The organism is Dyella nitratireducens (assembly GCF_014642835.1).
GTDB classification, from domain to species: domain Bacteria; phylum Pseudomonadota; class Gammaproteobacteria; order Xanthomonadales; family Rhodanobacteraceae; genus Dyella_B; species Dyella_B nitratireducens.
Window position 1 is genome coordinate 1,387,130 of sequence record NZ_BMJA01000001.1, and the last position, 115,343, is coordinate 1,502,472.

Sequence of the window (115,343 nt, forward strand, 5' to 3'; positions counted from 1 at the left end):
CGAAAACCGAACGCCTTGGGGAACCAGTAATTGACACCGGCAAACATGCCAAACAGCACGCCGCCGATGATCACGTTGTGGAAGTGCGCAATCAGGAACAGGCTGTTGTGCAGCTCGAAATCCGCGGGTGGCACCGCCAGCAATACACCGGTCATGCCGCCGATCACGAAGGTCACGATAAACGCCACCACCCACAGCATCGGTACGTCGTACACGATGCGGCCGCGATACATGGTGAACATCCAGTTGAAGATCTTTGCCCCCGTCGGAATCGAGATGATCATGGTGGTGATACCGAAGAACGAGTTGACGCTGGCGCCCGAGCCCATGGTGAAGAAGTGGTGCAGCCACACCAGGTAGGACAGCACCGCAATCACCACCGTCGCGTACACCATCGACGCATAGCCGAACAGGCGCTTGCGCGAGAAGGTGGACGTCACCTCGGAGTACACGCCGAACGCCGGCAGCACCAGGATGTACACCTCCGGGTGCCCCCACACCCAGATCAGGTTGACGTACATCATGTAGTTGCCGCCAAGATCGTTGGTGAAGAAATGCGTGCCTGCATAACGATCCAGCGCCAGCAACGCCAGCGTGGCGGTCAACACGGGGAACGCCGCCACGATCAGCACATTCGCCAGCAGCGCTGTCCAGGTGAAGATCGGCATCCTCATCATGGTCATGCCGGGCGCACGCATCTTCACGATCGTGGCGATCATGTTGATGCCCGATAAGGTGGTGCCGACACCTGCGATCTGTAATCCCCAGATCCAGTAGTCCACACCGCTGTCCGGACTGCTAGGCAGCTCCGACAGCGGCGGATAGGCCAACCAGCCGGTGCGTGCAAAGACACCGATAAACAATGACGCCATGACGAGTACGGCGCCGGACACGGTCATCCAGAAACTGAAATTGTTGAGGAAAGGAAAAGCGACGTCACGCGAACCGATCTGCAACGGCATGACGAAATTGATCAGACCGGTGATGAACGGCATGGCGACGAAGAAGATCATGATCGTGCCGTGCGCGGTGAAGATCTGGTCGTAGTGATGAGCGGGCAGATAGCCCTCGTGCGTACCGAAGGCAATGGCTTGCTGTCCACGCATCATCAGCGCGTCGGCGAAGCCACGCAGCAGCATGATCAATGCCAGCACGATGTACATGATGCCGATCTTCTTGTGGTCCACGCTGGTGAACCACTCGCTCCACAGATAGCCCCACTTGCGGTAGTAGGTGATCAACCCCAGCACGGCGATGGCGCCTATCGCCACACCAATGAATGTAAAGATCAGGATCGGCTCGTGATATGGAATGTCATCCAGGGTGAGCCGTCCGAAAATCAGCTTGCCGAGGTCGGGAGAATGAAGAGTCATCGCGGCACCCGTGCTTCAGTTCACTGTGGATGAGCCATCGACATGGCCCCCTGGCTGTCGGATGAAGCGGATGCTTCACCGCCCCCGCTAGGCTCCGGCACACGCAGCATATTCATGCAGGAAGGGCCGGGCTGAAAACAGCGGTTGAGGATGGATTGATATAGCCCCGGCGTCACGCTGCCGTAGTACTGCACCGGATTTTTTTCGCTAGGCGCTTCCAATGCGGTATACGTCGCTTGATCCAGCGTATCGCCATGACTTTTCGCTTGCGCCACCCACTTGGCAAAGTCGTCTTCGCTCATGCCGTGGAAGGTGAAGTTCATGTACGAGAAACCGGCGCCGCTGTAGTTGGCGGACATGCCCCAGTAATCGCCGGGCTTGTTGATCACTGCCTGCAGCGTGGTTTCCATGCCCGGCATGGCATAGATCTGTCCAGCCAGCGCAGGAATGAAGAACGAGTTCATCACGGTGGACGCCGTGAGGTTGAAGTGGATCGGCCGATCCACCGGCGCCGCCAACTCGTTCACCACTGCCAGGTTCTGCTCGGGGTAGATGAACAGCCACTTCCAGTCGAGCGCCACCACGTCCACTTCCAGCGGCTTGGTATCCACCGGCACGACCTTTCCGGCCGCAATGCGATCGAGGGGACGGTACGGATCGAGCTTGTGCGTGCTCACCCAGGTGATCGCGCCCAGCGCAATGATGATCAACAACGGTGCCGACCAGATCATCAACTCCACGATGGTGGAGTGATCCCAATTCGGATCGTAGTGCGCCTTTTCGTTGGACGCCCGATATCGCCACGCGAACACGAGCGTAGCGATGATCACCGGCACCACGATCAGCAGCATCAGCACGAACGAGGTGATGATCAGATCGCGTTGTTGCAGGGCGACGTCACCGGACGGCGACATCAGCACCGTGTGGCAGCCCGACAATGCCAGGGGCAGAGCTAGCAGTAGCAGTCCGCGGAGAGTCTTCATGGACATGACCGACGCAACCGAAAGAAAAGGGGGTACTGCTGTGTCGACAAGGTACGCCGATCGATAGGCCGCACGCAAATGGTTCGATGGCGATAGGGCATGCGCTGCGACATTTCGCCAGACTGCCACGCGTTTGTCATGCCCGTGCGCCGAAAACTGAGCGGTGTGTGACAGAGGATCGAATCCCCCATTTGGGGGAACACAAACGCGGAAATCACGCCAAATCACCGCATGAATGTCACGTTTGCGGAATGCGAAGAACAACATTTCTCGCCCCTAATAAAGCGAGGGAGCCGCTTTTGACAAGCACCACAAATGCCATCAAACACAAAATACACCCACCCTCCCTAGCCTTGACGCCTCAACGGTGCCATGCTGTGCCCGCCGCATCCCTATCCGAGTAACGACGATGTCCAGTACGTTTGAGGATCAGCGCGAACCCGCCGGCTTGACCCCGGAAGATCTCGGGCGCATTCACGCCCACGCCCGCTTGGCGCCCGGCGAAATCGCCATCGGTGTCATCATCGGGCGAACCGCGGAATACTTCGACTTTTTCGTCTTCGGCATCGCCTGTGTGCTGGTGTTTCCGTCGGTGTTCTTTCCATTCGAGAGCCGGCTGGACGGCATGCTGCTGTCGTTCGCCATCCTCTCGCTGGCCTTTATCGTTCGCCCGCTTGGCACCACGTTATTCATGACGGCGCAGCGGCGCTGGAGCCGCGGCACCAAGCTCACCATCGCCATGTTCCTGCTCGGCAGCGCCACGGCCGGCATGGCATTTCTGCCCAGCTACAACACTATCGGCGGCTGGGCCATCGGCCTGCTCATGTTCTTCCGAATTCTGCAGGGCATTGCCCAAGGCGGCTCGTGGGACGGCCTGCCTTCCCTGCTCGCGCTCAACACGCCGCCGGAACGGCGCGGTTGGTATGCCATGCTGGGGCAGCTCAGCGCGCCGATCGGCTTCCTGATCGCCAGCGGTTTGTTCCTGTTCCTGCGCACGGAACTGGCCACCGATGACTTTATCGAATGGGGCTGGCGCTATCCCTTTTACGTCGCCTTCACCATCAATGTCGTGGCGCTGTTCGCACGTCTGCGCCTGGTGGTGACGGAGGAATATACCCTCGCCATGGAAGAGCGCGAGCTGGAACCCATCGGCATCATCGACATGCTGCGCCGACAGGGCTACAACATCTTCATCGGCGCGTTTGCCGCGCTGGCGAGCTATGCGTTGTTTCACCTGGTGTCGATCTTCCCATTGTCGTGGATCTTGTTGGGCACCACGCAATCGGTGAGCACGGTGCTGACGGTCCAACTGATCGGCGCGGTGGTCGGCATCATCGGCACCATTGCCTCCGGCGTCATCGCCGACCGTATTGGACGACGCAGCACACTCGGCACGGCAGCCGTACTCATCGGCATCTTCGCGCTGTTCGCCCCCTGGCTGCTGGGCGGCAACCAGATCGCGCAGGATGCCTTCATCATCATCGGCTTTGGATTGCTGGGCCTGTCTTACGGACAGGCCGCCGGCAGCGTCACCTCCAATTTCGAAATCCGCATGCGTTATACCGGCGCCGCATTGACCTCGGATTTCGCGTGGCTGATCGGTGCAGCCTTTGCACCGCTGGTGGCGCTGGGATTGTCGGTGCGCTTCGGCCTGGTGGCGGTGAGTGTGTATCTGCTCTCGGGCGTGGCGTGTACCTTGATTGCGTTGCGGGTGAACAGGGCACTGGCGACACGCGAGTGATGTAAGGCATCCGCCAACCAGAAACCACAGGCGGCAAAAGTATTTTCCTTGCATCAACGCACGAGCGCGCGTTTCCTGCGAGTGCATCGCGCAAAGCCGACACGATGCAAGCGAACCCTTTGACAAGCATTGGATTGGCAGCATGCTATGGTGCGTTGCCTTGAAGCGTCGCCCCGGCTTGTCGACAAATTTCTCTTGAAAAAAAACGGGACCACGTACCGTTTTCTTCAGGCGAAGAAGCGCACGCCACTCAGGTAACACGCAGGCAGCGCAACGATCGATGGGATGCATCAAGGACTGATAGACACCATGAATGATTATGATCCCAACAATCAATTGGCTCTTTCGATAGACGCCTCTTATCCTTGCAAACCAATCCCCTACCAACCCTCAACTCCAACGGAAAAGAGCAGATGTCGCTGATCAACACCGAAATCAAACCGTTCAAGGCCACCGCATACAAGGATGGCAAGTTCATCGATGTGACCGAGGCCTCGCTGAAGGGCAAGTGGTCCGTGGTGGTGTTCTACCCGGCCGACTTCACCTTCGTGTGCCCGACCGAACTGGAAGACCTGGCCGACCATTACGCCGAGTTCCAGAAGCTGGGCGTTGAGATCTACGGTGTTTCCACCGACACGCACTTCGCGCACAAGGCATGGCACGACACCTCCGACGCGATCAAGAAGGTGCAGTACCCGCTGGTGGGCGACCCGACCGGCGCGCTGACCCGCAACTTCGACGTGATGATCGAAGAAGAAGGCTTGGCCCTGCGCGGCACCTTCGTGATCAATCCGGAAGGCGTGATCAAGGTGTGCGAAATCCACGACAACGGCATCGGCCGTGACGCCAGCGAACTGCTGCGCAAGGTGAAGGCTGCACAGTACGTGGCTTCCCATCCGGGTGAAGTGTGCCCGGCCAAGTGGAAGGAAGGTGCCGCCACGCTGAAGCCGTCGCTGGACTTGGTCGGCAAGATCTAAGTTGCAAGTTTTGGCGCCGCCCGCAATGGGCAAGCGCCGCGGGCCCGGTACCCCCCCTCCCACCGGGCCCGCACCCTATACCTCGAGCAGACGTCGTCCATCCATGTTTTACCGGGTGCCGGCGGCGTCTACTCCAACATCAGGATTTGACGGAGAGACACCATGCTGGACAACGATCTGAAAGAACAACTCCGGGCTTATCTCGAAAGGGTGACCCATCCGATCGAGCTGGTTGCTTCCGTTGATGAAAGCGCTGCTTCGCAGGAGCTGTTGGGGCTGCTGCGCGACATCGAATCGCTTTCGCCGAAGGTGTCGCTGCGCACGAACGGCCACGACGCGCGCAAGCCTTCGTTTGCAATCACTCGCAGCGGCACGGACGTGAGCGTGCGCTTTGCCGGCATTCCGCTCGGCCACGAATTTACCTCGCTGGTGCTGGCCCTGCTGCAAGTTGGCGGCCATCCGCCCAAGGCGGAGCCGGAGCTGATCGAGCAAGTGCGCAACCTGGAAGGCGAATACGTGTTCGAAACCTTCATGTCGCTCAGCTGCCACAGCTGCCCGGATACCGTGCAGGCACTGAACCTGATGAGCGTGTTGAATCCGAACATCAAGCACGTCACCATCGACGGCTCGCTGTTCCAGGACGAAGTGAACGAGCGTCAGGTGATGGCAGTACCGACCGTGTTCCTTAATGGTCAGCCGTTTGACCAGGGGCGCATGTCGATCGAGCAGATCGTCAGCCGGCTGGACAGCGGCGCAGCACAGCGCGATGCCGAGAAGCTCAACGCCAAGGCGCCGTTCGAAGTGCTGGTGGTGGGCGGTGGCCCCGCTGGTGCCGCGTCGGCCATCTATTCGGCGCGCAAAGGCATCCGTACCGGCGTGGCCGCCGAGCGTTTCGGCGGGCAGGTACTGGATACGATGGCGATCGAGAATTTCATCTCGGTGTCGTACACCGAAGGCCCGAAGCTGGCTGCCTCGCTAGAACAGCATGTGCACGAATACGACGTGGATGTGATGAATCTGCAGCGCGCCGAGCAGCTGATTCCGGCGCAGGAAGAAGGCGGACTGATCGAAGTGCGCCTGGCTGGCGGTGCATCGCTGAAGGCCAAGACAGTGATCCTTTCCACCGGCGCACGCTGGCGCAATATGAACGTGCCGGGCGAACAGGAATACCGCAACAAGGGCGTGACCTACTGCCCGCACTGCGACGGCCCGCTGTTCAAAGGCAAGCGCGTAGCGGTGGTCGGCGGCGGCAATTCCGGTGTGGAAGCGGCAATCGATCTGGCGGGTATCGTGGATCACGTGACGCTGTTCGAGTTCGACAGCAAGCTGCGTGCGGATGAAGTGCTGCAACGCAAGCTGCGCAGTCTCCCGAACGTGAAGGTGATAGTGAGTGCGCAGACCACCGAAGTGCTCGGCGACGGCAACAAGGTAACAGGCCTGGCCTATACCGATCGCACCAACAGCCAGAGCCAGCACGTGGCGCTGGAAGGCGTGTTCGTGCAAATTGGCCTGCTGCCCAATACCGAGTGGCTGAAGGGCACGGTGAAGCTGTCGCCGCGCGGCGAAATCGAAGTGGACGCGCATGGCAAGACGTCGGTGCCTGGCGTATTTGCTGCCGGCGATGTCACCACCACGCCGTACAAGCAGATCGTGATTGCGATGGGCGATGGTGCGAAGGCCGCATTGAGTGCGTTCGATTACTTGATCCGCTTGCCGGTGGAAGTGACCGAAGAAGAAGAGATGGCGGCCTGATGGTTCCAACGGGTCGACGCAGGTTGGGGTGCAGACCCCAACATCACGCTCCTGATCGACATGGCGGTGTTGAGATTTACACCCCAATCTACACAACGCCAACCTCGCTTGATGTTTGACAGCGTGCAAGAATCAAACTTACACATGCACGCGCCACTATGAGCTTCCCCTGCATACGCTATTCCGTGACCCTGCCCATCTTCCTAACGGGGAGATGGGTTTGATGTGTGCCATCGTCATCATGGGTGTTACCGGCTGCGGAAAGTCGACCATTGCCACAGCCGTCTGCCAACGCACGGGTGCGTATCTGATCGAGGGTGATGAATTTCATCCGCCGGAAAACGTTCGCAAGATGAGCGCCGGCATACCTTTGACGGACGAAGACAGGCAAGGCTGGCTGGAGCGGCTGACGCAAGAAGCTGCCGATCGACTCACTGCATCCGAGCACGTGGTGCTCACTTGCTCTGCGCTCAAACGCCGTTATCGCGACACGCTGCGTAATACGGTGCCGAATCTTGGGTTTGTGTTTCTGGCATTGACACCGGAGCAGGCGACGGAACGTGTGGCGCATCGCACGGACCATTTCATGCCGGCTTCGCTGGTGGCTAGCCAGTTTCGTGATTTGGAAGTGCCTGATGGCGAGCCGCTGGTGCTTGCTGTTGAGGCGATCAAGCCGGTGGATGTGATTGCTGAGGAAGTGGTTGCTTGGTGGGGCGGGCTGGAATAAAACACAACGCGTAGGTTGGGGTGCAAACCCCAACATCACCATCTCTGCCATGGCGCCATGTTGGGGTTCGCACCCCAACCTACGGATTCACACGGAACTCAAGCTGCGCGGCAAGCCCATCCCAAGCAGCTCCCGATGCTTGGGCAAGTGCAATAGGGCACGCGTGTCGACGCCAGACCCCGCCCAGGATTATCGTGTCGGTATGAGCCTGCACCACCACACGCTGCACGAAGGCCGGCTGCTACACGTCGGCTGCGCGTGCTGCCAGCCTGAAAGTACCGCCTGCGGCGAACTGGAGCATGCCTGGGCAGACACCGTGGCGTTTCCATTGCGCGGTGTCTTCGTGAAGCACTACGACCATGGCGCAGAAGTAGTGGCGCACGTGGGGCAGGTAGTGTTCTTCAATGCCGGCGAAGCGTATCGCGTCAGTCATCCGGCGAAAGGCGGCGATGACTGCCTGGTATTACGTGCCAACAATGCGGTGTTACGCGAGATGCTCACCAGCCATGATGCCCGTCGTGCGGAACGCGAGCACAACCCCTTCCGCGCCACGCATGCGTCATTGCCAGCAGCCGTCGAACTGCAACGCAGCCTGCTTTGGCATGGTCTGCGCAGCGAGGAAGCTTCCATACTGGAAGTGGAAACGCGCGGACTGTCGTTACTCGATGCGGTGCTCAACCACACGTCTTCCGACGTGCAGCGCCGCGATGAAAAAACAACGCACCGCTCGCGCCGCCGCGAGCAATCCCACGCGGTGGCCGTACTGCTTGCCGATCAACCGAGCCGCGACTGGAGCCTGGATGAACTGGCGAAGCGCGTCCACGCATCGCCTTTCCACCTCGCACGCAGTTTCCGCAGGGTGTTGGGTGAACCGGTTCATCGCTATCAACTGCGCGTTCGCTTGGCGCTTGCACTGGAGCAGGTGCTGGATGCCTCGGCGCCGCTTACCAGCGTGGCGATGGAGCTGGGCTTTGCGACGCCCAGCCATTTCGCGGCGGCGTTCGGCCGCGCTTACGGCATCACCCCTTCCGCTTTGCGCAGGCAAGCACGGCCTTCGCAGGCGCGCGAATTGCGCAAGATTTTGACAGCCGGCCAAAGCAGCGCGCGATAGCGTATTCGACGAAGCGACTCCTTCGAGTTGCATAGTTCGCCGATGCCATGTTGCTTTCACTTTCTGAAACCCATGCGTTTGCCGACGCCTTGCTGGCCGGCGGCCCGGATCCTCGTCACGCCGAAGCCTTGCAGCTATATGGCCGTTTTGCAGGGAGCTGGGATGTCGAGGTGACGGATCACTATCCTGATGGCAGCACACACGTCGCGCAGGGCGAATGGCATTTCGCCTGGGTGCTGCAGGGGTTGGCGATTCAGGATGCCTGGATCACACCTGCGCGTCATACACCACCCGATTCGCTGCCCGCCAACTACTTGCATCGCTATGGCACCACGCTGCGTCTTTACGAACCTGAGCAACAGCAATGGCGCATCACCTGGCTCGACCCTGCGATCGGCTTCTATGTGACGCAGATTGGCCGTGCATGTGATGACGGCATCGTGCAGGAAGGACACACGGCGAACGGCACGCCGATGCGCTGGCGTTTTTGCGAGATCACGCCCGACAGCTTTCGCTGGATCGGCGAAGTGGCCGACGAGCAGAACCGTTGGCGCCTGCAACTGACCATGCGGGCAACACGCAAACGTTGATCTGGGCAAGCCCGGGGGGCGTGCGGGCTATGCACCGAATTATTACGCGGTGTTTTTGATGGATCCGGATGGGAACGATGTCGAGGCTGTGTGCATGGCTTGATGGTTTTCGTAGGTTGGGGTGCAAACCCCAACATTGCAGAGTCAATCAGGATCGCGATGTTGGGATTTGCACCCCAACCTACGACGGCGGCTATGAAGATTAGGTCTCAACGCGCCGAACAGAAGCAATACGAATAAACGTTCAAGTGCCCCGCCTGCGCCGTACGCAACATTTGCAGTTCCGGCGCCAGCATCGGCAATTGCGCGAACCAGCTCGGCAAGCGCACACCATAAGCCTGCAAACCCGCAACCATCGCCGACTGATTGAAGCTCAGCATAAAGCGCTCGAATGCGCCCAGGGGCTGCTCCTGATAGCGCACGGCGTAGTTCTTGCCCAGCTTTGCCAAGTCGGCAGCTTTTTGAATGGCAGCATCGAGCCCGCCAAGCTGATCGACCAAGCCACGCTGCTGCGCCTGACTGCCGGTCCACACACGGCCCTGTGCGATGGTGTCGATGGCGCTGTAATCCTTGCCACGCGCCTGGGCCACACCACCGACAAAATCGTGATAGCCCTTGTTGATGATGGACTGGATCACGATGCCAACCTTGGGATCGAGCGGACGAGTGATGTTGAAGGCACCCGCCAACGGCGCCGTGCCCACGCCATCGCTGGTGACGCCGAACTTGCTCAAGGCGTCGGGCACGGTGAAGTACATGCCGAAGATGCCGATGGAACCGGTGATGGTGTTGGGTTCGGCGTAAATCTGATTGGCATTCATCGAGATCCAATAGCCGCCGCTGGCAGCGACGTCGCCCATCGACACGACGACTGGAATGCCGGCCTTGCGCGTCAACGCCACTTCGCGGCGGATTTCTTCCGCTGCGTACACTTCGCCGCCAGGCGAGTTCACGCGCAGCACCAACGCCTTGGTGCGCTTGTTTTCACGCGCGCTGCGAATCAGCGCTGCAGTGGATTCACCACCGATCGAGCCGGGCTGCTGTTTGCCTCCGGTAATCTCACCTTCCGCCACCACCACGGTCACCGCGTCCGCGCCCGGTTTGTCGCGATTGGGGATGTTGGCGGCATAGCTATCCAGAGCAACGCCACGAATGCCATGGCCATCCTTGCCGGCTGGCACCCCTTGCTTGCGCAGCATGTCGATCAGTTCTTCGCGCGTGGCGAGACCATCGACCAGATGTTCATCTTGCGCCAACTTCGCCAGATCTCCCTGCGCGGCGACGAGGCGATCGGGCAGATCGTTGATGTCTGCGCGTACCACCGCAGGATCGAGCTTGCGCAGCTGGGCGATCTCGTTGATGTAGCCATCCCACAAACCACCCATCCAGTAGCTGTCTGCTTCCTTGGCTTCAGGTGAGGCGTGATCGAGGACGTACGGCTCAGCCGCGCTCTTGAACTGGCCGACGCGGAACAGGTAGACGTTCACGCCCAGCTTGTCGAGAAGGTCTTTGTAGAACAGGCGGTAGTTGGAAAGACCGGTGATGAACAGACCGCCTTGCGGATCCAGCAGCACGCGATCGGCATGCGCGGCGAGGTAATACTGGTATTGATCCAGTTCCGGTCCCCAGGCGATGACCGGCTTGCCGGCGGCGCGGAAACGATCGAGCGCCGCGCCGACTTCGGTCAGCGCCGCGAAACCGCCGCTTTGCAATTGACTCGGATCGAGCAGGATGCGCGTGATGCGCGAATCCTTGGTGGCAGCGTCGATGGCGTTGACCAGGTCGCGCACCTGCACTTCTTTCGCTTCATCGCCGGAAAGTTTGGATATCGCGCGCTGCATCGGACTGATGCTGTACTGCTCCACCAGCCGGCCTTGCGGCCGCAATACCAGCACACTGCTGTCCTGGATGTCGTTGACGTGCTTGGCGGCGCCAATCGCCACCAGCATCAACAGGAAAATCCCGAGAAACGCAAAGAACACCGCGTTGAGAATGATCAACCGCACGATATTGAGGCCGCGCCCGAACACGCGCAGGAAGGCAAGGAATCCATTCGGCTGCCGCGAGCGGCCCAGGGGCGGTGGTGTACTCATAAACCCTCGGTGATCCTTGATCGTAAGTTGTAGGTTGGGTTAGCGCAGCGTAACCCAACGATGCCGGCCGAATGCGTTGGGTTACGCTGCGCTAACCCAACCTACGCGGCTACGTTGCTCATGAGGGAATCGTCGCATCTGTGGCGACCGGAGCAACAGGGCCAAACGTCCCGGGTTGATGCCGGTAGGAGCTGCGCCAGAAGCGCACGAACAGCAGCAGCGCCGCCATGCTCAAACCAGCAATCAGGCCCATCCAAATGCCGCGCGCCCCCAGGCCATGATGAAACGCCAGCCACCAGCCCACCGGCATGCCCACGCCCCAATAGGCAAACAGCGTGATCGCCATCGGCACGCGCGTGTCTTTCAGCCCGCGCAAGGCGCCGTTGGACGCCACCTGGATGCCGTCGGAAAACTGGAACAAGCCCGCCAGCAGCAGCAATTGCGCGGCCAGCGCGATCACGGTCCTGTCATGCGTATAGAGCGAGGCAATCGCGTGCGGAAAGCCCAGCATCAAGGCCGCCGAAACGGTTTGCGTCACCAGCGTGAGACCGATGCCGCAAAAGCCCGCATAGCGGATGCCCGAGGGATCGCCGCGCCCAACCGCATTGCCGACGCGCACGGTAATCGCCATCGCCAGGCCCAGCGGCACCATGAAGAACAGCGCGGCCACGTTCAACGCCACTTGATGGCTGGCCACCATGTCTTCACCCATGGTGCCGATCAGCAGTGCCGCCGCAACGAACAAACCACCCTCGGCAAGCAAGGTGATCGCCATCGGCAAACCGATGTGCACCAGCTTGCCAATACGCTCGAAGTCCGGCCATTCGAAATGCATGAACAGGCCCAGCCCTTTGTAGTTGCGATGCAGGGCGATGTAGATGCCGAACGAAAGCATCTCGATCCACAGCACCGCGGCGGTGGCGATGCCGCAACCGCGCGCGCCCTGCGGCGGCAAACCCAGCTTGCCGAACATGAAGATGTAGCCGAGCGGCAGCAGCAGCACCAGGCCACCGAAGCTGAAATACATGGAAGGCCGGGTTAGCGACAAACCTTCGGACAGACCACGCAGAGCGAAGTAGCAAGTCAGCGCTGGCGCGCCCCAGCTGATCGCACGCAGGAATTCACCCACGTCGAGGTACAAGCTGGGCGACACGCCAATCAACTTGATCAGCGGCTCCGCATGGCGCACCAAAAACCACAGCAACACGCCCATCGCCAGCGCCAGCCACAATGCCTGGTGGAATACGTCACCCGCTTCGTGCCGGCGGCCGGCGCCATCGAGCTGCGAGATCGATGGCGGCACCGCCATCATCATGCCGATACCGCTGACGATCGCCAGCGACCAGATGCTCGCGCCAACGGCTACGGAACCCAACACGTGCGCACCGACGTGGCCGGCGAGCACCGCGTCGATCACGTTGCTGCCGATCGCAGCGAGCTGGGCGAGCATCAGCGGCAGGGCGAGGTGCACGGTGGCACCGATCTCCCGCCAGACCCGGGCTCGGTCGAGATGGATGGGCTTCATGGATTGGGAATCTCCGGGCCGGGCATTGTAGCTTGGTGTCGCAGGCCGGTAGTACGCCGCGTCGCCCTCCAATGCCCTATTCCCTATTTGCTGCCCAGCCGCCAAGATTCAACGCTGCACCAAGGGGAATGCTCGTATGAAGGAATTGACCTCCTACGAAGGCGCGCTTTGCGCCAACTGCCAGGCGCCGTTGCAGGGTGAGTTTTGCCATCACTGCGGCCAGTCCGTACACAGCGTGCTGCGGCCGGTGCATGGTTTGTTCGAGGAATTCTTCGAAACCTTCCTACATATCGACGGGCGCATCCTGCATACCTTGCCGGCGTTGTTCCTGAAACCGGGCTTTTTGACGCTGGAGTATTTCAGCGGACGGCGGGTGCGCTATATCGCGCCGTTCCGGTTGATGTTCGTGCTGTGCCTGCTGTCGTTTTTCGTGTTGCACCTCGCCACGGATGTGATTGCACAACGCATCGAGCACCGCGATCAGCGCAACAGCGTGGTCATCGACCAGGGCGCCGACTTCTCGCAGGCGCAAACCGCGCAGGAGGTTCGGCATCAGCTGGATGCAAAGCTGGAGACACTGGAAGCCACGCGCGCCATCGGCAACGCCGCTATCGTGGCGCAGATCGACCAGACCGAACAGAAACTGCACCAGCAGGCGAATGCGCGGCTGGCTGAGCTGGGCGCCCCGGCCCGTGCATCGAGCGCCAGCAAACGCTCTGGCGACGAACCCTCCGACGAAGGCAGCGACGGCACCAGCAAGCTGGAGCAGCCCATCCACATCAGCTGGCTGCCCGCCTTTGCCAGTCAGCGCCTGGCCGAGTTCGACGAGCACATCCGTAAAAACGCCAAGGCCCTCCATCGAGGCACCATCACCGAGCGCCGGGAAGCCTGGGAGCACCTGGAGGCCGGCATCTACGGTGCGCTGCCCGGCACGATGCTGGTGCTGGTGCCGATGTTCGCCCTGCTGCTAAAGCTGTTCTACATCTTCAAGCGGCGGCTCTACATGGAGCACCTGATCGTCTCCTTGCACAGCCATGCCTTTCTGTTCGTGAGCCTGCTGCTGATCGTGATCGCCGGCATGCTTAGTACCTGGCTGAGACCGATCGCCGCCTGGACCGGCTACGCGGCAGGCCTGATGCAAGGCGCCCTCATGCTGTGGGTGCCGGCCTACCTGCTGATCATGCAGAAGCGGGTCTACCGTCAGGGCTGGGCGATGACACTGGTGAAATACTGGTGCGTAGGGTGGTGCTATTTCTGGCTCTTGCTGCTCATTCTGATGGTTGCCGTCGTACTTGGACTGGCCCACTGACTGTCATTTTCGGAAGCGTGGAACAGCGGTTTTGCACAGCGTCAAGGTATTGACATACTTCTGTGTCAAGCCCGTGAGCCCAGCCCAAACGCGACCAAACCGATCTTTCAACACATTGATACACATGGAAATTTTTATGTGGTCAAAAGTTGAACAGCCTGTCACAAGGGCCGGTTTGATGCGCGAAACGGCCCCCTCTCAACGGCACATCCACAGACTTATCCACAACTCTTGTGGATAAACGAAAAAACATGTGCTGATGAGTCACTTAGGCGTTTTTCCTAGATGACAGAGCAGCAATCGCGGGCAAGCTCGCCCAGCTCGCTACCTACATGCCGGTTCCGACAGTTCTGACGGTCGCACGCGATACACTCAAGGCCATGCCGTCCGTTCTTCGCGTCGCCCTGCCGGTTCCACTTCCTACCTTGTTCGACTACCTGCCGCCGGCCACCGGGACGGTAGGTGTCGGCAGCCGCGTGCTCGTTCCATTCGGGCGCAGCAAGTCGGTGGGTGTGGTGGTGCAAGCGGATGTGCCCGCACAAGTGGGCAGTGCAAAACTCAAGCGCGTACTGCGTGCGCTGGATGACACTGCACTGCTCGACGCGGAACTGATGCAAACCCTGGCATGGGCGGCCGATTACTGGCTCGGCGCGCCAGGCGAAGCGTACACCAATGCCTTGCCGCTGCTGCTGCGCGAAGACAAGCCGCTGCCGGAAACCCAGGAGCCGATCTGGCAGTTGACGATTGCCGGACACAGCGCCTTGGACGCCGGCAGTCGACGTGGCGGCAGTCGTGTGTTGCTGCAAACCTTGCTCGCGGGGCCGATGTCCACCGCGGAGCTGGACACCGTTCTGCCCGACTGGCGCGCCGCCGGACGACGCTTGGCCGAAGCCGGCTTGATCGAGCGCGGCGAAGCGTCGCCGTCACCGAACTTCTTTCCCAATACGCCCAAGCTTGCGCTGCATGCAGAACAAGAAGCGGCCGTGGCGGCCGTGACGGAAGCATTCGGCCGCTTTCAACCATTCCTGCTCGATGGCGTGACTGGCAGCGGTAAGACCGAGGTCTACCTTTCGCTGATCGAGCGTACGCTGGCGCAAGGCCGACAGGCGCTGCTGCTTGTACCCGAGATAGGCCTGGCGCCACAAACCGTACGCCGCCTGCGTGAGCGGCTCGGCGTGCCAGTGGAAGTGCTGCATTCGAATCTGGCTGAAGGCGAACGTGCCCGCGCGTGGCTGCGCATGCGTTCGGGCGAAGCAAAGGTGGTGCTGGGTACCCGTTCGGCCGTGTTTACGCCGCTGCCGCAAGCCGGCTTGATCATCGTCGATGAAGAACACGATGGTGCTTACAAGCAGCAGGAAGGTTTCCGCTATCACGCACGCGATCTGGCCCTGGTGCGTGGACGTGCCTTGCAAGTACCGGTGCTGCTCGGCTCCGCCACGCCCTCGCTGGAAAGCCTGGCCAATGCCGAGGCCGGCCGCTATCGCGCGGTGCACTTGCGCTCACGTCCGGCCGCGACACAACCGCCGCAGGTGCAGATCATCGATATGCGCGCACAGCGGCTCGAACATGGTCTGTCGCCTGCGCTGCTGCACGCCGTGGGTGAAACCGTGGCGCGCGGCGAGCAGGTGCTGGTATTTCGCAATCGCCGCGGTTATGCGCCGGTGCTGTTGTGTCATAGCTGCGGTTGGCACGCTGAATGCCCGCGGTGCGAGCATCCACTCACCTTGCATGCTGCCTGGCGCAAGCTCGTTTGCCATCACTGCGATTTGCAAGCGCCGATGCCATCGAGCTGCCCTGTGTGTGGCAGCCAGGAATTGAAGCCGCAAGGCCAAGGCACCGAGCGATTGGAAGAAGCACTCACCGCGCATTTCCAGCACGTGCCCGTGCTGCGCATCGATCGCGAAACCACTCGGCGGCGCGATGCGTTCGAGCAGTTGCTGGGCAACCTGGCCGATGACGCACCGGCCATCCTGGTCGGCACGCAGATGCTGGCGAAGGGCCACGATCTGCCGAATCTGACTTTGGTTGCCATTGTTGGCGTGGACGAAGGTTTGCTCAGTGTCGATTTCCGTGCCAGTGAACGTCTTGCACAGCTGGTGGTGCAAGTGGCCGGGCGCGCGGGACGTGCACGCAAGCCGGGGCGTGTGCTGTTGCAGACACATCATCCTGATCATCCGCTGTTGCGTACGCTGCTGACGCAAGGCTATGCCGCTGCGGCGAAGGACCTGCTTGTCGAACGCAAGCAAACCGGCTTGCCACCGTATGGCCATCAAGTGCTGTTGCGGTGTGAAGCGCATCAGCGTGCGGCAGTGGATGCGTTTCTTTCCGAAGCGTGTGCGGCGTTGCCGATGACCGATGCGTTGCAAATCGCCGGCCCCATGCCTGCACCGATGCCGTTGCGTGCAGGACGTCAGCGCGGGCAACTGTTGATTGAATCCGCCAGCCGGCGTGATTTGCATGCCGCGGCACGGCCATGGTCGGTGCAATTGGCGCATTTGCCTAATGCGCGCAAAGTGCGTTGGTCGCTGGATGTGGATCCGATCGATTTGTATTGAGCGTAGGTTGGGGTGCAAACCCTAACATCGGGCGGCGTGTAGATGGCATGTTGGGGTTTGCACCCCAACCTACGCGACGCCTGGCGCCTGCCTGGGGTTTCTCGCCCGCACTTCCTGCTCACGCCCATGCACCATGCTGAAAACCACCGGCACAAACAGCAGCGTTGCGCAGGTGGCGAACAGCAAGCCACCGATCACCGCGCGGCCCAACGGCGAGTTCTGCTCGTGCGTGATCGCCATCGGCAGCATGCCGATGATCATCGCCAGCGCTGTCATGCACACCGGACGGAAGCGGGTGAAACCTGCTTCCAACGCGGCCTTTACTGCATCACCGTGCTCGGCCAGGCGTTCGCGCGCAAAGCTCACCACCAGAATCGAGTTAGCCGTCGCCACGCCCATGCACATGATCGCTCCCGTCAGCGCCGGCACCGACAGTGTGGTGTGCGTGATGAACAACATCCACACAATGCCGGCCAGCGCAGCAGGCAACGCCGTGATGATCACGAACGGGTCCAGCCACGATTGGAAGTTCACCACGATCAGCATGTAGATCAGCACGATCGCGCCAAGCAAGCCAAACAACAGACCGGAGAACGCGGCATTCATTGCCGTCACCTGACCCAGCAGGCGCACGATCGAGCCACGCGGCCGTTCCTTTGCAGCCTCATTGAGCACACGCTGGATGTCGCTGGAAACCGCACCAAGATCGCGCCCTTGCACCGCGGCATAGACATCGAAGGATGGCGCGATGTTGTAGTGCGATACCACGGCGGGACTGGAGGTGCGCCGGATGGTCGCTATGGCGCCAAGCACCTGCTTGGCGCCAGTGGCCGAAGAAGTGATCGGCAGGCTCTGCAAGGCGTCCCACGTATCCATACGATATTGCGGCGTCTGTGCCACCACGGCGTAGGACACGCCATTGGCATGGTTGAGCCAGAAGGTGGGGGCCACCTGCAGGCTGCCGGCCAACGAGGCGACCATGCTGTTGGTGACGTCGTGCTCGGTGATGCCAAGCTCGTCTGCACGCACGCGGTCCACATCCACGTTCAACTGCGGTGTGCCGGTGGATTGTTGCAGCCGCACGTCGGCGATACCGGGGATTTCGCGCATCGCCCGCAGCAGGCGAATGGCGTAGGCCTGGTTCGCCACTTTGTTTTCACCCGATATTTTTACGTCCAGCGGTGCCGGTGCACCGAAATTGAGAATCTGGCTGACCATGTCCGCCGGCAAAAAGGCGAAGCTGGTGCCCGGAAATTCACGCGGCAGCACCGCGCGCAGGGTTTTGACGAAGTCCGCGCTCGGATCGTGATCCGGCGTGAGCAGGATCTGGATATCGCCATCCTGCGGCCCGATCGTGCCGCTGTTGTTATAGACCATGTTGGTACCGCTGAGCGGCAACCCGATGTTGTCGATGATGCCGTCGAGCTGGTCGGGCGGAATCACCTGCCGAATGGCATTTTCGATGTGATCGAACTCGGCTGCCGAATCCTCGATGCGTGTGCCCACGGGCGCGCGCACGTGAATGGCAATGGCACCGCCGTCCGTGGAAGGAAAGAAATCGCGCCCCAGGAAAGGCACCAGCACAAACGAAACGATCACCACGCCCAGGAATCCCAGCACGAATTTGCGCTTGGCGCCCAAGGCGAGCGTCAACGTGCCGTAATAGGTGTCGCGCACCTTGGCGAAGCGATGCTCAAAACCCTGCTGGAATGTGACCAGCCCCTGGCGTAGCCGTCCACGCCGAAGCGGGGGATGCTGATCGCCCTCGTGGTAATTGATGTACTGATCTTCCGGATGATCGCCCGGCCCGCGTTCCGTGAAGTGGGGCTTGAGCAGATACATCGCCATGGTCGGCACCAGCGTTCGCGATAGCAGAAACGAGGACATCATCGCGAAGATCACCGCCATGGCCATCGGCCGGAACAGAAAGCCCGGGATGCCCTTGAGCATGAACATCGGCACGAACACGATGCAGATACACAGCAGCGATACGAAGGCCGGTGTCACGATCTGCCTGGCACCGTCCATGATCGCCGTTTCCACATCCTTGCCATGCTCCAGATGCCAGTTGATGTTTTCGATGGTGACGGTGGCATCGTCGACCAAAATGCCGACGGCCAGCGCCAATCCACCGAGCGTCATCACGTTGAGTGTCTGTCCAAACGCCGACAGCAAGGCAATCGCCGAAAGCACCGCCAGCGGAATGGAGATGGCGATGATGACGGTGGAACGCCAACTGCCCAGGAACACCAGGATCATCACGGACGTAAGCAAGGCTGCGATGATGCCCTCGCGCGCTACCGAGGCGATCGCGGCTCGCACGAACACCGACTGATCGCCCATCAGTTTTACCTTCAGGCTGCGCGGCAGGGTTTCCTTGGCCAGTGGCAGCAGCGTCTTGATGCCGGCCACCACATCCAGTGTGGAAACGTCGCCGCCCTTCAAAAACGGCATGAGCACGGCACGATGACCATCCACGCGCACCACGTTGTTCTGCGGTGGCGAGCCATCGCGTACGTGCGCCACTTCGCCCATCGTGATGGTGGTGCCGTCGACCGTTTTGATCGGCAGGTCGTTCAGCTCTTTGATCGCCAGCGGGCTATCGTTGAGGTTTACCGTGTATTCGTACTGGCCGATCTTGATGGTGCCGACCGGCACGATTTGGTTCTGCGCCGCCAACGCATTGCCCACGTCCTGCGCAGACAGGCCCTTGGCTGCCAGTGCCTGCGGATCGAGGTCGAGCATTACCTGCCGCTGTTTGCCGCCGTAAGGCGTGGGGATGGCCACGCCGGCCACCGACACCAGCATCGGGCGCAGGAAGTTCTGCGCGACGTCGCGAATCTTCTGCTCGGACAACTGCGTGCTCGACAACGCCATCTGCAGGATGGGCACGGTGGAAGCGTTGTAGTTGATGATCTGCGGCGGCGTGATGCCCGGCGGCATCTGCTTGAGCACCGTCTGCGAGATCGACGTGACTTGTGCGGTCGCCGTGCGAACGTCCACGCCTGGCTGGAAGAAAATCTTCACCACGCCGATACCAGGCAACGACTCGGATTCGATGTGCTCGATGTCGCTCACGGTGGAGGTAAGCGAGCGCTCGTAGTAATAAATCACGCGGCCGGACATCGCATCGGGCGACAGACCGTTATAAGTCCACACCACGCTGATCACCGGGATGCCGATGTTCGGGAAGATATCGGTGGGCGTGCGCAGCGCCGCCAGCGGCCCCACGAGCAGGATGAACATCGCCAGCACCACGAAGGTGTAGGGACGCTTCAATGCTATGCGTACTAGACCCAGCATGATGACGGCTCCAGCAACATGTGATATGGATTGGGTTGCCCCAGACTTGATCCGAGGGTAACCCAACTGTCATGGTCAGATTAGTTGGGTTGCGCTGCGCTAACCCAACCTACGCACCTCTGCTTCAATCAACGTATCTGCGTCTTCTCCGACGTTTTGTTTTCGGTCGCCACAACACCGTCCATGCCGTCGTTGTCGCGCATCCAACCTCCGCCTAGCGCACGGATCAAGTCCACGCTGGCTTGCAGGCGACGGGTACGAATGGTTTCGGCATTGCGCTGGGCCGACAGTGCCGCGGTCTGCGCGGTCACCACCTCCAGGTAGTTCACGATGCCTTCGCGATAGCGATTGGTGGCAATGTTCAATGTCTGCTGTGCTGCTGCGTAAGCTTGATCTTCCTGCCTCGCCTCGATGCCGAGCTGTTGCAGCAGGGCCAGATCGTCTTCGACCTGACGAAAGGCGACCAGTACGATCTGCCGATAGTTGGCCGAGGTTTCGTCGAATACCGCATGGGCTTCACCCAGCTGGGCACGGCGCAGGCCGGCGTCAAAGATATTCAAGGTAGCCAGCGGCCCCACCGCCCAGAACCGATTGCCGACCGAGAGCAGACTGCCCATGCCGGTGTCCTGGAAACCGAAGTTGCCCGACAGGCTCAGATCCGGGAAGAACGCCGCACGCGCCACGCCGATATCGGCATTGGCGGCGAACACGCGCCGTTCCGCGGCGGCGATATCGGGCCGGCGCTCAAGCAAGGTAGAAGGTACGCCAACGGGCGTCGGCGGCACTTTTAGCTGGTTCTGTTCGACGGCAACGGAGAAACTCGATGCCGGCTCACCCACCAACGCCGCGATGGCGTGCTCGGTAAGTGCGCGTTGCGCCAGCACGTCAGTCACTTGTGCCTGGGCATCATCGAGCTGCGCCTGCGCACGCGACACATCCATGCCGGATGCGACACCGCCGTTGTGGCGATTCTCGGTGAGCTGCAACGCTCGCTGATATGCGCTCAACGCATCCTGCAGAATGTGCACCTGAATGTCGTAGCCGCGCAGGCGCACGTAGTTGTCAGCCAGTTGCGCCTCCAGGCTGAGCTTGGCCGCAGCGAGATCGGCCTGGGAGGCTTGCGCCAGTGCGCGTCCTGCGCTCACCTCGTTGCGGATGCGGCCCCACAAGTCGAGATCGAAATCGGCTTCGATACCAACGGTATCGCTATCGTATTCATTGGGTTGATTGCTGCCGCGCAAGGGACGATTGTTCGACTGGCGCGCACGTACCGGATTGGCCATGGCACCGATGTGCGGAAACAAACCCGCACTAAGCTGTGTTTCATAGGCGCGTGCCTGATCGTACCTGGCCAGTGCGGCGGCGAGACTCGGGTTGTCCGCGTCGAGCTTGGTTTCCAGGCCGTTCAAGCTGTCATCGCCGTATACCGTCCACCAGCTTCCGTGCGGTTGCTGGTCGGTGGGTGTGGCGACTTTCCATGCGGTGTCCCCTTCCTTGAAGCTGGAAGGCATCGGCGGCAGGTTCGGCGCGTGATAGGTGGGCGCCAGCGAACACCCACCTAGCATCGCAGTGGCTACAAGCGCGGCGAGCAAGCGATTAATGGGCCGACGCACCGCTCTTCTCCGTATCCTGTGCGGCAAGATTCTGATCCGTGTCTGCATCGACACGCACCTTGTCACCGTCCAGCAGCGAATCCGGCGGGTTTTCGATCACGCGGTCGGCGGGAGTCAGGCCTTGGTCGATCTGCAAGGTGGTGCCCATGTCTACGGCGATGTGCACGTCGTGCAGATGCGCACGCCCGTCCGGCCCGAGCACGGCCACCTGCGGACCTTGATCGCGGAAAATCAGCGCACTGGCCGGCACGCTGACCAGGTGCGGGTCCAGTGGCAAATCGAGCCGCACGTCGGCGTAGTCGCCGGGCTTGAGCGCACCATCGCTGTTGTCGACGACGAATTGCGCCAGCATGCTGCCGGAGTTCTGGTTGATGGCATTGGAGTTGCCGATCAATGTGGCCTGGAAGTTGCGCCCGGGCATTTCCGGAATGTTGAGCGCGACTTTCATGCCGGGCTTGATGCTGTCGGTATTCACTTCCGGCACCGGCACGTACAAGCGCATGCGCGTGGTGTCCGCCACGGTGAACAGTTCCGGGCCGCTTTCATTGTTGGCCGTGATCAAATCGCCCACGTCGGTGCGACGAGCGGTCACCACACCGTCGAATGGCGCCACGATCTTCTTGAACGCCTCGAGCGCATTGAGCCGGTCGACGTCCGCTTTCGCGGCGAGCACGGTCGCCTGCGCCGCAGCGGCCTCGCCGCTCTTTTCATCGGCCTCTTGCTTGGATACCGAATCCGAGGCGAGCAGATGCTGCCAGCGCCTTGACGTGATGTTGGCAAGATTGGCATCGGCTTGCGCCTTGGCTAGCACGGCCTTGGCCTGTTCAAGCTGCTGGTCCAGTTCGGGCGTATCGATGATGGCAAGCACATCGCCCGCCTTGACCTTGTCGCCGATGTCTTTGTACCAGGCCTTTAGATAACCACTGACGCGCGCATGGATAGGCGCGCTGTACCAGGCCTCGAGATGGCCGGGCAAAGTGATCAGGTGCTCTTTGGAAGGGTCTAAGGCGGGAGAGAGCCGCACGCTGGGAATGAGCTGCGCATCCGTCCACTGCACCAGTTGCTGGTGCTGGTGATAACGAAGGCCAAGGCCAATCGCGACCGCGAGCACCGCAAGCGTGGCAATGCCGATGCCGGCAGCCTTCAAATGTGGCGGTTTTTGCGCAACTTGCACGGGGGCTGGATTATGCGACATGGGGAAGTCCCGGAATGGAGTCCAAATCAGTAGCGCGCTGTTCGCGCCCATGCACGATGCTGAAGACCACCGGCACGAACAGCAGCGTGGCGCAGGTGGCGAACAGCAAACCGCCGATCACCGCGCGGCCCAGCGGCGAGTTCTGCTCGTGCGTGATCGCCATCGGCAGCATGCCGATGATCATCGCCAGCGCCGTCATGCACACCGGACGGAAACGAGTGAAGCCTGCTTCCAATGCTGCCTTCATCGCATCGCCGTGTTCGGCCAGACGCTCACGCGCAAAGCTCACGACCAGAATCGAGTTCGCCGTCGCCACGCCCATGCACATGATCGCGCCTGTCAGCGCCGGCACCGAGAGCGTGGTATGCGTGACAAACAGTATCCACACGATACCGGCCAGTGCTGCAGGCAACGCGGTGATGATCACGAACGGGTCCAGCCACGATTGGAAATTCACCACGATCAGCATGTAGATCAGCACGATCGCGCCGAGCAAGCCAAACAGTAGGCCCGAGAACGCTGTATGCATCGCGGTAACCTGGCCATACAGTCCCACAGTGGTGCCTTTCGGACGATCTTTTTCCGCTTCTTTCAGCACACGCTGGATACCGCTGGCGACTGAACCTAAATCGCGGCCCTGCGTCGATGCATAGATATCGAACGATGGCGCAATGTTGTAGTGCGTGACCACCGCAGGGGTCGACGTGCGCCGCACTTTCGCAAGCGCGCCCAGAATCTGCTGGGCACCGTTGCCCGATGCGGTGATCGGCATGCTGTCCAGTTCGGCCATCGAATCCACGTTGTATTGCGGTGTCTGCGCCACGATGGGGTACGACACGCCATTGGATGGATTGAGCCAGAACGTCGGCGCCACCTGGGAGCTGCCAGCCAGCGTGCTGACCATGCTGTTGGTGACGTCGTGCTCGGTCACGCCCAGTTCGTCGGCGCGTATACGATCGACGTCCACGTTCAATTGCGGCGCACTGTTGGACTGCTGCAGCCGTACGTCGGCAATGCCAGGAATGCCGCGCATCTTGCGCATCAATGCCAGGGCATACGCCTCATTGGCCGCAAAGTTGCGGCCCGACACCTTCACGTCCAGTGGCGCCGGCGCACCGAAGTTGAGGATCTGGCTGGCCATGTCCGCAGGCAGGAACGAGAAAGTGGTGCCCGGGAATTGGCGCGGCAGCACTTCGCGCAACGTTTTCACGTACTCGTCGGCGGATTCATGATCGGGTTTGAGCAGCACCTGGATGTCGCCATCCTGCGAGCCGATGGTGCCGCTGTTGCTGTACACCATATTGGTGCCGCTCAACGGCAGGCCGATGTTGTCGATGATGTTGTCCAGATCCGTACGCGGCACGACGTTGCGGATGGCTGCTTCGATGTGATCGAACTCGGCTGCCGTATCTTCGATGCGCGTACCCACCGGTGCACGCACGTGGATGGCGATGGCACCTGCCTCGGTGCTCGGGAAGAAATCCTGTCCAAGGAACGGCACCAGCGCAAACGATACGATCACCACGGCAAGAAAGCCGAGTACGAACCTGCGGCGGTGGTCCAGCGCGAGCGATAGCGTGCCGTAGTAGAGATCGCGCGCTTTGGAGAAGCGATGTTCGAAGCCCTGCTGGAAGGACACCAGTACCCGGCGCAATCCGCTGCGCGGTTTTTGAAGATGCTGGTCGCCTTCGTGATGGTTGATGTAGGGATCTTCCGGATGGTCACCTGGGGGCGGCTCCGTGAAATGCGGTTTCAGCAGGTACATCGCCATGGTGGGCACCAGTGTGCGCGACAGTACAAACGAAGACACCATCGCGAAGATCACCGCCAACGCCATCGGCCGGAACAGGAAGCCGGCAATGCCTTGCAACAGGAACATCGGCACGAACACGATGCAGATGCACAGCAGCGACACGAAGGCGGGCGTCACGATCTGCTTGGCGCCGTCCATGATCGCCGTGAGCACGTCCTTGCCTTGCTCGAGATGCCAGTTGACGTTTTCGATAGTCACCGTGGCATCGTCGACCAGAATGCCCACCGCAAGCGCCAAGCCGCCCAAGGTCATCACGTTGAGTGTCTGGCCAAACACGGCCAACAGCGCAATCGCCGAGAGCACCGCCAATGGAATCGATACGGCGATGATCACCGTGGAACGCCAGCTGCCCAGGAACACCAGGATCATCACGGACGTAAGCAAGGCTGCGATGATGCCCTCGCGTGCTACCGAGGCGATCGCGGCGCGCACGAACACCGATTGGTCGCCCATCAATTTAAGCTTCAGTGAGGGCGGTAGTGTTTCCTCCGCCAGCGGCAGCAGTTTGCGAATACCGGCCACGACATCCAGCGTCGACACGTTGCCGCCCTTCAGGAACGACATCAGCACGGCGCGATGGCCATCCACACGCACCACGTTCTGCTGCGGCGGCGAGCCGTCGCGCACGTGCGCCACCTGGCCGATGGTGATGGTGGCGCCGTTCACGGTCTTGATCGGCAGATTGTTCAACTGCGCGATCGCGGAGGGACTGTCATTGAGGTTGACGGTGTATTCGTACTGGCCAATCTTGATGGTGCCTACCGGCACGATCTGGTTCTGCGTGGCTAGCGCGTTGCTGACGTCCTGGGCAGACAGGCCCTTGGCCGCCAGCGCCTGCGGATCAAGATCGAGCATCACCTCACGGTTCTTGCCGCCGTACGGTGTGGGAATGGCCACGCCCGCCACTGACACCAGCATCGGACGCAGGAAGTTCTGCGCAACGTCGAGGATTTTTTGTTCGGAAAGCTTGCTGCTGGACAGTGCCATCTGCAGGATCGGCACGGTCGAGGCGTTGTAGTTGATGATCTGCGGTGGCGTGATGCCCGGCGGCATCTGCTTGAGCACCGTCTGCGAGATCGAAGTCACCTGCGCGGTGGCGGTGCGGATATCCACACCCGGCTGGAAGAAGATCTTCACCACGCCGATGCCGGGTAGCGATTGCGATTCGATGTGCTCGATGTCGCTGACGGTGGAAGTGAGTGAGCGCTCGTAGTAGTAGATCACGCGGCCGGACATCGCATCGGGCGAGAGGCCGGTGTAGGTCCACACCACGCTGATCACCGGAATGCCGATGTTCGGGAAGATGTCCGTCGGCGTGCGCAGCGCAGCGAGGGGGCCGGCAATCAGAATGAACAACGCAAGGACGACGAACGTATAGGGGCGCGCGAGTGCGATGCGAACCAGACCCAGCATGCGATGGCTTCCAGCGTGCGTTGACGATGGCGCCTATTATCTTGATCGCTGCGACGCAGCACCTTTCGGGGGCATGAAGATTGTTTCATTCATGAAAAAAGTTTCATGAAAACTGTCATGCAACGGCAAACTTGCTCGATGCTAAAGTTTCATGAAAACTGTCATGCAACGGCAAACTTGCTCGATGCTGTAGGTTGGGGTGCAAACCCCAACACCGCCGTGCTTGTCACCGCGGCATGCTGGGGTTTGCACCCCAACCTACAGCAGGCGGCACGCCATCACCATTCGCGTACCGCCCTGCCCGCCTTCGATGCGCAGATCGAAATCATGCAGCTTGGCGATTGCCGCAACGATGCTCAGGCCCAGGCCATGGCCCGCGGCGGTATCGAGCCCACCTTCGCCCCGATAGAAGCGTTGCCATACTGCGTGGCGCTGTGCCTCAGGGATGCCGGGGCCGCTGTCCGCCACCTCGATATGCGCCATGCCGGGTTCGGCGCGCTTTGCGCTCAGAAGCACGCTACCGCCTTGCGGCGTGAACTTGATGGCATTGCTGACCAGGTTGCCGATGGCTTCGAACAGGAGATCCGGATCGGCCTGTGCAAGCAGGTCCGGATCGGCTTCCAGTACAAACCGCAAAGACTGGTCTTCGGCTAGTGGTGCGTAAAGCTCGTGCACGTGCTGCAGCGTCTGCCCCAGATCGACGGCGATGAAACCTTCGCGCCGGCGCCGGTCTTCCAGTTCGGAAATACGCAGCAGCGCGCGGAAGCGCGCAAGCACTTCGTCGATATCGCTGACGCATTGCTCGACCAATGCCGTATGCGGATCGTCTTCCTTCATCTGCTGCTCGACGCGATACAGCTGTGAACGCAAACGCGTCAGCGGCGTGCGCAGATCGTGCGCGATGTTGTCGCACACGCCTTTGACTTCACCCATCAGACGTTCGATCTGATCGAGCATGTCGTTGACGATGGCAGCAAGGCGGTCCAATTCATCGCCACGATTGCTGACAGGCAGGCGTCGGCGCAGATCACCCTGCATGATCACGCGGGTGGCCGATTCGATCTGCCGTATACGGCGGCGCGGTGCGCGATTGAGGATCAGGCCGCCGATCAGGCCCGGTACCAGCGTGAACGAAAGTCCCCACCCCAGCGCATGCCAGGTGATGCTGCTTACTTGCGCCGCGATACGCGTGGTGTGCGCGAGCACCAGCACCTCGCCATTCCCGAGGCGCGCAGCGATCACCGAAAGCTTCGAGGTTTTGGGTGCGAAGGGACCGCTTACTACCTGTTCGGTCGGCAGGCGCAAGGTCAGGGAATCAGGTTTGACGCCGGGTGGCATCTGCAGGATGTCGCCGTATAGCCACTTGCCATGGGCATCGAATAAACCCCAGGCGTTGTAGTTGGTTTCTTCGAGCACGACGTAGTCGTTCAACGCGACCAGCATGTGCTCTTCGTCGAGGCCGCGCAGATAGCCCACCTGCTGCCGGAGTTGTGTATCGGTACGATTTTCCAGGTAGTGCCTAGTTTCCCAGTAGATGAAACCCAGCAGCACCGTGCCCCAGATCACGAAGAACACGCCGTAGGCGAGCAGCAGGCGCGAGGTGGTGTTGCGCCAGTGGATCGACCAATTTTTGCCTGGACTAGCCAACGCGATATCCGGAACCGCGTACGGTGCGGATCAAAGGCGAATCGCCATCGCCATCAACTTTGCGCCGCAGCCGTGCAATGTGTACGTCGATAAGGTTCGTGCCTGGATCGAAGCGCAGGCCCCACACGCTTTCGAATATCATCGCGCGCGTGAGCACCTGGCCCGGATAACGCATAAGGAATTCCAGCAGGCGGTATTCGGTAGGCAGCAAGGTCAATTCACGCGGTCCACGGCGCGCGGTGCGCGTGATCATGTCCAGTTCCAGGTCCGCCACACGCAGCTTGGTTTGCGCGGGGTGCTCCTGCCGGTGTCGGCGCAGCAGCACCTCGATGCGCGCGGCCATTTCGTCCGGCGCAAACGGCTTGGTGAGGTAGTCGTCGCCGCCGGCACGCAGACCGCGCACGCGTTCGTCCACATCACCGAGCGCGCTGATCATCAGCACCGGTATGGTGATGCCGCGCTCACGCAGTTGCTTGACCAGGGTGAGGCCGTCCATGCCAGGCAGCATGAGGTCCAGCGTGATCGCGTCGTAATGCGGCTCCAGCGCACGCTGGAAACCCTGCTGCCCGTCATGCACACGGTCGGCGCTGATACCGTGCGCGGCCAGCTCCAGCACGATTTCGCGTGCGGTGATCTCGTCGTCTTCGATGACCAGAATGTTGGGCATGAGCCGTCCAGGCGGTAAATCCACGCGGACTTAAACACAAAACGGCCTCCACGAGGGAGGCCGTTCAAGTCGTGCGTGTCAGTGCCGCTTCAGGCAGCGAACAGCGCGCGCATCTTCTTCATGGCATTGGCTTCGACCTGGCGGATGCGCTCGGCGGAAACGCCGTACTCATCGGCAAGATCTTGCAGCGTGGCCTTTTCTTCGTTGAGCCAGCGGCGCTGGATGATGTCGCGCGAACGCTCGTCCAGCTTCTCCAGCGCGCTCGACAAGGTGTCGAGCTGATTGTCGGTCTGGTCGGCGTCGGCCACGTTGTCATACGGGTCAGCACCTTCGTCGATCAGGAAGGCTTCCGGTGCGGGCTTGGCATCTTCCTCGGCATCTGCCGGGGCTTCGAAGCCGATATCACGACCGGACAGGCGCGATTCCATCTCGCGCACGGTGGCTTCCGGTACGCCCAGGTCCTTCGCGACCATGCGCACTTCCTCGGCATTCATCCAGCCCAGGCGCTTCTTGCTCTTGCGCAGGTTGAAGAACAGCTTGCGCTGCGCTTTGGTGGTCGCCACCTTCACGATGCGCCAGTTGCGCAGGATGAATTCGTGCATTTCGGCGCGGATCCAGTGCACCGCGAAGCTGACCAGGCGGACGCCCTGGTCGGGGTCGAAGCGCTTGACCGCCTTCATCAGGCCGATGTTGCCTTCCTGGATGAGATCGGACAGCTGCAGGCCATAGCCGTTGTAGCCACGTGCCACGTGGACCACGAAGCGTAGATGCGACATCACCAGCTTGCGGGCGGAGGCGAGGTCACTCTCCTGCTGGTACCGGCGCGACAATTCCTGTTCTTCCTCCTGGCTGAGCACCGGGATGCGGTGCACGGCGGAGATGTAGGCGTCCAGGCTGCCAACGACGCTAGGAACCGGCAGATTGGCCGTCACCAAGGCTTGGGACATGTTGGAACCTCCTGAAAGATGGGGTGAGCTTAGCACTCGGGTACTTGGAGTGCTAAAGGCACTGATGAGTTCCGGCGCCTTTTGTGTACCGCATAGTACACGAACTACCCCGGGTCTGTCCATGTGGGTGGATGCCGGGAAAACAAACTTCAAGCGTGACTTGTGACCCGTGAATGAGGGGTCTGAAAGAGGTCAACAAGAGGTTGGTCTGGCGCGGGGGCCGCGCTAGACCTCTCCCAATTGGGCTCGCGGCGGCAGCGACCAGTCGATCGGCGCCTGCCCGTTGGCCTGCAGATACCGGTTGGCGGCGGAAAAGTGCCCGCAGCCCAAAAAGCCCCGATGGGCGGACAGCGGCGAAGGGTGCACCGACTTCAGCACCGCATGGCGGCGGGTATCGATGAGCTGGCCCTTTCGCTGGGCGTAGGAGCCCCACAGCATGAAGACGATGCCCTCGCGTTCACGGTTGAGGGCGTCGATAGCCGCATCGGTAAACCCTTCCCAGCCCTTGCTCTGATGCGAGGCGGCCAGGCTGCGCTCGACGGTGAGCACGGCGTTGAGCAGCAGTACGCCGCGATCCGCCCAGGGCGTCAGGCAGCCATGGTCGGGAAAGGGGATGCCTAGGTCGCGCTCGATTTCCTTGAAGATGTTGATCAGCGACGGCGGCGCTGGCACGCCCGGCCGCACCGAGAAACACAGACCATGCGCCTGGCCCGGGCCGTGGTAGGGATCCTGCCCCAGGATCACCACACGTACCGCTTCGAACGGTGTGTGCCTGAAGGCATTGAAGATCTCCGGGCCGGGCGGATAGATCACCTTGCCTGCGCGCTTCTCGGCACGCAGAAATTCGGACAGCGCGCGCATGTCCGGACGTTGCAGGTAATCACCGATGCGGTTTTTCCAGGATGGCTCGAGCTTGATCCGTTCTTCGTCGCTCATCGGGGCTGCAGGTTGTTCGATCGCCATTCCCGCATCATAGGAGATCAGGGGACCCCTGCGCTCTCCCGCGCACGCAGATGCTGTGCCACGCGCAATTGGAACAACAATTTGGTGACCAGCAGTCTTTCTTCGACCGGCTTTTCCACCAGGTCGTTGGCGCCGGCGCGAATCAGCGCGGCCTGGTTGTCGGGATTCTCATCGCCGGTCATCACCAGCACCGGGAGCTTACCTTTGCCGTAGCCGAATTCGGTACGAATGCGCTGCAGCAGATCGCCGCCCGTCAATTCGCCCTTGAGGCTCACGTCCGTAAGCACGAGATCCGCGCCGACTACGCCTTGTGCACGTTCGGTTTCCAGCAAGGCGAGCGCGTCTTCCACGCTCACCACGTGGCGCACGGTAAGCCCGATTTTTTCCAGCATGCGACGCGTAGCCAGTGCGACCACCCGGCTGTCTTCCACGTACAGCACCACGCCCTCGGCGGCGCTTTCCGGACGCACGTAGCCGCGGATGAATTCCGCCAGCGCCTGAAAGCCAAGTGATTTGTCGAAATAATCGGTGACGTGTTCGCCTAGCGCACGGCGATGCAGGCGGTCGTCCACATCGCCGGAAACAACCACGATCGGCACGTAGATCTGCGGCGCGGACTCGCGTACGTAGCGCGCTAACTCCAGCCCGTCCATATCGGGCAAGCGCAAGGAGATGGTGATGAAGTCGAACACACCGCTTTGAAGCAGCTTGTGTGCGTCGGCACCGGTGCCGCAGTCCACCACTTCCGCTTGCGGCAATTCTTTTTGGAGCACGCGCGAGATCAGCTGGCGGACTACCTTGGAGCCGTCCACCACCAGCACGCGCGGTGCCGCGCTGAGATCACGGCTGCTGATACTTGCACTCATCAAATTCCCCACATCCCGGTCTTGCATGGCTTCCATGCATAGCTAGTTCGGCAGGCATCCCCTGCGCCTGTAGGGCCTATTCTATCCAGCCCTAAAGAAATGACCGCTATGTTGACCCAGAACAGTAGAAATGGGGTGCGAACGGCTTCACCGCTCGCTGTTCCGGCCGGGATTGACGCGAGACTGGCCTTTCAGGCCAACCCTCTTCTCGCGCGGAAGGCGAGCAAAGTTAGGCAGCCTTTCGCAGCTGCCAAGCACTTACCAGGCGCGCGCCCAGCCAGCCCAGCAAGGCAGCAGCCACCGGCACCGCCACCAGCAACCACGGTGGAAGGCCAGCTACGCGCAGCTTCCCTTCGTAAACCTGACTGAGTTTGGTCACCGGCTCGACCAGCGCAAACTCGATCGCCAGGGCCAGACCCACCGCCAGTACACCGCTGAACAAGCCATACCAGATGCCCGCATACAAATACGGACGGCGCACAAACGCACGGCTCGCACCAATGAGCTTCAGCACGCCGATCTCTTCGGCACGGCTGGTGATGTCCACGCGCACTGTATTGCCGACCACCAGCAACACCGCCAGCGCGAACAAGGCCGCCAAGATCAGCACGACGCGATTGCCCACGCCCAGCAGCGCATCCAGCCGCTGCCGCCAGGTACCGCTGTCCTGCACCATGTCCACGCCTTGCATGCCGCGCAAATCGGCCACCAGCCGACTGGCCGCATCGGCAGAAATCCCGTCTTGCGGCTGCACTTCGAGCACGAAAGGCAGCGGGTTGTCGTCCAGCGCACGCAAGGCATCGGAGAAGCCCTGCATCTTGCTGAGCTCATCCATAGCCTGCTGCGGCGACTTCACGGTGACGTTCGCGACACCGTCATGCTGACCGATCTGCTTGGCCAGCAATTGCGCGTTGCCTGTCACCTGATCGGTTTTCAGGAACACGTTGATGACCTGGTTACGCCCCAGCGCATCGCCAAGCGATTGCGCGTTGGAGAGCAACAAGTAGAACGCCAGCGGCAACGCCAACGCCAAACCCATCACGGCGATGGTGAGCAAACTGCCGACCGGTTTGGAAGCAAGACGCCGCAGGCTGTCACCCGCGCTCCAACCATGGTGCTCGCGCCAGCTGGAGAACGGATGGCGATGGCTGCGCTCACTACGTGCCGTTGCGGGTGCCTGTGTTTCGGTCGGTGTGCTCACAGCACCTCCTCCGCGGCGACGTCGGCAACCAGCCGGCCGTGATCCAGCACGACCACTCGCTTCTTCATGCGTTTAATCAACGGCAGGTCATGGCTGGCGATCAGCACGGTTGTGCCAACCTGCTGGAACTCGGCGAACAGACTCATGATTTCAACCGCCAATTGCGGATCGAGGTTGCCGGTAGGCTCGTCGGCAATCAGCACGCCCGGCTTGGCAACGATCGCGCGGGCAATACCCACGCGCTGCTGTTCGCCGGTGGACAGCGACACGGGCAGCTGGCGTTCGTAATCAAGCAGGCCGACTTTTTCCAACGCTGCGCGCACGCGGCGCCCGCGCTCCAGTGGTGCAATGCCGCCGATCACCAGCGGCAGTTCGACGTTGGCGAAAACCGTGCGATCCATCAACAGGCGGTGATCCTGGAACACCATGCCAAGGCTGCGGCGCAACTTGGGAATGCCGCTCCGACCAATCTTGGCCAGGTTCTGGCCATCCAGTGAGATGTGCCCATGCGATGGGCGTTCGATCAGCGCCAGCAACTTGAGCAAGGTGCTCTTGCCTGCACCGGAATGCCCGGTGACGAAAGCCATCTCGCCTTTGGCGACTTCGAACGTAAGCTGCGAAAGGGCTTCATGCCCCCCTTCGTAACGCTTGCTGACTTGATCGAAGCGGATCACGCGTTCCCCGTCCTAGAGCCTTGGATGGCCGCAAGGATACGGGAAGGATCGGTGTTGTGTGCAGGTTTGCCGCGTGCGTTGCCAGCCAATCGATGGCAACGCACGTCGTAATTCAGCGGCCGGTAAACAGCCGCGCGATACGGCGGAAGAAACCAAGTTTCTGCGGGGCCGCCTGCGGACCGGATGGCGATTGCGCCACCACCTGGCGCGAGGGACGGTTGGTGCTTGCCGTAGCGACCTGGTTGACGGCTACTTCCGTTGCCGGTGTAGCGGCGCCCGAATGACGACGACCGCGACCGCCACGACGACGGCGACGCTTGCTTTCGCCGCTTGCGCCTTCCAGCGCAGACGCCGTGGCTGGTTGCACGGAAGGTTTGGCGTTGTCCGTATGAGCGACACGCTCCTCACGTGGCTTGCGCGGACGATCATCACGACGCTGCCCGGACGAACCCTCACCTCCGCGCCCACCACCGCGACGGCCACGCGAACCAGATGGTTTGCTGTCGTTGCGCGGCGTCACCTTGTCACCGAATTCCGCGCTGTCTGAAGCGGCCTCGGCAGCGAATTGGGGATCGATCTGCTTCGGTGTCGGCATCACCAGCAGTTCCGGCTCAAGATTGGCCACCGGAATTTTCTGCCCGATGTACTCCTCGATATCCGGCAACGACATCGCATACAGATCGCAAGCAAAGCTGATCGCATCGCCCTCTGCACCCAGGCGCGCGGTGCGGCCGATGCGGTGCACGTAATCCTCGGCATCCTGCGGCAAGTCGTAGTTGAACACGTGGCTTACGGCTGGAATGTGCAGGCCACGCGCGGCGACGTCAGTACACACGAGCACGTCGAGCTGGCCATCCTGGAAGCGTTGCAGCAGTTTCTGGCGCTTGAGCTGCGGCACGTCGCCGGACAACGCTCCGACGCGATAACCCTGGCGTTTGACGCGCTCGGTGATGCGCTCGGCAGCGGCTTTGGTGTTGACGAAGATGATGCTGCGTTCCGCCTTGGTGCGCTCAAGCAGGTTGAGCAACAGCGGCATCTTTTCTTCTTTGGCCGGGAAGTACACCTGCTGGCGCACGCGATCGGCGGTGACGTTGTCGGTCTCCACCACCATCTTCTCGGCGTTGTGCATGTGCTCATAAGCCAGCTCCAGCACGCGATGCGACAGCGTGGCGGAGAACAGCAGCACCTGGCGCTGCTCGCGCGCCGGCAGGCGGCGGAAGATGAAGCGTACGTCCTTGATGAAGCCGAGATCGAACATGCGATCGGCTTCGTCGATCACCATCACTTCCACGCCGTTGAAGCCGAATACGTTCTGCTTGTAATAGTCGAGCAGCCGGCCGGGCGTGGCGATGATGATGTCGCAGCCATCCTTCAACAGCTGGCGCTGCTTGTCGTAATCGACGCCGCCGTAGATCAGCGCCGTGCGCAAGCCGGTGTAGCGGCCGATGTTCTTGGCGTCTTTCTCGATCTGGATCGCCAGCTCGCGCGTGGGGGCGATCACCAGGGCGCGTGGATCGGAATCCTTGCGTTCGGCCACCGCCGGCTGGCTGAGCAGGCGGTTCATCAGCGCGACCAGGAAGGCGCAGGTCTTGCCGGTGCCGGTCTGGGCCTGTCCGGCAACGTCGCGGCCGGTAAGGGCTGTCGGCAGGGTCAGCGCCTGAATGGGCGTGCAGCGTGCAAAGCCGGCTTCGTCGAGGCCTTTTTGCAGCAGCGGATGCAAGTCGAATTGGGTAAAGAAGGTTTCAGTGAGTACGGTTTGGGACATGAATGGGAATCTGATACGGGCCGGCGACCAAGCGCTTTGGCCCGGTCCCGCAGTCAGTCTGGCAACCTTGGGACGGGTGGATGGATGCGGCGCGCTGGATGCAAGGCGCCGAAAGCGCAGCAACATCCCGCCAGCATAGGTGAAACGGCTTGTAAAGCGGCTTCACCTATGCCAGCCGGACCGTGCGGGTGCCCTTGAATCGCTTGAATCGCGGCCCGACTTAGGCTGGAATGGAATACATGCCGCAACGGCACTGACTCCACTGACCGGATCGACCCCGCGCCCCATGGGCACTTCACTAGTGTAGCTGATGATCGGCACGCGGTCTTAACCCCACCCGCCTTACCTTCGGAGACCCACGGTGAGCGAACTGATTACCCATGTGAGTGACGACACCTTCGACCACGAAGTGCTGAAGTCCGAAACCCCTGTACTGCTCGATTTCTGGGCCGAGTGGTGCGGACCCTGCAAGGCCATCGCCCCGGCGCTGGACGAGCTGGCCAAGGATTACCAGGGCAAGCTGCGCGTGGTGAAGCTGAACATCGACCATAACCAGCAAACCCCCCGCAATTTCGGCGTGCGCGGCATTCCCACCCTGATGGTGTTCAAGAACGGCAAGGTGGAAGCCACCCAGATCGGCGCCGTCAGCAAGGGGCAACTCAAGCAGATGATCGACAAGGCCATCTGATAGCTGTTGTATAATCCGTCGCTGCAGCCACCCTTTACGGGGCTGCGCGACGGGTGCTAGATTCTTTTCAGTTGGGGCTGTCCTGCCCTCTCGCGCATTCCGCGCAACGCTCGTCCTCCCTCCTGTCATCAACGGCGCCCCGTGAGGTTTGCCCGTGTCCGATATCGAAAGCAAAGATTCTTCCGACGCTGTCCGCGCCGACGCCAAACCTGTGAGTGAAACCCCTACTCGTACTCGTTCGCCCCGCCGATCCAGCGCGGCCGCCAGCGAGGCCAGCCCTCCCGCCGAACGGCCAGCCGAAGCGCGGACCGAATTCGTCGAGCGCTCAGCGCCTCCTGCCGAAACACGCTCCGAAGCACCAGTCCCCGCCCAGGAACCGCTGCGCTACGGCAACGGTCCCAGCGGTGAGGCGACTGAAGCCCGCGAAAACACGCAGGGCGGCAACGGAAACGGCGGTGGCCAGCCGCAGAACCAGGGGCAACACGGCGGCAACGATCGTCGCAATGATCGAAACGACCGCAATGACCGCAACCGCCGCCGCCGTCACGAGCGTGGCCAGCGTCCGCAAGGCCCGGGCGGCCCGCCGCGCAATCCGCACGGCCTGCCGGTGGATGACGAAAATGCCGACATCGGCAGCAACGACCGCGTCATCAATCTCACCGAGCTCAAACGCAAGAACCCCATTCAATTGCTGGAATTCGCCGAATCGCTCGGCATCCAGGAAGGTGTCGCGCGCCAGCGCCGCCAGGACGTCATCTTCAACATCCTAAAGGCCCACGCCCGCTCGGGCGGCGGCATCTGGGCCGAAGGCGTGCTGGAAATCCTGCAGGATGGCTTCGGCTTCCTGCGCTCGGCCGACGAGTCCTACCTGGCCGGCCCTGACGACATCTATGTGTCGCCCAGCCAAATCCGCCGCTTCAACCTGCGCACCGGCGACTACATCACCGGACGCGTGCGCCATCCGAAGGAAGGCGAGCGCTACTTCGCGCTGCTGAAGGTCGACGACATCAACGGCGATCCGCCGGAAGCATCGAAGAACAAGATGCTGTTCGAGAACCTGACGCCGCTGTTCCCGCGCAAGGCCTTCCACCTGGAACGCGGCAACGGTTCGACCGAAGACATCACCGCGCGCATTCTCGACCTGGTCGCACCGATCGGCCGTGGCCAGCGCGGCCTGATCGTGTCGCAGCCGAAGTCCGGTAAGACGATGATGCTGCAGAACATCGCGCACGCCATCCAATACAACCATCCGGATGTGCACCTGATCATCCTGCTGGTCGATGAGCGTCCGGAGGAAGTGACTGAAATCGCCCGTACCGTGCGCGCCGAAGTGATCAGCTCCACCTTCGACGAACCGGCCGTGCGTCACGTGCAGGTCGCCGAAATGGTGATCGAGCGGGCCAAGCGCCTGGTCGAACACAAGCGGGATGTAGTCATCCTGCTCGACTCGATCACCCGCCTGGCCCGCGCCTACAACACCGTGGTGCCCAGCTCTGGCAAGGTGCTCACCGGCGGTGTGGATGCGAACGCACTGCAGCGTCCGAAGCGTTTCTTCGGCGCCGCGCGTAACGTGGAAGAAGGCGGCTCGCTCACCATCATCGCCACCGCGCTGATCGACACCGGCAGCAAGATGGACGAGGTGATCTACGAAGAGTTCAAGGGCACCGGCAACATGGAAGTGCACCTGTCCCGCCGCATCTCCGAGAAGCGCGTCTATCCGGCCATCGACATCAACCGTTCCGGCACACGCCGCGAAGATCTGCTGATCGAGCCGGACCTGCTCGCCAAGATCTGGATCCTGCGCAAGCTGCTGCATCCGATGGATGAACTGGCCGCCATGGAATTCATGCTCGACAAGATGAAGAACACCAAGTCGAACGACGAGTTCTTCAATTCGATGAAGCGTTGAGCGCCATAAAAAGTGCGTAAAGAAAGCCGCCGCAAGGCGGCTTTCTTTTTTGCCATACCGTGATGGGTCCAAGGCACAAAAAAGCGGGCCGGTATAGGGAATGTCGCGCCTGCTTGGCACATTGCCCGTCGTCATCATCGCGAACCGGTCGTATTGCATGACAGATCGGCGCGGCGTTAACTGATACGATCTTGCGATCTCACACACTTTCAGCCGTATGCGCATACTGCTTGTTGAAGACGACCCCCTGGTATCCGATGCCATCGTCCGCGGCCTGGCCACCGCCGGCTACGTGGTGGATGCAGTAACCGATGCCGAATCCGTCCAATCCCGCCTGGATACCACGCATTACGATCTGGCCATCGTCGATCTGGGCCTGCCTGGCGAAGACGGTTTCACCCTGGTGCGCCGCTTGCGCCGTGATGGCAGCTCATTGCCGCTGCTGATCGTGACGGCCCGTGACGGCCTGGACGATCGCGTCAACGCGCTCGATCTGGGTGCGGACGATTACCTGGTCAAACCCTTTGCCTTGCCGGAATTGGCGGCGCGCTGCCGCGCCCTGATCCGCCGCGCCACCGCCGCCACCGCCAACGAAATGGTGGTGGGACGCCTGCGTATCGACCTGGCCGGCCGTCGCGCCATCGATGACGGCGGACGCGTGCTGGAACTGACACGGCGCGAGTGGTCGATCCTGGAATGCCTGGCCCATCACAGCGGTCGCGTGGTGAGCAAGGAACGACTGATTCAGGCGATTGTGAGTTGGGACGAAGAAATTTCCGGCAACGCGATCGAAGTGCATGTGTCGCGCTTGCGCGCAAAATTGGGCGAGGCTGCCACGGTGCGTGGCATCCGCGGCCTTGGCTATCGTCTTGATGATGTTTAGCGCTGACTAACCGGCACATGGCCATAGGCTCAAGACTCCGGCGCGCGCCGAGCATTCGCGGGCGATTGCTCGTCTACCTGCTGCTGCCGCTGGTGCTGCTGCTGGTAGCGAGCGTCTGGGCAGACCACAAGACCTTTGTGACGCCACTGTATGACGCCTTTGACCGCGCGCTCTCCCACACGGCCGTGGCGATTGCCGCGCATCTGGAACGCGGACAGGACGGGCAGCTCCGTCTGGAAAAACAGGAATTCGGTCCACCGCTGCATCTTCCCGGCACAGAACCGCCACCACCGCCCGACGATGTTTTCGGTGATCACGACAAACCACCGGAACATTTCGTTGCCCGCAATGGGCCCGCGGTCTGGCGGCGGCTGTTTCCTGGCGCACGCGACAGCTTTCTCTATCGCATCAGCCTACCCGACGGCCGCACCGTGGTCGGCGACGAAGGTTTGCCCATCGCCCAAGACAACAGCGCCATCGACTTCAGCTTCGGGGATGCCACCTACAAGCAGCAGGCTTTGCGCATTGCCAGCTATCGCACGCAGGTAGACGGCCAACCAGTGATTGTCACCGTAGGTGAAACCGTAAATCGGCGTACTCACGCGGTACGCCGGCTGGATACCATCATCGGCCTCAGCGATGGCATCCAACTGCTACTGGTGCTGGGACTATGCCTGTTCGGCATTACGGTGGCCTTGCGTCCGATCAATCGCCTGCGCGAGCGCATCACGCATCGGCAACCGCAATCGCTGCAGCCGCTGCCGCTGGAGCCCGTGCCGAGCGAAGTGCGTCCGCTGGTGCAATCGCTCAACACGCTGCTGGTCACCGTGCGCGATGCGGCACAGGCTCAGCAGCACTTTCTCACCAATGCCGCGCATCAGTTGCGCACACCGCTTACGGGCCTGAAAGCGCAACTGGAAGTGCTGGCTAGCGAAACCAACGATGAGGCACAGCAGGAGCGGATTGCTCGCCTGCACGGCAGCGTGGATCGCCTGGCACATACCGCCAACCAGTTGCTGGCACTGGCGCGCGCCGAACCTTCCGCGCATAGCCCTGGTGACTTCACCGATGTACAGCTGGAAGCGCTGATCGGCACCGTCGCCGATGCGATGCTCGACCGCGCCATTGCCCGCGAGATAGACCTGGGTGCGGAGTGCGCGCCGGCGCATGTGCGCGGCGTGCATTGGCTGCTGCATGAGCTGCTGATCAACCTGGTCGACAACGCCATTCGCCACACGCCTGAAGGTGGCCGAATCACACTGCGCTGCGGCCTGCACGGCGGCGCAGCCTATCTCGAAGTGGAAGATAGCGGCCCCGGCATTCCCCCGGCCGAACGCGAACGCGTGCGCGAGCGTTTCTACAGCACCACGGGCGGCGGCGGGCAAAGCAGCGGCTTGGGTCTGGCCATCGTCGAAGAGATCGCACGCGGTCATCACGCCCGGTTCCAGATCCTCGATGCGCTCGAAGGGACAGGAGCACGGATGCAAGTGACGTTTCCGCCCAAAGCGGCGCAGGAATAGGCATTGAACCCCCGCAATGTGGGGGTTTTACTGCATCGCCTCTTCCGTTTTCACTACCCCGGCTGTAGCTGTACTGTCACGTACAATTTTTTTCACAAACCCCCTTTTCGCGATGACACGAAGCCTCCATAGTCGGGGGCTATCCCCGTGAGGCTTGCCCCGTGTCCATACCCAGTGCCGTCAAAAGCACCCCGATCTACGGCCGCCAGCAACTGATCGATTTCCTGGCGGCCGGCGAGAAGCCACGCGATGCCTGGCGCATCGGTACCGAGCACGAGAAGTTCGGTTTTCGCACGGACGATCTCAAGCCGCCCGCGTTCGAAGGGGATCGCGGCATCCGTGCCCTGCTGGAGGGCATTGCCTCGCGCTATGGCTGGGAGATCCTCCGCGAAGGCGACACACCGGTGGCGCTGGTGCAGGACAAGGCCAATATCACGCTGGAGCCGGCAGGCCAGTTGGAACTCTCCGGCGCACCGCTGGAAACCATCCATCAGACCTGCCGCGAAGTGAACAGCCATCTGGAGGAAGTGCGCTCCGTGGCCGACGGCATGGGCCTGGGCTTTCTCGGCATGGGTTTCCAGCCCAAGTGGCGCCGCGACGAGATGCCGTGGATGCCCAAGGGCCGCTACAAGATCATGCGCGAATACATGCCCAAGGTCGGGTCGCTCGGCCTGGACATGATGACGCGCACCTGCACCGTGCAAGTCAATCTGGATTTCGGCAGTGAAGGCGACATGGTGCGCAAGTTCCGCACCAGCCTCGCCCTGCAGCCAATCGCTACGGCGCTGTTCGCCGATTCGCCGTTCACCGACGGCAAGCCGAACGGTTATCTCTCCTATCGTTCGCACGTGTGGACGGACACCGATGCAGACCGCACCGGCATGCTCGATTTCGTCTTCGAAGACGGCTTCGGTTACGAGCGTTACGTCGACTACATGCTCGATGTGCCGATGTATTTCAGCTATCAGGACGGTCGCTACGTCGATCTCGCCGGCAAGGACTTCAAGCGCTTCATGGCCGGCACCTTGGATGAACTACCCGGCACGCGCGCCACGATGAAGGACTGGGGCGATCACCTCACCACTGCTTTTCCGGAAGTGCGGCTGAAGCAGTATCTGGAAATGCGCGGCGCGGACGGTGGCCCGTGGAACCGCCTATGTGCGTTGCCTGCGTTCTGGGTCGGTCTGCTTTACGACGATGACGCGCTGCATGCAGCATGGGAACTGGTTGAGCATTTCACTCGCGAAGAACGCCACGCACTGCGCGATGGCGTGCCCAAGCACGCGCTCAAGTTACCGTTCCGCAGCGGCACCGTGCGTGATCTGGCTCGAGAGGCCCTGCAGATCGCCGCGCACGGCTTGAAGCGCCGCAACCGGCTCAATCGCCATGGCGCGGACGAAAGCATCTTTCTCGAACCACTGATCGAGATCGTCGAAAGCAACCAGACCCCTGCCGAACGCAAGCTGGAGCTGTTCCATGGTGAGTGGAACGGCAGCGTCGATCCGGTCTTCAAGGAGTTCGCATATTGATCGCGGCACATTCTGCACACGCACCGTTCCTCGCAGGACTGCTGCTGGGCGCCTCGCTGATCATCGCCATCGGTGCGCAAAACGCCTTCGTCTTACGCCAGGGGCTGCTGCAATCACATCGCTTTCCCGTAGCACTGTTCTGCGCGCTGTCCGATGCCCTGCTGATCGTGGCCGGCGTGGGTGGGTTGGGTGCCGCCGTGGGCCAGCATCCTCGCCTGCTCATGGTGGTGGCGTGCGCCGGAGCGTTGGTGCTGGCGTGGTATGGCGTCAAAGCGATCCGACGCGCCTTCCATCCGGAAGTGCTTGCCGCCGACACGCATAGCGACACCGGCAGCATGTGGAAGGTGCTCGCCGCCTGCGCCGGTTTTACCTGGCTCAATCCGCACGTCTATCTCGATACCGTGCTGCTGATCGGCAGCCTGGCCGCGCCGTGGCCTGCGCCATGGCCGCGTGCGTTTTTCGGCATCGGCGCTGCGACGGCTTCGTTTATCTGGTTCTTTGGTCTTGCTTATGGCGCACGTTTGCTGGCGCCGTTGTTTCGCAAGCCGATGGCGTGGCGTGTGCTGGATGTGCTGATTGCCTTGGTGATGTGGAGCATCGCGGGCAAGTTGCTGCTTTCCTTTCTCCTGCATTGACGTAGGTTGGGTGCAAACCCCAACATCGCTCTCTTCGAGATATGGCGACGTTGGGGTTTGCACACCCCAACCTACGTCAATCGCGCGTACGAATACCCAACCAACGCGCAATCAACGTATCCAGGCTGATCTTTCCCGGCCCCGCGATCAGAAACCAGAAGAAGATCGTGATGTAGAGCACTTCATCCGCTTCGACGTAATCGTCCAGACCCATCAGCCGAGTCGACACCACCAGCGCCAGCGCCACGATCATGTTGATGATCATCGGAATACTGACCAGGCGCGTAAACAGCCCGAGCATCAGCAGCAGGCCACCCAGCAATTCCGTCCATGCCGACAGGGCGGCGTTGAAGGCTGGGTGAGGAATGCCCCAGCCGATGAAGCGTTGCGTGAAACCATCCAGGTTCTGCACCTTGCCGATACCGGTCTCCAGCCAGAAGTAGCCGAACACCAGCCGTATCACCAACGGTCCCAGCCAGCGCCCTGCATGCAGGATGCCAAGCAAACGCGAAGCGGTCGTCGCCACGTAATGACGCATTGCACATGTTCCTGCTCTGGAAGTAAGCGCATGATGCGCGGGCTCACCCATGTCCTCCATAGCTAGGCGTCCAGACTTTCTTGCCTGGCATCCGCCGGACGATCGGGCATAAATGCGGGATGCACGGGTGCAGCGACCGATGGACCGGAGCAGCACAATCCCCTCGTCCGAATTTGCTTGCATGCAACGGACGAGCTTTCTGTGCCGCCATGCGGCGACCCACAACTTCTTGGAGCCATAGATATGAACGTCAAGACAGTCAATGCCAGCGCCATGGCCGTAATGGTGGCCGGTCTGTTTGCTGCCGCAACGGTTTCCGCCGCACCTTTCGCCGGCCAGGCCGCTGGCGACCAGGCGCAGGTCAAGTGCGTCAACTCCAGCTCCTGCAAAGGCCAGGGCGCCTGCAAGCAGGCCACCAACTCCTGCAAAGGCCAGAACAGCTGCAAGGGCCAAGGCTTCACCATGCAGAAGACGCAGGCCGATTGCGCAGCCGCTCAAGCCGCCGCGAAGAAGTGATGCACCGCGGGATGCACGCTCTGACGCGTGCATCCCGTCTTTAAGAGGACATCTGCATCATGGCCATGCACGCGACTGAACGCTCCGATGCCATGCCCTACCTGGGCTACGGATTGGGTTTGCGCGTGGAGCATTACGAAACCTTGCTCGCCCAGCCAACCGGCATCGAATGGCTGGAGATCGTTTCGGAAAACTACATGGTGCACGGCGGCTTGCCGCTGGTCTGGCTGGAACGTTTTCGCGAACGCTTTCCGCTGGTCATGCATGGCGTGTCGATGTCGATCGGCAGCACCGATCCCTTGGACGACGATTACCTTGCACGGCTTGCCGCATTGGCCAGGCGCATCGAACCGGCCTGGGTTTCCGATCACCTTTGCTGGACCGGCGTGCAAGGCGTGAATCTGCATGACTTGATGCCGCTGCCGTACACCGAAGAAGCGCTCGACCACGTCGTCGCGCGGGTCAAACAAGTGCAAGACCGTCTCAAGCGCCGCATTCTGCTGGAGAACGTGTCCAGCTATGTCAGCTTTGCCGATTCCCAATTGACCGAATGGGAATTTCTCGCCGCGGTCGCGGAACGCGCCGATTGCTTGATCTTGCTGGATATCAACAACGTACACGTCAGCGCGATGAATCACGGCTTTTCGGCGCTGGACTACCTGCACGGCATTCCGGTTTCGCGCGTGCAGCAGTTTCACCTCGCCGGTTACGAACAGGGCGAACGGCTGATCATCGATACGCATGACGCACCGGTTTCCAATGCCGTGTGGGATCTTTATATCAAAGCGGTACGCCGCTTTGGGCGCGTATCCACCATGATCGAACGCGACGATCATTTTCCGCCGCTGTCCGAGCTCATCGCAGAACTGGAGCATGCGCGCTCCCTGGCCAAACCATTGCTGCGAGATGCTGCATGACATCCCTGCAAGCCATACAACAACAAATGTTGCAGGCTGTCCTGGCGGAAAACGCACATATACCATCGATCATTCGCGACAACGGCATCGCCGATGCACGCAGTCGCCTGGAGATTTACCGGCATGGCTACCGCATTCGTCTGCGCGACGCGTTGAAAACCGAATTCACGGGGCTTGGCAGCATGGCTGGCCGGCGCTTCAAGACCATGCTGGACAAATACATCGGCGCACATCCCTCCGAGCACTACAACATCCGCTGGTACGGCGCGGGTCTTGCTGCATTTCTCGACTATGCCCATCCCTGGCGCGACCAGCCCCAGCTGGCGGACATGGCGCGCTTGGACTGGGCGATCTCCGTCGCCTTCGACGCTGCGGATGAAACCGGCGCAAGCGTGGCCGATCTCTCGGCGGTACCGCCCGATGCATGGCCCGCGCTGCAGTTTTCCTTGCAGAGGAACTTGCACGTATTGGACTGCCGCTGCAATGCCGACGCGTTTCGCCGCGCCGCAGACCATGGCAAGCCGCGTCCACGTCTGCGCCGCTTTGCGCTGGCACGGCAGATCATGGTGTGGCGCAAAGACACCACGGTGCACTACCGCCGTCTGGATGAAGACGAATGGCAAGTGCTGGGCGCGGCCATCCGTGGTGAATCCTTCACCACGCTCTGCGCATGCCTGGCGGGCTACCACGACGAAGCAACCGCCATGCCGCGCATGGTGGCATTGCTGCAAGGCTGGCTGGCCGCAGGACTGATCCGCGGCTGGACGATCGCAGAGGCGTAACCCACACAGACTTCCGGCGAATACCTGACAAAGCGCCATGTCACGGAAGTTAGGTCCATGCACGTCGATGCTTACGCCAATCTGACCCGGATGCCACGTCCACCCTCGGTGGCGCCGGCTCTGGAAGCCTTGCTCAACCAATCGATGCTGCGCGTCGAGGTGATCGCCGAACCCAAGTTCTGCGGCTCCTGGTTTGCTGATGCCACCTGCAACGGCAACGGCCTGTTTCACCTGGTGAACACGGGCGAATGCCTGATCGAAAGCGACGCCCTCGCTGAAGCATGGTATTTGCAGGCCGGGGATTTGGTGGTATTTCCGCATGGCGACCCACACCGCCTGCGCGCGCGGGACGCAGCCGCCGACATCACCACCAGCCTGATCTGCGGCGAACTTCGCTACGCCAGCCACACCCGGCACCCGCTTAGCCATGCCTTGCCGGCCTGCTTCGTGGTGCGCGATGCGCAGGCCGATATCCTGTTTAGGCAGCTATCGGCCATGATGGTCGAGATCGCGAAAACCGAGGTGCCGGGCCGCAAGGTGCTGTTGAACAAACTCGCCGACACCTTGTTCACCCTTGCCGTCTGCGATTACGCCCACCGCCATGCCGACCAGCAAGGCCTGTTTGCCGCCCTGGCCGACAATCGCATCTGCAAGGTGCTGCAGGCCGTGCACGAAGAACCCGGGCACCCATGGACCATGCAGAACATGGCTGCCCATGCCTGCATGTCGCGCTCCGCCTTCGCCGAGCGCTTCGCACAATTGATGAACGTGCCGCCCATGCAGTACGTCACACAATGGCGCGTCAACGTGGCGGAGCGTCTGCTGCACGATCCAGACCTGTCTGTCGCATCGATAGCCGAGCGTCTGGGCTATAGCAGTGAAGCCGCCTTCCGGCGCCTTTTCAAACGCGTGAGCGGGACCAGCCCTGGCCGCATTCGGGCGGACAGCCGTCATAGCCAGGACATTCACTGCCAGCCGGATTGACCCTCACCATGGCGCCGGGCGTGCTTCGCCTCTCGTCACCCTCCGGAAACGTGGCATCATCTCCCGAAGCGCGTCACCAGGCGCTCCAGCTTCGCGTTTCCCGCTGCGATTATTGAACGATCGGGTTTGTCTATTGGCGGGTCTTTCCACGGTGTGGCATTGAAGGAGATCGGCTGAATGGCATCGTTTCGAAGCAGCAGGGATGGCGCCACGAGAACCGCGCATCCGATGCTGACGCGGCGTGTTCGCAGCGGCGCAGGTCCCATGGCCGCACGCAACCTGCACGGGCATGTGGTGCAGGTGCTTGGGCAGCGCATCGTCAGCGGCGCGATCAAACAGGGCGAGGTACTGCCACCGGAAGCGACCATGGCCGAAGAGATGGACGTGAGCCGCACCTCCCTGCGCGAGGCGATGAAGGTGCTGTCCGCCAAGGGCCTGGTGGAAGCACGACCCAAAGTTGGCACCCGCGTGCGCGATTCACGTTTCTGGAATCAACTGGATGCGGACGTGCTCGCCTGGCGCTGCGCCTCCATGCCCACGTCGGATTTCGTGCAGAAGCTTTCCGAGATGCGCGAGATCATCGAACCGGCTGCCGCGGCAAGTGCCGCCCGCCATCGTTCGGTTACGCAGTTGAAGCGCATGCAATTGGCATTCGACGCCATGGAAGCGTCACACGACCCGGAATCCTGGACGACCGCCGACATCGACTTCCACGAGGCGATTCTCGCCGCGACCGGCAACGAGTTGCTGATCTCGCTGTTTTCGGTGATCGAAACGGCGCTCAGCAGTTACTTCACGATGTCCGCGCACACCGCAGTGAACTTCAAATATTCGCTGCCGCAGCATCGCATGGTGTTGCAAGCCATTCGCGACAAGGATGCCGACGCGGCGCACAAAGCGATGCTCAAGGTGATTTCGGATACGAAGGAAAACCTGAGCAGCAAGCGGCGGAAAGCTTGATTCGTAGGTTGGGGTGCAAACCCCAACATTGCCATGTATGGGCCTATAGGGATGTTGGGGTTTGCACCCCAACCTACTCGATTTCGATGTAATCCACATCGTAAGCGTGCTCTGCGCCGTTCACGACGATGGTGTTGTCGCCATCTTTCAAGTTGACGCTCACATCCATCAGCATCCAACCGCTTTGACCGTCTGCTTTGCCGCTGCCGGCAGCAACGGCTGTTCCATTGACACTGATTCGTGGGATCGCCGGAAAACCCAGATCCTCATAGCGCAAGCGCAACACATGCGCGCCACCGCGATCACGGTGGATATCGAACTGCAGCTTGCCGTAAGGCGCTGCCGCCACGCGCGCCATGCGCCGGTTCGATGCATGCGGATTACCAATTACCACAGCATTCGTACGTGCAGCATCTTCCGCCTCATAGCGATGGAAGTTGAGCGGCTCATCCGCGTACAACATCACGTTGTACGCCGCCTTCCATGCTTGCTGCAGCTCAGGCGATGACGACGAAGTGATGTGTAGGAAACTGCCATCCTTCTGCTGCAACAACGCCTGCGTCCAGCCCGCGTGGATATTGCCGGTAATCTTTTGCACGGGTGCCGGCGCTTCCCACCACGGTCCCTTGCCACCGTTGTTGTTCCAATACAGGCTGCGACCCGCCGCATCGCCGTTACCGCCGGCACGTTCGCTGGATACGACGATCACACCTTGCGGCCCACCCACCGGAAACCAGCTCACCACCGGACATGCAGCAGGCCACGCGCCACCTTCGGTCTGAACCGGCATGCCGCGATCAGCCGGATCGCCGAAGTGCAGGCCGTCCGCACTGAATTTCAGATGGACCTTGCCGTTTTCGGGGCCATCGATGTCCTCGAAGTTCATCACGTAACGTTGATCAGGCAAGCGTGCCACGACAGCCATGCCGGGACGTTCCACGCCGCCGGGCATGCCTACGTCCATCACTTCCTCGCCCCATGTCTTGCCACCGTCGTTGGAAAGCTTATGCGCAAGAATCTGGTTGAAGCCTTTGTCCTTGTGTTGCTCGCTGGAGTAATAAACGATCATCCGGCCGTCATCGAGAATATGGACGTTCGGCTCCCACACACCGTGGTTGTCCTTGTCGTCCGGATGACCACCACCACGCACGATGGAGCTGCGGTAGTGCCAGGTCTCGCCTTGATCGATAGAGGTGTAAAGCTGCAGGTCCTCTTCCACGACATGCCCTTTGGCATCATTGCGGGTTGCGTTCGCCGCCAGCAATAAGGTGCCGCGCTTCAGATCCCCACTGCCCTGCTGCATTTCCGAAATGTTCGGTTGCCAGCGCAATTGCCATGCCAAATTGCCGGCATGTTCCTGATCGACAACGTTCTGCATGAAATGCCAGGTCTTGCCGCTATCGTTGCTTACGTACAGTGGCATGCCGGCCATGCCATGCTGCTCGAACACCAGCAAGAGACGTCCGTCGGCATGTGCATTGCTTTGCTGTGACAAACGCACGACGGATGCATAGCCGGTACCTTCCGCAAGGAACTGGCCGCTCGCAACATCCAGCGGCTGATCCTGTGCCTGCACGGCGCGAATACCTGCCATGCCAAGCAGAAAACAAGCCGCGTGCACGGCGAGATGGCATGTCGTTCGACGCATGGTGATTCCTCGAAGACAAGCGGCGGCCGCACGCATGCGACCGCCAGGAATAAAAAGAAGGAGCACCACGAAGGATGCTCCCGAGGGGGAAGCGAAGGATGCGCTGATCGATTCTGCGTAGCTGTCACTAGCCCGATGGGTAATGTCCAGAAAGCCCGCAGAGTGCGCCGTACGGCTTGAACAGACGGCCAGTCTGCCCTGCGCCGTCCGACGCACTCTGCGGGCTTTCTGAACATCATGCCAGCTGCGCATAATCAATCAGCTCATCCTCAAAGCTTGAAACGAAGACCAAGGTTCACCGTGCGATCCTGATAGCGGATATCGCGCGGACGCGACGTGCCGTCGCCCCAGTATTCATGCAAGTTGGCGCCCAGCAGGTTGGTCATGCCAAGCACCACCGTGCTGTGGTCGTTGAGGTTGTACGCAATGGACAGGTCCACCTGGTTGGCCGGTGCGATTTCGTCATTGACGCTGGCCACATTCGCTGCATTGAAGCCATCGATAAAGCGGCTTCGATAGTCATAGGCCAGACGGAACGACCAGCCGTACTTCTCATACATCAGCACCGCATTGCCGTTGTGCTTGGATACGTTCTGCAGCGGCGTAGTCACCATCGGGCCACCCAGATACTGCGGCGACTTGGTGGAGCCATTGATATAGGTGTAGTTGACCTGCACACCCAATCCGTTCCACGCCCCGGGCAGGAAATCGAAGAACTGCTGGTAGGCCAGCTCCACACCGTCCAGGAAGCCATTGCCGGCGCTCTCCGGACTGCTGATCTGGTAAGGCTGTCCGCCGACCACCTCATCGGTGACGTAGCTCTGCACGTAACCCTTGATGTTGCGGTAGAACGCACCCGCACTGGCGTAGCTGCCAGGTGCGAAGTACCACTCCAGGGACATGTCGTAGTTGTTGGACTTGATCGGCGTCAGGTAGGCATTACCGCTGCTGCCGTTGCCGGCACGATTGATGGTGCCGGGATTGAGCGACATCGACGGATTGAGGTCGCCGAAGTTCGGATAGGTCACCGTCTTGGCAGCCACAAAGCGTGCCTGCAACGCGTCGGTGATGTGCAGCACCGCACTTACGTTCGGCAAGTACACCGGCGCACTGGTCGACAAGGCCAATGGCGAGTAGACGTTGGTAGAGCTGTTGTACGAATACGCGCTCAGATTGCGGTTGATGTCTTCGATGCGTACGCCGATCAGGCCATCCAACGGCATGCCGAACACCGTGGTGGCATAGGCCGTTTGCAGATAGCCGGCGAAGTCCTTCTCATCGATGTTGTAGAAACGGCCCGGATCGATCGGCTGCAGTCCCTCGTTGGTGCCGTACAAGGCACGGATGGCGTTCGCGTTGCCGACCAGATAGTTATAGCAACCGCTCAACCAGCCGCCAGGCAGTGCCGACGAGCTGGGCATGGCGCAGAAGTAATTGGCGGGAAAGCGCGCCAGCACCTGGTTGGCCGGATTGGGATCAAGCGCAATCGCGCCAGTACCTCCCGGCGGCGGAATCGATATCTGCACGCTGCCTTCGTAGCTCGCACGGTGATCATCGGCCCGTACGCCAAACTGCAGGTTCTGGAAGAAACCCGAATCGAAGGTGTAGACACCATCGGCGCGCCAATCCAGCTCCTTGCCGCGTTGCACAGACCAGTTCTGGAACAGGCCGTTCAAGTAGTAATTGGAGGCATCGTTCTGCGGGCTGCCAAGCAGTGACCAGTTCTGGCGATTGCCGGCGGTGCCGGTCCATACCGTGGTGATCGGCCCCTTAAGAAACGTGTCGACAATGAACGTGTTATCCATGAACGAGCTGAGCGTCGACGAGAGTTCGGTCGACAGGCTCAGCACGTCGTTGTGCCACTTCGCACCGATCGCGTTCTGAATATCGTGGCCATGCTGCGCATGCGCCTGCGTGCTGGTCGCCGCATAGCTGTTGCCGCTCCAGGTGGCGCTGGTGGCATCGCAGATCGTCTGGCCGTGGTACTGGCCGGCGAGTTGATCCGGATAGCAATGATTGCCAACGGTGTAGGAACTCGGCGTCACCACGCCCGTGGGGAAGGTGAAGAAGAACGGCTGGCTGTAGCTGTCGTGGTCCCAGTCATACAGGCCCTCGGCATAGACTTCCGTGTGATCGTTGGGCGCCCATTGCAACGCGTAGTTCATCTCCGGGCGACGGCGGTAACCCAGGTTGTAGTCGGCACCGAAACCGTTCGGCACTTCGACCAGCGTGCCCGACGGACTACGCAGGGGATTGCCCTGCGCATCGGTGAGCAGGCGCGGGAAATCGCCCCACACCGCCTTGTAGTCATAATGCTGTGTGATGATGCTGCCGTTGACCAAGGCGCCAAAATCGCCCCATGCGGTTTTCCAACGATCGCTGAGCAACACGCTGGCCGTACCATCGGTGCGCCCAGCATCGGCACTGTTGATGCCGGTGATCGTGCCGGCAACTTCCGGGCCCTTGAAATCGAACGGACGATACAGCTGCATGTCCACCAGCCCCGCGATACCGCCGGCAGGCAAGCTGGCGTCGCTGGTCTTGTATACCTGCACCGACTTCACCGCCGTAGCCGGCAAATTCTGGAATGCATATTGGCGACCGACGCCGCTGACGATTTCGCGCCCATTCAACGTGGTTACCACGTTCGGCAAGCCACGCACCACGACGCTGCTGGTTTCACCCTGGAAACCTTGCGCGACCTGCACGCCGGTGATGCGCTGCAGGGCATCGGCCACGCTGTTGTCGGGCAACTTGCCGATATCTTCCGACACGATCGAGTCGACGATGTTGTCCGAATCCTGTTTGACTTCTGCCGCGGAACCAAGACTCGAACGCAGCGGTGTCACCACCACGGTAGAGAGGGTAGCGGCGACGTTCTGGTCTTTCTTCTTTTGATTCTTGGTGCTTTTCGTATTGTCCGGCGATGACGTGTCAGTGGTCTGCGCGCCGTTTGCCGGCTGGCTGACGGTCGCAGGCTGGGCCGCCGTGGTGTCTGCGTGTGCGGTAGCTAGCGACGATGCGATGGCGACTGCCAGCAAGGTCATGGTCAAGGTGATGGTGGTATTGCGCTTCATGGTCTCTCCCCTTTCGACTTGAATGCCCGCCTTGCACGCAGCCATTCATGGATGTCGAAATGTTGTTTACAAGGCTAAATTCATTATTAGTACTACTATATGATCAGCAGCATCCAGCCAGACAAAAGGCCGCCACCCTGCGGCCTTCGCAGTAAAAAAGTCAGTGCATCGCGTTCACGGCGCGAGTGTCTGCCGTGATGGGAAGCATCGCCGCATCAGCAGGCACCACACCTTTGGGCGCAGCGCTCAAGGCACGGAAGATCGCAGCTTCACGCTCGCGATAGGGCGTGCCATCCGGATTCAGAAGATCGTGGAACCAGATCACCGGCGGTTGCAGCGTGTACGGTTTCTGCCAGGAATCCCACGGGAAAATCGTCTGCGTCTTGCCGGAGACAAAGCCCCAGTTGATCATGCCGACGTCGAGCTTTTTGCCTACCGGTAGCACGCTGTCGACGGTAGAACCCGCGCTGCGCGCCATGTATTCCGTGCAGATCATCGGACGTCCATACGTGCGCAGTTGCTGCACGCGGCGCAGGAAATCTTCCGGAAATCCGTAATTGTGAAACGTGATGACGTCCGATTGCGTCAGTTGCGTCTTCTCGATCGCATTGAGCTCAGACAACTTCGACCAATCATCGTCATGCCACACGCCACTGGTCAGAGGTTGCACCGGATGCACGCTGCGCGCCCAGGCAAATACCTGCGGCAACAGCTGCGCCACGCGCTGGAATTTGTCCTTGGGCTCTTCGGCCGCGTAGTTACCGCCACCGTCATTGTCCGGTTCGTTCCACACATCCCACGCAAGGACGCGATCGTCTTTGGCGAAACTGCCGACGACGTCTTTCACATAGGCTTCGAGCTGCGGGTACTGCGACGTATCATCCAGCACCTTGGTGCCTGGCGCCTGCATCCACCCGGAGTTGTGCACGCCGGGAATCGGCGGATGCTGCGGGCCCAGCACGGGATCGGGATCCCAGCACGAATCGAACAACACGAAGACCGGCTTGATGTGATGCTTGGCGGCAATCGTCAGGAACGTATCGATGCGCTTCTTGAAACCTTCGCGGTCCTGATCCCACAGCAGGTTGTGCAGAAACACGCGCATGGTGTTCATGCCCAAGCCTTGCGCCCACCCGAGCTCCTGGTCGATACGCGCCGGATCGAACGTGGCGGTCTGCCACATTTCCAACTCGTTGATCGCGTTGGAAGGAATGTAGTTGCTGCCAACCGGCCAACGCTGCTTCGCATACCAGGCGTTGGCCTGTGCCGCCGTCCAGCGTTCGGTGTCCGCGGCGTGCGCCACGGAAACACCAAGCAGCAGCGCCAGTGCAAGGCACCCTGCCCATCGTGTGTTCTTCATTGTCACATCCACCCTTGAATCTTTTTTATCCCTACCCTGCGTACAAGGTGGGTTGTTTATAGGTATTGCAGCGCTCCTGCGCGGTACGGCTTCCTTATCGTGACGGCTCGACCAAGTGTTATTACTTCGCGGCCTGGTCGATGCCGAAACGGTAGACGATCACGTTCTTGTAGATGTCACCCGGCGCCAGCCGCGCTGATCCGAAATCCGCATGATTCGGCGTATCCGGAAACAGCTGTGGCTCCAGCACGAAGGCGTCACCCTGGCGATAAATGTGGTGGTCCTTGCCCACCGTGGTGCCATCCAGGAAATTGCCCGAATAGAACTGCAAACCCGGCTTGCTCGACCAGACGGTCATCACGCGGCCGGAATGCGGATCTTCCACACGCGCCACCACACGTGGCTCGATTTCCTTGCGGCTGAGCACCCAGTTCATGTCGTAGCCCTTGCCGAACAGCAACTGCTGCGAACGGCCATCACGGATGTCGCGACCGATCGGCTTGGCGACGCGGAAGTCGTAAGGCGTACCAGCAACGGAAGCGATTTCCCCGGTTGGAATCGACGCAGCGTCGCTCACCGGCGTGATGTCGTTGCCGGGAATCATCAATGTTTGATCCATCACGGACCCGGAGCCTTCGCCACCCAGATTCCAATACGTATGATTGGAAAGATTGACGATGGTCGGCTTGTCGGTAGTCGCGACGTAGGCAATCTTGAGCTGATTGTCATCGCTCAACATGTAAGTAGCCTTCACCGTCAGCGTGCCCGGATAACCCTGGTCGCCATCGGGACTGACGTATTCCATCGTCACGCTTGGCGTGGGACCCGACTTCACGTCGAGCACTTTCCACACCTGCATGTCGAAGCCTTTCGTGCCGCCGTGCAGCGAATTGGTGCCGTCATTCAAGGTGAGACTGTAGGTTTTGCCGTCCAGCGTGAATTTCCCGTGCGCGATGCGGTTCGCATAGCGGCCGACGGTCGCACCGAGATACTGGCGCCGATCGAGATAACCCTGCAGCGTGTCATAGCCGAGCACGACGTCGACCAGCTTGCCGCTGCGATCCGGCACCAACAAAGACTGCAACGACGCACCGTAGCTCATGACGCGTGCGCGCATGCCGTGACTATTGGTAAGCGTCACGATGTCCACATTCTGCCCATCCGCCGTATGCCCGAAAGACTCCCGGGTGGCCTGACCGGCTGTCGCGGCAAGCGGGATCAGCAGGCTTGCCGTGAAGATGGAACGGAGCAGCGTTACAGATTTCAAGCAAATCCCCTTACGAAATCTATGAAACCGGACGGCCATATGCCCTGTCGCTTCTGAGCATATTGTATGATTATATAGACGCATGGCCGTCTGGGCTTTACGCGCTGCAGCATGGTCATCGAGCAAGCAGAACTGGGGCATGATCGTGGTGGTTCGCATGGGGTGGAGGGTGGTGTCGACGGTGTTGAAAAAGCGAGTGTTATAAGCCAGCGACGTGACAAACAAAGCATCCGTTGCACGACGCACCAACACTCGCCATCGACCAACCGTACGCTCCAGCACTTTCGCAATGCAGCACGTTCATCTCTTTTCCATCACCCAATCAGAGCGCCGATGAGAGTCGCAAACGCCCGAAATCTACACGGCCACGTCACCCAGGAACTGGGGGTACGGATCGTGAGCGGCCAGCTAAGGCCGGGCGACGTTCTGCCCCGCGAGGAGACACTGGCCGAGCAGATGGCAGTGAGCCGTACGGCGCTGCGTGAAGCAATGCGCGTGTTGTCCGCCAAAGGCCTGGTCGAGGCGCGCCCCAAAGTGGGTACGCGCGTGCGCGAAGAGCGTTACTGGCACCAGCTCGATGCCGACGTGCTGGCCTGGCGCTGCGCCTCGATGCCGCCCGCCGACTTCGTACAGAAGCTGGTGCAGATGCGCGAAATCTTCGAACCTGCCGCAGCAGCCTTTGCCGCACGCCGTTGTGACACCACCCAGCTGAAGCAGATCGAGCTGGCTTATCGCGCCATGGAGGCCGCGCGCAATAGTGATGAATGGGCCGAAGCGGACCTGCAATTTCACGAGGCCGTACTGGTCGCCACCAACAACGAGTTGATGAGCTCCCTGTTCTCCGTCGTGGAAACCGCCTTGGGTTCCTTCTTTGTGCAGTCCGCGCGCAAGAGTGGCGACTTCAAATACTCCCTGCCCTATCACCGCCAGGTATTCGACGCGATCCGGCGGCGCCAGCCCGAAGCGGCGCGCCGTGCAATGCAACAGATGATTGTCGATTCACGCGCCAACATGACCGGCAAGCGCCGCACAAGGAAGTCCGCATGAGCACCGATGTGCAACTGATCGGACTGGATTGGGGCACCAGCAGCCTGCGTGCCTATTTATATGATGCCGACGGCAAGGTAGTGGCCTCCCGCCAGCAGAGCTGGGGTATCCGGAACGTGCCGGAGGGAGGGTTCGCCGGCGCGTTGCAGGCCATTACGGCCGACTGGCCAGCCTGCGTGGCGATGGCCGCCGGCATGATCGGCAGCCGCCAGGGCTGGCGCGAAGTGCCTTATGTGGCACTACCGGCCGACGCAGCGAGCATCGCGCACGGCATGCTGCGTGTGGATGGTTGCGGCAGCCATGAGCTATGGATTGCGCCAGGTCTGCAACGGCGTCAGCCGGCCGACGTCATGCGTGGCGAAGAAACGCAGATCATCGGCGCGCTCGCGCAGCAGCCGCAGCATGAGGTCAACATGCGCTTCGTGCTGCCCGGCACGCACAGCAAGTGGGCCACGGTCGTCGACGGCCGCATCACCGCCTTCGATACAGTCATGACTGGCGAGATCTATGCGTTGCTGATCAAGCACTCCATTCTTGGCGCGGGCCTTCCTTCCGATCCCGCGCAGCCTTTTTGGGCCGAAGCCTTTGTACGCGGCGTGCTTGTTGCCCGGGAAAGCGGTGCCGAAGGCATTTTCAGCCGTCTGTTTTCGACGCGCGCATTGATGCTGGCCGGCGAATTGTCGCCCGTACACGTGCCGGACTTTCTCTCCGGTTTGCTGATCGGCGAAGAATTCCGCCTCGCCCGCTTGCGTGACAACGGCGGCGTTACGCCTCTGTGCCTGATCGGCGACACGTCGCTGTGCGAGCGCTATGCGCTGGCAGCACAACACTTCGACTACGCATCGCCAGCCGTGATTGATAACGCCGCCGCGCAAGGGCTGTGGCAGCTGGCTTCCGCCGCGGGATTACTGACCAAGGCCAAGCTTCATTCTTTTTCTGGAGTAACACCATGATTCGCGCGTGGCTCGATTCCCTTCCCTTGGTAGCGATTCTTCGCGGCATTCGACCGGAGGAGGCGCTCGCCGTTGGTCATGCGCTTGTCGACGCGGGATTCCGCGTGATCGAGGTGCCGCTTAATTCGCCACAGCCGATGGACAGCATTCGCTTGTTATCGGAAGCACTGGGCGAGCGCTGCCTGATCGGCGCCGGTACCGTGCTGCAGCCTGAGCAGGTGACGGAAGTGGCCGTCGCAGGCGGAAAACTGATTGTGATGCCGCATGCCGATACGCGCGTGATCACGGCGGCCAAGCGTGCCGGCCTGTATTGCGTGCCTGGCGTAGCCACCCCGACCGAAGCATTTGCGGCCATCCAGGCTGGCGCCGATGCGATCAAGCTGTTCCCCGCCGAACTGCTGACGCCGCCGATACTCAAGGCATGGCGCGCAGTGATGCCGCGCGACCTGCCGATGCTGCCGGTTGGCGGCATCACGCCTGAAAACATGGCTCCTTATATCGCTGCAGGCGCCAACGGCTTCGGCCTCGGCTCCGCGCTCTACGCACCCGGCCGTGATGCGAACGACGTCGGTCGTCGCGCCCACGCCTTCGCTCAAGCCTGGAAAACAAATTCCCAAGGAAATCCCGCATGAAGATCACTCGTCTCACCACCTTCCTCGTTCCGCCGCGCTGGCTGTTCGTACGCATCGATACGGATGAAGGCATCAGCGGCTGGGGCGAGCCGGTCGTGGAAGGCCGCGCACATACGGTTGCCGCGGCGGTCGACGAACTCTCCGACTACCTCATCGGCAAGGATCCGCGCCATATCGAAGATCATTGGAATGTGATGTACCGCGGCGGCTTCTATCGCGGCGGCCCGATTCTGATGAGTGCCATCGCCGGTATCGACCAGGCGCTGTGGGACATCAAGGGCAAGCATCTGGGCGTGCCCGTGCATGCATTGTTCGGTGGACCGGTGCGCGATCGCATCCGCGTGTATTCGTGGATTGGTGGCGATCGCCCGTCAGACACCGCGAAGGCGGCGAAGGAGGCCGTGGCGCGTGGGTTTACCGCCGTAAAGATGAATGCCACCGAGGAAATGCATTTCGTCGACACGCATGCAAAAGTGCAGCGTGTACTGGAAAACGTGCAGGCCGTGCGCGACGCAGTAGGGCCGGATATCGGCCTGGGCATCGATTTCCACGGCCGCGTGCACAAACCGATGGCGAAGGTACTGATGCGCGAGCTGACGCCGTTCAAGCTGATGTTTATCGAGGAGCCGGTACTTTCCGATCATCTGGAATGCATTCCGGAACTGGCCAGCATCTCGCCTGCGCCGATCGCGCTGGGCGAACGCCTGTATTCGCGTTATGACTTCAAGCGCGTGTTTGCCACCGGCGGCGTGGACATCATTCAGCCTGACCCTTCGCACTCGGGCGGCATCACGGAAACACGCAAAATTGCGATGATGGCCGAGGCCCACGACGTGGCATTGGCACTGCATTGCCCGCTGGGTCCGATCGCACTGGCCGCCAACCTGCAGTTGGATGCGATGTGCCACAACGCCTTCATCCAGGAGCAGAGCCTGGGCATCCACTACAACGCCACCAACGACCTGCTCGACTACATCACCGACCGCAGCGTGTTCGCGTATGAGAACGGCTTCGTCTCGATGCCGAGCGGTCCCGGCCTCGGTGTGGAGGTGAACGAGGCCTACGTTGCAGAGCGCGCCGCTGTCGGCCATCGCTGGCGCAATCCGATCTGGCGTCATAGCGACGGCAGCGTGGCTGAATGGTAAGGTCCTCAAGATCCATGCCTCCCATGTTTGCCACCTACCCCAGCCTGGTCGACCGCTCGGTACTGATTACCGGCGGTGCGACAGGCATTGGCGCCGCGTTCGTTGCGCACTTCGCGCAACAGGGTGCTCGCGTAGCGTTTTTCGATATCGACGAAACCAGTGCGACCGCACTGATCACCTCGCTGCCGGATGTACGTCATGCCCCGCAGTTCCAGCGCTGTGACGTCACCGACATCGCAGCACTGCGCCAGGCGATTGCCAGCGCAAGTCAAAGCGTTGGGACTTTCAGCGTGTTGATCAACAATGCCGCCAATGATCGCCGTCACCAGCTGCAGGACACGACGCCGGAAGAGTTCGAGCAAAGCATCGCCGTCAATCTGCGCCATCAGTACTTCGCGACGCAGGCGGTCGTGCCGGGCATGCGTGAGCTAGGTGGTGGCTCCGTCATCTGCCTGGGTTCCACCGGCTGGATGATCAAGAACGCGGGCTACCCCATGTACGCGATGGCGAAGTCCGCCGTGCGTGGCCTGATCAATGGTTTGGCGCGCGAACTGGGCAAGGATCAGATCCGCATCAACGCCCTGGTGCCTGGCTGGGTGATTACCGACAAGCAGCGCGAGCTGTGGCTGGATGAAGCCGGCAAGGAAGAAATCAACCGCAAGCAATGCATGCCCGGCTACCTCGGCAAGGATGATCTCGCCCGCGCAGCCTTGTTTCTGGCTGCTGACGACAGCCGCATGTGTACAGGCCACGACTTCTTTGTCGACGGTGGATGGGCATGAGCTTGCAAGCTTCGCTGGTGTTGAATGCACAAAACACGCTCGGCGAGGGCGTGGTCTGGTGCACGCGCAGCCAGTCGCTGTACTGGACGGACATCCATGCTTCCGTACTGTGGTGCTATCGCCCTGCCGACGGCAGTACACGCCGCTGGCCGATGCCTGAGCGCCTGGCCTCGTTCGCCCTGTGCGAAGACGATGGCTGGCTACTGCTTGGACTGGAAAGCGGACTGGCGTTCTTTCACCAAGAAAGCGACCAATTGATCCGTATTGCCGACGTTGAAGCCGGCCTGCCGACGCGCCTCAACGACGGCGCCTGCGATCGCCAAGGGCGCTTCGTATTCGGCACGCTGCATGAACCCATGGATGGTGAAGCACGGCGTGCCGCCGGCGCTTTCTATCGGCTGCACAAAGATCTGAGGCTGGAGCAACTGCCACTTGGATCGGTCGCGATCAGCAATAGCATCGCCTTCAGTCCCGATGGCGCCACCATGTATTACTGCGATTCGTGGAAGCGCCTCGTGCATCGCTGCAGCTATGGCGACAGCGTGGCGGATGTGCGCCTGCACATCGACCTGACGCAACAGCAAGGCGAGCCGGACGGCTCGGCGGTAGACAGCGAAGGCGGCCTGTGGAACGCGGAATGGGGCTCCGGCCGCGTGGTGCGTTACACGCCCGACGGCAAGCAAGACCTCGTCATCAGCGTGCCAGCCAGCCAGCCGACGCGCGCCGCCTTCGGCGGCGAACGATTGAACATGCTATACATCACCAGTGCCCGCGACGGACTTTCCGCCGAGGCGCTGGCGAAAGAACCGCATGCCGGTGGCCTGTTCGCCATCGAGGTGCCCTTCACCGGCATGCCCGAACCACGTTTTACCGGCCGGCCTATATGAGCCGGCTTTTTCTATGCGCCGTGAAGAGGATGAAAACGTCCGCACGACGCGACCGACCGGGGAGTCATTCATGAGTGCCGTCTCAACACCAGCAACGACACATGCGCACGGCAAAACAACCGCCATTTTCACCTGCGTGCTCGCAGCACTGGCCGGACTAATGTTCGGACTGGACATCGGCGTCATCGCCGGCGCGCAGCAGTTCATTCAGAAGGATTTCAAGATCGACGACAGCACCATCGAATGGATTGTCTCGATCATGATGGCTGGCGCTGCGCTGGGCGCGCTCGGCGCCGGCTGGTTGTCCAGCCAGCTTGGCCGCAAGCGCTCGCTGATTCTTGGGGCGGTGTTGTTTGTGGCCGGATCAGTGCTGTGCGGTTTGGCGTGGACACCCGGTGTGCTGATCGCGGGCCGCTTTGTGCTCGGCTTGGCGATCGGCATTGCCAGTTTCACCGCACCGCTCTATTTGGCTGAAATCGCACCCGAATCGATCCGCGGCGCCATGATCTCGCTGTACCAGTTGATGATCACCACCGGCATCCTCGTCGCGGCACTGTCTAACGCCGCGCTGAGCTACACCGGCAATTGGCGCTGGATGCTGGGTATCATCGCGATCCCTGGCGCGCTGTTCCTGCTCGGCGTGGCCTTCCTACCGGAAAGCCCGCGCTGGCTGATGATGCGCAATCGCCAGCCCGAGGCCGAACAGGTGCTGCACCGGCTGCTCGGCAGCAACGACGCCATTGCCCGCGAGATCGGCGACATCCGCGAGCAGCTGAAAACGCCACAGCGCGGCGTGCACATGTTCTTCCAGAACGCAAACTTCCGCCGCTCGGTGGGCCTGGGGGTGCTGTTGCAGATCATGCAGCAGCTCACCGGCATGAACGTAGTGATGTACTACGCCCCGCGCATCTTCGAGAGCATGGGCTATGCCACCGAAGCGCAGATGTGGTTTACGGTGATCGTCGACCTCGTCAACGTATTGGCCACCTTCATCGCGATTGGCCTGGTGGACAAACTGGGCCGCAAGCCGATCCTATACGTCGGCTTCGTGGTGATGACGCTGGGCCTGGGCGTGGTCGGCACGATGATGCACCTGGGCATCCATACGCACAGCGAGCAGACCTTCACCGTGGGCATGCTGTTGCTCTTCATTGTGGGCTTCGCGATGTCCGCCGGCCCACTGATCTGGACGCTGTGCTCGGAGATCCAGCCACTCAAGGGCCGCGACTTCGGGATCGGCTGCTCCACCTTTACCAATTGGGCAGCCAATTGGTTGGTGGGCGTGTCCTTCTTGAGCCTGCTCAATGGCATCGGCAATGCGTCAACGTTCTGGCTGTACGCCGCCTTCAACGCGGTGTTCATCGTGCTCACGCTCTGGCTGGTGCCGGAAACCAAAGGCATCACGCTGGAGCAGATCGAGCGGAACTTGATGAGCGGCAAACGGCTGCGCGATATCGGCCGTTGATTCAGTAGTAGTGATCCAGCAGTAGCTCTACATCTTCGTAGAGGGGAACTCCCGGCCGGCGCGATGCCGGCCGGTTACAACACAACAAGAACGACTATTCGGCTTTTTCTTCAACACATCACGTTGTCGCTGACGCGACACAGGAGATGGTTTATGAAGCACCCGAAGCTTTGGTCGGCTTGGAGTTCCTTGTGCCTGCTGATGCTCGCCGTGTTGCTCGTCATGAGCGCACGGCCCGCATACGCCGCCACTGGCACCTTGTTGACCGGCAGTACGCTTTACCCACGCGTCGTTCGCTTGCAACACAATGCGGGCTTCAACGGCATGCTGGTGGCAAGTACCAACGGCATCATTTTTCAAAGTACTAACAATGGCGCAAGCTGGAACCTGATCGGTCCGGTGCCAGCGATCAGCGGCAGCTCCGAATACTGCTGCGCGACACTGTATGAACTCCCTCAACAGGTCGGTGCTCTTGCTGCTGGGACGCTGATGTTTGCCGCCACCTACACGGTGAACGGCACACCGGCGATCGAGGTATATACCAGCACCAACCAGGGCGTTTCCTGGAGCTATCACAGTACGCCCGTGCAACGCGGCGACAGTTCGCATGGATTGTGGGAACCGGAGTTTGAAGTCGCCAACGATGGTGGGCTGGTGATGTTCTGGTCTGACGAGACCGATTCGTGCTGCAGTCAGAAGCTCGCGCAGATCCGCACGTACGACGGGCAAACTTGGCAAGACGAAACCAACACGGTAGCCAGCACTGTTCAATCCGATCGTCCCGGCATGGCCACGGTCAGCAAGCTGCCGGACGGCCATTTCTTCATGAGCTATGAGCTGTGCGGCCCCGCTGCGTGCACGGTGTTCTACCGCACATCGACCGATGGCTGGAATTTTGGTGACCCGACCAATACAGGCACCAAAATCGCCACCGCCAGCGGCCAATATCTGGAGCATGCGCCGGTGAACGTGTGGAGCCCATCGGTGATTTCCAGCAATGGTGCGATCCTGCTGGTTGGGCAGGTGATGTACGAATCCAGCGGCAGCGTGTCGAACTCCAACGGCCAGGTACTGTTCGTGAACACCAATGTCGATGGCGCAGGCAACTGGTACACCATCACGTCGCCCGTGCAAGTTCCCACCGCGTACAACAACTATTGCCCGAACTATTCGTCGGCGTTGCTGCCGGCAACAGACGGCTCGAACATTCTCGAATTGGCCTCGGATTACAACAACGGCGGCTGCATCACGTACTACGGCAGCGAGTCCTGGAACAACCTGCCTGCCGATGGATCGACGCATGTGTTCCACAACATGCAAAACACCTCGTTGTGCCTGGACGACACCGGTTGGGGCACCACCAACGGCACCAGTGCGGAACTGTGGGACTGCAACGCGCTAGCCGTCCAAAACTGGACCGTGCACGCCGAAGGGGGTGGCTGGTACAGCATCCAGAACCAATACTCCGGCCTATGCGTGGACAACACCGGCGGCAGTACCACACCCGGCAACCTGGTTACTTTGTGGGGCTGCGTGGGCAACGCAAACCAGGCATGGCTGTTCATGGACCTGGGCAACGGCACCTACAAGCTGATGAACCAGGCGTCCGGCTCGCTGATGCTGGACGACACCGGCGGCTCCACCACCCACGGCACGCAGCTGCAGATCTGGACCGATAACGGGTTGGCGCCACAGCAATGGCTGCTCGATTGAGCCGGTAACCCTATCGCGCCGGCAGGATTGGCCTTATGCCGATCCTGCTGGCACGGCTCGCTACCGACCCGTCGCAAGTAATGGCAAATTATCTATTCAATTATGCATCACCTATAATCATAACTATATGTATTTAAAACAACTTGAAATGAAGTATCTATTCATGTATCTATTCATACATGGCCGCCCGCGAACTCGATACCGACCGCTTACTCACCACCCTGCGCCTGCGCCGAATAGCCACGGCGCGTGAGCTGGGGACGGCGCTTGGCGTCAGTCAGCCCACGGTATCCCGACTACTCACGGCGGCGGGAGACAGAGTGGTCAAGATCGGTCGAGCACGCAGCTCTCGTTATGCAGCCGTGCGCGAGGTACGCGGTTTCGGCAGCCGCTGGCCACTGTACCGCGTCGACAGCAAGGGGCGACCCCAGGATTTCGGCGATTTGGTGGCGCTGAACAATGAAGCGTACTGGCTGGATACCCATGAACCACCGGACTGGTTACGTGACGAATTCAGTGATGGCCTGTTTCCTGGCCTGCCGTGGTTCCTGAATGATCTACGCCCGCAAGGCTTTCTCGGCCGCATGTTTGCGCAACGCTACGCGCGAGATCTGGGCCTTGGCGATGACATCTTGCGCTGGAACGGCGACGACGTCCTCACGGCGCTACTGCTGCGTGGCGAAGATACGCCGGGTAACTTTGTATTGGGCGACTCCGCCCTGAAGCACGCGCTGAGTAACACACCCACGCCGATACCCTCGGCCTTGCGCAGACAACGCTACGGCATGCTCGCCGACGCCACGTTGGCCGGTGAACAAATCGGCTCTTCCGCGGCGGGTGAGCAGCCGAAATTCACCGCTTGTGTCGAAACAGCGGAAGGTGATCTACGGCACGTCATTGTGAAGTTCTCAGAACGGGTGGATGCCAATCCGGTAGGCCAGCGTTGGGCCGATCTGTTGATCAGCGAGCATCTCGCCAGCGAGCTGCTCCTGGAATACGGGCTACCCGCAGCAAGCAGCACACTGGTCTGGTCTGATGGACGACTCTGCCTGGAATCCACGCGTTTCGACAGACATGGCGCACATGGACGTCGCGGCATGGTTTCTCTAGCGGCCTGGAGCGACGCGCACGATGGTCTGCGCGACAACTGGGCCGCCGCTGCGGAACGCATGCAGCGCCAAGGCTGGTTGACGAACGACGCCGTGACGTATGTGCAGCGGCTTTGGTGGTTCGGACAGATGATCGCCAACACCGACATGCACTTCGGCAATCTGTCGTTCTTTCTCGACGATGCGGTACCACTAACACCTTGCCCCAGCTATGACATGTTGCCCATGCTCTATCGCCCAGGTAGCAGCGGAGGTTTGCCGGTGCGCGACTATCAACCACCACCGCCACGGCCGGATGTATTGAGCCCATGGCAGGAAGCAGCAGTGTGGGCGACGGCGTTCTGGGAACGCGTCGCTGCACATCCAGAAATCAGCCGCGATTTTCGTGAGATTGCCCGCAGCAACCAGGCGAAGTTGATTCAGTTGCGTGCGCGATTTGGGTGACTACGGCGTCTGCGCTCGGCACCGAAGCGCAACACGAACCCGTTCGTGATACTCGCCTACTGAAAAGGATGTGCAAATAGGGCAAAGACTTACAACAGAGTAGGACTAATCTTTCTGAAAAATCGTCTTTTGCCGCTTTCGCATATTGATCCATTCTGAGCGCGGGGAATCCTTCCACTATCCAAAGGACGCGCCATGTTTGATCTTTCCAGCAAGCTTCTTCGTCAATCGATCCTGACCACCATCATCGCCCTGAGCATGACCACCGTCGCCACCGCGCAAAATGCCGTACCCGCAACAGGACTTGGGCAAGCATGGCCGAATGCATCCGACGTCAGCACCAACCCGCATTACCACGTTTATCGATTTGAACGTGATGGCATTGTGTACATTCAGATCAATGATCTTCAAGGCAACGTGCACGCTGCTATCGCGACGACAGCGGGGGTGACGTTTGCACTGCCGATCGGCGCAGATGCGCAAAACGTTGCAGTTACTACGGGCATTTCACCGACGGACTTGACGCAGGCGGTCTATCGGGATGACAGCCTGACAGTCACGGCAGTGCCACAAAGTGACGGAAGCGTTGGCATCATGGCGATGGCACTGTGTGGCGATCCGAGACATTGCTCAGGGGGAGGCATTGTGAGCCAGCAGCCTCTCTCGTTCTGATAAACGAAACCGTCAACCCACCCATAGACGAATGAGAGGCTTGATGCGTGATCTTTCGTGCTGCGCACGCGATTCTGTATCGCATAGCAGTGCAGTGACCCGCATTCCCGATACCGTAGCGCGACGGCGAATGTCTCCCTCGAACAAACGAGCCAACAGCCGCAAGTCGTCGAAAGGCCGCGCGCTGGCGCCCAACTTGGGTGCCACGCGCTCACGCTGCTTGGCTTGCAAAAGACCATAAGCCACTTGGGAGACCTCCAGCATGCCATCCATGCGCAAGCCTACCCACGGAACGCCACGGCGACGTCCCATACGCAAAGTGAGGTGGATACCAATGCATGCGGGCGATGCACTGATATGCACTGCCGCTTCGCATGCCATGCGATAGATCACGCCCTGCAATGCCTCGCTCAAGAAGCGAAGCCTTATCCCTGGCGTTTCGCAGGAATAGCGGATACCCGCTTCGTGCAATGCCATGCCGATGGACTCTTCCAGAGCGGCGGCTAGCCCACGTTCCCGCCATGCGCTGGGATGGATGCTTTCGGCGACATAGTGAACCTGTTTCGGAACATCCAGAAAGTCCTTGTCATAGCCATCGCGCGCTTCCACCGGTACGAAGCGCTGCAGCACGCGCGCATAATCCATGCACACCACGCCCGCTACTTGCTCCAAAAATTGAGAGGTCTGCTGTAAGCGCTGCTCGCCAAACAGCAGCGCCTTCTGCGCAACATGCTGAGTTTGTTTGGCGTCGCGCTGAAGCTGTTCGTGCTGCCGCCATTGCGAGGAAATGTGTGCGCCGAACATGTAAAGGCCAGTGATAGCGAAGGCCATCACCACATGCATCTGAAGAATGGCTGGGTCGGGCCGCCAATCCAATAAAAAGCGCATACAAATAAGGGCAGATGTCCCACCCAGCACGGAGACCCAACCGTGCTTGAGCGTCAACCAAACCACTAGTAGAAACAGCGCTGTCAAAACGACTGGTTTGGCAACATCGGTAACGACGCCGTGAAGGAACGTCAACACAGTAAAGGCGAGAACAGTGAGCGATACATGCCGGAATGCCGGCTTTCGAACCATCTGGCGCAGGGATAAAAGCCTATCTGGCATCACGCGACGATGCGTGCGGACCATGACAGCCCACGGTACGACGATAAGCATGGCTAGATAGTTATCAAGGACGTACATAAAGGCTGTACCAGACGGGGCGTGGTAAGGCCCCGTTGGCAATTGGACCGTTGATAACGTGACACTATTCATCGCGGCCCAAAGCACCGACAGGCTTAGGGCGCAACATAGCAATACCTTGATATTTACCTGATGATGCGAGGGGAACAGCGCCGTGCGGCTCCGAAACCACCAAACAATCGGCATGCCTAGCGCAATTCGCGGAACAGACATCAGCGCCACCCACGTGATGCCAAACTCCCCCAGGCACGCCATATTGGGATGGATCATCACCACGCTTTCACCCACGGCCAACGCCGCCCAGTAGCGATACGGCACTAATAGCAGGCACGCCATACGAAATCCGGCGATGACCGGCCAGTGGTTCTCGGAAAAAGCGCGCAAGGGCAAATAGAGCAGCGCGTACCCCATAACCACCACCATGTGGATCAACCATCGATCGGCCTGTAATGTCTTTTCGATCTGGATGCTGCGCATGCTTTCCTTGCCCTCCAACAAGGCCACGCCATGTATGACTTGTTCCCCGGCGTGGCGCACTGTTTGCCAATACAAAGTGCAAGCATGGCCGTGGCCACTCCGTCTCCGTAAGATGGATACGATGACTTGTCTTGTCGGATGCGCTTTGTTCACCTTGCAAGACATACCTGTCGGGCTACTGATCTGGACTACAAGACCCGAAGACAGACAGGCTCAACGTGCATGTCACGCCAGCCGCTCCCACGCCCCGCTTCCTGCAGTCCGTCACGCTTGGTCATCGGTCGCTGGATCGACGCGATTCGGCCGCCTCTTGGGCAAAGAAACCGGCGATTCAACCCAGTAGTAACGTGCGGGCGTCAGCGGGAAGGCCCGCCCAGCACCGGCCCCTGCAGCCCTTGCGCGTTGGTGAGTGCGACCTGGGCCTGAATCTGAGCCACCATCTGCACCCGCTGCTGGTCGTAGTGCTGGATGTGCGCGATGCATTGCTGCGGCTCGGGCGCGGGTTCTTTCAGGTCCAAGGTAGCGACCGGCCCGGGCGGCCACGATGGGCAGAACCTGATGATTCCGTCCTCCTGATTGAAATCGATGCGGCCAAGATTCTCGGCACTGATCTGATGGGTGTGACACGCCGTGGTGAACTGCAGCAGGCGTTTTTCGGAGGCGTCGGGGATGCGCGTCTGCAGTTCGTTATACAACGCGTTAAGAGGATGGTTCGCGTGGCGCGGATCGACCGCATCGGTTCCGGGCCATCCTGACTCTCTTTGAGTCATGGCTGCCATGTTGTGGGTAATGCCATCTACGGCAGGTACGACGTGCAGGGGATGGACGGCGTGCGGCACCGGCTCAGCGGGCGCAGTGCGCGCATGGTCTTGCTCTCTTTCGTTCGTTCGCTCCTGTTCACGCTGATGGTGCATGGCCTCCACCTGCCGCTGCATCTCACGCAGTTGTGCCTGGATGACGGCAAAGGCATCCTGGTTCGGCGCGACAGCGTGGTTCATGGCTGGCGCAGCCACCGGTTCTGACGGTGCGGGTGGTACCGAAGCCGGATGACCCATGCCATGCGATGGCGAGGCAATAGCGTGCGACGGTGCCATGGTGGTCGATACCGATGGCTGGCTCTGCGCGATGACCGAGGGCGTACCAGGCGCATGCACGGGTACTTCAAGCAGCGATGTTTCGCGCATAGGGATAGCATGCATGTTCGCGTTCTGCTGCAGTTCCACGATGGTGGCACGCGCTTCGATCAGGACGCGGGTGGCCGGATCGGCCAGGCCGGTGCCTGGCAAACCTTGTGTTTGCTGAAACGCTGTGACGGCGTTGCGGGTGGCGTCATCGTAGATGCCCGTGACCGGCACTATCTGACCGCGATGATCGGCGAGGCGCAACGTATTCAAATGCTGTTGAAGCGTGCGAATGGTGGCGACATCAAGATCGGATGGTGGCGCCATCTGTGGGAAGGTAAGCACAGGTGGTTTGGTAGTCGTTGCCGGGACGATGGTGGGTGCCATGGCCGGGGCGATCGATGCCGCGCGTGTGGCTTCCTGCAAAACAGCCCTTGTGTTTGGGCCGGCTATACCGTCTACGGTCAGATTGTTATTGCGTTGGAAGGCTTCGATGGCGCTACGCGTGTCGCGACCAAAGTCGTTATCTACCGTAAGAAGGCGGCCTTGTGCATTGGTGTAACCCAAGTTATTCAGGCGCGCTTGCAGCTCACCAACAGCAGGGCCGCGATCGCCTTCGCGCAGAACGTTGCCTGCTATGCGATGAGGCTCTGCTTGTGCCTTGGCAATGCGCTGGAACTGTCCAGGCCCCATCGTCATCGTGGTTCGCCATGCTTCTTCGCCAGATAGCCCTTTGTCCATCTTGGCTTGGTATTCGGCGCGCATCTCGTTCAGAGCAACCGCTACTTCGGCAGCAGTGGTATGCATTTTGTTGCCAGATCTTTCGTATTCCGCGTACACATGCCCCGGCGTATCAGGGTCTTCCACACTGGCCCATTCCAAGCAAGTAGCTTTTTGTGCGCCACGTAGGTTGGCGCCGGATTTACTGGTGATGTAAGCGTAAATTTTTGAACGCTTCGTGGGGAGTATGTATTCGTTGAAAAGTCTGTCTTGCAATTCCGGAGTGAATTTTTCGGAGGGATCAATTTCCAGCTTTTTTACCCCTTCGGCCAATACTATAGGAATAAGCTGATATTTCCCGACAGCAAAAACCCTGTCCAGATGACCAGGAGGCAGGTTCTGGTGTCGCTGAATTTCAGCGACAGTCATACTCGTGAATTCAAATACTTGATTGGCAGGAAGGACATTATTTTTCTTATCGGTTCCTCGATTATATGAGTTGTAATTACCTTCACCGCTACTAATCAGTTCCATCAAAGGGTTGGTCATGGCTTGACTCAAATTTAGTGACCGTATTCCATGGGGATATCGTCAACAGTCGTTGTGTACTCCCACCTGGACACGCCGAGCCCCCATTTGCCAGGTTCTTTCAGATCTCGTATGTCACCGTAGATGGTCACAGCCAGTGGCGTACCATTCTTGACGTAACGCAGGACGTAATACCCGGTCCCTGTAGCCCATGCGGTCTCTGGGACCATCTTGCAAAAGCTACCGTCCTCGTCGGCACCAAGCGAGGCATTGTGGCAATCGGCGTTCGCCACGGGTTGCCAGCCATCAGCAAGCAGCTTCTTTCTGAAGTCGACAAAATTACCAATTTTTCTGTACTCAGGTCCAAGGGAGCCGTTCGTTGGTTTGAGATCGGTGAACGCCGGATTCGCTGCGTTTCCCGTAGGCGGTGCTGGATTGTTTGCACTCTGCGCTTGGCCTTCCAAATTTGCGCTGCCCGTATGGCTTGCTCCTTCCACCGGTGCCAGCGGATGACACGCCGCGGCTCCCACGGCCATGGCTGCTACTGTCGCCATACACTTGATCTTCATCTCATCGTTCTCCTCAATAGCCGGTAGTTCACGCACCAAGTTTCCTTGAAAATCCCGATAAGGCACCTTGGGTTTGGTCTTCTTCTGCACCGGCAACCCGCCGGGCGGCAACGGCCCATATCTGCGTACCGTCTCCTCATTGGCGATTTCCATGGCGTATTTCAGCTGCAGCAGGTAGGCTCGATCGGGCTTGTGGTGATGGTAGGGAAGCAGGGAAGACGGACGCGCGCCTTCGCCATCCACATCGTCTTCGGCGTTGAATGTCTGACGGGTGTTGGTTCCCTTATTCGCATGGCCGTCGCCATCCGTGCGTAAGGGCATGGGATCGCGCCAACGCGGTGGCCTTAACTCCAGGCCAAGCAAGACGGCCATCGCCCAAGCCAACAGGTATAGCGCGACGAGCACAACACCCAGAGCCAGTTTGATCGTCATCATGGCTTTCCGTGCGAGGGTTTGGGCGGCATGGCCGATAACTTCATGCCTCGACCAAGCCTATCGAGCGAAGGCTTCTTGAGGCCGGCGCGCACGGTCATCCCATCTGGTGCCAGCACCGTTACGGCGATCATTGCAGCCACGCCGCCGCTCGCTCGTTCTGCGGCCGTACGATGTCCTTGGCGGGCTCTTCCTTCGCGGCACGTTGCCCCACCGGCTTGATCACCGCCCGTGGCATGCTCGCCCGCTTCATGAGCATCTTGTCCTCGAAGTACCAGTTCTTCTTCGCGCGTATCGGTTTGCAGCCTTCGTAGAAAATCAGCTGGTCGTCCTTGGGCAACTCTTTGATCTCTTGCGGCAGCATCAGCGCGCGGCGCTCTTCGGTGTAGTGGGTTGAGGCTTGGCTGGTGCCGCCGCCATGGCCGGTGCTGCGATGCCGTTTGCGAATGGTTTTGTAGCCGAGCATGTCGCTGTATTCGTTGGCGTCGCTCTGTTCGCGTGCTGCAGCGGCAATTTGCGCGCTGTGGTTGGTGATGAAGTTCTGCCCATCGTTGTCGCCGTAGATGGAGCGCAGTTGCGCTCGGCTTTGCACGATACACACGTCGCGCACGCCGTAACTGGCGGAAATGGAGATGCGCTTGGACCAGACCTCCAGGCGCCCCATGGCGGTGAACTCGTCCATTAGCATCAGCATCTGGTATTTGAGATCGGGTTCCTCGCCCAGTTGTTTGGTGAGGTTGTTGTTGATCACGCTGCTGAAGAAGATGTTCAGCAGCTTGCTGCTTTCGTCCAGTTTGTTGGTGGGAATGTTGACGTACAGGGTGGTCGGCCACTTGCGGATGGCGGTGATGTCGAAGTCAGTGGCGTTGGTAGCGTCGGCCAGGATGGGGCTCAGGAACTGTTGCAGCGGCGCTTGCATGGTGGCGATCACCGAGGAAAAGGTCTGTTCGGCGTGGTTCACAAGGCTGCTGAAGCCAGAGCGGGTTTCCTTGCCGACGAAGGCGTACTGGGGATTCGTCAAAATGGTTTGCAAAGTTTCCTTGATGGATTTGCCATCCGCGCCGCTGGAGAAGCGCAGGATGCGCTCGAAACTGGGAAAGATCGATGAGGTATTGGGATCTTCCTGGCCGGCCTGATCCCAGGCCTCAAACATGTAGTTGGTGAAAGCGGTGAAGGCCGCGCGGCTTTGGAAATTCCAGAATGGGTCCACGCTATGACCATCGGGATATAAAATCGCGGCGATGGATTGGATCTCGGCGTAGCGTGCCTTCGCATCGACCTCGGCCAGGAGCGTCATGGGGTTGAAGCGAAGGGTGTTGCCCGCCGCATCGTAGGGCGCCCATCGCCAGATGAGTTGGCCTTGCGATTCCCGCCACCCGCTAGTGGCTTGTTCCAGTTCCCCTTTCCAGTCAATCACTACAACGGAGTGCTTGTAGGTGAGCAGTACCGGGATGGCGACAGTGGCGGTCTTACCCGCACGGGTGGGGCTGATGACGATGACGTGCTGCGTACCGCTTAGCCACAGGTAATGGCCTTTGTATTTGCCGATGAGGATGCTTTCCGGATTCTGCTTGAGCAAGCCGGCTCTTTTTAAGTCGGACAGGTCGGCGAAACTAGCGTCGCCATGGAGGGATTCGGGCTTGGGCCTGAGCAGCGCGATCATCAATGCAAGCCATGCCAGAAACGGAACGCCGAACCCGATGGCACCGCTAAGCTTGATGCGGGTGGCGAAGGGGGCGAACTCCCGCAGGTCCAGCGCTTGGAAATACTGCCACCACATGTTCCAGGCCTGCGGTACATCATGCAGGCCGAGAAAGAGCAGTACGAGGTAATTGGACAAAACCCAGCCGGCAGCCATGGCCGCCCATAGCACTATGCATGCAAAAAGCAGCTTGCCTTTGCTCATGTGTTTTTGTCCCCAGCTTCCGTTAAATGTCGGATGCTGGTGTGAACCGCTCGCGTCGAGAATCGGGAGTACCCGATGTCTCTTGTAGGTTGCTATAGCATGGCCATGAAAGCGCTCATACTTGCCTTGTAGCCGCCATGGCCGCGAATGAGATACTCACTTTTGCTCTAAAGCGTCCAACAAAAAAGGCCGGCATGGTGCCGGCCCTTTCGCGTAGCACGATTACCATCACTTATTGCTTGGGCGCCTGCTTCAATCCGCGATGGACCAGCATCGGCTCGATGCTTGGGTCCTGACCGCGCCAATCTTTGTATAGCTTGGCGAGTTCTTCGGTGTTGCCACGCGAAAGAATCATGGCGCGGAAACGATCGCCGTTTTCACGCGTCAAGCCGCCCTTTTCCTTGAACCCTTCGAAGGCATCGTCGGCGAGCATCTGCGTCCACAGGTACGCGTAGTAGCCAGCCGAGTAGCCATTGCTCCAGATGTGCAGGAAGTAGCTGGAGCGATAGCGCGGCGGCACGTAGGAGAGATCGACGCCATCTTTCTTTAGTGCCGCAGCTTCGAACGCATCGGCGTCCTGCTTCGGTTGGTCGGCGGTGAGCGTGTGCCAGTTCATGTCGAGCATCGCTGCAGCGACAAGCTCGGTCATATCGTAGCCCTTGTTGAACAACTGGGCCTTCTTGATCTTCTCAACCAACTCCTGCGGCATGGGCTCGTTGGTCTTGTAGTTCTTCGCGTAATTGGCGAATACCTTGGGATCGAATGCCCAGTGTTCGTTGAACTGCGAGGGAAACTCCACGAAGTCGCGCGCAGTCTGCGTGCCGGACAGGGTCGGGTATTGCTCGTCGGCGAAGAGACCATGCAAGCCGTGGCCAAACTCGTGGAACATGGTGACTACGTCATCAGTTGACAGCAGCGCCGGCTGGCCCGGTGCAGGCTTGGTGAAATTGGCGACGTTGTAGATCACGGGCTTGGTGCCGAGCAGCTTGGACTGCTGCACGAAGTTGTCCATCCACGCGCCGCCGTTCTTGTTGTCGCGCTTGAAGTAGTCGAAGTAGGCCAGCGCCAGCGACTTGCCGTCCTTGTCGAACACTTCGAACACGCGCACGTCCGGGTTGTAGACGGGGATGTCCTTGCGTTCCTTGAAGGTGAGACCGTAAAGCTGGTTGGCGGCATAGAACACGCCGTTCTGCAGCACGTTATCGAGTTCGAAGTACGGCTTGATCTGCGACTCGTCGAGGTCGTACTTGGCTTTGCGCACTTCCTCGGCGTAGTGCTCCCAATCCCAGGGTTCAAGCTTGAAGGTCGGTTGCTTGAGCGCGGCCTGATCTTTGTCGATCTGCTTCTGGATATCAGCAGCTTCCATCTTGGCGCGCGCGACGGCGGCAGGTGCAAGCTTCTCCATGAAGCTCATCACCGTTTCCGGTGTCTTGGCCATCTGATCCTGCAGCGTCCATGCGGCATAGTTGGGGAAGCCGAGCAGCTTGGCTTCTTGCGCACGCAACTGGGCGATGCGTTCGATGACGTCGCGCGTGTCATTGGCATCGCCCTTCTCGGCACGCGTCCACGAGGCCTCGAACAGCGCCTTGCGCGTATCACGATCGGTCAGGTCTTGCAGCAGCGGTTGCTGCGTGGTGTTCTGGAGGGTGAGTACCCATTTGCCGTCGAGATGACGGTCTTTCGCCGCCTGCTCGGCGGCGGCGACGTCTTCGTCGGAAAGGCCGGCGAGCTTGCTCTTGTCGTCGACGACCAGTGCACCGTTTTTCGCAGCAGCCAGCAGCTTGTTGTTGAATTGCGCCTGCAGTGCCGCGTCTTCCTTGTTGTAATCCTTGAGTTTGGCTTTGTCGGCATCCGACAGCTTGGCGCCGGCCATGACGAACTGGCGATAGACCACGTCGATCAGGCGCTGCGATTCCGCATCGAGTTTGAGCGAATCGCGCTGGTCATAAACCGTTTGAATACGCTGAAACAGTTTGCTGTTGAGGTGGATCGCGTCCGCATGCGCCGCAAGCTTGGGTGCTTCTTCTTCCTGCACTTTCTGCAATGCGTCGTCGGTGTTGGCGGCGGTGATGGCATTGAATACGGCCATCACGCGGTTAAGCAGCACGCCCGTTTTTTCCAGGGCCACATAAGTGTTTTCAAACGTGGGTGGCTCGGGGTTGTTGGCGATCTTCTCGACTTCGTCCAACTGCTGCTTCATACCCTCTTCAATCGCGGGCTGATAGTCGCCGTCCTTGATCTTGTCGAACGGTGGTGCCTGGTAGGGCAGCGTGCTGGCGGTGAAGAACGGGTTGCTGGCCGGCGCTTCGGTGGCTGCGGTGGTCGACGCCTTGGCGGGAGCGCTGCTGGAAGCCGCCAGCGCATTGCTGGTTTCGTTATGGGATTGCGAACAGGCAGCGAGCGCGACAGACATGGCGATCACAAGAACACGGAAACGAGGCATGGAGGCTCCCCAGCTGGGCTGCCCGGAGGCAAGCGTGTGAAAGACCCCCGACTCTAGCCAGAGCGCCCCCATCTTCCAAGCCTGCCGGACGGCACAGTAGCTACTGACCGCGCCTCAAGTGCTGTAGGTACGATCCTTCCAGCGCGAACGCACGCCGCGCCAGTAACGGATGGCCGAGCTCCAGGTCATGCCTAGGTAAAGCGCGGCGGTTACCGGCAGCAGCAGCGCCCAGGCCAGGCGCATGTGGTAGTAGCGCAGCATGGGCAGGTAGCTGAGCATCATCGCCACCAGGGCGATCAGGCCCAGGCGCCAGGTTGCTGGCGAGGCCAGCAGGGCGAAAGGCAGACCGTAGGCAATGGCAAACAACACCGTCACGACCACCAGCAGCAGGGTGGAATAGCCGAGCTGCGTAAAAGCGGAGCGGGCCACCATGTCGTGAATGGAACCCAGGTTGCCATAAGGACGCAGGCTGACCACGCCGCGACTGAGGCCCAACCAGATGCGGTAGCCGGCATTCTTTACCTGCCGCGCGAGCGTGCAGTCGTCGATGAGCGCATCACGCAGGCTGGCAAACGCGCCGGCCCGCTGCAGTGCCTCGGTATCGACCAGGATGCAGCCGCCTGCCGCCGCCGCCACCAGGCGCGACGCCGAATTGGAAATGGCGAAGGGATAGATCAGCTTGAAGTAGTACACAAAGGCCGGCAGCAACAGGCGATCCCAGAAGCTGGTTCGGCGCAGGTCGGCCATCAACGAGACGAACTGGCGGTTCTCGTGCTGCTTATGCGCCAGCAGCGCGGGCAAAAGGCCCGGCTGCAGCTGGATATCGGCGTCCAGCAGCAGCGTCATGGGCGTCTGCACCTGCGCCTTGCCCTGCTCCAGCGCCCACAACTTGCCTGCCCAGCCTTGCGGCAATGGCTGTCCGGTGATCACGCGCACGTTGGGAAAGGAGGCGGCAATTTTCGCCGTGTCGTCGGTGGATTGATCGTCGACGACGATCACTTGCAAGCCAGTGCCTTGCGTCTGCAGGCCAGACAGCGTGAGGCCGATGACATCGGCCTCGTTGCGTGCAGGAATCAGTACCGTGATCTGCGCGAGATCAGCCGACCCAGCTTGCGGGTCGGCTTCGATACGTTCACGGGTACTCCAGGCCCGCCACGGTGTCAGCAGCAGGCCTATCCACATCAGTGCCGGCAGCGACGCGGCAATCCATCCCACTATGCCCATCGTAGTCGCCACTTTGACGCTTTAATGATTCGCTTCGGTACCCGTCTCCGCGCTGCGGCGCTGGATCGAGCTGATCGGAATGTGGATCGCCGTGGCATCGGCACGGTTGCCGTATTTCACCGGCAGATCCGGCGCCATCGGGCCATCGGTGCGCGGACCAAACATCGACACTTTCAGCGCCTTCAGCGGATGGGCAAACATGTCATCCACCGCCGTGCCTTCAAAGCCGCAGTGCGCCATGCAGTTGTCGCACTTCGGATTGATGCCCACGCCATACTTTTCCCACTCGGTGTCTTCCATCAACTCCTTGTAGGTCTTGGCGTAGCCTTCATCCACCAGCAGGTAGCAGGGCTTCTGCCAGCCGAAGATGTTGTACGTGGGGTTGGACCACGGCGTGCACTGGTAAGCCTGGTTACCCGCAATGAAGTCCATGAACATCGCCGATTGGTTGAACGCCCACTTGCGCTTGCGTTCCTTGCCAATCTTGAAGATGTCGCGGAACAACTGCTTGCTCTCCGTGCGCCCCAGGAACACGTCCTGGCGAGGCGCGTGTTGGTAGCTGTAGCCCGGCGACACGGTGATGCCTTCCACGCCCAGTTCCATCGCATAGTCGAAGAAGTCGGCGACTTCTTCCGGCGGCTCGCTGTTGAACAGCGTGCAGTTCACCGTGACGCGGAAGCCCTTCGACAGCGCGAGCTTGATCGCGGTCACGGCCTTTTCGAACACGCCGTCCATGCACACGGATTTGTCATGCTGCTTCTCCAGGCCGTCAAGATGCACGGACCAGGTGAAGTACGGTGACGGCTTGTATTCGTCGATGTGCTTGGGCAGCAGGATCGCGTTGGTGCACAGGTACACGAACTTCTTGCGCGCCACGATGCCTTCGACGATCTTCGGCAGATCCTTGTGGATCAGCGGTTCGCCACCGGGAATGGACACCACGGGTGCATCGCATTCGTCCACCGCGGCCAGCGCCTGTTCGACGCTCATGCGCTTTTGCAGGATTTCCTTCGGTTGGTCGATCTTGCCGCAGCCGGCGCAGGCCAGGTTGCACTGGAACAGCGGCTCCAACATCATCGCCAGCGGGTAGCGCTTCTGACCGGTCAGCTTCTTCTTCAGAATGTATTGAGCGATCGTGGTCTGTTGAATTAGAGGGATACCCAAGGGATTTCTCCGGAATGTCAGGACGCCCGCGCAACGGCGGCGTTTTGAAAGCTTAACTGCTCGGTACAGTATAAGTCACTTGGACGGCAGCCGCCTTTGCGGCCCCGGCCGGCTGTTAACTTTTGAGCGGCGCGAACACTTCCGGGTGCTCCCGGCGAATCCGTTCCCACTCGATCTTGAACCACGGCGTAAACGCCTCGGGCTTGGCGACCATCTCCGCATCGAGCGCATCGGGCGCGATATAGCGCAAGCCGGAAATCTCGTTCACGTTCACCGTGGGCGCGTCGTCACTACGGCCGGCGTACACCCAGCACAGCTCGTGCTCGGCGCCGTCCGCATCGAACTGCGCCTGATACTCGAACTTGAACAGATACGTCAGCTCGCAAGCCAGCCCTAGCTCTTCTTTCAAGCGACGATGAATGGCGGTATCGACCGTTTCGCCACGACGGGGATGGCTGCAGCAGGTATTCGACCAGAAACCCGGCCACAGGCGCTTGCCCGGCGCGCGCTGCTGTAACAGCAACTCGCCCTTGGCGTTGAACACGAACAGCGAGAACGCGCGATGCAGCGTACCGTTGCCGACGTGCGCGGCAGCCTTGTCGAGAAAGCCGACATCGCGGTCATCATGATCGACCAAAATAAGTGGTTCGTCGTCGAACGACACCACCTCGTTCGAATCGCGCCAATCCTGGCGCTCAACTTCTGCATTATCCAATGTCGACCTCCATCGCCTGGTAGCCGGCATCGCGAATCGCGGCCGCCACCTTTTCGCGGTTTTGCGGGCACAACGCGACGATCGAACCGCCGCCGCCGCCACCCGTGAGCTTGGCGCCCAGTGCGCCGTGTTCGCGTGCGATCTGCACCAGTTCTTCCACTTCCCAGCTCGACACGCGCAACGCGTTGAGCAGGCCGTGGCAGATGTTCATCAGATCGCCGAGACGTTCCAGATCATACTGCTGCATGGCTTCCACGCCTTGCAGCGTGAGCGAATCGATCTGCTGGAAGATACCGTCGTACAGCGCCGGATTGCGCTGCCATGCCGTGCGCACCTTGCCGACCGTCACCGCCGTGAGGCTTTCCTTGCCACTGATGCCGATTACCAGCGGAATGCGCTTGGGCAAATGCAGCTCGCGCACCATCGGTGCCTCACCCTTCTTGCCGGCACGCTTGTACAACAGCGGCTTGCCATAGGTGGCCACCGTGTTGTCGATGCCCGAAGCCGAGCCATGCGCGATTTCTTCGCAACGGAAGGCCAGCGCGTTGATCTCTTCATCGCTCAAGGCCAGCTTGTAGTGCTGGTCGAGTGCACGGATCACGGCTACTGCCATCGCCGCCGAGCCGCCGAGTCCCATCGCGCGAGGCACGTTCGGGAACACTTCGATGCGCATCGAGCGGTCGGTCAACTGCAGCTCGTCGAAGATGATACCGAGCGAGCGCTGGAACGAATCACGGTGTGCCGGATCACGATGCAGGCGATATTCCACGCCCCAGCGCGGAATGAACATGTCGACGCCACCGGACTTGGTGTCCTGCGCCACCGCACGCACGGCCAGCGGCACCGGCGCGGCGACAGCATGACTGCCATACACCACCGCGTGCTCGCCGAGCAGGATGATCTTGCCGTGGCCGCAAGCACGATGATCCACAGCCGGTTGCTCATGGCTGGTCACCGGTACGCCGCGCGACTCTTTACGGACCTGGTCGACGATCTCCTGCGCTTTCCAGATCTTGATCTCGCCCGTTTCCACCAAGCGCTCCACGACCGTATCGAAAATTTCCGGCGTGGCGCCTGCCGCTACCGCAACGCTGCGTGCATGCAGGGTCATGTGACCTTGCTGGATACCTTCGGTAACCAGCGCGCGCAAGGCGGAGAAGTTCTGCGCGAGACCAACCGCGCCCATGATTTCAGCCAGCTCACGCGCCGTCTTTACACCGAGCAGGCGCAGATTCAGCGCAACAGTAGCGTTCGACTGCAGCGGACCGCCGACCGTGCCGACCTTCATCGGAATATCCAGCTCGCCGATCAGCTCGCCGTTCTCACCCTTGTACCAGCGCGTGAGCGAGGTATAGCGGCCGCCACGTGCCGCATATGCATGCGCTGCGGCTTCGATCGCGCGCCAGTCGTTGCCGGTGGCAAGCGCCACGGCGTCGACGCCGTTCATGATGCCCTTGTTGTGCGTGGCCGCACGATACGGATCGATGCTGGCAAACTCGTTCGCGAGCACGATGCCATCACGCACTTCCTCACCTTCGAAACCCTTGCCGGTGAGCTGGTCGGCGGGAATCACGCAACGTGCGCGGATCATCGACCGATCGGTGAGATTGGAAAGAATACGCAGGAAGACACGCCCGCCGGTCATCGTTTCCACCAGCGAGGCGATGCCTTCGCACATGGTGTTGACGAGGTTGGCACCCATCGCGTCGCGCGTGTCGACCAAGAGATGCACCACCAGCATGTCGCCGCCCTCGGGGCGAGGATGCACGTGCACTTCCAGATCCTGCGCGCCACCGCCGCGCGCCACCATCTGCGGATGCAGGCTGTTGGCGAGGTTGAGCAACTCGTCCTTGCGCTGAAGGAGCGTGGCCTTGGCATGTGCCAGATGCGGCACATCCACCACTTGCACCTGGCCGATCAGCACCGGCTCGGTGCTTTCGACGGTAAAGCCGCCGGTACCACGCACCAGCTTCGCGGCCGAGGACAGGGCCGCAACGATCGACGGCTCCTCCACCACCAGCGGCACGATGTAGTCGCGACCGTTGACCAGGAAGTTAAGACCCAGCCCCACCGGCAGACCCATCACGCCGACGACGTTCTCGATCATCTTGTCGGCTTTGTGGATCTTCAGCGTGTGCTCGCCGGAGACGAGCGCCTGATAATCCTCGGCCGATAACCAGCCACGCTCATGGATGATGCGTACACGGTCGGATACCGAGAGTTTGTAGAAGGCGGGAAATCGGGACCGCTCAGCACTCGAAGATTCGGCGCTCATAGCCTTAAGCACTCCGTGGTAGGTCGAAAGTCACATGCTCTTTTGTCATGACGTTGCATGCGGCCCGTGAGCCAAGAGCAGTGATCACGTCAAAATCCTTGCTGCGGGAGAGGTCGCATCCAGGCGCATATGGCAACTCACTCCATGGGAATCAAGCCCCAGGGGGACGACGTGCATACCGGCCGACACAATGGCGCCTTCAAATGTCGCCAACCTTTCCGCGTCTTCCGCGAACACCACGCCAAAGTCGCCGCCCGCGCCGCAAGGCTTATAGCTGACATCAGTACCAGACGCCATATCGGCTAGCTGTTTTTGTGCGGGCGAATAGATTTCCAGCCCGCATGCAGCACCGAAACGCTGCAAGCCCAAGGCATAGTCCCGCGTAAGGCCAATGAAAGATTGCATGCGTCGTTGCTTTAATGCATCGATCGCGGCAGCAGAAACGGTACCTAGTTCGTTCATGTGCGCGGCGTAATCGCTTGCGTGGCTTTCACGCCATTGCGCCAGGTGCTGCAGCGAATCGCTGGTGGAGACCGACTGCCCTGACCATACGAACAGGCAATGCAAACCATCCGCGGACATCGCTTCATACGTGGGCTCGCGTGCAGCACCCACTAACTGATAACCGATCAGGCCACCTGCCACGCTGGCTGCCACATCCACGCCACTGCCACGCCCACCTTGCCAGTCGCCGTGCATATGCAGCAGGCGGCGCATCCATTGCGTGCGATCGGCCATGACATCGCCATGGCCCGCACTGGTCGCCAATGCAGACGCGAGCGCCACGGTCAGCGCCGCGCTTGAACCAAGCCCCAGCTTGGAACGCACGCCACCTTCGACATGGAAGAAACCAGACGTATCCAGTTCCAGATCGAAACCCGTGCCAGATACGGGAGCAAGCCCTTCACGCACCATGCCCTGCCACACGTGATCGACCAGGGTGAGCTTGGCCTTGGTGGCTTCATCGCATTGCCATTGCAAGTTGCCGTCATCGCCAATACGGGCCTGTGCCTCACTGATGCCAAGGTCTGGTGCGCTGACACTGCATACGCGATCAGCACGCGAAACCATGCGCACCTTGGCACGACGATCAATCGCCAGCACCAGCGCACGCGCACCTTCCAATACGGCGTAATCGCCCAGCAACACCAGTTTGGCGGGCGCCCCCGCGGTGACTTCCATCACGCCCCCACGAGATCCGTAGCGATCGCGCGCGCGCCCTCGCCAAGGCCGGTATCGAGCACGTCGAGCACGCCTGGCGCGTCACGCAAGGCCGCTTTCACCTGCTCGATCGCGGATGGCTCACACACGGCCTTGAGCTGCGGGCCGGCGTCGACGGTGAAGAACACCGGCACGCCTTGTTGACGCAAGGCACGCACGCGATGCATGCATTCCACCGTGGCGCCGTTCCAATACAACAAGCCAGGCTGCGCAGCCAAAGCCAGTGCATGCATCTTCAGACAGCTGTATTCGGAAATGCTGGCAAGCGCATCAAAATCGCGTGCACGGATGGCATCGCGTGCCACACTCAAATCAGCTTCCTGCGTATCGATCCACGCCGACTGATAGGGCGACGTTTCCGCCGTGCGGTTCATACCCTCCGTGGAGCCCACCTGCTTGGCTGCCGTGGAGGTAATCGCCACGGCGACACGCAATGGCCACGCATTGGCATCCAGCAGTGGACGTGCAACGGAATCGGTGCCATCGGCCAGCTTGCCGTGCACCCATTCCACATAACCGCCAAAGATCGAACGTGCTGCCGAACCCGAGCAGCGGCGCGCCAGCATCGATTGTTCTTCGAGGCTGAGATCCAGATTCAATGCACGCGCACCGGCATGCACCAAGGCAGCAAAACCAGAAGCGGAAGAAGCCAGCCCAGCTGCAGTAGGAAAGTTGTTGCGGCTTGCCACGTTGGCACCGTAATCGACACCTGCACGTGTACGCAGCAAATCCAGGCACTTGGTAATACGCTTGGTTTCCGCTTGATCGCTACGGCCGTTAAGGCTGACGCGATCATCTTTTTGTCCTGGCATGAAATGGACGTCCGTACGCGTCCACAGGCTTTCCAGCGTGATGGAGATGGAACCGACGACAGGCAGGTTCAACGCGACATCGCGCTTGCCCCAGTACTTGATCAGGGCGATGTTGGGTTGCGCCTGGGATGCAGCACGCAATTCACCGGATGCATCGGTGCGTGATTCGCGGTTCATGATGTCTCGCAGGGGAAAGGGGACTCGGCTATCGCACGGGCACCGGCACTATTTGTCCGGTGTATCCAACACGAAAGGCAGTTCGCCTGGCGCCGGCTTTCTCATGCTGACCCGGCTCCATACGGTACTGCCGCCGAACAGGCTGATGCCGATGTAGCCATGCAGCTGCAGCCGGTTCAGGCTGCGCAGCCGAACCCAGCAATTATAAGTGCGGCCATCGTCCGAGTTATAGACATGGCCGTTTTCCCACTTTTCTTTCTCAGGGTCAAACTTGAGGCCGGTCAGCAACTTGAGCCCTGTCAGCGGCCTTGCGCGCAGGGCCGGATTGGGGTTGTTGCGGTCGGTAACGATCTTGCCGTTGAGCTCCGGACCGTCCTCGGGGCCGTAGGTATCGTGCAACTGCCAAAGGATGTAGCCCTGGTATTCGTCGCCCACCTGCTGGATGTGAATGACGGCATCTCGGCTTTCGACCAGCCAGTCACCGACAATGTCGGATGGGACTGGGGCATAGGCGGTTGTGCTGTCGGCCATAGCATGGCCAGCAAGTCCCCATAGCAGCAAACAAGCCAGCACACCCAACCATGCATGGCATCGAAGCTTCATCGCACGCCCTCTTGCGCGACCAAGGCATAGCCCCCATAAGTGCGCGCTTCATGTCGACGGATTGCCGGTAGCATTAACGTTTATGTCCTCGAACGGGTTGGTCGACACCGTGCTCCATGCGCTAGGCATCGCACTCGCATTTGCGGCGACAGGTTATGCCTGGGTCGCGCTATGGGCGGTGATGAAAGGATCGCGAAAGACGAGCCGAGTTCCGCCCACTGCCAGCCCGCCGCAACCGGCGAGTGTACTCAAGCCGCTACATGGTGCCGAGCCCAGGCTGTACGAAAACCTGCGCAGCTTCTGCCTGCAGACGCATCCGGACTATCAACTGGTATTTGGCGTTCGCGACCCGGATGACCTTGCTATCGCCGTGGTCGAACGGTTGCGCCAGGAATTTCCGCAACGGGCTATCGCGCTGGCCGTCGATCCGCGTGTGCATGGCACGAATTTCAAGGTGAGCAACCTGATGAACATGCTGCCGCACGCGCAGCATGACTTGCTGGTGCTGGCTGATGCCGATATCTACGTGAAGCCCGATTACCTGACGCGCGTCACGGCACCGCTGGCCGATCCCGGCACGGGCATCGTTACGTGTCTGTATTACGGCATTCCAGGGCCTTCGCTCTGGTCACGGCTTGGCCGTCTATTCATCGATGACTGGTTCGCACCTTCCGTGAGGCTTTCAAATGCTTTCGGCTCCACCCGCTTCGCCTTTGGCTCAACTATCGCCTTGCGTCGCGATGCACTCGAAACCATCGGCGGCTTTCAGGCTTTGCGTGACACGCTGGCGGATGATTTCTGGCTGGGCGAGCTGACGCGTCGCGCCGGTTTGCGCACGGTGCTGTCGGACGTGGTGGTCGGCACGGATGTCAGCGAAAGCCATCTGAAAGATTTGTGGTCGCATGAGCTGCGCTGGCTGCGCACCATACGCTCGATCGCTCCGGCGGGTTTTGCCCTGACTTTCGTGTGTTTTACCTCACCTTTGCTGCTGCTTGGACTGCTGTTGGCGCCTGGGCCGATCAGTGTGACCTTTACCCTGCTCGGTGGCGCTGCGCGGGTTTTGCTACACTTTTTGCAGCGGCGCATCAGCCATCAAGCCTTCGCCTGGCATGAGGTCCTGTTGATTCCCCTCCGCGACACCTTATTGTTGATGGAATGGGCAGCTGCCCTGGCCGGTTGGCAAGTAAGATGGCGCGGGCAGGTACTGCATGCACGAGGCGACGGTTCAGCGCCGTAGACCAAGACTATCAACTTGAATTTCTGAACTATCTGCTGTCCCTGGGCACCATGACCGCCCCGCAGGAGTCATCCGTAATGAAAACGCTTTTTCTGCAAGCTCCTTCCTTCGATGGCTTTGATGGCGGCGCGGGTTCGCGTTACCAGGCCAAGCGCGAGATCAAGAGCTTTTGGTATCCGACCTGGCTCGCACAGCCGGCCGCGATGGTGCCTGATTCTCGCGTGCTCGACGCCCCCGCCGATGAGATCTCGGTGGAAGACAGCTTGAAGATCGCCGAGGGCTACGACCTGGTGATCATCCACACCAGCACACCCTCGTTCCCCACCGACGCGAAGTTCGCCGAGCTGCTGAAGGCACGCAAGCCGAATGTGCTGATCGGCCTGGTTGGCGCCAAGGTGGCGGTCGATCCCACCAGCTCGCTCACCGCATCGCCTGCGATTGATTTCGTGGCGCGCGAAGAGTTCGACTACACCTGCAAGGAAATCGCCGAAGGCCGTCCGTTCGAAAGCGTCACCGGCATCAGCTACAAGCTGGCCGACGGCACCGTGCAGCACAATCCGCCGCGCGCCATGATCGAGAACATGGACGACCTGCCGTTCGTGGCGCCGATCTACAAGCGTGACCTGAAGATCAGCAACTACTTCATCGGTTATCTCAACTATCCGTACGTGTCGATCTACACGGGTCGCGGCTGCCGCTCCAAGTGCACGTTCTGTCTGTGGCCACAGACTGTCGGTGGTCACCGCTACCGCACGCGATCGGCTGCCAACGTGCTGGCCGAGGCGAAGTGGATCAAGGAGAACATGCCCGAAGTGAGGGAGCTGATGTTCGACGACGACACCTTCACCGACAGCTCCAACATGGAACGCGTGCATGAGATCGCGCGCGGCCTCGGCGCGATGGGTTGGACCTGGTCGTGCAACGCGAAAGCGAACGTGCCCTACGAGTCGCTGAAGATCATGAAGGAAAACGGTCTGCGCCTGCTGCTCGTGGGTTACGAGTCGGGTGACGACCAGATTCTGCACAACATCAAGAAGGGTCTGCGCACCGACATCGCGCGGCGCTTCACCGAAGATTGCCGCAAGCTTGGCATCACCATCCATGGCACCTTCATCCTCGGCTTGCCGGGCGAAACCAAGGAAACGATCGACAAGACGATCCAGTTCGCCAAGGAAATCAACCCGCACACGATCCAGGTGTCGCTGGCAGCACCGTATCCGGGCACGTCGCTGTACAAGCAGGCGGTGGAGAACGGCTGGCTGAAGGAAAACGAAGCGGTCAACCTGGTCAACGACAAGGGTGTGCAGTTGGCGCTGATCGAGTACCCGCATCTGTCGAAGCAGGAGATTTTCCACGGTGTGGAGAAGTTCTACCGGGCTTTCTATTTCCGCCCGTCGAAGATCTGGGAAATCGTCAAGGAAATGCTCATGAGCTGGGACATGATGAAGCGCCGTCTGCGCGAAGGCGTGGAGTTCTTCCGGTTCTTGCGCGCGCACGAAGCCTGAGCGAGTTCGCGTATGCATCTGCTGCACGGTCGACTGCCAATTTCTGAGGTTTAGCGGCCGTGCAGACCTCACCCGACAAGACGATCCGGCCGCGCTTGATCGTCACTGCCGACGATTTCGGCCTGCATGAAGCCGTCAACGACGCCGTCGAACGCGGCTATCGTGACGGCGTGCTGCGTGCCGCCAGCTTGATGGTGGCGGCACCGGCTGTCGCAGATGCCGTAACGCGTGCCAAGCAAAATCCCGGTCTTGCAGTCGGCTTACATCTGGTACTCGCCGATGGTCGTGCCATGCTGCCGCCTGCGCACATTCCCGACCTGGTCGATGCGCAGGGCATGTTCGATTCGAACATGGTGCGCAACGGCTTTCGCTTCTTCTTCCTGCCACAGGTACGCCGTCAGTTGGCAGCGGAAATCCGCGCACAGTTCGAAGCCTTCGCGGCCACCGGGCTGAAGCTGGATCATGTCAATGCGCACAAGCATTTCCATCTGCATCCGACCATCCTGACGCTAATGATCACTATCGGCCGCGAGTACGGTTTGCGCGCCATTCGCCTGCCCTCGGAGCCCGGCATGGGTCCCTGGTTGAAGCCATGGCTGGCGCTGATGCGCTGGCGGCTCGATCGCGCCGGCGTGGCCTACAACGATCACGTGTTCGGTCTGCGCCACACCGGCGGCATGGATGAGGCGGTCATGCTGGAGATTCTTGAACAGCTGCCGGATGGTTTGTCGGAGGTTTATCTGCACCCTGCCTCGCACGGCCACATCACCGAGAGCATGGCCAATTACCGGCATGCCGACGAACTCGCTGCGCTGCTGTCACCACGCGTACGCCAGACCATCGCCGAGCGCTATCGCTTGTGCGACGGCTTTTCCGACCCGGTTGGGCAGGCTCTGGCATGAACATGAAGTTGCTCAGTTATATCGCCGGCCTGCTCGGCCTGGGTGTCGCCATCGCGCTGGTGGCACATCAAGGCTGGGGCGAAATCGCCTCGGCGATCGATCGTGCCGGCTGGCCGCTGTTGTGGCTGTTGCCGTTCCATGTGTTGCCATTACTGTTCGACGTGATCGGCTGGCGCGTGCTGATCGCACCGCGCGATCCGCAGCGGCAGGCCACGCTACCCTTCCTGTTCTGGGTGGCATCGATCCGCGAAGCCAGCAATCGTCTGTTGCCAGTCGCCAATATCGGTGGCGAGATCATCGGCATACGCCTGGTGAAATGGCGCGGCATCGGCGGTGCCGCTGCAGCAGCCAGTGTGATCATGGAAGTGCTGCTTACACTGGTGAACCAATATCTGTTCACCGCGATGGGCATCATTCTGCTGATCGAGCTGACCAGCAACATCAGCGCATTCAGCACGGTGATTTCCGCCTTGGTGGCCAGCGTGCCACTGCCCATCTTCCTGATCATCCTTCTGCGCCATGGCAAGGTGTTCTCACGCCTGGAAGGCTTCGCCGAGAAACTGCTGGGTGGCCGCTCGACGCTCACCGAGCTAATCGATGGCGCAAACCTGGACCAGGAGATTCGCGAACAGTATTCGCGCCCACTGCGCCTGATCGTCGCGACCGGCTGGCAGTTCGTCGGCTACCTGGTGGGCAGCTTCGAGACCTGGCTGGCGCTTCATCTGCTCGGCTATCCGATCAGCGTATGGGATGCAATCGCTATTGAAGCGGTCACGCAAGCGCTGCGCCATATCATCTTTGTAGTGCCCGCCGGCCTCGGCGTACAGGAAGGCGGCCTGGTGTTGTTCGGCAACATGATCGGTTTACCGCCGGAAGCCAGCGTGGCGTTGTCGCTGGTCAAGCGCATGCGCGAGGTCGGGTTCGGCGTACCCGCTCTGATTTCCTGGCAATGGGCCGAAGCACGCAGGCTGTACACGGGCTCTTCCGCGCGCGCCGGTTCCGGTCAACCGCCCATTTGAAGAGAAGCTTTAAGTCATGACGTTCGAACGCGAGGCCTTTGACCCCGAAACGCTGGTGCCCGGTTACCACGAGCCCGTGCTGCCCACTGGCGAGCCGGATGCTGCCACCATTGCCGCATCCGAAACGCGCACCCGGCATTGGTCGAGCAGCCATCAAGGCAAGCGCCTCAAGTACGGGTCGGATGAGCACAAGCAGATGATGTGCCGGATGTTCGGGGAGACCTTCAACCCCTATCGCCCGTCAGTGCTGAAATGGCCGACCCTGGACGAAGCCGCCCTGCATCGCATCACCTCGCTGCCGATCTGGGACATCGCGGTGCAGACCGAAGGCAAGGCGCGCCTGCGCATGGCTGCCTACGCGCGCACGGTCACCGATCCGGAAATGCGCAACGTGCTCGCGCAGAACGCCTGGGAAGAAAACCGGCATAAGGAAGTGCTGTCGAAGATGGTGCAGCACTACGGCATTCCGCTGGTGCCGGAACCGCCGTACGAATATCCAAAAGATCCGGAGTGGGCGTATCTCGTCACCGGCTACAGCGAGTGCATCGACAGCTTCTTCGCCTTTGGCCTGTTCAAGGTGGCACACGATTCGGGCCTGTTCCCACCGGAGCTGATCGACACTTTCGAACCGGTGATGCAGGAGGAGTGCCGGCACATCCTGCTGTTCGCCAACTGGGTCGCCTGGCACCGCCGCAACCTCAATCTGTTCCAGCGCATTGCCTTCGAGTGGAAAGTGTTTCGCGTGTGGTGCTTCCTGGGGATGGAGCGCATGGATCTGGCCAAGAGCCTGGACGCCGACGGCAACGAACACGCGCAGGACAATAACTTCACCGTGACTGGTGCGCAGTCGGTGACGGAGCAGGATCTGAGTGTGGCGAAACTGATGGCCACGTGCCTCAGCGAAAACGATCGGCGCTTCTCCGGCTATGACTCGCGCTTGCTGCGCCCGACGACGATGCCATTCCTGGTGAAGTGTGCGTTGCCGGTGTTGAATTTTTTCGAGCGGCGCAAGCGCAAGTAAAAACTCGCCGAGCCCCTCATGGCCGTCATTTCCGCGAAAGCGGGAATGACGGCCCAGTGAAACTGTACGAACCATCAGCGCTGTTGCTGAAACCACCGCACTGCATCCTCCAGCGCCAAGCGCGCCGGACGCGCCGTATAGCCCAACTCACGCTGCGCCTTTTCGCTGGTAAAGAACATGCGCTTCTTCGACATGCGCACCTCCTCCACCGTAGCAATCGGATGCATCCCCGTAAGACGCGCCCAGGCTTCAGCCACATAGGCCACCGGCATCACCGCCGCATGCGGCAGGCTGACTTTGGGCGGCGAGCGTCCTGCGATATCGGCAATCTCGGTGAGCACCTCACGCAGACTCATGTTGAAACCGCCAAGGATATAGCGCTCGCCGGCCACACCGCGCTCATACGCCAGCCAATGGCCCTCGGCCACATCCTCCACGTGCACGATATTGAGCCCGGTATCGACATAGGCCGGCAGGCGTCCGGCCATCGCGTCGCGCACGATGCGGCCGGTGGGCGTGGGCTTGATGTCGTAAGGACCGATCGGCGTGGAGGGATTGACGATCACCACCGGCACGCCATCGTCCGCGAACTGCTTGGCCACTTCCTCAGCCAGGAACTTGGAGCGCTTGTAGTGGCCGATCATGTCATCCACCGTCACCGGCGTAGTTTCGCTGCCGGGTGTACCGTCCTTGGGAATACCCAGCGTCGCTACGCTGCTGGTGTAAACGATGCGCTTCACCCCGGCCTGCTTGGCTGCGTCCAGGATGGCGCGGGTACCGTCGACGTTGGCCCGATAGAGCTCCGCAGGATCAGGCGCCCACAGGCGGTAATCAGCCGCAACGTGAAACAGCGCATCGCAACCATCGCAAGCGGGAAGCAAGCTGGCCGGCTTGGTGAGATCGCCTTCCACCACCTCCACGTCCAGGCCTTGCAGATTGCGACGATCCGAACCGGCGCGTGCCAGTACACGTACGCGGTGACCATCGCGCAACAGCCGGCGTGCCATGGCCGAGCCGACGAAGCCTGTGGCGCCAGTAACCAGCGCCCTCACGACCACATCACCTGGGCAACGCTCGAACACATGCAAACAGTAACGTGCGCACTCGAAAAAGTCGGATTTGTCATCCGGCGATTATGGATGAAATTCTTCAACCATTGCGCTGCCTTTCATCCCGCTTTCCTTTCGTTTGCATTTCAAAACGATGGGTCGGCACTTACCCTGTCGTCGTGCAGGCTTGTTCAAGCACCTGATGTGCTTCAGCATATTGCAATGCCTACCCCACCCCGCCAGCCCCAAGCCAGCGTGCGCATACCGCATCCGACACTTTCGCGCACGGCTGCATCGACTGCCGTTCCGGATTCGTGCCCGTACGGGTATGTCATAATTCCGGCGCTCGAGGCATACCCATGATCGAATTACACAATGCCACCGCCGGTACCGGACGCGGGGAGGCCGATACCTACCAGGATGCCATCCTGCCGAAGGTATCCCGGACTTTTGCGCTGACCATCCCACAGCTTCCACCGGAGCTGCGGCGTGCCGTTGCGAACGCCTATCTGTTGTGCCGCATCGCGGACACCATCGAAGACGAGCCGGTATTCTCGGCCGAACAGAAGCGCGCCTTCGAAAACGCTTTCGTCGACGCGGTCACGGGCGACGTCGATGCGCAAGAGGTCGCGGACGAAGTCGCGCCCCTGCTCTCCAACAGCACGCTGGATGCAGAACGCGACCTGATGCAGCAGCTGCCGCTGGTGCTCGAAGTCACGCGCAGCCTCTCGCTCCCGCAGCAGACATCCATCGTGAAATGCCTGCGCATCATGTCGCGCGGCATGCACGAATTTCAGCGCAAGGCCGGCCTGCATGGCCTGCCCACGCTGCAAGACCTGGATCGCTACTGCTACTGCGTGGCTGGCGTGGTCGGCGAAATGCTCACCGAGCTGTTCGTCGATTTCGAACCGGTGCTGGCGCCTCATCGCAACACCATGCTCCGGCTGGCCGTGTCGTTCGGCCAAGGCCTGCAGATGGTCAACATCCTCAAAGATCAGTGGGAAGACCGTGCACGCGGCGCCTGCTGGCTGCCGCAGGACATGTTCGCGCGCCACGGCGTGAAACTTGCCACGCTGCAAACCGGCAAGCAGAACGCCGGTTACGCAGCCACCATGTCCGAGTTGGTCGGCATTGCGCATGCGCATCTGCGCTTGGCGTTGGAGTACACCCTGCTCATTCCCACCAAGCATGCTGGCATCCGCCGCTTCTGCTTGTGGGCCACTGGCATGGCCGTGCTGACGCTGCGCAAACTGCAGAACAATCTCGATTTTTCTGCCGGCACCCAGGTCAAGATCTCGCGCAAGGACGTCGCTCGGACCATCCTGTTGACACGCGTACTGTGCAAGTCGAACACCGGCTTGCGCTGGCTGTTCGCCACGACTGCGCGCGGTTTGCCACTCACACCGCTGACGTCCGAATGGAGCGAACCCTCTACGCCGGCCCGCACGTGGCCGAAACGCTCCATCCCGCACATCGCCGATGCAACCGGCTGGCGCGAGCCTGCCGATGTCGCCGATGTACAGGAAGCGAATCACCGATGAATCCGTTCTCCAAGACCGCCACCGTTGCCACCGATGACCTGAGCACTCGCGATCTGTTTGGCTCTGCCAAAAACAGCACGATGGATCAGGCAATCGAGCGCGGCCGTGCGGCCTTGCTGGGGCGCCAACACGAAGACGGCCACTGGTGCTTCGAGCTGGAATCGGACTGCACCATCACCGCCGAATACATCCTGATGATGCACTACATGGATGACATCGACGATGTGCTGCAGGAAAAAATGGCGCGCTATCTGCGTGCCACGCAGGTGAAGGACGGGCACGGCGGCTGGTCGCAGTATTACGGCGGCGACCTTGATCTCTCATGCACGATCAAGGGGTACTACGCACTGAAAGCCGCGGGCGACGATCCCGAGGCCGAGCATATGCGCATCGCGCGCAAGGCCATTCTTGCGCACGGCGGCGCAGCCAAAGCCAACGTGTTCACGCGCATCCTGCTGGCGCTGTTCGAACAAGTGCCGTGGCGCGCCACGCCATACGTGCCAGTGGAAATCATGCTGTTGCCGCGCTGGTTTCCGTTCCATATCGACAAGATTTCCTACTGGGCGCGCACCACGCTGGTGCCGCTTACCATTCTTTGTTCGCTGAAGGCGAAGGCGGCCAATCCGCGCAAGGTGCATATCCGCGAGCTGTTCGTCACGCCGCCGGAGCAGGAGCGCCATTATTTCCTTTGCGGCGGCTTGTTGAACCGCACCTTCCTGGCCGTGGACAAAATCGCTCGTGCGATCATTGATCCGTTTATTCCAAAGTCAGTACGCCAGCGCGCGGTAAAGAAAGCCGTTGACTGGTTCATGCCACGCCTCAATGGCGAAGATGGTATCGGTGCGATCTTCCCGCCGATGGTCAACAGCCTGGAAGCGATGGCGCTGCTCGGCTATCCGAAGGATCATCCTGCGCGGCAGACCTGCCTGCGTTCGATCCAGAAGCTGGTCGTGCATCGCGCCGACGGCTCGGCCTATTGCCAGCCTTGCGTGTCTCCGATCTGGGACACGGTGTGGAGTGCGCTCACGCTGATGCATACCAGCGACGATGCGCACACACAAGGCGCCATCGACAAATCCATCGACTGGCTCGTCTCCAAGCAGGAACTGGAACTGAAAGGCGACTGGGCCGTGCGCGCGCCAGATCTCAAGCCAGGCGGCTGGGCTTTCCAGTACAACAATGCTTATTACCCGGATATCGACGACACCGCCGTCGCCGCCGCGCTGCTGCACATCCAGGATCGCCGCCGCGGCGAACCAGGGCGGCATCGCGTGAATATCGATCGCGCCGCGGACTGGATGATCGGCCTGCAATCGAAGAACGGTGGTTTCGCGGCCTTCGACGCGGACAACACCTACTACTACCTCAACGCGATTCCGTTCGCCGATCACGGCGCCTTGCTCGATCCTCCCACTGAGGACGTATCCGGCCGCGTCATTGCCGCGCTGGGTGTGCTGGACCGTCCGCAGGATCGCGAAGCACTGCGCCGCTCTGTCGACTATCTACGCACCACGCAGCTCGAAGACGGCAGCTTCTGGGGCCGCTGGGGCAGCAACTACATCTACGGCACGTGGAGCGTGCTGGCCGGTCTGGCACTGGCCGGCGAAGATCCCAAGCAGCCGATGATCCGCAAGGCGGTCGAATGGCTGCGCTCGCGCCAGAACACGGACGGCGGTTGGGGTGAAACCAACAACAGCTATATCGATCCTGCCTTGCGCGGCAGCCATGGCGGGATGAGCACTTCGCAATCCACGGCGTGGGCGCTGCTCGCGCAGATGGCCATAGGCGAAGTGGATTCGGAATCGGTACGTCGCGGCATCGAATTTTTGCTCGCCAATCAGCAATCCGACGGTTTCTGGTCCAACCCCATGCACAATGCGCCCGGCTTCCCGCGCGTGTACTACCTGAAATACCACGGCTACACCGCGTACTTCCCGTTGTGGGCGTTGTCGCGTTACCGCCAGTTGTTGTCATCGGCCGCGGCTTGAGCACGACTCAAGCCATTCAGACGACTGGCATCGTCGTCGCGCTCGCATCGGAAGCCAGCACCCTTACCTCGCACACCGCGAAGCCTGGTCACGTCACCACGCTGACCGACGGCGCGGCGTTGTGCCTCAGCGGCATGGGGCCTGCGGCTGCCCAGCGCGCTGCGGAGATGCTGATTGAAGCAGGCGTCTCGGCGCTGGCCGTGTTCGGGGTGGCCGGCGCACTCAGCACGCATTTGCGCAATGGCGCGCTGTTCTGCCCGGAACGCGTACTGGATGAAGAGGGGCGCGTGTATTACACGGATCTTGAGTGGCGTATTCGTCTGCAGCAGCGGCTCGCCAAGTCGCTCCCTACGGAAGATGCCTTGCTTAGTGTCGCCTCACCCTTGCTGACCCCCGCGGCCAAAGTGAGTGCGCATCGGCGCCACGGAACGCTGGCGGTGGACATGGAGAGCGCGGCCGTCGCCGCCGTGGCCGAGAAACATGGCCTCCCGTTCCTCGCACTGCGCGCGATTGTCGATGAATGCGACGACACGATTCCCGACGCACTGAACAGCAGCGTGGACGCGTGGGGACGCCCGCGCCCACTGAACCTGATGGCCGCCTTGTGCCGGCATCCGTCGTTATGGGGTGAGCTGCCCCGACTATACTCACGCATGCAACGCGCCACGCAGGCGCTCCGTGCCGTCGCTACGGCGACGGGGCCAAGCCTGGGATGGCATCGATAACGTCTTCGAATCGCCGCGACCGCGGCCGTGTTTTAGGAGAACCCACCATGTCCCCGCGTCATCGTTTTGGATCGTTCCTGGTTGCCATGGCCTGTGCCTTCGTCAGCGTGACCGCTTCCGCCCACGCCATCCTCGTCGACAGCTCACCCAAGCCGAACGGCACGCTCACTGCCGGCCACGTGGAAATGATGTTCAAGTACAACAGCAAGATCGACCAGCATCGTTCGCGCCTGCTGCTGATCGGCCCCGACAAAAGCGAGAAAGTGCTGACCATCGCCACCGGCAGCAAAAGCAACGAAATCGACACCAGTGCCGATCTCGCACCGGGTGCATACACGCTGCGCTGGCAGGCGCTGGCGCTGGACGGGCACATCACGCGTGGCGATCTGCCATTTACCGTGGTGGCGAAGCAGTAATCATCCACCGATATCACTGCGTAGGTTGGGGTGCAAACCCCAACATCGCCATGCTTGGCCGCGATCCATGTTGGGGTTCGCACCCCAACCTACGCGACTGCAACTCAAAATTTTCAGACTGAGCCATTACCGTGGAACTTCTCGTCGATATCTTCGGCTACCTCAGCATCATCCTGCACGGCATCACCATCGTCGCGCAGTCGATGACCCTGGGTGGCATTCTGTTCCTGGTTTTCCTGGTTCGCCCTTTCATGCATCTGCTACCGCAGGGTGCAGAGCTGGAACGGCGCATCGCGAAGCTGACCATCTGGAGCGCTATCGGCTTGATCCTCGCCGAAGTGGCTGGTGTCGGCTTGCAGGTGGCCGTGGTGAAGTCCACGGTGGATTTGAGCTTTCTCGACGTCATGCAAGCGCCCTTCGCGATTGCGGGCACGATCAAGATTCTCTGCGCGCTGCTGCTGATTCCATGCCTGAGCCAGCGCATGTCCACGGGGCTGGTCGGCGCCGTGCTGCCGCTGCTGATCGGCGCGGCGGAATTGACGGCAGCAACGTTCACCACGCACGCCTTCGCCCGCCTCGACAACAATGTGCTGTTGTTGTTCGTCGAAGGCTTGCATCAATTCGGCGCGGCCATCTGGATCGGCGCGATTCCCTGCTTCGTGCTGGCGCTGAGCAAGCTGCATGACGCGAACGCCTGGCGCATCGTCGGTGCACGTTTCTCGCGCATGTCGATGATCGGCGTGGCCAGCATCATCATTTCCGGCTCGGTGATGTGCGTGTACTACATCGGCGACATACCGGGCTTTTATGGCACGGCGTATGGCGTGATGGTCGGCGCGAAAATCGCGATGTTCCTGGCCTTGCTGCTGCTTGGCCTCGGCAATCTGATGGTGACCGAGCGGCTGCGCAAGAACCAGGATACCTCGGTGATTCGCCTGCGCCGTTTTGCCGAAGTGGAAATCGGCATCGGCTTCACCATCTTCTTTGCGGCAGCATCACTGACCTCGGTACCGCCCGCGGTGGACCTCACCGCCGATCGCGTCACCTTGCATGAAATTGCCGTGCGCAATGCGCCGGCATGGCCGCGCCTCACTTCGCCCGACCACGATCAGCTCGCCATCTCGGAAATGCAGGCGCAACTGGACAAGGACGCCGGACTGCGCCATCAGGCCGCCGGGCAAGCCATTGTTCCTGGTTCGGGTGTGTTGCCGCCGCGCAATGCCGATGACATCGCTTGGTCCGAGTACAACCACCATTGGGCCGGCATCTTCGTCCTGGTGATCGGCCTGCTTGCGCTGCTCAATCGCGCCGGCGTGGGGTGGCTCAAGCACTGGCCGCTGCTATTCCTGTTGATGGCCGGGTTTCTCCTGGTCCGCTCCGACCCGGAAGTGTGGCCGATGGGCCAGGAGGGTTTCTGGGTGGCATGGCGCGACGTGGAGGTCGCGCAGCATCGCTTCTTTGTGGCGCTGATCATCCTGTTCGGCGTATTCGAATGGGCCGTGCGTACGGGGCGTTTGCACAGCCCGAAGGCGGCGCTGGTCTTTCCGCTGTTGGTGTCGGTAGGTGGCGCGATGCTGCTTACCCATAGCCATCAGATCTCGAATGTGAAGGACCAGTTGCTGATCGAGCTGACCCACACGCCGCTCGCCTTGGCCGGCGTGGCATCGGGCTGGGCCCGTTGGCTGGAACTGCGCCTGCCTGGGCGTGGCGGACGCATCGCGGGCTGGGTATGGCCGTGCTGCTTCATGCTGGTGGGCGTGATCCTGCTCTGGTACCGAGAGGCCTGAGAGCCCGTCTGATAAAATTGCGGCCTGCCTGTCATTGACCCAACAGGCCGCCTCCCTCTCCTGCCCGCTTTGCCCGGATTTCGAATGAGCCTGACTTCCCCTGAGGTTTCCGCCTTTGCCGACCGCGTACCGGCCTATCTCAAGCGGCTGGAACGCAGCACGGACGCCTTGCTTCCCGCCGCTTCCACCGATCCGGAGCGACTGCATGAAGCCATGCGCTATGCCTGCGACGGTGGCAAGCATCTGCGCGCCCTGATGGTTTACGCGGCCGGCGAAGCGCTGGGTGTGCCTGCCGAAAAGCTCGATGCAAGCGCCTGTGCGGTGGAGCTGATCCACGCTTATTCGCTGGTGCACGACGATCTGCCGGCAATGGACAACGACGATCTCCGCCGCGGCCGTCCCACCGTGCACAAAGCCTATGACGAAGCCATCGGCATCCTCGTGGGTGATGCATTGCAGACCTCCGCCTTCGAGGTACTGGCGATCACCGAAGCGCTCGATGCCGATCAGAAAGTGCGCATGATCCGTGCACTCGCCCATGCCTCCGGTTCGCTGGGTATGGTGGGTGGTCAAGCGGTCGACATGGCATCGGAAAACAAGACCCTGACGCTCGCACAGCTGGAGTCGCTGCATGCCCGCAAGACCGGCGCACTGATCCTGGTCACCTGCCAGCTCGCCGGCATCGCGGCGAATGCCTCCCAGGCCGCGGCACATGCGCTGGAGCGCTACGGCAAGTGCATCGGCCTGGCCTTCCAGATTCAGGACGATGTGCTCGACCAGATCGCCGACACCGCCACGCTGGGCAAGACCGCCGGCAAAGACCTCGCGCAGCACAAGTCCACGTTCCCGTCCCTGCTCGGCCTGGAACAGGCCAAACAGCGCGCCGACGCCTTGTTCGAGGAGGCGCGCGACGCGGCCCGCAACATTTCCCATCACGCCGAACCTCTGCTGTGGCTGGCAGACTTCATTCAGCAGCGCGATCATTGAACGCACGTTCCGTAACGCAATAAACATGTCGCACAGGAACGTGCAGCTTTAAGCCAAGTGATCCAGACTTGGCTCCATCGGCAAATCCGAAGGGTGGCGGATTTGCCGAGCCGACAACGACAGCAAGGACGTTATAGGCATGGCGGTATTCACATCCATCATCCACTTCTGGCGCAAATGGCGCGATGCCTTGCGCACCGGTGGCCAGATCGACGCCTTGCTGGCGCATGCCGATCCGCGCGCGGAGCTGGCGGTGCGCAACGAGTGGCTGGTTGAGGTTTCGCACTGGCTGCATCGCGAAGGCACCATCGCCCGCGATGCGGAGCAGCCGGACCAGGCGCCCAAATACCCGCCCCATGTGCGATTGCGCTATTTGCTGCAATTGCTCGACCGTAATCCCGAATGGAAGACGCGCGTCGCCTTGACCGTGCAAGGCATCGTGCATGACATGGATGCGATGGCGCTCCTGTGCGATTCCGGTATGCCGGCCCATTCGGGTTTTACCGGTGCATTGATCGAACGCCTGCAGGATTCGCTGATTCCGATCGCTCCCAACAGTCGCGATCTGTCGAACTTGTTCACACTGATGTTTCCGTCCGCCGACGATGCGCGGTGGGTGGCTGAACTGCCACGCGAACTGCTTGATAAGTTGAGCGAGCTGTTCGTTTATCGGCAGGCCGCACAAGATGCGTCTACCCGCGCAGAGAGTGGCGAGGAGCGCCGCGCTTCCCGATCCTACGATCAGCTGTCTGTCGAACTGCTGGCCGCGATGCACAATCTGGTCGGACAGATCGGCTCCACTGGCTTGTCCAAGGCCATCCGCACTCGACTCAGCGAAAAAAGGCTCGACGCGTTGCCGTTCTACAAACTTCCGCGCGCCATGCTCGCCATTGAAACCGCGGCCGACGACGACGCCTCGAACGAACCGGAAAGCCATGCACGCGTCAGCCGGACATTGCTGCAGGAAGTAAATTACCTACGCGCCTTGCTGGACGAATGCCACCGCGCCTTGCGCGACGTACACGCGCATCTTGACGAAAACGGCGTCAACGTCGACATCGTGTTCCAACTCGAACGGATGCGCGCGCGCATCACGCGCGCCGAGCGCTTGCTCGAAGCATGGCTGGCCATCCGACAGCACGGCGGCTCAGCCCAGCCCATCGCGAGCCTGTTTGCCGATCTCATCGAAGCCAACCATGCCAGCCACAGCGTCGGCAGCCTGATGCGCAGCAATTTCTCGCTGCTGGCACGCAAGGTGGTCGACCGCAGTGCGGAGGACGGCCAGCATTACGTCGCTTACGACCGCAAGAATTACTTGCACATGTTGTGGGCGGCTTTCGGCGGCGGCTTGGTGATGGTCGCAGCGGTCTATATCAAGTTCTTTATCTTCAGCCTGCACATGCATCCGATGGTTGAAGGTTTCTTTGCCGGCATCAACTACGCGATGGCGTTTCTGTTGATGCATTTCATGCACTTCACGCTGGCCACCAAGCAGCCGGCGATGACCGCACCGATGTTGGCGCAGAAACTGGACGGCATCGGCACGCCGCATGGCATGAATGATTTCGTGCAGGCGGTGGTAGCGCTTATTCGCACCCAGGCGGCAGCAATTTTCGGCAACCTGGTGGCGGTGCTGCCTGGGTGTCTGGTCATCCAGCTAGTGGTCCACTATCTGTTCGGTGCCAATCTACTCAACCCGGCCAAGGCCCATACCACCATCCATTCGTTTTCGCTGCTTGGCGCCACGCCGTTGTGGGCTGCGATGACGGGCGTGTTGCTATGGGTGTCAAGCCTGTTGTCCGGATGGGCTGACAACTGGTTCGTGCTGCATCGCCTATACGATGTGCTCTCCTACAACCGTCGCCTGCGTTTTGTGCTGGGCGAACGCGGCGCGGCACGTTTCGCGAACTTCGCGCGGCACAACGTTGCAGGCGTTGTTGGCAATTTCACGCTAGGCATGATGCTTGGTTTGGTGCCGGTGATTCTCACCGCGTTTGCGCTGCCGTACGAGGTGCGCCACGTCACGGTGGCGGCTGGTTCGATCGGTACGTCGATCGGCGTACTGGGTCGCGAAGCATTCGCCACATCCGACATCTGGTGGTCGCTGGCAGGCACAACGGTGATGGCCATGCTCAACGTGGCCGTGAGTTTCACGCTGGCGTTCCAGATGGCGTTGCGTGCCAGACCCATGCAGCGCCGCGCACGGCGGGAAATCAATCGCGCATTGTGGCGCTACGTTCTATCCAACCCGCTGCAACTGGTATTTCCGGTACGCCACAAAGCGGCCCCCGATGTCGCCTGATCTCATAGGCTGACGGTAGATCATGGATCAGGCGAGGCCTGCATCGTAGCTTGAACACGCTTTAGGTACGGCACCGTCTCCATGCCATCGAATCAAAAATTCTGCGGAACAGTGGCAACATGATGTTCTTTGGACAGGATCGGATTTTGGTAAAACTGGCTTTGCGCATCTCATGCGAAGACAGGAGCCTCAACGATGGCTATCAGCGGCATGCAAGCTCACGGCACTAACACGTCATCTCTGAACACGAACAACAGCAAACCATCTTCTCCGGTACATACTCCAGATGTTCCGAGTCGATTCGTTTCGATCGATCAGGATGGCTTTCCAGCTACCACCCTTCCCTCTTATGCAGCAGCCCGCACTCATTCTCGAGGCGCCAGAAGCACCGAAGAAACCGGTCGACCTGCTCCCATCCAACCCCGCGGCAGCGCGACAGAACCCAGACCCGGTACACCTGCGTCAAATGTTCAGCAAGCGGGTGAACACGCACCTCCTCAACAACTGGAAACCCGACTTATCTTCGGCCTCGGACCATCGGAAACACCCGAGTTGGGTGTCTCCGAAGAAACATGGAACAACTTTCTCGAACACGAAGTCTTGCCGCGTTTCCCCGATGCAAAGTCAATCGACGCCTACGGGCAATACCAATGGCAAGACGGACGCGGAATCGCCCGCCAATATTCAAAAATATTGATCATTGACCATTCGGACACAGCGGAAAATCGCTCTAAAATTGAAGAAATTCGCAACAGTTGGAAGGAATACTCTGCGCAGGAATCCGTCATGAAAGTGACGTTTGGTGACAAAACGCTTCAAGAAAACGAAGGAGAAAGTGCTTCAAAGTGGGTAGAGACACGACTTACCGTCGACCTCAATTTACCGGAAGAAAGTCTCTCGGAAGAAAAATGGCGCGGCTTTGTCGACACCATCATCACCCCACGTTTCCCAGATGGCCTCAGTGCAATAGTCCCTGATGGGAACGAAGCCAGTCGCCGCGGGATGACTGCCCAGCGTTCCATCCAAGTGATTATTGACCATACGGATACGCCGGAAAACCGCGCCAAGATCGAAGAAATACGCAGCTACTGGAAAGCTTACTCTGGAAAGGAAATGCGCAAAGATATATATAAAGTCAAAGTATCATTTTGATAATTTGTCATTTTTGATCTCGTTGCGTAGCGTTTCTCGACGGGTACGCCCCACACCGCTTTCATCGACCAGCCAACGACTTGGCGCGAATGTAAATCGATGACGACCGCCAGATAGAGCCAACGCTGCCACGCGCGTAGGTCTGTGATACCGGTGACTCACGCCAGGTCGGGCTGATCGACGGTGAACTGCCGTTACAGTCGATTGAAGGCAATGCTGGACACCCGCCCAACGATACGACGAGGCGTCTTGTAGCCACGAATTGCCTTGATAACGCCACGCGCCCAAAAGGCCGCTGTGCATGCACAGCGGCCTTTACTGTTTGCGCGTAGACATCATGCCTCCCCCCTTGGGTCAACGCTGACGTTTCACGCCCCCGAATCAACGAGGAAGCAAAGGCCTGAGAAAGATCTCTGTCGCCTCGCCATCGCGATTTCGGGCCACAACGGCAAGTACGTGCACGGTCCCCGGTTCATTGGGGATGCGGGGAGGAATTTGAATTTGGAGACCATCATAACCCCTATTGGTACCAACTCTGGCATGAAGTACAAAAACATTACCTGTTGTTGGGTCGGTAATTCGGAGTCCCGGAGTGATTCCGTGTCTGCTCGGAAATTCCATCTTTACCTGATACCCATGTTTAATGAAATAGGCTTGCACAATGCGCATTGCATCGGTTGAGGTCATATTGGACATGGGTGACAACGCCTTGACCTCTGGAGGTAATCTCGCGCGTGCCCACAACGAGGCAGTGGCAGGGCTGACAGACACATAGTTCTTGTCCGGACGAATTGGATCGAGGCGCCCAACATCTTGAAGATCAGGCGGCGGCTGAGAGCCATGAGGCCCGCTGATTGCCGTACTTGGACCCGGCTGAGGTTGATCGCTTGGACCTAGATAACCGTCAAGCGCATTCGGCGGTGTAGGCTCGTCACGCTCCTCCTGAATAAGCCTCTGGCGGCTCTCCTCATCGAGGTCGAGTTCTTTCATCGCATTGAAGTCCATGTCATCGGAGCCGCCGCGCAAACCCAGCTTCTCGGGAACCCATCCCCCCTTGCCGTCCGAGCGCAAAAAAATCGGGTTGCGGTATCCAAAGCCATAGGGATCCTGGGGATCGACCACCCGATACACTGGCTTTCCAGATTGACTCCGGAGATCCCTGACGACCTGGTAGTACTTATCGCCCACCCGCGCATATGAATAGCCATCCTTGCCTACCCGGATCCCGCTGCCACCGCCAGGTTGAAGCTGTTCCTCCGTCACGTTGGCCGCGTACGGCTCAAGATCCGTGTTGGTCGGGCTTGGCGGCGGTGCGGGTTTGTCGGGCGGCGACGGCGACTGGGGCTTTCCGCCTTCCAAGGGCGGCTCTTCCGGTTTAGGCGACGCTGCCTCTGGTTTGGGTGATACGGGCTCGGATAGCTCCGGCTTGGGCATCTCCGCTTCCGCCTTCGCGAAGGCCCCAGCCTCCTTCAGCAACCCACCAAACACTCGACCCAGTCCATCCAGGAGCACCTGCCCAAGGATATCTCCCGCCAGGCTGCCCGCGGCCTCCGCTTTCTGTGCACCGGTCTTGGCGTACGCCAGCTGCACCAATTGGTGGCCAGGCAGATACCAGTACCTGCCCCATTCGTCATACCGGCGCTTGTCGGCCTTGTCCGCGTCGGAGGTGATGTCGAAATTGGCTTGGTCAAGTGCTTTCTCTTTGGCGATGTCGACCTGTTGCCCGAACGGATCGGCACTGATGTCCCGCCGGTTCATCAAATATAGATCGCCTCCGCCCCCTGGATTGTCGCCGACGGTGGGATGCAGCTGGCTGCGGCGATAGTCGCTTTCATCGTTCAGATAGCGCTCGACGCCGTCATTGTCCCAGGTGCCGGCCGCGTCGTTGTATGAGAAATAGGTCGTCGCGAACCCATGCGCACCCGCCGGGTCGTCCGTGCGATGGTGGACATACTGCTTGGCCGCCTCCTTGTCCTTGAAGCGCAAACACGGCTGCGGCTCGTCCGGCAAATACAGGTAGGTGGGGCCGTTCGGCCGGGTATCCTCGATGACCAGGGCGGAAGGTGACTGGTAGCCGGCGATTTCCAACGGATAGATGCGAGACATCTCTTTCACCGCGGGATCCGAGTTCAAGGCTTGACGCAAGAACGTGTAGTCAGCCGGCCCCAGGTCTTTCACCTGGCCGTTGGCCTGCTGCTGGTCCAGCAGGAATTGCGCCTTGTCGTGCTGAAGTTGTTTGAGCGTGCCGTGCTGGCTGTCAAAAAACTGGTTGACCTGTTGCTGGTAGCTGGCCTTGAAGCCGCCCTCCTTGGTGTTCTCCTCGCCAAAGGCCTTGGCGAATGCTTCGGGTGAGATGTCCGCGCGTGGCGCAGTGTCGTAGGTTTGCTGGGGATCGTCGCTGGTGGTGATACGGAAGCGGCCATCCCCTATGGCATCGGGGATATTCGTCACCGGTATCTGGGACAGTGGAATGGAGCGGATGAACTGGCCGGCTTTGGGATTGGGCGGTGGTGGAAACCATGACGCCGACCGCTGGGGGGAATGGCTCGGCTCGTATTCGGTCCAGTAGGTGTTATCCAGATCCAGGTTCTCGATCTGCTCGGGCGTCAGGCCAAGCTCTGAAGCATGCTTGGTCAGCACCTGGCGGATATAACCATCCCCGGCATCGTGATACGACGGTGACTGCTCGAAAAGCAGCCCTATGCGCCGGTTCAGATCGGTGCGGCGTGTGGCCAGGGAGGTACTCGCGCTGGTCGATGCACTCGATGGCGATGGCGCACTCGCCGTAGCGCTCTTGGCCGTGGACGTGGAGCGATATGTCTTGGTCGCGGAATCGTCGAAGGAGTTCGCACGCGTGACAACAGACGCGACGGGCGGCGAGGAGGACGTGTTCGAAGGAGATGGTGTGGCGGTGTCCGTCGTCGGAACCGTTGAGGTTGATAAGGGCGAGGGGCCGGAAATCGTCGTCATACAGTACAGCTCTACCGATCGAAGGAAGCACAGGATCGATCCGTACGGCATGTCGCGGGTGACAGCATGCTATGCCTGCTCTTGTACCGGATGTGCCGTTTTACGCCGGGCGCACGTCGTGCAATTGCCAGTTCGTGCCGATGAGCCAGTTCAAACGCTGACGAATGATGCTCATCGGAAGACCGCTGATCACATCCACTTCGGTGTGCAAATCCACGGCCTTCGCACTTACTGTAGCGATCTGGTCGGTCACACCAAGATGCTCGTCCACGCTATCGGGATCTGGTTGCATGGCGCGCCAGCGCTGAAACAGCAGCGGACTGCGCAGCGCTTCCTGCAAGGCTGCAGCAAAATCGTTCGGGCCGGCGCCGTCGTAGCTCAGCGTCGATTCCGGGCCACGTGCATGTTTGAGATCCTTGATCTGCAGATAGTAGTGAGTGCGACTGGTCATGGTTTCTCCCTTTTTGGTGACCGTTCCTGACATAGAAGGCCTGGTGGCCTTTGCTTGCCTCAACAGCGCAGCGCTGCCTGGTCCAGCAGATGCGAGGCCCGTTCCGGTGGCAGGCCATGCGGCAGGATCCCCAGGCAGGGCACCGGCAGCAGCGTACGCAGCGTGTCGATATTCTCCTCGATCGCAGCCATCGCGGGGTCGATGCAGTTCCCAATCCAGCCAGCCAGACGGCAGCCATCCGCCTGGATGGCCTCGGCGCTGAGTAACGCATGATTGAGGCATCCAAGCCGCAACCCCACCACCAGCATCACCGGCAAATTCCACGCCTTGGGAAGATCCGAGGCGAGCAAACCCGGCGATAACGGTACCCGCCAGCCGCCCACACCTTCGACCACGACCACGTCGTAACGCGCGTATAGCTTCTGAAACGCCGTGTGTAGCGGCGGCAACGCAATCGTCACGCCTGCGTGAGCAGCGGCCAGATGTGGCGACAGCGGCTCACGCAAGGCAACAGGATTAATCTCTTCGTACGCGGGCGGTGGCGCGCTTGCGGCTTGCAACGCCAGCGCGTCCTCGTTACGCAAACCGTGCATCGTCTCAATGCATCCGCTGGCGACCGGCTTCATGCCGCAGACGCTGTGGCCCGCCGCGCGCAGGGCGTGAATCAATGTGCATGCCGCATGGGTTTTACCGATACCTGTGTCGGTACCGGCCACGAATAGCGCTGAACTCATGCTGCGCTCGCCTTGGCCCTTCTCGCCCAACGACCCGCTATCCAATAGACCGGCGACAGCAAGATGTAGAGGCAGCCGGGCAACGCTGTCCATGTCGGCGTCTCGGGAATAACGAGCGTCACGAGAAGCGAAAGCAAGGCCACGCAAATCGAGCCCGATTGGGTATAGAAGTTTTCCCGCGCATCGATCCGCTCTGCATGCGACATATGTGTCTTGCGCAGGCTATGCCGATAAAGACACGCAAGACACGCCGCCATGCATGCATAGGCCAAGGCGTAGCAAAGGTAGAGGGCTTTCACTTCGTGCACGCTGGTGATGGACGGGGCACCGGACAGTTCCTGATGGGCGAAGGCGCCATAAAGTGCACCGAACATGGCCTGGAACAACATGTTAAGGGGGTAGACAAAAATCAACGCGAAAAATACCAGCATCAAGCTCAGGATCATGCTGGTCGTGTCATGCAGCCGGAAACGGTCACGCCAGCGTACATGGCGGTGCCAGAAGATCATCAGGGTGGCGAAACTGCAGGCAAAAGCCGGAATCCGATCCAGCGCCAGCAACAGATCATGCATGCTGTGCGGCACCTCGGCCCCCGCAATGGCCAGCACGCTTACCGCAAACGCGAAAGCTGCGTCGATGAAACCATCCAGCCGGTGTGCCTCGACGCGCCCACTCTGCGCAGCATCATGCTGTTCGCTCATAGCCGATTCCCCTTGTGCCTGGACAATAGACGCCTCATCTTTGGCGGATCAGTCTGCAGCAATCGAGTCCACACGTCATGTTCGAGATCAAAAACGGCCTGGGAGCAAGCAAGTCCGAGCAATACGCCGACCTGGCGGACCAGGCTCGCGGCATGCTTGCCGGTGAGCCCAGCCTCATCGCCAACGCAGCCAACTTCGCGGCACTGGTGTTCCACAGCCTGCCCGACTTCAACTGGGCCGGGTTTTATCTCTATGACGGCAGGGAGCTGGTCGTTGGCCCCTTCCAGGGCAAGCCCGCCTGCATCCGCATTGCACTGGGCAAGGGCGTATGCGGCACCGCGGCGCAGACGCGCCAGACGCAGTTGGTGCGCGACGTGAACGATTTCGACGGCCACATTGCCTGCGATGCAGCGTCACAATCGGAAATTGTCGTGCCATTGGTGAAGGCCGATGGCACGCTGCTGGGCGTGTGGGATGTGGACAGTCCGTCCATCGGCCGCTTCGATGACGAAGACCGAGCGGGGATGGAAGCGTTGTGCGCGGTATTCATGGAAGCGGTCAACGCGTAGGTTGGGGTGCAAACCCCAACATCGTCATGTATGTAGACACCCGTGTTGGGGTTTGCACCCCAACCTACGCGGCTCGTGCGCGCTATTCGATCGTGGCGCGCTCATGGCCCGCCAGCAAAGTCATGACGGCAGCGCGTGCCTCCTCGACGCCCGTGCCATTCTGCGCGGAAAACACCTGCATCGTCACCGGCGTGTTCGCGCCCATGTCTTTGCGCAACACGGCCAACGCCTGGCTCGCCTGATTGCGCGACAGCTTGTCGGCCTTGGTCAGCAGCACATGGCACGGCAGCACCGTGGCGAGGCAGAAGTCCAGCATCATCCGGTCGAATTCCTTCATGGGATGGCGGATGTCCACGATCAGCACGACACCGCGCAAACTACGACGGACGTGCAGATAGCGGTCGATCTCGTGACGCCAGTGATCGCGCAGCGCGTCAGGCACCTTGGCGTAACCATAGCCAGGCAGATCGATCAGGCGGGTGTCTACCGGCTGCGACGTTTCACCGCGCAGCACTGGGGGTAGTGAAAAGGCGACCATCTGCTGTGTGCGCCCCGGTGTTTTCGAGGTGCGCGCCAGGCCCTTCTGGCCGGTCAATGCGTTCAATGCACTGGATTTGCCTGCGTTGGAGCGTCCGGCAAATGCCACCTCGGCACCTTCGTCGGTGGGCAGTTGCTGGATACGATGGGCGGCAAGCACGAACTGTGCGCCCTGCAAGGGATTGGTAGGCATAGTCCTTGGTTTGACCGGCTGGTATGGGGTAGCGATAATTTTGAAGTTCTGCCAGTCACGGTGCGCTGAGGGCTTGAGGGTGCGCACCGTACATCCAACAGTGTTTCCTGGAGGCAAGTGTATGAGTTTTCGGCTCGCCGGTTGCCGGCCCGCTGTCGTGAATGCAGTAGCCCTGGTTCTTGCTCTCTCCACCAGCGCCGTTCTTGCGCAGAACACCAAAGCTCCCGCGCCGGCCCAAGCTGCCTCCGCCAAACCCGCTCCCGCCACGAGCGCGCCGGCTGCCGCCGTACCCGCCGCTGCGCCGCACGATGACAATTGGATGATGTCCACCAAGCCAGGCGATGCCACGGCCGGCCAGGCCAAGGCCGCCGCCTGCGGCGCCTGCCACGGCATGGACGGCAATTCTTCCGACGCGCAGTATCCGAAGCTCGCCGGGCAGCACGAGATGTACATCGCGCACCAGTTGCACAACTTCAAAGATGGCGAGCGCCAGAACGCCATCATGCTCGGCATGGCCACGCCGCTGTCCGACCAGGACACGCGCGATATCGGCGCCTACTTCGCCAGCAAACAGCCACTGCCAGGTGTCGCCGACCAGGCACTGGTCGAGCACGGACAGCAGCTTTATCGCGAAGGTGATCCGCAACGCGGCATTCCGGCCTGCATGGCATGCCACGGCATGGACGGCCGCGGCAATCCGGGCGCGATGTATCCACAGCTCACCAGTCAGCATGCGCAGTACATCGAAGCCAAGTTGAAGGATTTCCACGATGGCGCCGTCTGGGGCCACGAGGCGCATGCGCAGATCATGCCGACCGTCGCCAAGAACCTCGACCCGCAGGATATCGCGGCCTTGGCCAGCTATATCGAGGGTCTGCACGTGACCGACCGTAGTGCGACCGCCAAATCGCCGTAACTTAGCGCCGGCCATGTTGTCCTAGGGATGCCCTGATCCATTTTTCGTAAAATGCATCGGAGCATCCCCCGTTTTCCATCCCCCGAGGCCAGCCATGCTGAAGCGTTTGTCTTTCCTTTGCGCGGCGTTGATCGCGCTTGCCGCCTGCAGTCACAACGGCTCCGATACCACGGCGCCGCAACCCGCGCCGGCCCAGACATCCGCCCCGGCCACCTCGGCCTCGGCCGCGAAGCCGGCTCCCGCCAGCACGGCTCAGGCCCCGGCAACCACGTCCACTGCCGCATCCGCCAGCACCGCCGCCGTGCCTACATCGGCGTCGACGGCCACTGCAACCAAGCAGCCTTCCGCACCCGCCGAACCCTTCGTCGACAACGGCAAGTGGGTGGAAGGCAAGAACTACTTCACGATCGAGCCGCAACAGCCGACCGGCAATCCCGACAAGATCGTGGTGACGGAAGTGTTCTCCTACGCCTGCCCGGCCTGCAATGCGTTTCACACCACCGTCGATCAGCTGGAAATGAGCCTGCCGTCGAATGCGGTGATGACTTATCTGCCGGCCTCGTTCCGCCCGGATGAAAACTGGCCGCTGTTCCAACGCGCCTACTATGCCGCCAAGGCGCTGGGCGTGGTCGGGAAAACCCACGACGCGATGTTCGACGCAATATGGAAGACCGGCGAACTGGCGACCTACGATCTCACCACCAATCGCCCGAAGCCGCAATCGGCATGGCCGAAGATCGATGATGTAGCGAAGTTCTACGCCAAGTACGGCGTCGATCCCAAGCAGTTTGTGGCCGTAGCCAATTCCTTCAGCATCAACACGCAGATGAAGCGCGCCGACGACATGATGAAAGCGTATGGCGTGGATGCCACGCCCACCATCGTCGTCAACGGCAAATACCGTTTCACGGTAGGCGATGCGGGCGGCTACCCGCAGTCGATCGAGCTGACCAAATGGCTCGTCGCCAAGGAAGCCGCGGGCAAGTAAGCCAAGCACGCACAGCGCCCGGTCCGCCGGGCGCTTTTGTTTTGACTCAGAAAATTTGACGAGCTTCGTCATCAGGAAGACCCATGTTCAAGACCGCCCGATTCCGTCTCGCCACTATGCTCTGCGGCTTGCTGCTGACCACTGCTTGCAGTGCGGCCGCTCCCGGTGACACCGCAGCCCCGTTTACCGACGGCAACCAGTACGTCACGCTGTCTGCGCCTTATCAGCGCGCCAGCAGCAGCGGCAAGGTCGAAGTGGTGGAAGTGTTCTCCTACGCTTGCATCCACTGCGCCGAGTTCTCCACCTATGCCGATGAGCTGCGCAAGTCGCTGCCCAAGGACGTGGAGTTCAAACTGGTGCCGGCACCGTTCAACGACAGCTGGGTGCCGTTCGCACGCGCCTACTACGCCGCCAAGAAGCTGGGCGTGCTCGACCGCACACACGATCTATTGTTCGACAAGAAATTCAAAGAGCAGTACCCGATCAACTCGATGGATGAAATCGCGGACTTCTATGCAAGCCAAGGTGTCAATCGCGGCCAGTTCATGGTGATCGCCAACTCGCCGGAAGTGGATGCGCAGATCAAGAAAGATCTCGCACTGATCCAGGCCTGGGGTGTGGATGGCACACCCACCATCGTGGTCGATGGCAAGTATCGCAGCGCCAACATCAAGAGCTTCGGTGAATTGGTGGATCTCACCAAGTGGCTAGTGCAGAAAGAATTGAACACCAAGCAGTAAACCGACGGGCTGCTTCGACGCCACGCCGAAGCAGCCTTGCCGATGCGGTTTTCACAATAACCGCATCGAGACCCTTTAGGATGCCCCGATCCGCTCCCCGAGCATCCCCGATGTCGTTTCCATGACACGCGCCCCTGCCAAGCATCAACGGCTGCGCCTCCTGAGCTGCAATATTCTGGCGGGGGCCAGCGTGCAGCGTTATCACCAGTACGTGACGCGTGGCATCAACGCGGTATTGCCTGCGCGCAGCAAGCTAGACAACCTTGATCGCCTCGCCGAACTGCTGCCGCAATTCGACGTCGTTGGCCTGCAGGAAGCCGATGCCGGCAGCTTGCGTTCCGGCTTCCTCAACCAGACGCGCTACCTTGCGGAAACCTCCGGCATGCCGTTCTGGAGTCATCAGCCGAACCGACCGGTCGCCCAGCTTTCGCATACCGCCAACGGGCTGATCTGCCGGCTGGAACCGGAGGTGGTGGTCGACTATCCCCTGCCCAGCCGCATTCCCGGTCGCGGCGCCTTGCTGGCACGCTTCGGCGACGAAGCCGGCGGATTGGCGGTGGTAATTGCGCATCTTTCACTGAGTGCGCAGGCGCGTGCGAAGCAACTCGCCTTCATCGCTGAGGTACTGCAGGATCATCCGCATGCCGTATTGATGGGCGATCTCAACACCGATACGCGCAGCGCGGAAATGCGTCATCTGTTTGCCCATTCGAGCCTGCAGCCGCCGGAACAAGCGGTACCGACGTTTCCAAGCTGGAAGCCGCGGCGCGCGCTCGATCACATTCTGGTGTCGTCCGGTATTCGCATCGACAAGATGTGGACGCTGCCGCAGGCGTTTTCCGATCATCTGGCGCTGGCTGCTGACATCCAGCTTCCCTTGGCCTCAACTAAAACACACAAATGAGCGCACGACGTTTCTTTCCGATCGCCCTTCCCTGGTTTCTATTGTTGATATTTGGCCTGTTTACGGCCTGGCTGCGTTACGGCTTCATCGAGCCGCCCGAGCTCGCGCATCTTTGTGACGACGGGAATGGTCCGGCGTGGTGCGGTGCGCGCGCTGCGATCGTGCTCGGTTTCAATTCCTACGGCTTTGGCATCGCTGCCATCGTCGTGACTGCACTGTCGCTGATCTGGAAAAAGCCATGGCTGGCATGGCTGGCGGCTGCGCTTGGTGTGCTTGCCGTGATCCTGTATTGCTACTACCCCGGTGCGGTCGCACTGCTAATCGGCAGTCTGCGCCTGGTACGACTGCAGACGAACAGCATGATGATGACGCCAGGCCACCCAGACCGGCACGGCAATCGCCAGATTCAAACCCAGCCATAACCACGTCACTTTGTTCATGCCCACTTCTTGCACGACGGGTGCGATCGCCAGCAAGGGGCCGACACATGCCATGAAGCGCTGCTCCGTCGACGGCATGATGAACTCACGCGTCAACAGGCCAAACACACCGTAGGCGACGCACGGCAGGCAGAACAAACCCATTGGAAAATCCATGTAGCGTCCGTTGAACGCCAGCAGGATGTCGTAGAGCACCAGCGCGAACATGGCACAGTAACGCCACCATTGCGAAGGCTCGGTGTGATCGTGATGATCAGCCAGATGCGCCGCAATACGCCGTGCCAACGCTGCAGCAATCGCCAATGCCCCAGCCAGGCACACCGCTGAAATCAGCCATTCCCACCACCACTGGCAAGCAAACATCATTTGCCGCAGCTGCCATGCGGCAGAGGTACCTGCGGCGAAACCTGCCAGCAGCAAAGCCAGCCAACCCCGGATGCCATGCCAGCTGCGGCGCCGGCCGCCCGCGACAGCAAAAGCTGCTGCGCCCATGACACCTGCCAACCATCCCAGCCACCACTGCGGATCTTCCGTCACCGGCCCGAGCATGGGGAATTTCGGCTTGGCATCCGAATCGAAAATGCCCCAGTAGCCGCCCACGGTACCTTCCAGTTGGCGCTTCCATGGTTGATCAAACGTCTCGATCACGTTGTAAGGCATATGCACCTGGACGGCATAGCGCAGGAAGCTGCGCAGATACAGCGCTTCATCCACCAGGCTAGGCTCGGCGGAGCGACGCAGGCGTCCCTCACTGGGCCAGCCGGTTTCGCCGATCATCACCTGCTTGCCGGGAAACGTATGCTGTATGCGTGTGTACACATCCTCGACGTGTTGCACGGCATCGATGGCCGCGACCGGATTGTTTTCCCAATACGGCAGGATATGGATCGTGACGAAATCCACCGCACTCGCCATTTGGGGATAACGCAGCCAGTTTTCCCACACATCGGCATAGGTGACCGGAATCGAGGCTGGCACGGCCGCGCGTACCCGACGGATGTATTCGGCCAGCCGCTTGGGTGATAAATCACCGCGCAACAGCACTTCATTGCCGACGACGATTCCGCGGATCACCTTGGGATTGGCGTTGGCGGTAGCGACTCCCTGTTCAATCTCGACATCATTGATCTTCGGCACGTTTCCCAACCAGATGCCCATCAGCACCTGCATGTGATAACGCGCAGCAATCGCCGGCACCGCAGCCAGGCCATTGCTTTGCGAATAGGTGCGCACACAGTCAAAGCGTTGCGACAGCGCACGCAAGTCTTCATCAATGCGCTCAGGCGTTATCACGAAATGTCGATCGAACGGCGTTTCGCCCGGCTTGCGAAATGGCGCGTAAGACACACAGGCAATGCGTGCTGACGGCGCATCCGGCAAATCCACCGGCCTGCCGATCTGCCACCACCACGCCAACCCGGCTAACGTCGCCAGGATCAGCGCCAGCCAGGCAAGACTGTAATGGGCGACACTCTTGGGCTTGGATGACATGCGGGTCTTGGGCGCGTCTTGGGGCGGAACGTTGAAGGATAAGTGGGGAACGGGGATCAGGGAACGGGCAAGGCGACATTCAACGGAAGACAGAAGCCGGCGTGTCATGACGCAGTTCGAAACGCAAGCCATGACGTACCTGACACGCGCCTCGTGAAGCTCTGTTCATACCCGCAAAAACTCATCCATTACACTGCCCCTGATTGTCCGCAGGAACTGGAGTCCGCATGGCCTCGCTAGCCGTATCGCGTCTCGGCCGCTGTTTTTTGACCGTTATTGCCGGCGGGATGCTGGCTGGTGCGGTAGCCGCGCAAACGGATGATGCGTCGCTGGCATCGCAGCGTGCGGCGTTCAAGCAGGCTTATGCCGCCGCCAGCCAGGGCGGCGACAGCTGGCGCGCGCTGGCCGAGGGCCTCAAGGACTATCCGCTATATCCGTATCTGCAAGCAGCCTCGCTGGAACACGATCTGCAGCAGGTGGATCGTCCCACCGTGGAAGCCTATCTGCGGCAATATCCCGACCTGATTCCCAGCAGCGATTTGCGTCGCGATTTCCTGCAGGAGCTGGCGCGTCGCCAGGATTGGACCGACTTCGTCGCGATGTACCAACCGGGGCTTGGCAATGCACTGAGCTGCGATGCCCTGCAGGCGCAACTTGCCGGCAGCGCCAAGTTGGATTTCAACCGCGACCTGGCCTCGCTATGGGCCGAGCCCTCGCTGCCTTCCGCGTGCGATCCCGTATTGCAGGCCGCGTACGACCAGGGGCTGCTGACACCCGAACGCATCTGGTCGCGCATCGACGCGGCCGTGGAAGCGGGCAAGGCCAGCACGGTCTCCGGCATGGCCCAGTGGCTGTCGCCAGACGAAGCCAGGACAGCGCAGAACTTCGCCTTGGCGCTCAACGATCCTGCCGCTGCCGTGATGGCGGCCAAGCAATGGCCCGACAACCTGCGCTCACGCCAAGCCGCCGCGCTGGCGCTGGTGCGTTTGGCGCGGCGCCAGTCCGACATGGCTGACACGGCCTGGCAGCAGCTGCAACGCCGTTTCCACTTCACGACGGAACAGCGCAACCATGTACTCAATGCGCTGGCCGTCTTTCACGCCACCGACTTCGACGACAACGCGCTGGCGCGCCTGGTCAACCTGCCGCCTTCCGCACAAACGTCAGCCAGTCGCGAATGGCGCGTGCGTGTAGCACTAGCGGAAAAGAATTGGCAAGCCGTGTTGGATGGCATTGCCGCCATGCCGCCTGCGCAGCAGCAGGATGACGAGTGGCAGTACTTCCACGCGCGTGCTTTGAACGAACTGGGCCGCACCGAAGAAGCGCAACGCGTGTATGCCAGCGTGGCCGATCAATCCAGCTATTTCGGTTATCTGGCCGCCGATCACCAGCACGCCCCGTACGCACTATGCAGCACGCAACTGGCAGCCAATCCGCAGACGCAGCAAGCCGTGCTGGCTATCCCCGGCATCCGCCGCGCGTTCGAACTGTTCGCGGTGGGCATGCCCAAGCCGGCGCGCCGCGAATGGAGCCAGGCGTTGGCCAACGCCGATGCGCAGACGATCCAGCAAGCCGTGATCCTCGCCAACGAACGCGGCTGGTACGACCGCGCGGTATTCTCGTTCAACAAAGGCGACGCACTCAGCTACTACCCGTTGCGCTTTCCGCTGGCCAGCCAGGATGGCCTGGTACCGCAGGCCGAGCAGGCTGGCATCGATCCGTCCTGGGCCTATGGCATCCTGCGCGTGGAAAGCGCGTGGATGAGCGATGCGCAATCTGCTGCCGACGCGCGCGGGCTGATGCAACTGCTGCCTAGCGCCGGCGCCGAGGTGGCACGCCGCAACGGACTGCCCTGGAACGGTGGTGACAGCCTGTACGATCCGGCTGTGAACATCGAACTGGGCACGCGCTATCTGGCACAGATGGCTGGGCGCTTCAATGGTTCGCCGTGGCTGGCAAGCGCCGCGTATAACGCCGGTGCGGCGCGTGTGAACCAGTGGCTCACCACGCGCAGCCAACTGCCGCCCGACCTGTTCATCGCCACCATTCCCTTCAAGGAAACCCGCGAATACGTGGCGCGCGTGATGTATTACAGCGTGATCTACGACTGGCGCCTGCACGGCAATGCCGCACCGCTCTCCACCCGCATGGTGCCGATCGGGCAAGCGTATAGCCGCGTGGACCCACCGAACGATCGCCGGGACCTGACCTGCCCGGCGCCAGCCGTGGCCTCAGCGGCATCCGCACCCGCACCTGCGGCAACGTCGGCAACGAATAAGCCCACGACGGATGCGGTGCACTAAGTAGGTTGGGGTGCAAACCCCAACATCACCATCCCTGACATGACGCGATGTTGGGGTTTGCACCCCAACTTACGTAAAATTGCGGCGAGATGGATTCCCTCCCAAACAGCAGGAGGACGTTCGCCATGACTCCGCAGCGCATCGTCATCCTTGGCGGTACCGGTTTCGTCGGCAGCTACCTGGTGCCACGCCTTGCCGCCGATGGACACCGCATCACTCTGCTTTCCCGCAACCGCGAACTGCACCGCTCGCTGGCCGTTCTGCCCAGCATCGCCATCCGCAGTGTAGACGTCTACGACGATGCCGTGTTACGACGTCACTGCGAAGGCACCGATGCGGTGATCAACCTGATCGGCATCCTCAACAACACCGGCGCTCATACTTTCCAGCGCGCGCATGTAGAGATGGCGCGACGCTTGATTGCCATCTGCCAGACCACCGGTGTAAAGCGTCTGCATCAGATGAGTTCGCTGAAAGCCGGCCAGGGTCAGTCGCAATACCTGAAAACACGTGGCGAAGCGGAAACGCTGGTCAAAGTGTCCTCGCTTGACTGGACGATCTACGAACCCAGCGTGATCTTCGGGCCTGGCGATGGACTCATCACACGCTTTGCCAGTTTGCTGCGCAAGCTGCCCGTGCTGCCGCTGGCGCGTGCCAGTTCGCGCATGGCACCCACCTACGTCGGCGATGTTGCCGAGGCCATCGCGCGTTGTGTCGCAAACGACAAGCGCGTCTCTCGCCGCATCTTCGAACTATATGGCCCCGAAGTGCTTACGCTGGGCGAGATCGTGCATGCCATTCGCGACGCGGCCGGCTTGCACACGCGGATCATGCCGCTACCTGACAGCCTTGGCCGGCTGCAGGCGCAGGTCGCCGGCATGCTTCCCGGCAAACCCTTCTCACCTGACAACTTCTTGTCCCTTGGCACCGATTCCGTCGGCAGCGTGGACGGCTATGCCTCGCTCGGCATCGTGCCGCAGTCGTTCACGCGACTGCTGTCGCGCGTTCTCCAGGGCATGCCACGGCAACGCCGATTGGACTTGTCCCGCCAAACCTTCCGCCATCACGGCGTGTAGGAGGAGCCATGGCACAATAAGGCATGCGTACTTACCTGGTCGGCGGCGCGGTCCGTGACAAACTGCTGGGACGTCCGGTGATCGACCACGACCACGTGATCGTCGGTGCGCGGCCGGAACACATGCTTGCGTTGGGTTACAAACCCGTCGGCAAGGATTTCCCGGTATTCCTTCATCCGAAAACGAACGAGGAATACGCCCTCGCCCGCACCGAACGCAAGACCGGGCGTGGCTATCACGGTTTTGCATTCCACGCCGA

91 protein-coding genes and 2 pseudogenes (2 of these 93 running past the window's edge) are annotated in these 115,343 nt (G+C 60.7%); 52 read left to right on the top strand and 41 right to left on the bottom strand.

What is annotated here, in order from left to right; genetic code table 11:
• Together cyoB and cyoA are read right to left on the bottom strand one after the other, a co-directional pair.
• On the bottom strand, positions 1–1,340 hold the 5' portion of the coding sequence (cyoB, locus tag IEX75_RS06460) for a cytochrome o ubiquinol oxidase subunit I (RefSeq protein WP_229720765.1). It extends 619 nt beyond the left edge of the window; 1,340 of the gene's 1,959 nt are visible here — the first part of the coding sequence; it begins with the start codon at positions 1,338–1,340; its stop codon lies off the left edge, out of view.
• A gap of 53 nt (positions 1,341–1,393) precedes the next feature.
• Positions 1,394–2,356 carry a ubiquinol oxidase subunit II gene (gene cyoA / locus IEX75_RS06465; protein WP_188793418.1) on the bottom strand — a complete coding sequence of 321 codons (963 nt, stop codon included), beginning with the start codon at positions 2,354–2,356 and terminating at the stop codon, positions 1,394–1,396.
• Between the two features lie 409 nt (positions 2,357–2,765).
• Here cyoA and IEX75_RS06470 point away from each other — a divergent pair, with 409 nt between their 5' ends.
• From IEX75_RS06470 to IEX75_RS06495, 6 genes are all read left to right on the top strand, one after another.
• Positions 2,766–4,097 carry an MFS transporter gene (locus IEX75_RS06470; RefSeq protein ID WP_188793419.1) on the top strand — a complete coding sequence of 444 codons (1,332 nt, stop codon included), beginning with the start codon at positions 2,766–2,768 and terminating at the stop codon, positions 4,095–4,097.
• 413 nt (positions 4,098–4,510) lie between these two features.
• Complete coding sequence (gene ahpC / locus IEX75_RS06475) at positions 4,511–5,074, top strand: alkyl hydroperoxide reductase subunit C (protein ID WP_188793420.1); 564 nt, start codon at positions 4,511–4,513, stop codon at positions 5,072–5,074.
• A gap of 162 nt (positions 5,075–5,236) precedes the next feature.
• The gene (ahpF, locus tag IEX75_RS06480; protein WP_188793421.1) at positions 5,237–6,826 is read left to right on the top strand and encodes an alkyl hydroperoxide reductase subunit F; all 1,590 of its coding nucleotides are present in this window, start codon (positions 5,237–5,239) and stop codon (positions 6,824–6,826) included.
• A 223-nt stretch (positions 6,827–7,049) separates the two neighbouring features.
• Positions 7,050–7,553 carry a gluconokinase gene (locus tag IEX75_RS06485; protein WP_229720662.1) on the top strand — a complete coding sequence of 168 codons (504 nt, stop codon included), beginning with the start codon at positions 7,050–7,052 and terminating at the stop codon, positions 7,551–7,553.
• Between the two features lie 202 nt (positions 7,554–7,755).
• Positions 7,756–8,664, top strand: a complete 909-nt coding sequence (locus tag IEX75_RS06490) for a helix-turn-helix transcriptional regulator (RefSeq protein ID WP_188793422.1) — start codon at positions 7,756–7,758, stop codon at positions 8,662–8,664.
• A 47-nt stretch (positions 8,665–8,711) separates the two neighbouring features.
• Positions 8,712–9,254 (top strand): hypothetical protein, encoded by a 543-nt coding sequence (locus IEX75_RS06495; RefSeq protein ID WP_188793423.1) that lies wholly within the window; start codon positions 8,712–8,714, stop codon positions 9,252–9,254.
• A 209-nt stretch (positions 9,255–9,463) separates the two neighbouring features.
• Here IEX75_RS06495 and sppA read toward each other — a convergent pair whose 3' ends face one another.
• Positions 9,464–11,347, bottom strand: coding sequence for a signal peptide peptidase SppA (sppA, locus tag IEX75_RS06500; protein ID WP_188793424.1), 1,884 nt, complete (start codon positions 11,345–11,347; stop codon positions 9,464–9,466).
• A gap of 118 nt (positions 11,348–11,465) precedes the next feature.
• A complete protein-coding gene (locus tag IEX75_RS06505) occupies positions 11,466–12,872 on the bottom strand; it encodes an MATE family efflux transporter (RefSeq protein WP_188793425.1) in 1,407 nt (468 codons plus the stop codon).
• A 136-nt stretch (positions 12,873–13,008) separates the two neighbouring features.
• Between IEX75_RS06505 and IEX75_RS06510 the strand changes: the two genes are divergently transcribed.
• Both IEX75_RS06510 and IEX75_RS06515 read left to right on the top strand, forming a co-directional pair.
• Positions 13,009–14,181: a DUF3667 domain-containing protein gene (locus tag IEX75_RS06510; protein ID WP_188793426.1), complete on the top strand. Its 1,173-nt coding sequence runs from the start codon at positions 13,009–13,011 to the stop codon at positions 14,179–14,181.
• 380 nt (positions 14,182–14,561) lie between these two features.
• Entirely contained in the window at positions 14,562–16,736 is a 2,175-nt protein-coding gene (locus IEX75_RS06515; protein ID WP_188793427.1) for a primosomal protein N', read from the top strand.
• 69 nt (positions 16,737–16,805) lie between these two features.
• Here the strand turns inward: IEX75_RS06515 and IEX75_RS06520 are convergent, their stop codons facing one another.
• The 7 genes from IEX75_RS06520 to rpoH form a co-directional block, all read right to left on the bottom strand.
• Positions 16,806–20,039 (bottom strand): efflux RND transporter permease subunit, encoded by a 3,234-nt coding sequence (locus IEX75_RS06520; RefSeq protein WP_188793428.1) that lies wholly within the window; start codon positions 20,037–20,039, stop codon positions 16,806–16,808.
• Between the two features lie 128 nt (positions 20,040–20,167).
• Complete coding sequence (locus tag IEX75_RS06525) at positions 20,168–21,652, bottom strand: efflux transporter outer membrane subunit (protein WP_229720663.1); 1,485 nt, start codon at positions 21,650–21,652, stop codon at positions 20,168–20,170.
• Entirely contained in the window at positions 21,636–22,847 is a 1,212-nt protein-coding gene (locus tag IEX75_RS06530; protein ID WP_188793430.1) for an efflux RND transporter periplasmic adaptor subunit, read from the bottom strand. Before IEX75_RS06530 ends, IEX75_RS06525 begins: the two co-directional genes overlap by 17 nt.
• On the bottom strand, positions 22,837–26,073 hold the full coding sequence (locus IEX75_RS06535; protein ID WP_188793431.1) for an efflux RND transporter permease subunit: 3,237 nt from the start codon (positions 26,071–26,073) through the stop codon (positions 22,837–22,839). The genes IEX75_RS06530 and IEX75_RS06535 overlap by 11 nt, the downstream gene beginning before the upstream one ends.
• A 258-nt stretch (positions 26,074–26,331) precedes the next feature.
• A complete protein-coding gene (locus IEX75_RS06540) occupies positions 26,332–27,720 on the bottom strand; it encodes an ATP-binding protein (RefSeq protein WP_188793432.1) in 1,389 nt (462 codons plus the stop codon).
• The gene (locus IEX75_RS06545) at positions 27,713–28,387 is read right to left on the bottom strand and encodes a response regulator transcription factor (protein WP_188793433.1); all 675 of its coding nucleotides are present in this window, start codon (positions 28,385–28,387) and stop codon (positions 27,713–27,715) included. Before IEX75_RS06545 ends, IEX75_RS06540 begins: the two co-directional genes overlap by 8 nt.
• Before the next feature lie 89 nt (positions 28,388–28,476).
• Positions 28,477–29,334 (bottom strand): RNA polymerase sigma factor RpoH, encoded by an 858-nt coding sequence (gene rpoH, locus IEX75_RS06550; protein WP_188793434.1) that lies wholly within the window; start codon positions 29,332–29,334, stop codon positions 28,477–28,479.
• 83 nt (positions 29,335–29,417) lie between these two features.
• On the opposite strand from rpoH, the gene IEX75_RS24420 reads away from it, so the two are divergent.
• A complete protein-coding gene (locus tag IEX75_RS24420; protein WP_423373123.1) occupies positions 29,418–29,507 on the top strand; it encodes a hypothetical protein in 90 nt (29 codons plus the stop codon).
• Between the two features lie 52 nt (positions 29,508–29,559).
• On the opposite strand, the gene ung is transcribed toward IEX75_RS24420, so the two are convergent.
• The 5 genes from ung to IEX75_RS06575 form a co-directional block, all read right to left on the bottom strand.
• The gene (gene ung, locus IEX75_RS06555) at positions 29,560–30,270 is read right to left on the bottom strand and encodes a uracil-DNA glycosylase (protein WP_188794352.1); all 711 of its coding nucleotides are present in this window, start codon (positions 30,268–30,270) and stop codon (positions 29,560–29,562) included.
• Between the two features lie 44 nt (positions 30,271–30,314).
• The gene (locus IEX75_RS06560; RefSeq protein WP_188793435.1) at positions 30,315–31,163 is read right to left on the bottom strand and encodes a response regulator; all 849 of its coding nucleotides are present in this window, start codon (positions 31,161–31,163) and stop codon (positions 30,315–30,317) included.
• A gap of 229 nt (positions 31,164–31,392) precedes the next feature.
• Positions 31,393–32,364, bottom strand: a complete 972-nt coding sequence (ftsX, locus tag IEX75_RS06565; protein ID WP_188793436.1) for a permease-like cell division protein FtsX — start codon at positions 32,362–32,364, stop codon at positions 31,393–31,395.
• On the bottom strand, positions 32,361–33,038 hold the full coding sequence (gene ftsE / locus IEX75_RS06570; RefSeq protein WP_188793437.1) for a cell division ATP-binding protein FtsE: 678 nt from the start codon (positions 33,036–33,038) through the stop codon (positions 32,361–32,363). The genes ftsX and ftsE overlap by 4 nt, the downstream gene beginning before the upstream one ends.
• Before the next feature lie 112 nt (positions 33,039–33,150).
• Positions 33,151–34,803: a DEAD/DEAH box helicase gene (locus IEX75_RS06575; RefSeq protein WP_188793438.1), complete on the bottom strand. Its 1,653-nt coding sequence runs from the start codon at positions 34,801–34,803 to the stop codon at positions 33,151–33,153.
• Between the two features lie 361 nt (positions 34,804–35,164).
• On the opposite strand from IEX75_RS06575, the gene trxA reads away from it, so the two are divergent.
• The 6 genes from trxA to IEX75_RS06605 all read left to right on the top strand — a co-directional run bounded on the left by trxA (position 35,165) and on the right by IEX75_RS06605 (position 41,967).
• Positions 35,165–35,491: a thioredoxin TrxA gene (gene trxA / locus IEX75_RS06580; protein WP_126685018.1), complete on the top strand. Its 327-nt coding sequence runs from the start codon at positions 35,165–35,167 to the stop codon at positions 35,489–35,491.
• 154 nt (positions 35,492–35,645) lie between these two features.
• Positions 35,646–37,400, top strand: coding sequence for a transcription termination factor Rho (gene rho, locus IEX75_RS06585; protein WP_188793439.1), 1,755 nt, complete (start codon positions 35,646–35,648; stop codon positions 37,398–37,400).
• Positions 37,401–37,617: 217 nt separating this feature from the next.
• Positions 37,618–38,283, top strand: coding sequence for a response regulator (locus tag IEX75_RS06590; RefSeq protein WP_188793440.1), 666 nt, complete (start codon positions 37,618–37,620; stop codon positions 38,281–38,283).
• A 17-nt stretch (positions 38,284–38,300) separates the two neighbouring features.
• Complete coding sequence (locus tag IEX75_RS06595; protein ID WP_188793441.1) at positions 38,301–39,803, top strand: sensor histidine kinase; 1,503 nt, start codon at positions 38,301–38,303, stop codon at positions 39,801–39,803.
• A 161-nt stretch (positions 39,804–39,964) separates the two neighbouring features.
• Positions 39,965–41,332 (top strand): glutamate--cysteine ligase, encoded by a 1,368-nt coding sequence (locus IEX75_RS06600; protein ID WP_188793442.1) that lies wholly within the window; start codon positions 39,965–39,967, stop codon positions 41,330–41,332.
• Positions 41,329–41,967, top strand: coding sequence for a LysE/ArgO family amino acid transporter (locus tag IEX75_RS06605; protein WP_229720664.1), 639 nt, complete (start codon positions 41,329–41,331; stop codon positions 41,965–41,967). The genes IEX75_RS06600 and IEX75_RS06605 overlap by 4 nt, the downstream gene beginning before the upstream one ends.
• A 76-nt stretch (positions 41,968–42,043) precedes the next feature.
• Here IEX75_RS06605 and IEX75_RS06610 read toward each other — a convergent pair whose 3' ends face one another.
• The gene (locus IEX75_RS06610) at positions 42,044–42,505 is read right to left on the bottom strand and encodes a DoxX family protein (protein WP_188793443.1); all 462 of its coding nucleotides are present in this window, start codon (positions 42,503–42,505) and stop codon (positions 42,044–42,046) included.
• 243 nt (positions 42,506–42,748) lie between these two features.
• Between IEX75_RS06610 and bufA2 the strand changes: the two genes are divergently transcribed.
• From bufA2 to IEX75_RS06635, 5 genes are all read left to right on the top strand, one after another.
• Positions 42,749–43,021 (top strand): BufA2 family periplasmic bufferin-type metallophore, encoded by a 273-nt coding sequence (gene bufA2, locus IEX75_RS06615; protein ID WP_188793444.1) that lies wholly within the window; start codon positions 42,749–42,751, stop codon positions 43,019–43,021.
• Between the two features lie 59 nt (positions 43,022–43,080).
• Entirely contained in the window at positions 43,081–43,938 is an 858-nt protein-coding gene (bufB, locus tag IEX75_RS06620) for an MNIO family bufferin maturase (RefSeq protein WP_188793445.1), read from the top strand.
• Complete coding sequence (locus tag IEX75_RS06625; protein ID WP_188793446.1) at positions 43,935–44,720, top strand: HvfC/BufC N-terminal domain-containing protein; 786 nt, start codon at positions 43,935–43,937, stop codon at positions 44,718–44,720. The genes bufB and IEX75_RS06625 overlap by 4 nt, the downstream gene beginning before the upstream one ends.
• A 57-nt stretch (positions 44,721–44,777) precedes the next feature.
• A complete protein-coding gene (locus IEX75_RS06630; RefSeq protein WP_188793447.1) occupies positions 44,778–45,704 on the top strand; it encodes an AraC family transcriptional regulator in 927 nt (308 codons plus the stop codon).
• A gap of 264 nt (positions 45,705–45,968) precedes the next feature.
• Positions 45,969–46,664, top strand: coding sequence for a FadR/GntR family transcriptional regulator (locus tag IEX75_RS06635; RefSeq protein ID WP_229720665.1), 696 nt, complete (start codon positions 45,969–45,971; stop codon positions 46,662–46,664).
• Between the two features lie 73 nt (positions 46,665–46,737).
• Here the strand turns inward: IEX75_RS06635 and IEX75_RS06640 are convergent, their stop codons facing one another.
• From IEX75_RS06640 to IEX75_RS06655, 4 genes are all read right to left on the bottom strand, one after another.
• The gene (locus IEX75_RS06640) at positions 46,738–48,312 is read right to left on the bottom strand and encodes an exo-alpha-sialidase (RefSeq protein ID WP_229720666.1); all 1,575 of its coding nucleotides are present in this window, start codon (positions 48,310–48,312) and stop codon (positions 46,738–46,740) included.
• Positions 48,313–48,581: 269 nt separating this feature from the next.
• Positions 48,582–51,389: a TonB-dependent receptor gene (locus IEX75_RS06645; protein WP_188793448.1), complete on the bottom strand. Its 2,808-nt coding sequence runs from the start codon at positions 51,387–51,389 to the stop codon at positions 48,582–48,584.
• Between the two features lie 160 nt (positions 51,390–51,549).
• On the bottom strand, positions 51,550–52,749 hold the full coding sequence (locus IEX75_RS06650; RefSeq protein ID WP_188793449.1) for a glycoside hydrolase 5 family protein: 1,200 nt from the start codon (positions 52,747–52,749) through the stop codon (positions 51,550–51,552).
• Between the two features lie 121 nt (positions 52,750–52,870).
• The gene (locus IEX75_RS06655) at positions 52,871–54,016 is read right to left on the bottom strand and encodes an aldose epimerase family protein (RefSeq protein ID WP_229720667.1); all 1,146 of its coding nucleotides are present in this window, start codon (positions 54,014–54,016) and stop codon (positions 52,871–52,873) included.
• 111 nt (positions 54,017–54,127) lie between these two features.
• Between IEX75_RS06655 and IEX75_RS06660 the strand changes: the two genes are divergently transcribed.
• The 10 genes from IEX75_RS06660 (at position 54,128) to IEX75_RS06705 (ending at position 64,865) form a co-directional block, all read left to right on the top strand.
• Complete coding sequence (locus tag IEX75_RS06660) at positions 54,128–55,063, top strand: FadR/GntR family transcriptional regulator (protein WP_229720668.1); 936 nt, start codon at positions 54,128–54,130, stop codon at positions 55,061–55,063.
• The gene (locus IEX75_RS06665; protein ID WP_188793451.1) at positions 55,060–56,016 is read left to right on the top strand and encodes a 2-dehydro-3-deoxygalactonokinase; all 957 of its coding nucleotides are present in this window, start codon (positions 55,060–55,062) and stop codon (positions 56,014–56,016) included. The genes IEX75_RS06660 and IEX75_RS06665 overlap by 4 nt, the downstream gene beginning before the upstream one ends.
• Entirely contained in the window at positions 56,013–56,648 is a 636-nt protein-coding gene (locus IEX75_RS06670; protein WP_188793452.1) for a 2-dehydro-3-deoxy-6-phosphogalactonate aldolase, read from the top strand. Before IEX75_RS06665 ends, IEX75_RS06670 begins: the two co-directional genes overlap by 4 nt.
• The gene (dgoD, locus tag IEX75_RS06675; RefSeq protein ID WP_188793453.1) at positions 56,645–57,793 is read left to right on the top strand and encodes a galactonate dehydratase; all 1,149 of its coding nucleotides are present in this window, start codon (positions 56,645–56,647) and stop codon (positions 57,791–57,793) included. The genes IEX75_RS06670 and dgoD overlap by 4 nt, the downstream gene beginning before the upstream one ends.
• Before the next feature lie 23 nt (positions 57,794–57,816).
• Complete coding sequence (locus IEX75_RS06680; RefSeq protein ID WP_308422106.1) at positions 57,817–58,575, top strand: SDR family NAD(P)-dependent oxidoreductase; 759 nt, start codon at positions 57,817–57,819, stop codon at positions 58,573–58,575.
• Positions 58,572–59,462, top strand: a complete 891-nt coding sequence (locus IEX75_RS06685; protein WP_188793455.1) for an SMP-30/gluconolactonase/LRE family protein — start codon at positions 58,572–58,574, stop codon at positions 59,460–59,462. Before IEX75_RS06680 ends, IEX75_RS06685 begins: the two co-directional genes overlap by 4 nt.
• Before the next feature lie 70 nt (positions 59,463–59,532).
• The gene (locus IEX75_RS06690) at positions 59,533–60,927 is read left to right on the top strand and encodes a sugar porter family MFS transporter (protein ID WP_188793456.1); all 1,395 of its coding nucleotides are present in this window, start codon (positions 59,533–59,535) and stop codon (positions 60,925–60,927) included.
• A 153-nt stretch (positions 60,928–61,080) separates the two neighbouring features.
• Positions 61,081–62,640, top strand: coding sequence for an RICIN domain-containing protein (locus tag IEX75_RS06695; protein ID WP_188793457.1), 1,560 nt, complete (start codon positions 61,081–61,083; stop codon positions 62,638–62,640).
• Positions 62,641–62,819: 179 nt separating this feature from the next.
• Complete coding sequence (gene yjjJ / locus IEX75_RS06700; RefSeq protein ID WP_229720669.1) at positions 62,820–64,193, top strand: type II toxin-antitoxin system HipA family toxin YjjJ; 1,374 nt, start codon at positions 62,820–62,822, stop codon at positions 64,191–64,193.
• Between the two features lie 195 nt (positions 64,194–64,388).
• Positions 64,389–64,865 carry a hypothetical protein gene (locus tag IEX75_RS06705; RefSeq protein WP_188793458.1) on the top strand — a complete coding sequence of 159 codons (477 nt, stop codon included), beginning with the start codon at positions 64,389–64,391 and terminating at the stop codon, positions 64,863–64,865.
• A gap of 12 nt (positions 64,866–64,877) precedes the next feature.
• Here IEX75_RS06705 and IEX75_RS06710 read toward each other — a convergent pair whose 3' ends face one another.
• The 12 genes and pseudogenes from IEX75_RS06710 to IEX75_RS06765 all read right to left on the bottom strand — a co-directional run bounded on the left by IEX75_RS06710 (position 64,878) and on the right by IEX75_RS06765 (position 82,440).
• Positions 64,878–66,683 carry a hypothetical protein gene (locus IEX75_RS06710; RefSeq protein ID WP_229720670.1) on the bottom strand — a complete coding sequence of 602 codons (1,806 nt, stop codon included), beginning with the start codon at positions 66,681–66,683 and terminating at the stop codon, positions 64,878–64,880.
• A gap of 203 nt (positions 66,684–66,886) precedes the next feature.
• Entirely contained in the window at positions 66,887–68,920 is a 2,034-nt protein-coding gene (locus IEX75_RS06715) for a peptidoglycan-binding domain-containing protein (protein ID WP_188793460.1), read from the bottom strand.
• Between the two features lie 14 nt (positions 68,921–68,934).
• The gene (locus IEX75_RS06720) at positions 68,935–69,903 is read right to left on the bottom strand and encodes a hypothetical protein (protein WP_188793461.1); all 969 of its coding nucleotides are present in this window, start codon (positions 69,901–69,903) and stop codon (positions 68,935–68,937) included.
• A gap of 127 nt (positions 69,904–70,030) precedes the next feature.
• Positions 70,031–71,806, bottom strand: a complete 1,776-nt coding sequence (locus tag IEX75_RS06725) for a type IV secretory system conjugative DNA transfer family protein (RefSeq protein ID WP_188793462.1) — start codon at positions 71,804–71,806, stop codon at positions 70,031–70,033.
• 232 nt (positions 71,807–72,038) lie between these two features.
• A complete protein-coding gene (gene dcp / locus IEX75_RS06730) occupies positions 72,039–74,249 on the bottom strand; it encodes a peptidyl-dipeptidase Dcp (protein ID WP_188793463.1) in 2,211 nt (736 codons plus the stop codon).
• Between the two features lie 114 nt (positions 74,250–74,363).
• Entirely contained in the window at positions 74,364–75,473 is a 1,110-nt protein-coding gene (locus IEX75_RS06735) for a glycosyltransferase (RefSeq protein WP_229720671.1), read from the bottom strand.
• Positions 75,474–75,494: 21 nt separating this feature from the next.
• Positions 75,495–76,637 carry an adenosyl-hopene transferase HpnH gene (gene hpnH, locus IEX75_RS06740; RefSeq protein ID WP_188793464.1) on the bottom strand — a complete coding sequence of 381 codons (1,143 nt, stop codon included), beginning with the start codon at positions 76,635–76,637 and terminating at the stop codon, positions 75,495–75,497.
• A 115-nt stretch (positions 76,638–76,752) separates the two neighbouring features.
• Positions 76,753–77,352, bottom strand: coding sequence for an isopentenyl-diphosphate Delta-isomerase (gene idi / locus IEX75_RS06745; protein WP_229720672.1), 600 nt, complete (start codon positions 77,350–77,352; stop codon positions 76,753–76,755).
• On the bottom strand, positions 77,345–79,627 hold the full coding sequence (locus IEX75_RS06750) for a hydroxymethylglutaryl-CoA reductase, degradative (RefSeq protein ID WP_188793466.1): 2,283 nt from the start codon (positions 79,625–79,627) through the stop codon (positions 77,345–77,347). Before IEX75_RS06750 ends, idi begins: the two co-directional genes overlap by 8 nt.
• Positions 79,628–80,272: 645 nt before the next feature.
• Positions 80,273–80,809: pseudogene (locus tag IEX75_RS24425) on the bottom strand (GHMP family kinase ATP-binding protein); the annotation flags it as partial.
• The gene (mvaD, locus tag IEX75_RS06760; RefSeq protein ID WP_229720673.1) at positions 80,809–81,837 is read right to left on the bottom strand and encodes a diphosphomevalonate decarboxylase; all 1,029 of its coding nucleotides are present in this window, start codon (positions 81,835–81,837) and stop codon (positions 80,809–80,811) included. The pseudogene IEX75_RS24425 and the gene mvaD, both read right to left, overlap by 1 nt.
• Before the next feature lie 48 nt (positions 81,838–81,885).
• A complete protein-coding gene (locus IEX75_RS06765) occupies positions 81,886–82,440 on the bottom strand; it encodes a DUF2147 domain-containing protein (RefSeq protein WP_188793468.1) in 555 nt (184 codons plus the stop codon).
• 82 nt (positions 82,441–82,522) lie between these two features.
• On the opposite strand from IEX75_RS06765, the gene hpnI reads away from it, so the two are divergent.
• The 5 genes from hpnI (at position 82,523) to IEX75_RS06790 (ending at position 88,124) form a co-directional block, all read left to right on the top strand.
• Complete coding sequence (gene hpnI, locus IEX75_RS06770; RefSeq protein WP_188793469.1) at positions 82,523–83,677, top strand: bacteriohopanetetrol glucosamine biosynthesis glycosyltransferase HpnI; 1,155 nt, start codon at positions 82,523–82,525, stop codon at positions 83,675–83,677.
• 77 nt (positions 83,678–83,754) lie between these two features.
• Positions 83,755–85,182, top strand: a complete 1,428-nt coding sequence (hpnJ, locus tag IEX75_RS06775) for a hopanoid biosynthesis associated radical SAM protein HpnJ (RefSeq protein WP_188793470.1) — start codon at positions 83,755–83,757, stop codon at positions 85,180–85,182.
• Between the two features lie 59 nt (positions 85,183–85,241).
• Complete coding sequence (hpnK, locus tag IEX75_RS06780) at positions 85,242–86,084, top strand: hopanoid biosynthesis-associated protein HpnK (protein ID WP_229720674.1); 843 nt, start codon at positions 85,242–85,244, stop codon at positions 86,082–86,084.
• Entirely contained in the window at positions 86,081–87,103 is a 1,023-nt protein-coding gene (locus tag IEX75_RS06785; protein WP_229720675.1) for a flippase-like domain-containing protein, read from the top strand. The genes hpnK and IEX75_RS06785 overlap by 4 nt, the downstream gene beginning before the upstream one ends.
• Before the next feature lie 16 nt (positions 87,104–87,119).
• Entirely contained in the window at positions 87,120–88,124 is a 1,005-nt protein-coding gene (locus tag IEX75_RS06790) for a ferritin-like domain-containing protein (RefSeq protein ID WP_188793471.1), read from the top strand.
• 74 nt (positions 88,125–88,198) lie between these two features.
• Here IEX75_RS06790 and hpnA read toward each other — a convergent pair whose 3' ends face one another.
• Positions 88,199–89,176 (bottom strand): hopanoid-associated sugar epimerase, encoded by a 978-nt coding sequence (gene hpnA / locus IEX75_RS06795; RefSeq protein WP_188793472.1) that lies wholly within the window; start codon positions 89,174–89,176, stop codon positions 88,199–88,201.
• A gap of 356 nt (positions 89,177–89,532) precedes the next feature.
• Here hpnA and IEX75_RS06800 point away from each other — a divergent pair, with 356 nt between their 5' ends.
• From IEX75_RS06800 to IEX75_RS06835, 8 genes are all read left to right on the top strand, one after another.
• Positions 89,533–90,714, top strand: coding sequence for a phytoene/squalene synthase family protein (locus IEX75_RS06800; protein ID WP_188793473.1), 1,182 nt, complete (start codon positions 89,533–89,535; stop codon positions 90,712–90,714).
• Positions 90,711–92,702: a squalene--hopene cyclase gene (shc, locus tag IEX75_RS06805; RefSeq protein WP_188793474.1), complete on the top strand. Its 1,992-nt coding sequence runs from the start codon at positions 90,711–90,713 to the stop codon at positions 92,700–92,702. The genes IEX75_RS06800 and shc overlap by 4 nt, the downstream gene beginning before the upstream one ends.
• Complete coding sequence (locus tag IEX75_RS06810) at positions 92,699–93,427, top strand: phosphorylase family protein (RefSeq protein WP_229720676.1); 729 nt, start codon at positions 92,699–92,701, stop codon at positions 93,425–93,427. The genes shc and IEX75_RS06810 overlap by 4 nt, the downstream gene beginning before the upstream one ends.
• Positions 93,428–93,474: 47 nt before the next feature.
• Positions 93,475–93,843 (top strand): copper resistance CopC family protein, encoded by a 369-nt coding sequence (locus IEX75_RS06815; RefSeq protein ID WP_229720677.1) that lies wholly within the window; start codon positions 93,475–93,477, stop codon positions 93,841–93,843.
• 131 nt (positions 93,844–93,974) lie between these two features.
• Positions 93,975–95,630 carry a copper resistance D family protein gene (locus IEX75_RS06820; protein ID WP_188793475.1) on the top strand — a complete coding sequence of 552 codons (1,656 nt, stop codon included), beginning with the start codon at positions 93,975–93,977 and terminating at the stop codon, positions 95,628–95,630.
• A gap of 84 nt (positions 95,631–95,714) precedes the next feature.
• Positions 95,715–96,617 carry a polyprenyl synthetase family protein gene (locus IEX75_RS06825; RefSeq protein WP_188793476.1) on the top strand — a complete coding sequence of 301 codons (903 nt, stop codon included), beginning with the start codon at positions 95,715–95,717 and terminating at the stop codon, positions 96,615–96,617.
• A 139-nt stretch (positions 96,618–96,756) separates the two neighbouring features.
• A complete protein-coding gene (locus IEX75_RS06830; RefSeq protein WP_188793477.1) occupies positions 96,757–98,919 on the top strand; it encodes a site-specific recombinase in 2,163 nt (720 codons plus the stop codon).
• Positions 98,920–99,114: 195 nt separating this feature from the next.
• Positions 99,115–100,071 (top strand): DUF3574 domain-containing protein, encoded by a 957-nt coding sequence (locus IEX75_RS06835; protein WP_188793478.1) that lies wholly within the window; start codon positions 99,115–99,117, stop codon positions 100,069–100,071.
• A gap of 59 nt (positions 100,072–100,130) precedes the next feature.
• Here the strand turns inward: IEX75_RS06835 and IEX75_RS24095 are convergent.
• The 5 genes and pseudogenes from IEX75_RS24095 to IEX75_RS06855 all read right to left on the bottom strand — a co-directional run.
• A pseudogene (locus tag IEX75_RS24095) lies at positions 100,131–100,343 on the bottom strand (IS3 family transposase); the annotation flags it as partial.
• 109 nt (positions 100,344–100,452) lie between these two features.
• Positions 100,453–103,041: a dermonecrotic toxin domain-containing protein gene (locus IEX75_RS06840; RefSeq protein ID WP_188793479.1), complete on the bottom strand. Its 2,589-nt coding sequence runs from the start codon at positions 103,039–103,041 to the stop codon at positions 100,453–100,455.
• Between the two features lie 100 nt (positions 103,042–103,141).
• Complete coding sequence (locus tag IEX75_RS06845) at positions 103,142–103,492, bottom strand: hypothetical protein (RefSeq protein WP_188793480.1); 351 nt, start codon at positions 103,490–103,492, stop codon at positions 103,142–103,144.
• 59 nt (positions 103,493–103,551) lie between these two features.
• Positions 103,552–104,226: a dethiobiotin synthase gene (gene bioD, locus IEX75_RS06850; RefSeq protein ID WP_188793481.1), complete on the bottom strand. Its 675-nt coding sequence runs from the start codon at positions 104,224–104,226 to the stop codon at positions 103,552–103,554.
• Positions 104,223–104,927, bottom strand: coding sequence for a TMEM175 family protein (locus IEX75_RS06855; RefSeq protein WP_188793482.1), 705 nt, complete (start codon positions 104,925–104,927; stop codon positions 104,223–104,225). The genes bioD and IEX75_RS06855 overlap by 4 nt, the downstream gene beginning before the upstream one ends.
• A gap of 77 nt (positions 104,928–105,004) precedes the next feature.
• Between IEX75_RS06855 and IEX75_RS06860 the strand changes: the two genes are divergently transcribed.
• The gene (locus IEX75_RS06860; RefSeq protein WP_188793483.1) at positions 105,005–105,496 is read left to right on the top strand and encodes a GAF domain-containing protein; all 492 of its coding nucleotides are present in this window, start codon (positions 105,005–105,007) and stop codon (positions 105,494–105,496) included.
• A gap of 82 nt (positions 105,497–105,578) precedes the next feature.
• On the opposite strand, the gene yihA is transcribed toward IEX75_RS06860, so the two are convergent.
• Positions 105,579–106,226, bottom strand: a complete 648-nt coding sequence (gene yihA, locus IEX75_RS06865; protein WP_188793484.1) for a ribosome biogenesis GTP-binding protein YihA/YsxC — start codon at positions 106,224–106,226, stop codon at positions 105,579–105,581.
• 121 nt (positions 106,227–106,347) lie between these two features.
• On the opposite strand from yihA, the gene IEX75_RS06870 reads away from it, so the two are divergent.
• The 5 genes from IEX75_RS06870 (at position 106,348) to IEX75_RS06890 (ending at position 110,196) form a co-directional block, all read left to right on the top strand.
• Entirely contained in the window at positions 106,348–107,142 is a 795-nt protein-coding gene (locus IEX75_RS06870) for a c-type cytochrome (RefSeq protein WP_188793485.1), read from the top strand.
• 94 nt (positions 107,143–107,236) lie between these two features.
• On the top strand, positions 107,237–108,130 hold the full coding sequence (locus tag IEX75_RS06875; protein ID WP_188793486.1) for a thiol:disulfide interchange protein DsbA/DsbL: 894 nt from the start codon (positions 107,237–107,239) through the stop codon (positions 108,128–108,130).
• Between the two features lie 83 nt (positions 108,131–108,213).
• Complete coding sequence (locus tag IEX75_RS06880) at positions 108,214–108,870, top strand: thiol:disulfide interchange protein DsbA/DsbL (protein ID WP_188793487.1); 657 nt, start codon at positions 108,214–108,216, stop codon at positions 108,868–108,870.
• A gap of 121 nt (positions 108,871–108,991) precedes the next feature.
• Positions 108,992–109,774 (top strand): endonuclease/exonuclease/phosphatase family protein, encoded by a 783-nt coding sequence (locus IEX75_RS06885; protein ID WP_188793488.1) that lies wholly within the window; start codon positions 108,992–108,994, stop codon positions 109,772–109,774.
• A complete protein-coding gene (locus tag IEX75_RS06890; protein ID WP_188793489.1) occupies positions 109,771–110,196 on the top strand; it encodes a hypothetical protein in 426 nt (141 codons plus the stop codon). Before IEX75_RS06885 ends, IEX75_RS06890 begins: the two co-directional genes overlap by 4 nt.
• On the opposite strand, the gene IEX75_RS06895 is transcribed toward IEX75_RS06890, so the two are convergent.
• On the bottom strand, positions 110,092–111,705 hold the full coding sequence (locus IEX75_RS06895) for a glycoside hydrolase family 17 protein (RefSeq protein ID WP_188793490.1): 1,614 nt from the start codon (positions 111,703–111,705) through the stop codon (positions 110,092–110,094). The genes IEX75_RS06890 and IEX75_RS06895 overlap by 105 nt on opposite strands.
• Positions 111,706–111,932: 227 nt before the next feature.
• On the opposite strand from IEX75_RS06895, the gene IEX75_RS06900 reads away from it, so the two are divergent.
• The 3 genes from IEX75_RS06900 to IEX75_RS06910 all read left to right on the top strand — a co-directional run.
• Positions 111,933–114,008 (top strand): transglycosylase SLT domain-containing protein, encoded by a 2,076-nt coding sequence (locus IEX75_RS06900; RefSeq protein WP_188793491.1) that lies wholly within the window; start codon positions 111,933–111,935, stop codon positions 114,006–114,008.
• Between the two features lie 125 nt (positions 114,009–114,133).
• Positions 114,134–115,084, top strand: a complete 951-nt coding sequence (locus IEX75_RS06905) for a complex I NDUFA9 subunit family protein (RefSeq protein ID WP_188793492.1) — start codon at positions 114,134–114,136, stop codon at positions 115,082–115,084.
• 23 nt (positions 115,085–115,107) lie between these two features.
• On the top strand, positions 115,108–115,343 hold the 5' portion of the coding sequence (locus tag IEX75_RS06910; RefSeq protein WP_188793493.1) for a multifunctional CCA addition/repair protein. It continues 991 nt past the right edge of the window; 236 of the gene's 1,227 nt are visible here — the first part of the coding sequence; its start codon is at positions 115,108–115,110; its stop codon lies beyond the right edge, outside the window.

Bases quoted from the DNA above. Each gene is read 5' to 3' on its own strand.
- cyoA (WP_188793418.1), bottom strand. From the start codon at position 2,356: ATGAAGACTCTCCGCGGACTGCTACTGCTAGCTCTGCCCCTGGCATTG.
- IEX75_RS06470 (WP_188793419.1), top strand. From the start codon at position 2,766: ATGTCCAGTACGTTTGAGGATCAGCGCGAACCCGCCGGCTTGACCCCG.
- ahpC (WP_188793420.1), top strand. From the start codon at position 4,511: ATGTCGCTGATCAACACCGAAATCAAACCGTTCAAGGCCACCGCATAC.
- ahpF (WP_188793421.1), top strand. From the start codon at position 5,237: ATGCTGGACAACGATCTGAAAGAACAACTCCGGGCTTATCTCGAAAGG.
- IEX75_RS06485 (WP_229720662.1), top strand. From the start codon at position 7,050: ATGTGTGCCATCGTCATCATGGGTGTTACCGGCTGCGGAAAGTCGACC.
- IEX75_RS06490 (WP_188793422.1), top strand. From the start codon at position 7,756: ATGAGCCTGCACCACCACACGCTGCACGAAGGCCGGCTGCTACACGTC.
- IEX75_RS06495 (WP_188793423.1), top strand. From the start codon at position 8,712: ATGTTGCTTTCACTTTCTGAAACCCATGCGTTTGCCGACGCCTTGCTG.
- sppA (WP_188793424.1), bottom strand. From the start codon at position 11,347: ATGAGTACACCACCGCCCCTGGGCCGCTCGCGGCAGCCGAATGGATTC.
- IEX75_RS06505 (WP_188793425.1), bottom strand. From the start codon at position 12,872: ATGAAGCCCATCCATCTCGACCGAGCCCGGGTCTGGCGGGAGATCGGT.
- IEX75_RS06510 (WP_188793426.1), top strand. From the start codon at position 13,009: ATGAAGGAATTGACCTCCTACGAAGGCGCGCTTTGCGCCAACTGCCAG.
- IEX75_RS06515 (WP_188793427.1), top strand. From the start codon at position 14,562: ATGCCGTCCGTTCTTCGCGTCGCCCTGCCGGTTCCACTTCCTACCTTG.
- IEX75_RS06520 (WP_188793428.1), bottom strand. From the start codon at position 20,039: ATGCTGGGTCTAGTACGCATAGCATTGAAGCGTCCCTACACCTTCGTG.
- IEX75_RS06530 (WP_188793430.1), bottom strand. From the start codon at position 22,847: ATGTCGCATAATCCAGCCCCCGTGCAAGTTGCGCAAAAACCGCCACAT.
- IEX75_RS06535 (WP_188793431.1), bottom strand. From the start codon at position 26,073: ATGCTGGGTCTGGTTCGCATCGCACTCGCGCGCCCCTATACGTTCGTC.
- IEX75_RS06545 (WP_188793433.1), bottom strand. From the start codon at position 28,387: ATGCCCAACATTCTGGTCATCGAAGACGACGAGATCACCGCACGCGAA.
- rpoH (WP_188793434.1), bottom strand. From the start codon at position 29,334: ATGTCCCAAGCCTTGGTGACGGCCAATCTGCCGGTTCCTAGCGTCGTT.
- ung (WP_188794352.1), bottom strand. From the start codon at position 30,270: ATGAGCGACGAAGAACGGATCAAGCTCGAGCCATCCTGGAAAAACCGC.
- IEX75_RS06560 (WP_188793435.1), bottom strand. From the start codon at position 31,163: ATGAGTGCAAGTATCAGCAGCCGTGATCTCAGCGCGGCACCGCGCGTG.
- IEX75_RS06575 (WP_188793438.1), bottom strand. From the start codon at position 34,803: ATGTCCCAAACCGTACTCACTGAAACCTTCTTTACCCAATTCGACTTG.
- IEX75_RS06590 (WP_188793440.1), top strand. From the start codon at position 37,618: ATGCGCATACTGCTTGTTGAAGACGACCCCCTGGTATCCGATGCCATC.
- IEX75_RS06595 (WP_188793441.1), top strand. From the start codon at position 38,301: ATGGCCATAGGCTCAAGACTCCGGCGCGCGCCGAGCATTCGCGGGCGA.
- IEX75_RS06610 (WP_188793443.1), bottom strand. From the start codon at position 42,505: ATGCGTCATTACGTGGCGACGACCGCTTCGCGTTTGCTTGGCATCCTG.
- bufA2 (WP_188793444.1), top strand. From the start codon at position 42,749: ATGAACGTCAAGACAGTCAATGCCAGCGCCATGGCCGTAATGGTGGCC.
- bufB (WP_188793445.1), top strand. From the start codon at position 43,081: ATGGCCATGCACGCGACTGAACGCTCCGATGCCATGCCCTACCTGGGC.
- IEX75_RS06625 (WP_188793446.1), top strand. From the start codon at position 43,935: ATGACATCCCTGCAAGCCATACAACAACAAATGTTGCAGGCTGTCCTG.
- IEX75_RS06630 (WP_188793447.1), top strand. From the start codon at position 44,778: ATGCACGTCGATGCTTACGCCAATCTGACCCGGATGCCACGTCCACCC.
- IEX75_RS06635 (WP_229720665.1), top strand. From the start codon at position 45,969: ATGGCCGCACGCAACCTGCACGGGCATGTGGTGCAGGTGCTTGGGCAG.
- IEX75_RS06640 (WP_229720666.1), bottom strand. From the start codon at position 48,312: ATGCGTCGAACGACATGCCATCTCGCCGTGCACGCGGCTTGTTTTCTG.
- IEX75_RS06645 (WP_188793448.1), bottom strand. From the start codon at position 51,389: ATGAAGCGCAATACCACCATCACCTTGACCATGACCTTGCTGGCAGTC.
- IEX75_RS06650 (WP_188793449.1), bottom strand. From the start codon at position 52,749: ATGAAGAACACACGATGGGCAGGGTGCCTTGCACTGGCGCTGCTGCTT.
- IEX75_RS06660 (WP_229720668.1), top strand. From the start codon at position 54,128: ATGGTCATCGAGCAAGCAGAACTGGGGCATGATCGTGGTGGTTCGCAT.
- IEX75_RS06665 (WP_188793451.1), top strand. From the start codon at position 55,060: ATGAGCACCGATGTGCAACTGATCGGACTGGATTGGGGCACCAGCAGC.
- IEX75_RS06670 (WP_188793452.1), top strand. From the start codon at position 56,013: ATGATTCGCGCGTGGCTCGATTCCCTTCCCTTGGTAGCGATTCTTCGC.
- dgoD (WP_188793453.1), top strand. From the start codon at position 56,645: ATGAAGATCACTCGTCTCACCACCTTCCTCGTTCCGCCGCGCTGGCTG.
- IEX75_RS06680 (WP_308422106.1), top strand. From the start codon at position 57,817: ATGTTTGCCACCTACCCCAGCCTGGTCGACCGCTCGGTACTGATTACC.
- IEX75_RS06685 (WP_188793455.1), top strand. From the start codon at position 58,572: ATGAGCTTGCAAGCTTCGCTGGTGTTGAATGCACAAAACACGCTCGGC.
- IEX75_RS06690 (WP_188793456.1), top strand. From the start codon at position 59,533: ATGAGTGCCGTCTCAACACCAGCAACGACACATGCGCACGGCAAAACA.
- IEX75_RS06695 (WP_188793457.1), top strand. From the start codon at position 61,081: ATGAAGCACCCGAAGCTTTGGTCGGCTTGGAGTTCCTTGTGCCTGCTG.
- yjjJ (WP_229720669.1), top strand. From the start codon at position 62,820: ATGGCCGCCCGCGAACTCGATACCGACCGCTTACTCACCACCCTGCGC.
- IEX75_RS06705 (WP_188793458.1), top strand. From the start codon at position 64,389: ATGTTTGATCTTTCCAGCAAGCTTCTTCGTCAATCGATCCTGACCACC.
- IEX75_RS06715 (WP_188793460.1), bottom strand. From the start codon at position 68,920: ATGACCAACCCTTTGATGGAACTGATTAGTAGCGGTGAAGGTAATTAC.
- IEX75_RS06720 (WP_188793461.1), bottom strand. From the start codon at position 69,903: ATGATGACGATCAAACTGGCTCTGGGTGTTGTGCTCGTCGCGCTATAC.
- IEX75_RS06725 (WP_188793462.1), bottom strand. From the start codon at position 71,806: ATGAGCAAAGGCAAGCTGCTTTTTGCATGCATAGTGCTATGGGCGGCC.
- dcp (WP_188793463.1), bottom strand. From the start codon at position 74,249: ATGCCTCGTTTCCGTGTTCTTGTGATCGCCATGTCTGTCGCGCTCGCT.
- IEX75_RS06735 (WP_229720671.1), bottom strand. From the start codon at position 75,473: ATGGGCATAGTGGGATGGATTGCCGCGTCGCTGCCGGCACTGATGTGG.
- IEX75_RS06750 (WP_188793466.1), bottom strand. From the start codon at position 79,627: ATGAGCGCCGAATCTTCGAGTGCTGAGCGGTCCCGATTTCCCGCCTTC.
- mvaD (WP_229720673.1), bottom strand. From the start codon at position 81,837: ATGAACCGCGAATCACGCACCGATGCATCCGGTGAATTGCGTGCTGCA.
- IEX75_RS06765 (WP_188793468.1), bottom strand. From the start codon at position 82,440: ATGAAGCTTCGATGCCATGCATGGTTGGGTGTGCTGGCTTGTTTGCTG.
- hpnI (WP_188793469.1), top strand. From the start codon at position 82,523: ATGTCCTCGAACGGGTTGGTCGACACCGTGCTCCATGCGCTAGGCATC.
- hpnJ (WP_188793470.1), top strand. From the start codon at position 83,755: ATGAAAACGCTTTTTCTGCAAGCTCCTTCCTTCGATGGCTTTGATGGC.
- IEX75_RS06785 (WP_229720675.1), top strand. From the start codon at position 86,081: ATGAACATGAAGTTGCTCAGTTATATCGCCGGCCTGCTCGGCCTGGGT.
- IEX75_RS06790 (WP_188793471.1), top strand. From the start codon at position 87,120: ATGACGTTCGAACGCGAGGCCTTTGACCCCGAAACGCTGGTGCCCGGT.
- IEX75_RS06800 (WP_188793473.1), top strand. From the start codon at position 89,533: ATGATCGAATTACACAATGCCACCGCCGGTACCGGACGCGGGGAGGCC.
- shc (WP_188793474.1), top strand. From the start codon at position 90,711: ATGAATCCGTTCTCCAAGACCGCCACCGTTGCCACCGATGACCTGAGC.
- IEX75_RS06815 (WP_229720677.1), top strand. From the start codon at position 93,475: ATGTCCCCGCGTCATCGTTTTGGATCGTTCCTGGTTGCCATGGCCTGT.
- IEX75_RS06825 (WP_188793476.1), top strand. From the start codon at position 95,715: ATGAGCCTGACTTCCCCTGAGGTTTCCGCCTTTGCCGACCGCGTACCG.
- IEX75_RS06830 (WP_188793477.1), top strand. From the start codon at position 96,757: ATGGCGGTATTCACATCCATCATCCACTTCTGGCGCAAATGGCGCGAT.
- IEX75_RS06835 (WP_188793478.1), top strand. From the start codon at position 99,115: ATGGCTATCAGCGGCATGCAAGCTCACGGCACTAACACGTCATCTCTG.
- IEX75_RS06840 (WP_188793479.1), bottom strand. From the start codon at position 103,041: ATGACGACGATTTCCGGCCCCTCGCCCTTATCAACCTCAACGGTTCCG.
- IEX75_RS06845 (WP_188793480.1), bottom strand. From the start codon at position 103,492: ATGACCAGTCGCACTCACTACTATCTGCAGATCAAGGATCTCAAACAT.
- bioD (WP_188793481.1), bottom strand. From the start codon at position 104,226: ATGAGTTCAGCGCTATTCGTGGCCGGTACCGACACAGGTATCGGTAAA.
- IEX75_RS06855 (WP_188793482.1), bottom strand. From the start codon at position 104,927: ATGAGCGAACAGCATGATGCTGCGCAGAGTGGGCGCGTCGAGGCACAC.
- IEX75_RS06860 (WP_188793483.1), top strand. From the start codon at position 105,005: ATGTTCGAGATCAAAAACGGCCTGGGAGCAAGCAAGTCCGAGCAATAC.
- yihA (WP_188793484.1), bottom strand. From the start codon at position 106,226: ATGCCTACCAATCCCTTGCAGGGCGCACAGTTCGTGCTTGCCGCCCAT.
- IEX75_RS06870 (WP_188793485.1), top strand. From the start codon at position 106,348: ATGAGTTTTCGGCTCGCCGGTTGCCGGCCCGCTGTCGTGAATGCAGTA.
- IEX75_RS06875 (WP_188793486.1), top strand. From the start codon at position 107,237: ATGCTGAAGCGTTTGTCTTTCCTTTGCGCGGCGTTGATCGCGCTTGCC.
- IEX75_RS06880 (WP_188793487.1), top strand. From the start codon at position 108,214: ATGTTCAAGACCGCCCGATTCCGTCTCGCCACTATGCTCTGCGGCTTG.
- IEX75_RS06885 (WP_188793488.1), top strand. From the start codon at position 108,992: ATGACACGCGCCCCTGCCAAGCATCAACGGCTGCGCCTCCTGAGCTGC.
- IEX75_RS06890 (WP_188793489.1), top strand. From the start codon at position 109,771: ATGAGCGCACGACGTTTCTTTCCGATCGCCCTTCCCTGGTTTCTATTG.
- IEX75_RS06895 (WP_188793490.1), bottom strand. From the start codon at position 111,705: ATGTCATCCAAGCCCAAGAGTGTCGCCCATTACAGTCTTGCCTGGCTG.
- IEX75_RS06900 (WP_188793491.1), top strand. From the start codon at position 111,933: ATGGCCTCGCTAGCCGTATCGCGTCTCGGCCGCTGTTTTTTGACCGTT.
- IEX75_RS06905 (WP_188793492.1), top strand. From the start codon at position 114,134: ATGACTCCGCAGCGCATCGTCATCCTTGGCGGTACCGGTTTCGTCGGC.